The 115,343-nt window shown below is 34.3% G+C and carries 99 protein-coding genes and 16 pseudogenes (1 of these 115 cut by a window edge); 48 read left to right on the top strand and 67 right to left on the bottom strand.

The window, feature by feature from the left end; all coding sequences use genetic code 11:
• A protein-coding gene (locus tag DET63_RS18640) for a Tn3 family transposase (RefSeq protein WP_113937455.1) crosses the window boundary here: on the top strand, positions 1–243 show its 3' end. Its footprint begins 2,730 nt before the window's first position; 243 of the gene's 2,973 nt are visible here — the last part of the coding sequence; the start codon falls outside the window, past its left edge; its stop codon occupies positions 241–243.
• A gap of 305 nt (positions 244–548) precedes the next feature.
• Here DET63_RS18640 and DET63_RS18635 read toward each other — a convergent pair whose 3' ends face one another.
• Complete coding sequence (locus DET63_RS18635) at positions 549–863, bottom strand: antibiotic biosynthesis monooxygenase family protein (protein ID WP_088123232.1); 315 nt, start codon at positions 861–863, stop codon at positions 549–551.
• Between the two features lie 90 nt (positions 864–953).
• Between DET63_RS18635 and DET63_RS18630 the strand changes: the two genes are divergently transcribed.
• Positions 954–1,640, top strand: coding sequence for an ArsR/SmtB family transcription factor (locus DET63_RS18630; protein ID WP_113937454.1), 687 nt, complete (start codon positions 954–956; stop codon positions 1,638–1,640).
• A 170-nt stretch (positions 1,641–1,810) separates the two neighbouring features.
• Here DET63_RS18630 and DET63_RS30325 read toward each other — a convergent pair whose 3' ends face one another.
• Positions 1,811–1,978 carry a hypothetical protein gene (locus tag DET63_RS30325; RefSeq protein WP_166669240.1) on the bottom strand — a complete coding sequence of 56 codons (168 nt, stop codon included), beginning with the start codon at positions 1,976–1,978 and terminating at the stop codon, positions 1,811–1,813.
• Between the two features lie 35 nt (positions 1,979–2,013).
• A complete protein-coding gene (locus DET63_RS18625; RefSeq protein WP_113937453.1) occupies positions 2,014–2,901 on the bottom strand; it encodes a DMT family transporter in 888 nt (295 codons plus the stop codon).
• A 439-nt stretch (positions 2,902–3,340) separates the two neighbouring features.
• Here DET63_RS18625 and DET63_RS18620 point away from each other — a divergent pair, with 439 nt between their 5' ends.
• Complete coding sequence (locus tag DET63_RS18620) at positions 3,341–3,910, top strand: recombinase family protein (RefSeq protein ID WP_098111774.1); 570 nt, start codon at positions 3,341–3,343, stop codon at positions 3,908–3,910.
• A 72-nt stretch (positions 3,911–3,982) separates the two neighbouring features.
• On the opposite strand, the gene DET63_RS18615 is transcribed toward DET63_RS18620, so the two are convergent.
• Positions 3,983–4,207: a helix-turn-helix transcriptional regulator gene (locus DET63_RS18615; protein WP_098589570.1), complete on the bottom strand. Its 225-nt coding sequence runs from the start codon at positions 4,205–4,207 to the stop codon at positions 3,983–3,985.
• A 251-nt stretch (positions 4,208–4,458) separates the two neighbouring features.
• Positions 4,459–5,065, bottom strand: a pseudogene (locus DET63_RS18610) (IS6 family transposase).
• Between the two features lie 350 nt (positions 5,066–5,415).
• Between DET63_RS18610 and DET63_RS18605 the strand changes: the two are divergent.
• From DET63_RS18605 to DET63_RS18590, 5 genes and pseudogenes are all read left to right on the top strand, one after another.
• Positions 5,416–5,757, top strand: coding sequence for a PadR family transcriptional regulator (locus tag DET63_RS18605; protein WP_098589569.1), 342 nt, complete (start codon positions 5,416–5,418; stop codon positions 5,755–5,757).
• Positions 5,747–6,586 (top strand): DUF1129 domain-containing protein, encoded by an 840-nt coding sequence (locus DET63_RS30960; RefSeq protein WP_113937451.1) that lies wholly within the window; start codon positions 5,747–5,749, stop codon positions 6,584–6,586. Before DET63_RS18605 ends, DET63_RS30960 begins: the two co-directional genes overlap by 11 nt.
• Positions 6,587–6,823 (top strand): annotated as a pseudogene (locus DET63_RS31060) (ABC transporter permease); the annotation flags it as partial.
• 130 nt (positions 6,824–6,953) lie between these two features.
• Positions 6,954–7,652 carry a YknW family membrane protein gene (gene yknW, locus DET63_RS18595; RefSeq protein ID WP_113937450.1) on the top strand — a complete coding sequence of 233 codons (699 nt, stop codon included), beginning with the start codon at positions 6,954–6,956 and terminating at the stop codon, positions 7,650–7,652.
• 383 nt (positions 7,653–8,035) lie between these two features.
• Entirely contained in the window at positions 8,036–8,488 is a 453-nt protein-coding gene (locus DET63_RS18590; RefSeq protein ID WP_113937463.1) for a GNAT family N-acetyltransferase, read from the top strand.
• Positions 8,489–8,788: 300 nt separating this feature from the next.
• On the opposite strand, the pseudogene DET63_RS18585 reads toward DET63_RS18590, so the two are convergent.
• Positions 8,789–8,920 (bottom strand): annotated as a pseudogene (locus tag DET63_RS18585) (IS6 family transposase); the annotation flags it as partial.
• 59 nt (positions 8,921–8,979) lie between these two features.
• On the opposite strand from DET63_RS18585, the pseudogene DET63_RS18580 reads away from it, so the two are divergent.
• A pseudogene (locus DET63_RS18580) lies at positions 8,980–9,650 on the top strand (IS6 family transposase).
• 242 nt (positions 9,651–9,892) lie between these two features.
• On the opposite strand, the gene pdxR (DET63_RS18570) reads toward DET63_RS18580, so the two are convergent.
• A complete protein-coding gene (pdxR, locus tag DET63_RS18570) occupies positions 9,893–11,287 on the bottom strand; it encodes a MocR-like pyridoxine biosynthesis transcription factor PdxR (RefSeq protein ID WP_113937449.1) in 1,395 nt (464 codons plus the stop codon).
• A 107-nt stretch (positions 11,288–11,394) separates the two neighbouring features.
• Between pdxR (DET63_RS18570) and DET63_RS18565 the strand changes: the two genes are divergently transcribed.
• From DET63_RS18565 to DET63_RS18555, 3 genes and pseudogenes are all read left to right on the top strand, one after another.
• Positions 11,395–12,300 (top strand): DMT family transporter, encoded by a 906-nt coding sequence (locus DET63_RS18565; RefSeq protein ID WP_113937448.1) that lies wholly within the window; start codon positions 11,395–11,397, stop codon positions 12,298–12,300.
• Positions 12,301–12,457: 157 nt separating this feature from the next.
• Positions 12,458–12,691 (top strand): annotated as a pseudogene (locus tag DET63_RS18560) (DDE-type integrase/transposase/recombinase); the annotation flags it as partial.
• Between the two features lie 129 nt (positions 12,692–12,820).
• A complete protein-coding gene (locus DET63_RS18555; protein ID WP_113937447.1) occupies positions 12,821–13,393 on the top strand; it encodes a DJ-1/PfpI family protein in 573 nt (190 codons plus the stop codon).
• A 1,179-nt stretch (positions 13,394–14,572) separates the two neighbouring features.
• Here DET63_RS18555 and DET63_RS18550 read toward each other — a convergent pair.
• Both DET63_RS18550 and pdxR (DET63_RS18545) read right to left on the bottom strand, forming a co-directional pair.
• The gene (locus tag DET63_RS18550; RefSeq protein ID WP_113937446.1) at positions 14,573–14,878 is read right to left on the bottom strand and encodes a DUF3784 domain-containing protein; all 306 of its coding nucleotides are present in this window, start codon (positions 14,876–14,878) and stop codon (positions 14,573–14,575) included.
• Between the two features lie 449 nt (positions 14,879–15,327).
• Positions 15,328–16,764: a MocR-like pyridoxine biosynthesis transcription factor PdxR gene (pdxR, locus tag DET63_RS18545; RefSeq protein ID WP_016093929.1), complete on the bottom strand. Its 1,437-nt coding sequence runs from the start codon at positions 16,762–16,764 to the stop codon at positions 15,328–15,330.
• A gap of 147 nt (positions 16,765–16,911) precedes the next feature.
• Here pdxR (DET63_RS18545) and DET63_RS18540 point away from each other — a divergent pair, with 147 nt between their 5' ends.
• Together DET63_RS18540 and DET63_RS18535 are read left to right on the top strand one after the other, a co-directional pair.
• Positions 16,912–17,817: a DMT family transporter gene (locus DET63_RS18540; protein WP_113937445.1), complete on the top strand. Its 906-nt coding sequence runs from the start codon at positions 16,912–16,914 to the stop codon at positions 17,815–17,817.
• A gap of 216 nt (positions 17,818–18,033) precedes the next feature.
• On the top strand, positions 18,034–19,464 hold the full coding sequence (locus DET63_RS18535; RefSeq protein ID WP_113937444.1) for an IS4 family transposase: 1,431 nt from the start codon (positions 18,034–18,036) through the stop codon (positions 19,462–19,464).
• A 340-nt stretch (positions 19,465–19,804) separates the two neighbouring features.
• Here DET63_RS18535 and DET63_RS18530 read toward each other — a convergent pair whose 3' ends face one another.
• Positions 19,805–20,848: a Fic family protein gene (locus DET63_RS18530; protein WP_113937443.1), complete on the bottom strand. Its 1,044-nt coding sequence runs from the start codon at positions 20,846–20,848 to the stop codon at positions 19,805–19,807.
• A gap of 615 nt (positions 20,849–21,463) precedes the next feature.
• Positions 21,464–22,702 carry a YcaO-like family protein gene (locus DET63_RS18525; RefSeq protein ID WP_085313187.1) on the bottom strand — a complete coding sequence of 413 codons (1,239 nt, stop codon included), beginning with the start codon at positions 22,700–22,702 and terminating at the stop codon, positions 21,464–21,466.
• Between the two features lie 834 nt (positions 22,703–23,536).
• On the opposite strand from DET63_RS18525, the gene DET63_RS18520 reads away from it, so the two are divergent.
• From DET63_RS18520 to DET63_RS18505, 4 genes and pseudogenes are all read left to right on the top strand, one after another.
• On the top strand, positions 23,537–24,019 hold the full coding sequence (locus DET63_RS18520) for a thioredoxin family protein (protein WP_113937442.1): 483 nt from the start codon (positions 23,537–23,539) through the stop codon (positions 24,017–24,019).
• A 40-nt stretch (positions 24,020–24,059) separates the two neighbouring features.
• The gene (locus tag DET63_RS18515) at positions 24,060–25,232 is read left to right on the top strand and encodes a DUF418 domain-containing protein (protein WP_113937441.1); all 1,173 of its coding nucleotides are present in this window, start codon (positions 24,060–24,062) and stop codon (positions 25,230–25,232) included.
• Between the two features lie 127 nt (positions 25,233–25,359).
• Positions 25,360–25,578, top strand: coding sequence for a hypothetical protein (locus DET63_RS18510; protein ID WP_000240392.1), 219 nt, complete (start codon positions 25,360–25,362; stop codon positions 25,576–25,578).
• A 113-nt stretch (positions 25,579–25,691) separates the two neighbouring features.
• A pseudogene (locus DET63_RS18505) lies at positions 25,692–26,951 on the top strand (IS4 family transposase); the annotation flags it as partial.
• On the opposite strand, the pseudogene DET63_RS18500 reads toward DET63_RS18505, so the two are convergent.
• The 10 genes and pseudogenes from DET63_RS18500 to DET63_RS18455 form a co-directional block, all read right to left on the bottom strand.
• Positions 26,941–27,599 (bottom strand): annotated as a pseudogene (locus tag DET63_RS18500) (VanW family protein); the annotation flags it as partial. The pseudogenes DET63_RS18505 and DET63_RS18500 overlap by 11 nt on opposite strands.
• A 241-nt stretch (positions 27,600–27,840) precedes the next feature.
• On the bottom strand, positions 27,841–27,999 hold the full coding sequence (locus DET63_RS30320; RefSeq protein WP_181777933.1) for a hypothetical protein: 159 nt from the start codon (positions 27,997–27,999) through the stop codon (positions 27,841–27,843).
• A gap of 100 nt (positions 28,000–28,099) precedes the next feature.
• Positions 28,100–29,245: a hypothetical protein gene (locus DET63_RS18490; protein WP_113937438.1), complete on the bottom strand. Its 1,146-nt coding sequence runs from the start codon at positions 29,243–29,245 to the stop codon at positions 28,100–28,102.
• A complete protein-coding gene (locus tag DET63_RS18485; RefSeq protein ID WP_113937437.1) occupies positions 29,242–30,579 on the bottom strand; it encodes a F390 synthetase-related protein in 1,338 nt (445 codons plus the stop codon). The genes DET63_RS18490 and DET63_RS18485 overlap by 4 nt, the downstream gene beginning before the upstream one ends.
• A complete protein-coding gene (locus tag DET63_RS18480; protein WP_113937436.1) occupies positions 30,572–31,423 on the bottom strand; it encodes an MBL fold metallo-hydrolase in 852 nt (283 codons plus the stop codon). The genes DET63_RS18485 and DET63_RS18480 overlap by 8 nt, the downstream gene beginning before the upstream one ends.
• Entirely contained in the window at positions 31,420–32,406 is a 987-nt protein-coding gene (locus DET63_RS18475) for an NAD-dependent epimerase/dehydratase family protein (RefSeq protein WP_113937435.1), read from the bottom strand. Before DET63_RS18475 ends, DET63_RS18480 begins: the two co-directional genes overlap by 4 nt.
• Positions 32,403–33,566: an ATP-grasp domain-containing protein gene (locus DET63_RS18470; RefSeq protein WP_113937434.1), complete on the bottom strand. Its 1,164-nt coding sequence runs from the start codon at positions 33,564–33,566 to the stop codon at positions 32,403–32,405. The genes DET63_RS18475 and DET63_RS18470 overlap by 4 nt, the downstream gene beginning before the upstream one ends.
• Positions 33,556–34,545, bottom strand: coding sequence for a beta-ketoacyl-ACP synthase III (locus tag DET63_RS18465; protein WP_113937433.1), 990 nt, complete (start codon positions 34,543–34,545; stop codon positions 33,556–33,558). Before DET63_RS18465 ends, DET63_RS18470 begins: the two co-directional genes overlap by 11 nt.
• Before the next feature lie 527 nt (positions 34,546–35,072).
• A complete protein-coding gene (locus DET63_RS18460) occupies positions 35,073–37,028 on the bottom strand; it encodes a M56 family metallopeptidase (RefSeq protein ID WP_113937462.1) in 1,956 nt (651 codons plus the stop codon).
• 2 nt (positions 37,029–37,030) lie between these two features.
• Positions 37,031–37,429, bottom strand: a complete 399-nt coding sequence (locus DET63_RS18455) for a BlaI/MecI/CopY family transcriptional regulator (protein ID WP_113937432.1) — start codon at positions 37,427–37,429, stop codon at positions 37,031–37,033.
• Positions 37,430–37,617: 188 nt separating this feature from the next.
• Here DET63_RS18455 and DET63_RS18450 point away from each other — a divergent pair.
• The 3 genes and pseudogenes from DET63_RS18450 (at position 37,618) to DET63_RS18440 (ending at position 40,215) form a co-directional block, all read left to right on the top strand.
• Positions 37,618–39,052: pseudogene (locus DET63_RS18450) on the top strand (IS4 family transposase).
• 525 nt (positions 39,053–39,577) lie between these two features.
• Positions 39,578–39,784 carry a helix-turn-helix transcriptional regulator gene (locus tag DET63_RS18445; protein ID WP_016121334.1) on the top strand — a complete coding sequence of 69 codons (207 nt, stop codon included), beginning with the start codon at positions 39,578–39,580 and terminating at the stop codon, positions 39,782–39,784.
• Positions 39,781–40,215, top strand: a complete 435-nt coding sequence (locus DET63_RS18440; protein WP_113937431.1) for a hypothetical protein — start codon at positions 39,781–39,783, stop codon at positions 40,213–40,215. The genes DET63_RS18445 and DET63_RS18440 overlap by 4 nt, the downstream gene beginning before the upstream one ends.
• Positions 40,216–40,369: 154 nt before the next feature.
• Here the strand turns inward: DET63_RS18440 and DET63_RS18435 are convergent, their stop codons facing one another.
• The 30 genes and pseudogenes from DET63_RS18435 to cpaB form a co-directional block, all read right to left on the bottom strand.
• Positions 40,370–41,053, bottom strand: a complete 684-nt coding sequence (locus DET63_RS18435) for a CPBP family intramembrane glutamic endopeptidase (protein WP_113937430.1) — start codon at positions 41,051–41,053, stop codon at positions 40,370–40,372.
• A 784-nt stretch (positions 41,054–41,837) separates the two neighbouring features.
• Positions 41,838–42,011: a hypothetical protein gene (locus tag DET63_RS30315; RefSeq protein ID WP_181777932.1), complete on the bottom strand. Its 174-nt coding sequence runs from the start codon at positions 42,009–42,011 to the stop codon at positions 41,838–41,840.
• Positions 42,012–42,094: 83 nt separating this feature from the next.
• Complete coding sequence (locus DET63_RS18430; RefSeq protein ID WP_113937429.1) at positions 42,095–42,523, bottom strand: hypothetical protein; 429 nt, start codon at positions 42,521–42,523, stop codon at positions 42,095–42,097.
• A gap of 18 nt (positions 42,524–42,541) precedes the next feature.
• Entirely contained in the window at positions 42,542–42,736 is a 195-nt protein-coding gene (locus DET63_RS18425) for a hypothetical protein (RefSeq protein WP_235661826.1), read from the bottom strand.
• 316 nt (positions 42,737–43,052) lie between these two features.
• Entirely contained in the window at positions 43,053–43,352 is a 300-nt protein-coding gene (locus tag DET63_RS18420) for a DUF2325 domain-containing protein (RefSeq protein ID WP_002169762.1), read from the bottom strand.
• Positions 43,349–43,732 (bottom strand): hypothetical protein, encoded by a 384-nt coding sequence (locus tag DET63_RS18415; RefSeq protein WP_113937427.1) that lies wholly within the window; start codon positions 43,730–43,732, stop codon positions 43,349–43,351. Before DET63_RS18415 ends, DET63_RS18420 begins: the two co-directional genes overlap by 4 nt.
• A 167-nt stretch (positions 43,733–43,899) precedes the next feature.
• Positions 43,900–44,475, bottom strand: coding sequence for a hypothetical protein (locus tag DET63_RS18410; protein WP_113937426.1), 576 nt, complete (start codon positions 44,473–44,475; stop codon positions 43,900–43,902).
• A 16-nt stretch (positions 44,476–44,491) separates the two neighbouring features.
• Positions 44,492–46,702 carry a lysozyme family protein gene (locus DET63_RS18405; protein WP_113937425.1) on the bottom strand — a complete coding sequence of 737 codons (2,211 nt, stop codon included), beginning with the start codon at positions 46,700–46,702 and terminating at the stop codon, positions 44,492–44,494.
• The gene (locus DET63_RS18400; protein ID WP_113937424.1) at positions 46,699–51,090 is read right to left on the bottom strand and encodes a TrbL/VirB6 family protein; all 4,392 of its coding nucleotides are present in this window, start codon (positions 51,088–51,090) and stop codon (positions 46,699–46,701) included. Before DET63_RS18400 ends, DET63_RS18405 begins: the two co-directional genes overlap by 4 nt.
• Positions 51,091–51,120: 30 nt before the next feature.
• Complete coding sequence (locus DET63_RS18395) at positions 51,121–53,226, bottom strand: VirB4 family type IV secretion system protein (protein ID WP_113937423.1); 2,106 nt, start codon at positions 53,224–53,226, stop codon at positions 51,121–51,123.
• Between the two features lie 2 nt (positions 53,227–53,228).
• Positions 53,229–54,143: a hypothetical protein gene (locus tag DET63_RS18390; RefSeq protein ID WP_113937422.1), complete on the bottom strand. Its 915-nt coding sequence runs from the start codon at positions 54,141–54,143 to the stop codon at positions 53,229–53,231.
• Complete coding sequence (locus tag DET63_RS18385) at positions 54,144–54,494, bottom strand: PrgI family protein (RefSeq protein WP_113937421.1); 351 nt, start codon at positions 54,492–54,494, stop codon at positions 54,144–54,146.
• Positions 54,495–54,560: 66 nt separating this feature from the next.
• Positions 54,561–54,980 (bottom strand): hypothetical protein, encoded by a 420-nt coding sequence (locus tag DET63_RS18380; protein ID WP_113937420.1) that lies wholly within the window; start codon positions 54,978–54,980, stop codon positions 54,561–54,563.
• A gap of 160 nt (positions 54,981–55,140) precedes the next feature.
• Positions 55,141–55,329, bottom strand: a pseudogene (locus DET63_RS30460) (hypothetical protein).
• 242 nt (positions 55,330–55,571) lie between these two features.
• Positions 55,572–55,859, bottom strand: a pseudogene (locus DET63_RS18365) (Rpn family recombination-promoting nuclease/putative transposase); the annotation flags it as partial.
• A gap of 24 nt (positions 55,860–55,883) precedes the next feature.
• On the bottom strand, positions 55,884–56,804 hold the full coding sequence (locus DET63_RS18360) for an Rpn family recombination-promoting nuclease/putative transposase (RefSeq protein WP_113937418.1): 921 nt from the start codon (positions 56,802–56,804) through the stop codon (positions 55,884–55,886).
• 108 nt (positions 56,805–56,912) lie between these two features.
• The gene (locus tag DET63_RS30310) at positions 56,913–57,083 is read right to left on the bottom strand and encodes a hypothetical protein (RefSeq protein WP_181777936.1); all 171 of its coding nucleotides are present in this window, start codon (positions 57,081–57,083) and stop codon (positions 56,913–56,915) included.
• 49 nt (positions 57,084–57,132) lie between these two features.
• Positions 57,133–58,446, bottom strand: coding sequence for a DUF3854 domain-containing protein (locus tag DET63_RS18355; RefSeq protein ID WP_113937417.1), 1,314 nt, complete (start codon positions 58,444–58,446; stop codon positions 57,133–57,135).
• Positions 58,436–60,211, bottom strand: a complete 1,776-nt coding sequence (locus DET63_RS18350; RefSeq protein ID WP_113937416.1) for an LPD1 domain-containing protein — start codon at positions 60,209–60,211, stop codon at positions 58,436–58,438. The genes DET63_RS18355 and DET63_RS18350 overlap by 11 nt, the downstream gene beginning before the upstream one ends.
• A gap of 113 nt (positions 60,212–60,324) precedes the next feature.
• The gene (locus DET63_RS18345) at positions 60,325–60,876 is read right to left on the bottom strand and encodes a hypothetical protein (RefSeq protein ID WP_113937415.1); all 552 of its coding nucleotides are present in this window, start codon (positions 60,874–60,876) and stop codon (positions 60,325–60,327) included.
• A gap of 515 nt (positions 60,877–61,391) precedes the next feature.
• Positions 61,392–62,015 (bottom strand): hypothetical protein, encoded by a 624-nt coding sequence (locus DET63_RS18340; RefSeq protein ID WP_113937414.1) that lies wholly within the window; start codon positions 62,013–62,015, stop codon positions 61,392–61,394.
• Positions 62,012–62,557 (bottom strand): hypothetical protein, encoded by a 546-nt coding sequence (locus tag DET63_RS18335; protein WP_113937413.1) that lies wholly within the window; start codon positions 62,555–62,557, stop codon positions 62,012–62,014. The genes DET63_RS18340 and DET63_RS18335 overlap by 4 nt, the downstream gene beginning before the upstream one ends.
• An 89-nt stretch (positions 62,558–62,646) precedes the next feature.
• On the bottom strand, positions 62,647–62,853 hold the full coding sequence (locus DET63_RS18330) for a hypothetical protein (RefSeq protein ID WP_098518166.1): 207 nt from the start codon (positions 62,851–62,853) through the stop codon (positions 62,647–62,649).
• 71 nt (positions 62,854–62,924) lie between these two features.
• On the bottom strand, positions 62,925–63,128 hold the full coding sequence (locus DET63_RS18325) for a hypothetical protein (protein WP_002166805.1): 204 nt from the start codon (positions 63,126–63,128) through the stop codon (positions 62,925–62,927).
• 62 nt (positions 63,129–63,190) lie between these two features.
• Positions 63,191–63,397, bottom strand: a complete 207-nt coding sequence (locus DET63_RS18320; protein WP_002166806.1) for a hypothetical protein — start codon at positions 63,395–63,397, stop codon at positions 63,191–63,193.
• A 43-nt stretch (positions 63,398–63,440) separates the two neighbouring features.
• On the bottom strand, positions 63,441–64,307 hold the full coding sequence (locus DET63_RS18315) for a hypothetical protein (RefSeq protein WP_113937412.1): 867 nt from the start codon (positions 64,305–64,307) through the stop codon (positions 63,441–63,443).
• A gap of 1 nt (position 64,308) precedes the next feature.
• Positions 64,309–65,241 carry a type II secretion system F family protein gene (locus tag DET63_RS18310; protein WP_098342192.1) on the bottom strand — a complete coding sequence of 311 codons (933 nt, stop codon included), beginning with the start codon at positions 65,239–65,241 and terminating at the stop codon, positions 64,309–64,311.
• Complete coding sequence (locus tag DET63_RS18305; RefSeq protein WP_113937411.1) at positions 65,234–66,667, bottom strand: TadA family conjugal transfer-associated ATPase; 1,434 nt, start codon at positions 66,665–66,667, stop codon at positions 65,234–65,236. Before DET63_RS18305 ends, DET63_RS18310 begins: the two co-directional genes overlap by 8 nt.
• Before the next feature lie 17 nt (positions 66,668–66,684).
• The gene (locus tag DET63_RS18300) at positions 66,685–67,506 is read right to left on the bottom strand and encodes an AAA family ATPase (protein WP_098342190.1); all 822 of its coding nucleotides are present in this window, start codon (positions 67,504–67,506) and stop codon (positions 66,685–66,687) included.
• A gap of 16 nt (positions 67,507–67,522) precedes the next feature.
• Positions 67,523–68,383 (bottom strand): Flp pilus assembly protein CpaB, encoded by an 861-nt coding sequence (gene cpaB, locus DET63_RS18295; RefSeq protein WP_113937410.1) that lies wholly within the window; start codon positions 68,381–68,383, stop codon positions 67,523–67,525.
• Positions 68,384–68,758: 375 nt separating this feature from the next.
• Here cpaB and DET63_RS18290 point away from each other — a divergent pair, with 375 nt between their 5' ends.
• Positions 68,759–68,950 (top strand): hypothetical protein, encoded by a 192-nt coding sequence (locus DET63_RS18290; RefSeq protein ID WP_098342189.1) that lies wholly within the window; start codon positions 68,759–68,761, stop codon positions 68,948–68,950.
• Between the two features lie 184 nt (positions 68,951–69,134).
• On the opposite strand, the gene DET63_RS30305 is transcribed toward DET63_RS18290, so the two are convergent.
• The 8 genes from DET63_RS30305 to DET63_RS18255 all read right to left on the bottom strand — a co-directional run bounded on the left by DET63_RS30305 (position 69,135) and on the right by DET63_RS18255 (position 78,692).
• Positions 69,135–69,296 carry a hypothetical protein gene (locus DET63_RS30305; RefSeq protein WP_176535837.1) on the bottom strand — a complete coding sequence of 54 codons (162 nt, stop codon included), beginning with the start codon at positions 69,294–69,296 and terminating at the stop codon, positions 69,135–69,137.
• A gap of 120 nt (positions 69,297–69,416) precedes the next feature.
• Positions 69,417–71,759 (bottom strand): hypothetical protein, encoded by a 2,343-nt coding sequence (locus DET63_RS18285; protein ID WP_113937409.1) that lies wholly within the window; start codon positions 71,757–71,759, stop codon positions 69,417–69,419.
• A 139-nt stretch (positions 71,760–71,898) separates the two neighbouring features.
• On the bottom strand, positions 71,899–73,302 hold the full coding sequence (locus tag DET63_RS18280) for an S-layer homology domain-containing protein (RefSeq protein WP_113937461.1): 1,404 nt from the start codon (positions 73,300–73,302) through the stop codon (positions 71,899–71,901).
• Positions 73,303–73,498: 196 nt separating this feature from the next.
• Positions 73,499–73,894, bottom strand: coding sequence for a DUF4320 family protein (locus DET63_RS18275; RefSeq protein WP_002139736.1), 396 nt, complete (start codon positions 73,892–73,894; stop codon positions 73,499–73,501).
• Positions 73,895–73,919: 25 nt separating this feature from the next.
• Positions 73,920–74,369, bottom strand: coding sequence for a hypothetical protein (locus DET63_RS18270; protein ID WP_113937408.1), 450 nt, complete (start codon positions 74,367–74,369; stop codon positions 73,920–73,922).
• 16 nt (positions 74,370–74,385) lie between these two features.
• Positions 74,386–75,879, bottom strand: coding sequence for a CpaE/TadZ family protein (locus DET63_RS18265; RefSeq protein ID WP_113937407.1), 1,494 nt, complete (start codon positions 75,877–75,879; stop codon positions 74,386–74,388).
• 19 nt (positions 75,880–75,898) lie between these two features.
• Positions 75,899–76,852 carry a hypothetical protein gene (locus DET63_RS18260; RefSeq protein ID WP_113937406.1) on the bottom strand — a complete coding sequence of 318 codons (954 nt, stop codon included), beginning with the start codon at positions 76,850–76,852 and terminating at the stop codon, positions 75,899–75,901.
• Positions 76,853–77,558: 706 nt separating this feature from the next.
• Positions 77,559–78,692 carry a hypothetical protein gene (locus DET63_RS18255; RefSeq protein WP_113937405.1) on the bottom strand — a complete coding sequence of 378 codons (1,134 nt, stop codon included), beginning with the start codon at positions 78,690–78,692 and terminating at the stop codon, positions 77,559–77,561.
• A gap of 2,086 nt (positions 78,693–80,778) precedes the next feature.
• On the opposite strand from DET63_RS18255, the gene DET63_RS18250 reads away from it, so the two are divergent.
• Complete coding sequence (locus tag DET63_RS18250; protein ID WP_113937404.1) at positions 80,779–81,519, top strand: MerR family transcriptional regulator; 741 nt, start codon at positions 80,779–80,781, stop codon at positions 81,517–81,519.
• A gap of 34 nt (positions 81,520–81,553) precedes the next feature.
• Here DET63_RS18250 and DET63_RS18245 read toward each other — a convergent pair whose 3' ends face one another.
• Both DET63_RS18245 and DET63_RS18240 read right to left on the bottom strand, forming a co-directional pair.
• The gene (locus DET63_RS18245) at positions 81,554–83,008 is read right to left on the bottom strand and encodes an FtsZ/tubulin family protein (protein ID WP_002069458.1); all 1,455 of its coding nucleotides are present in this window, start codon (positions 83,006–83,008) and stop codon (positions 81,554–81,556) included.
• A 14-nt stretch (positions 83,009–83,022) separates the two neighbouring features.
• Entirely contained in the window at positions 83,023–83,436 is a 414-nt protein-coding gene (locus DET63_RS18240; RefSeq protein WP_078205620.1) for a hypothetical protein, read from the bottom strand.
• 1,545 nt (positions 83,437–84,981) lie between these two features.
• On the opposite strand from DET63_RS18240, the gene DET63_RS18225 reads away from it, so the two are divergent.
• From DET63_RS18225 to DET63_RS18210, 4 genes are all read left to right on the top strand, one after another.
• Positions 84,982–86,265, top strand: coding sequence for a replication-relaxation family protein (locus tag DET63_RS18225; RefSeq protein WP_078205621.1), 1,284 nt, complete (start codon positions 84,982–84,984; stop codon positions 86,263–86,265).
• Between the two features lie 189 nt (positions 86,266–86,454).
• Positions 86,455–86,847: a hypothetical protein gene (locus DET63_RS18220; protein WP_016096937.1), complete on the top strand. Its 393-nt coding sequence runs from the start codon at positions 86,455–86,457 to the stop codon at positions 86,845–86,847.
• A 17-nt stretch (positions 86,848–86,864) separates the two neighbouring features.
• Entirely contained in the window at positions 86,865–90,362 is a 3,498-nt protein-coding gene (locus tag DET63_RS18215; protein WP_113937403.1) for a DNA translocase FtsK, read from the top strand.
• Between the two features lie 97 nt (positions 90,363–90,459).
• Entirely contained in the window at positions 90,460–91,086 is a 627-nt protein-coding gene (locus tag DET63_RS18210; protein ID WP_113937402.1) for a CPBP family intramembrane glutamic endopeptidase, read from the top strand.
• A 28-nt stretch (positions 91,087–91,114) separates the two neighbouring features.
• On the opposite strand, the gene DET63_RS18205 is transcribed toward DET63_RS18210, so the two are convergent.
• Positions 91,115–91,600 (bottom strand): LMxysn_1693 family intestinal colonization protein, encoded by a 486-nt coding sequence (locus DET63_RS18205; RefSeq protein WP_235661825.1) that lies wholly within the window; start codon positions 91,598–91,600, stop codon positions 91,115–91,117.
• A gap of 358 nt (positions 91,601–91,958) precedes the next feature.
• On the opposite strand from DET63_RS18205, the gene DET63_RS18200 reads away from it, so the two are divergent.
• The 3 genes and pseudogenes from DET63_RS18200 to DET63_RS18190 all read left to right on the top strand — a co-directional run.
• Complete coding sequence (locus DET63_RS18200) at positions 91,959–92,942, top strand: RNA-binding protein (RefSeq protein WP_113937401.1); 984 nt, start codon at positions 91,959–91,961, stop codon at positions 92,940–92,942.
• 9 nt (positions 92,943–92,951) lie between these two features.
• Positions 92,952–93,878 carry a hypothetical protein gene (locus DET63_RS18195; protein WP_113937400.1) on the top strand — a complete coding sequence of 309 codons (927 nt, stop codon included), beginning with the start codon at positions 92,952–92,954 and terminating at the stop codon, positions 93,876–93,878.
• A gap of 78 nt (positions 93,879–93,956) precedes the next feature.
• Positions 93,957–94,322: pseudogene (locus DET63_RS18190) on the top strand (RNA-guided endonuclease TnpB family protein); the annotation flags it as partial.
• Between the two features lie 28 nt (positions 94,323–94,350).
• Here DET63_RS18190 and DET63_RS18185 read toward each other — a convergent pair.
• Positions 94,351–95,298 (bottom strand): AraC family transcriptional regulator, encoded by a 948-nt coding sequence (locus DET63_RS18185; protein ID WP_113937399.1) that lies wholly within the window; start codon positions 95,296–95,298, stop codon positions 94,351–94,353.
• Between the two features lie 177 nt (positions 95,299–95,475).
• Between DET63_RS18185 and DET63_RS18180 the strand changes: the two genes are divergently transcribed.
• The 8 genes from DET63_RS18180 (at position 95,476) to DET63_RS18150 (ending at position 100,812) form a co-directional block, all read left to right on the top strand.
• Positions 95,476–96,507, top strand: a complete 1,032-nt coding sequence (locus tag DET63_RS18180; RefSeq protein ID WP_002069438.1) for a Gfo/Idh/MocA family protein — start codon at positions 95,476–95,478, stop codon at positions 96,505–96,507.
• 14 nt (positions 96,508–96,521) lie between these two features.
• Complete coding sequence (locus tag DET63_RS18175) at positions 96,522–97,559, top strand: Gfo/Idh/MocA family protein (RefSeq protein ID WP_420196578.1); 1,038 nt, start codon at positions 96,522–96,524, stop codon at positions 97,557–97,559.
• Entirely contained in the window at positions 97,560–98,528 is a 969-nt protein-coding gene (locus tag DET63_RS18170; RefSeq protein WP_002069434.1) for a sugar phosphate isomerase/epimerase family protein, read from the top strand.
• 261 nt (positions 98,529–98,789) lie between these two features.
• The gene (locus DET63_RS18165) at positions 98,790–99,077 is read left to right on the top strand and encodes a hypothetical protein (RefSeq protein WP_016096929.1); all 288 of its coding nucleotides are present in this window, start codon (positions 98,790–98,792) and stop codon (positions 99,075–99,077) included.
• Between the two features lie 472 nt (positions 99,078–99,549).
• Complete coding sequence (locus DET63_RS18160; RefSeq protein WP_113937397.1) at positions 99,550–99,777, top strand: hypothetical protein; 228 nt, start codon at positions 99,550–99,552, stop codon at positions 99,775–99,777.
• 101 nt (positions 99,778–99,878) lie between these two features.
• Positions 99,879–100,001 carry a hypothetical protein gene (locus DET63_RS30720; RefSeq protein ID WP_258550637.1) on the top strand — a complete coding sequence of 41 codons (123 nt, stop codon included), beginning with the start codon at positions 99,879–99,881 and terminating at the stop codon, positions 99,999–100,001.
• Between the two features lie 267 nt (positions 100,002–100,268).
• Positions 100,269–100,553 (top strand): hypothetical protein, encoded by a 285-nt coding sequence (locus tag DET63_RS18155; protein WP_113937396.1) that lies wholly within the window; start codon positions 100,269–100,271, stop codon positions 100,551–100,553.
• A gap of 67 nt (positions 100,554–100,620) precedes the next feature.
• Positions 100,621–100,812, top strand: coding sequence for a hypothetical protein (locus DET63_RS18150; protein ID WP_113937395.1), 192 nt, complete (start codon positions 100,621–100,623; stop codon positions 100,810–100,812).
• Between the two features lie 214 nt (positions 100,813–101,026).
• Here DET63_RS18150 and DET63_RS18140 read toward each other — a convergent pair whose 3' ends face one another.
• Positions 101,027–102,139 (bottom strand): RNA-guided endonuclease TnpB family protein, encoded by a 1,113-nt coding sequence (locus tag DET63_RS18140; RefSeq protein ID WP_113937394.1) that lies wholly within the window; start codon positions 102,137–102,139, stop codon positions 101,027–101,029.
• Positions 102,140–102,150: 11 nt separating this feature from the next.
• Positions 102,151–102,549: an IS200/IS605 family transposase gene (gene tnpA, locus DET63_RS18135; RefSeq protein WP_113937393.1), complete on the bottom strand. Its 399-nt coding sequence runs from the start codon at positions 102,547–102,549 to the stop codon at positions 102,151–102,153.
• Between the two features lie 158 nt (positions 102,550–102,707).
• On the opposite strand from tnpA, the pseudogene DET63_RS18130 reads away from it, so the two are divergent.
• From DET63_RS18130 to tnpB, 10 genes and pseudogenes are all read left to right on the top strand, one after another.
• Positions 102,708–102,920 (top strand): annotated as a pseudogene (locus DET63_RS18130) (DNA polymerase III subunit beta); the annotation flags it as partial.
• Positions 102,921–103,055: 135 nt separating this feature from the next.
• Positions 103,056–103,361 (top strand): annotated as a pseudogene (locus DET63_RS18125) (ThiF family adenylyltransferase); the annotation flags it as partial.
• A 19-nt stretch (positions 103,362–103,380) separates the two neighbouring features.
• The gene (locus DET63_RS18120; protein WP_113937392.1) at positions 103,381–103,752 is read left to right on the top strand and encodes a hypothetical protein; all 372 of its coding nucleotides are present in this window, start codon (positions 103,381–103,383) and stop codon (positions 103,750–103,752) included.
• A 21-nt stretch (positions 103,753–103,773) separates the two neighbouring features.
• A complete protein-coding gene (locus DET63_RS18115) occupies positions 103,774–104,172 on the top strand; it encodes a nucleotidyltransferase domain-containing protein (RefSeq protein ID WP_113937391.1) in 399 nt (132 codons plus the stop codon).
• A gap of 101 nt (positions 104,173–104,273) precedes the next feature.
• A pseudogene (locus tag DET63_RS18110) lies at positions 104,274–105,520 on the top strand (adenine nucleotide alpha hydrolase family protein); the annotation flags it as partial.
• Between the two features lie 1,081 nt (positions 105,521–106,601).
• Positions 106,602–106,742: a hypothetical protein gene (locus DET63_RS30715; protein WP_235661798.1), complete on the top strand. Its 141-nt coding sequence runs from the start codon at positions 106,602–106,604 to the stop codon at positions 106,740–106,742.
• Positions 106,743–106,769: 27 nt separating this feature from the next.
• The gene (locus DET63_RS18105) at positions 106,770–107,492 is read left to right on the top strand and encodes an aspartyl/asparaginyl beta-hydroxylase domain-containing protein (RefSeq protein ID WP_235661799.1); all 723 of its coding nucleotides are present in this window, start codon (positions 106,770–106,772) and stop codon (positions 107,490–107,492) included.
• A gap of 103 nt (positions 107,493–107,595) precedes the next feature.
• Positions 107,596–108,498, top strand: coding sequence for a DMT family transporter (locus DET63_RS18100; RefSeq protein WP_113937390.1), 903 nt, complete (start codon positions 107,596–107,598; stop codon positions 108,496–108,498).
• Positions 108,499–108,661: 163 nt separating this feature from the next.
• A complete protein-coding gene (locus tag DET63_RS18095; protein WP_113937389.1) occupies positions 108,662–109,126 on the top strand; it encodes a hypothetical protein in 465 nt (154 codons plus the stop codon).
• 148 nt (positions 109,127–109,274) lie between these two features.
• Positions 109,275–110,205 (top strand): annotated as a pseudogene (gene tnpB / locus DET63_RS18085) (IS200/IS605 family element RNA-guided endonuclease TnpB); the annotation flags it as partial.
• 245 nt (positions 110,206–110,450) lie between these two features.
• Here tnpB and DET63_RS18080 read toward each other — a convergent pair.
• Positions 110,451–111,419: pseudogene (locus tag DET63_RS18080) on the bottom strand (tyrosine-type recombinase/integrase).
• Between the two features lie 1,224 nt (positions 111,420–112,643).
• Positions 112,644–114,353, bottom strand: coding sequence for a hypothetical protein (locus DET63_RS18075; protein ID WP_113937388.1), 1,710 nt, complete (start codon positions 114,351–114,353; stop codon positions 112,644–112,646).
• Between the last annotated feature and the right edge of the window lie 990 nt (positions 114,354–115,343).

The raw sequence follows: 115,343 nt of genomic DNA, 5'->3' as shown, positions 1-115,343 counted from the left end.
AATTCTTTAGAAGGACAAGAAGTATCTGTTCTAGCATTACATTTATTGCAAAATTGTTTAGTGTATATTAACACTTTAATGTTGCAAGAAGTTCTTTATGATCGTGATAAATTTTGGCTAAAGAAAATGACACAAGAGGATTTTCGGGCATTAACACCTTTATTTTATACTCATGTAAATCCTTACGGGACATTTAAACTTAATATGAATAAACGGATTCCTATTAAGTTTGTAATTTCATAAAGTAAATTTATATGTACGGAAATACTCATATAGAATTGTACTTTGGATTTGAAAATGTTGGATTAGAATAAAGTTTAATTAAAAGTTATTCGTAAATATTGACTTTATTATAAAGAAAACAATCTCGTTTTGAATACAGTTTGATCAAAACGAGGTCATTTTTTAATATTGATAGATTTATTTTTATAAAACGGTTTGATTATTCTTCTATTCCTCTGGTTGTACAAATGCACCGATAGAGCGAAAAAGGTCGCTTAATTACAAGCTCCTTTAGACGCAAGTGACCTTTAGGTGAATTGACTAACTCAATCAATTCCTTTAAAAGAATAATCTCTTACCACCTTACAAATTTGCACGTTATATTGGCTGTACCACGTTTCTTTTCCTTTTTGTTGTGCTACTTGATGCACCGTATTAGCTTTCCATCTTTGAATTGCTTCTAAGGATTCCCAATAAGAAATTGTAATACCATACCCTTCGTTATCTCTTACGCTCTCAATCCTAATAAACCCAGGTTGTGTTTTTACTAGTTCTACCAAGTTGTCTGACATACTTTCATATCTTTCTGAATTGTGCTCTGTTCTTTGAGAAGTAAATATAGCTGCATAATAAGTATTCATTGTGTTACCTCCTTGAATTGTCATAAATAATTGTAAACGATAAACACTTCAACTATAATCGAAATATGGAATGCGGAAAGGTTGATGAAAATGAGTATAAATCCAAATGTGGCGGAAGTTGCCTTTCTCCTTGGAGAAAAGTCACGGGCAGCAATTCTAATAAGTTTAATGGATGGCCGGTTTCATACAGCCAGTGAATTAGCTTATATGGCTGCAATAAAGCCTCAAACAGCCAGTTTTCATCTTTCTAAATTAATAGAATCTAACCTTGTTAACGTTGATAAGCAAGGACGCCATCGCTATTATCAGCTAGCTAATGAAGAAGTCGCACGCATTTTAGAATCTTTTCTTGCGATTTCTCCACCTCCTGAAGTGCGCTCGTTAAAACAATCTAGCCAAGTAAAATTACTTCGAGAAGCTAGAACTTGCTATGACCACTTAGCAGGAAAATTAGGAGTCGGTTTAACCGAATCAATGTTGAATACTGGTTATTTGGAAAAAGAAGAAAGAAACTTTGTAGTAACACCTAAAGGAGAACAGTTCTTTACTGATTTCGGCATTGATTTAGGTCAATTAAAAAGAAAACGACGATCATTTTCTCATGCATGTATAGACTGGAGTGAACGTCATCATCATCTTGCCGGTGCTTTAGGAAATGAACTGATGAAACGCTTTTTGGATTTAAGTTGGATCGTTCAAGTTCCATCTATTCGAGCTGTAAAAGTCACAGATAAAGGAAAAGTAGGTTTTAAACAACATTTCAACATAAATATATAAATTAGAACGAATCCCTCTCCTTTGTAGACAAACAGTGCACTGAAATAATAGGGTAATAACAAAACACCACCTTAAACAGTATTAAGATGGTGTTTTTCATTTACAGAAAAGTTTTCATTATTTGCAAAAAATAACAATTAACACAAATATATAGGTAACTAGTAATAACCCTAACGTTGTTTTTTTCTAAAAATCCTAAAAAGAGATTTGAAAAGTTTCTTATAGGAAAATAAAGGGCGATATTTATAAATAGATTCATATTTCCAAGCATCACGATTAGAAAATTTTAGATTTCCACCTGAATCCTTAGGATCAATTGGATTGTTGTTATATTTCATAAATAAACCTCCTTCAGTCAATTTTTACTTCACGCTTAAACTGAGTTATTTTTAACTAGATTATTTTTCTGTTGAAAATTTCTATTTACAAGATAGATTCCAATAATTATAAACAAGCCACCAATTATGATTGAAGGGTATAACTTTTCCCCTAATAATAACCAACCAGATAATACACCGAAGAAAGGCGCTAAAAACAAAAAAGCACTTGTTTTTCCTGGATCCCCTTTTTGTAGAAGGTAATACCAAACAGCAAATTGAACAATAGAAGACATAATACTTAACCATAATAAACTGAACAATGAATTAGCGCTCAAAGTGAAGACTGGCTTTTCAAGAATAAAGCTAGCAAGTAAAAGTAGTAATCCACCAAAAAACATCTGATAAGCGGATAGAACCCACGTATCGAAAGATGATCCCCATTTTTTAACTAATAATGTTGAAATTGCCCAAAAAACGGCAGAAAAGATTCCAAAAAGAATGCCAATCTTAAATTCAATTTGTGCTCCCATTGTAATACCTACCCCTACTAACCCTAAAAGAACACCAATCCATTGATAAAGTTTATAACGTGCTTGTAAAAAAACGGTACTGAATACAACAACAAGTAAAGGATTAGTAAATGTAAGAATTGAGGATTCACTCGCTGTAATGGTCCGTAAACTCAAGAAAATACATCCCATAACACCAGCTGTTTGGAAAGTACCAATAATAAACATCTTTATCCACTGTCCTTTAGATGTTGGGTGAGGTCTTTTTAACATGATTACGATTGCTGCCATTATCAATCCGGCAAGTGTGAAACGCAATGCTGCTAATAACAGCGGTGATGAATAAGACAAACCTATTTTACCTACAGCAAAAGAAGAGCCCATTAAAAATGTTGTTAAGAGTATTAACAGTGTGAATTTGAAAGTATTCATTTTTTACCTCCTCACATATCGTAATGACTAATATGTAAATATTATAAATTCTGAATGTTTCAGCCGTTATCGAAATATGGAATGCAAATGTAGATAGATTAAATATGTGAAGATTTAGTTTGCTATAGTTATGAACGTGAATATCATCGCTCTTAGTAGTACATGCATAGAGTGATTACGGAAAAATAGGAAAAAGAACAAATTAAAAAAGAAATTCACATTAAGGAATATGAATTAGAAGTGTTGAAAGAGCTATTGAAATGATTTCTTCCATTACCAAAAACCAATATTTTTGTAACATTTCTCATCCTACTTATATTTCTATATTTATAAGGTTTTTCAGGTTACAAAAAATAGTTACCAAAAGTATTACCAAATACCTTTACAATAAATGAACCTTCGGTACAATGAAAGTATATGGTTGTACAGGAGGAAGCAAATGATTATTGGTTATGCACGCGTATCTACTCTCGATCAAAATTTAGATCGTCAAATCCATTCACTTACTGAATACGGATGTGAAAAAGTCATTCAAGAAAAATTCACTGGAACAATCCGAGAAAGACAAGGTCTTATAAATTTGTTTGATGTGATAAGAAAAGGAGATACTGTTGTAGTTGAAAGTATTTCACGTTTAGGACGTAAAACATTAGATATTCTAAGTATTATTCAACAGTTCGAAGAAATAGGAATTCAATTTATATCATTGAAAGAGAATATGGATACAGGAACTCCTACAGGGAAAGCTATGTTGCAAATGATGTGTGTTATCGCAGAATTAGAAAGAAATTTGATTGCAGAACGAGTAAAAGAAGGATTAGAAGCAAGTAAGAAGCGTGGAAAAAAGTTAGGCAGGCCAAAATTAGAAAAAGAAAAGCTCTCGATTGCATTACGCATGTATGACAGTAAAGAATACTCAATTAAAGAAATTGTAGAAGGAACTGGCATATCACAAGGCTCTCTTTATCGAGCAATCAATCAAAGAAAACTTGAAGAAATACAGAGGTGATAAATCTCAGTGTTTTTACTTTGCGGTCTATGACAGCAACCCTGTCACTACCCCATATAAGAAAAGCCAATTCTATTCATCCTCTTCCCCCTCCTTATTTAAAACAAACACATCTTCCATCTTTAACTGGAACACATCACAAATTGTCAATGCTAGTAACAATGAAGGAACGTAGTCCCCCTTTTCAATCGCAGCGATCGTTTGTCTCGTCACTCCAACTTTTTCAGCTAATACACTTTGTGTGAAATTAAAACGAGCTCTTAATTCCTTTACTTTGTTAAAAATGGTCAAGTTCATCCCCCCTGCCTGTACTGTATCCTAAACTTAACAAAATGTAAACTCGATTTAACATTTATTTTGTGAAAAATCCAACTTTATAATAAGTGAAGCTGCACCTTAGGAAAAGAAAATGAGGAAAATCACAGAGGTTCTGATGCAAATATGTAACAACGAACAAACTAACAGCAGCTTCCTAATGCTAATGGAATTATACCTTATGTTATAAGTCCAAACACTTGATGAATGAAATTTTTCTGATTTTGGACAGACTAGTTTTGTAAATCAATCTGTCCCTTTCTCATCATATGCTTAGCTTCAATACCAATTAGTATAAAAGTTGCAGTTTTATATGACTTGTACCCTAACATCAAGCGCACGCGTTTTTTAATAAAACGATAATCCTGTTCTACAATGTTATTTAGATATTTTACTTGTCTGATCGGGATACCATTAGGTATCTTTTTCTCTTTCTTCAACTTAGCAATGGCCATCGAATAGAATGGATTTTTGTCTACTGTGATGACACGGGGCTTTGAAACATGAAAAGACCGCAAAGCCTTATTAAAAAAGCGCTTTGCAGCCTTGTGATTTCTTGTTTGACTCAGATAAAAATCAATGGTGTCTCTTTTGGAATCTACAACTCGATACAAATACATCCAATGACCTTTCACTTTTACGTAGGTTTCATCCACTCTCCAGGAATCATGCGTTTATTTTAAATATTTTCGAATTCGCACATTCAATTCAGGTCCATATTGATGTACCCAGCGCATGATGTTGTATGGGCAATGATTAATCCTCGTTCCCCATCATTTCCACCAAATCACGAAAGCTTAAGTTGCACCGTAGGTACCAACGTACAGTTAACAAAATGATGTCCGGTTAATAATGTTTTTACTTAAATATATTCTCCTTTTCCATACTGATCACGCACCTTTTATAGAGTAGTACTATCAGTTCGTCCAAGTTTGATAGACCATTTTCATATACTTCAAAGCCTTTGCACCAAAACCAAAAAATCTAAGTCCTATTTCATAATATCATCCTTTAATTGAAGAAAAAACTCCAGACATTTATCCAAAAAAAGCTATCATACAACAACTAGTAGGTTTTACATACTAGTTGTTGTATGATACAGTATATTTAACTAGTATGCTTAACAAACTAGTTGTTGAATAATATAATATATATAACTAATATGTATTACAAGTTAGTGAGGTGAATAAATGAAGGAGACGCAATTATTAAAGGGTATACTTGAAGGTTGCGTGCTATCTATTATTAAACAACAACAAGTATACGGTTATGAACTTGTACAAATGATGCGTGATTATGGGTTTACAACAATAGTAGGTGGAACGATTTATCCTCTACTGCAAAAATTAGAAAAACAAGGGTTAATTAAAAGTAAGGAGCTCACATCACCAGATGGACCGAATAGGAAATACTTCTTTATTACACATGAAGGAGAAGAACAATTAGAGGGTTTTGAAGAACAATGGAGTTCATTAATTGTAAAAGTGAATCGGGTTTTGAAAGAAGTGGAGAGTGAATCAGATGAAAAATAATACAGCTAAACAATTAGTGGAGAAAAATAACAAGCTTAGAGAACAGCTGTCCCCAGAAAATAAAGTGTACTATGAAGATATTTTACTGTATATGCGAACATTTGGTTTTTTCTATGAAGAATTAGAAACAGAACGACATTTAATGTCGATATTACAAGATATTTTAGAAGCGCAAAAGCACGGTGAATCGGCAGAAGAGTATTTCGGTAAAAACCCGAAAGAAATCGTCGATCAGTTGACAAAGCAATTTGATAAACCTTCATGGAAATCGATTTTTAAAATAAGTGGTTTGGTTCTTTTAATTAGTACGTTTTACGTCATTATCGGTAGTTTTACAGCCCCATCATTACAAGTAAATGTATTTGTTATATTGTTGAATGGGATATTCTCTGTTGCATTAATTTATGGTGTTTTTAAATTGTTACATCTGAGTATATATATGAAAACGCAATTACCAAAGTTAATTAAATTTTTCGTAGTATGGATAATGGCAATGATTCCATTTGGCGTATTCTTCCTTATTCAGCTGTATACACCGAAACAGGGAATTGTAAAAATTGGTGCCCCATTTGATTGGATTGCCATTCTAGTTATTTTAATCGTGTCTACCGTTTATGTTATATTCAAAAAGAAACGAGAATTCTTTGGAGGTCTTACTTTTGTTATCACTTTAGGAATCTTCGGTTTATTATTAAGGATTCCACAAACGAAAGAATTTTTCCAAGGTGGTAAAAACCAAACTTTTGTCGTTCTTGCCATTATTTTGCCTATTGCGCTCTATGTACTAGTCGAAAGGTTACTACTTCGAAAAATGGGAAATGAAAATTAATTACAATTCTTAATTGATGCAGTTATGTTAACGCTTCTTGGTGGATTGATAGGAATTGGGCTTGGTTATGGTGGTGCATATATTGTTTCCACGTTTGCAAAATAGCCACCACTCGTTTCTTGGGAAGTTTTCGTTGGAGGCGTATTGTTCTCTATGACGTTAGGTATGATTTTCGGATTAATTCTAGCGAACAAAGCGGCAAAATTAGATCCAATTGAAGCACTTCGTTATGAGTAAATTACTATTGTAGTAGAGAGAAAACTCTTTACTACATATTACAGTTCTAGTGGGTAGTTCGTAACCTCTAACTTAAAAGGGTGTGAATTACCCGTTAAAACGGGTTATATACATAGAAGGAGGCGTTATAGTGGAAGCAAATTTGAATACGCAAAAAGTGGGTGGAGAGAAGCCCTCTTTATTTAGAATGATTACTTCTCCTGGCTTACAGTTTGAGAGAATGAGGACGAGCGAGAAAGTTTGGGGTATGTTCCTCTTAGTAGCACTGTTACAAGGGCTACTAGGTGGTTTAAGTGCGTATGTTATGTATACTTCACCTGAGATGGTTAAAATGAAAAAAGAATTTGGTGAACTTGCTGGACAAAGTTCACTTACATCAGAAGTTATTTCTGGAATTGGATCAAGCTTTGCTGGTGCAATGGTTGGAACACTATTTATAGCAGCAATTTATAAAATATTCATGATGTTCTTTGGTAATGATACGCCTTACAAAACCTTGTTGAATATTGTAGTATATACAAACATTGTTCTTATTATTGGTGGACTTATTAATACAATTTTAAGTCTAATCTTGGGGGTTGGAACGACTCAATATACGAGTTTAGGGGTATTATTTGCGGAAGGTACATTTGCATACGGAATTGGTAATACAATTGAAGTATTCTATGTATGGAATTTAGTTTTAATTTGGCTCGGATTACAAGTTACAGCTGGATTAAGTAAGTTGAAAGCATCAATTCCAATTATTGTTTTATTCATTATTAAAGCGGTATTCTTAGCGGCAATTATTGTATTAATAGCGAAATTTTTACCTGGTATGCCGATATAAATAAATTACGTTTATTACAAAAAAATCAGTAAAGATTTGCAACATTAATAACCGGTTCCTTAACGTACAAGGTACCCAGCCGAGTTAGGTGTAAAAATAGGTCATTGACTTACTTTCATTTCCAATAATGACCTATTGAACTTATAGAGGGATCGTTTCTTCTATTGGTTGGTGGATTTTTTTGTAAATCAATTACATAATCCTCAAAGCGTTTTATATGTCTGGTCATATAAGGACTTAGCCTTTCTAAACCTTGTCGTGAAAAGAAAATCTGAACTGAAAGGCGAATCAAGGAACTGTTGAGTAGCAATAAAGTTACTCCACTAAAGGGCCATATTGTGGAGCACATATAAGAAAACTGGAAGGAATTTAAAGAGATGAAAATGGATATTAGGAAACTTAACGAAGGCGAACAACTTCCAATGGAGTTGTTGTTATTGGCTGACCCTTCAAGAGAAATTGTTGAAGAGTATGTCAATAGGGGCGAATGTTTTATAACTGAAATCGAACAGCAGACTATTGGAGTCTATGTATTACTTCCAACAAGACCTGAGACAGTAGAGCTTGTGAATGTTGCGGTCGTCGAAGATCAACACGGTAGAGGTATAGGCAAACGGTTGGTGTTGGATGCAATAAGGGTAGCTAAGACAAAAGGTTACAAAACAATTGAAATTGGAACTGGAAATTCAAGCGTAGGACAACTGGCTCTTTACCAAAAATGCGGATTTAGAATAATTGGTGTGGATATGGACTTTTTCGTTAGGCATTATTCTGAGAAAATCTTTGAAAACGGTATTCAGTGCAAAGATATGGTTCGTTTATCTCAAGATTTATAGGTTAAAAAGCTTTCAGCAAACGGGCACGATTGCTGAAGAAGGGTAGCAAAAGCTACTCTTCTTTTGTTTTTCCCTTGATTTTTTGGTGTAAGTACAGTATTTAGAATGAAGCAAGATCTAAGCCGTCCCATCTAATTTAAAAGTAAACTTTTGAATATTTATTTTAAATTCCTTAATAATCGCTTTTTTCACATCACTATAAAATACCATTATCATCATTCCCAATATAGTTATAAAGGTTTTGGTGCAAAAATAAAGTGAAAGAGAATAAAACATATATATTCCTAACGGAATCGTATCTTATGCTACAAGTCCAAACAATTGATGGACGAATTCTTTCTGATTTTGGATAGACTGGTTCCGTAAATTAATCTGTTCTTTTTTAATCATATGCATAGCTTCTACTCCAAAAAGAATGGATATAGCGGTTCTGTTGCAAAGTTTTCTAAATGAAGCTACACTCTAGAAAAAAAGAATGAGGAGAATCACAAGTGCGATATTTTAAAGGGAAACAGTTCAAGAAAGATATTATTTTGGTAGCCGTTTTTCTTTAAGCTATCGCGATGTGTCTGAGATTCTACAAGAACGAGGAATTTCCGTTCACCCTACGACGATCATGCGTTGGGTTCATGAATATGGAAGTCTGATCTATCAAGTCTGGAAAGAGAAAAACACAACACCCCACCATGCTTGGCATTTAGATGAGACTTACATCAAGGTGAAAGGTGAGTGGTGCTATCTATATCGTGCCATTGATAGCGATGGACATACGCTTGATTTCCAACTTCGAAAAACACGTGATCATCAAGCAGCCTATATGTTCATGAAGCGACTTGCCAAAGCTTTTGGAGAACCAACGGTTCTTACTACAGACAAGGCTCCAGCCTTGCTTTGTGCGTTCAAAAAACTGAAAAAGAACGGCTTGTATGCGCGTACGAAACATTGTACCATCAAGCATCTCAATAATCTGATTGAACAGGATCATCGACATGTAAAACGGCGCTTTGTCAAATCTTCTGGATTCCAAAATCTTCGTCATGCTTCACGTACTATAAAAGGTATCGAGACCATTCATGCCCTATATAAACAAAGGCGAAGTCTGCAAAGAGACTCCGCCTTTTCAACGTACAATGAACTTCAACAATTACTAGCTACTTCCTAAACCTTGTTCCTCATTTACCAACCTGTTTATGCTTTTTTCAAACTTTGCAACAGAACCAGCACATCGCTATCAAGCTAAGATTTTGAGCCCGCCTTAACGAAAATTTCAATTTTTACAGCTATTTAAGAGTATTAGGCTCACTATTTCCTTTTGGGAGAACAATGAATTTCTTAACTTGCCTTCGATATATGATGACCTTTAATAGGAAGAACGAAAAAATTTTTTTAGAGGAAAAATCAAGATTAGAGCCAAATTTTTGCTAATTGAGAAACTCCTTCTATTATCTTTTTTTCACATAAATTACCCAATCCAAGTTGAATATGCGGATATCGTGGTAGACATTTCGAGAAATATTTTGAACAAGGATAAACTACAATTCCGTGTTCATATGCCCTTTCAATTAGCATTTTTTCGCTCATTTCCGTTTTCACTTCAATAATAACGAAAATTCCGGAGCTACCACCTTTTATTTCAACATAATTCTTAAAATGTTTTAATAATTCCCTATTCAATAGATTCATTTTGCGTTTATACAAAGCTTTCATCTTCCTTAAGTGTGAGTACCAATATCCTTCATTCATAAAAGTCGCCAGTGTTCGCTGATGAATAGATGAGGATGTTTGCTCAAGCAAAGGGAGTATCTTTTTATATTCTCTTATTAACCTCCTAGGCAAAACCATATAACTGACACGGATAGAGGGTAGCAGTGCTTTTGAAAAAGTTCCTAAATAAACCACCCTACCATTAGAATCTAAACTTTGAAGAGACGGTATAGGTTGATGGATGTATCGAAATTCACTATCATAATCATCCTCAATAATATATCCGTCCACCCTTTTTGCCCATTGAATTAACTTTAATCTTTCATTGACGGGGATAGTCACTCCATATGGAAAGTGGTGAGTAGGAGTGACATATAAAAGTCTAGAAGGAGACTTTAAAAGAATATTGACTTGGATGCCTTGTTCTTTTACCGGGATCGGATCAATGATAAATGACTGAAGAGCAAATAGTTCTCTTGCCACATTATATCCTGGGTCTTCTACTGCCAGATAATGATAGTCTTGCTTTAGCAACAGCGACAAAAGTAATAACAAGTGTTGTGTGCTACTGCCAATAATAATCTGTTCAACAGAAGTATTAACCCCTCTTGATTGAAACAAGTAATCTGCTAATACCTTCCTTAATTTAATGTCACCTTGTTTTTCTCCGTATGAAAACATGCTAGAGTCTTTAACGATTTTGTTTGTAAGCATTCTCCATTTTTTCAAAGGGAAGTTCTCTTGATCGACTGTCCCAATCTTAAAGTCAATGGTTTTCATGACAGTTTGATTTTTTTCGTGACGCTGTTCTCTAATGGGTTCATAATTAAGCGTCTCATCCGATATAGTAGCCTCTACAAAAAATCCCTTTTTGTTTTCACTTCGAATATATCCTTCCGATTGCAGTTGTTCATAGGATACTTGAGTTGTGTTTCTGCTGACCTCTAATTGGATAGCAAGTTGTCTAATCGATGGCAACTTTGTACCCCTTTCTAATTTACCAGATAAAATCTGAGTACGAATGTATTGATAAACTTGTTGGTACATAGGAGTGTTACTTTCTCGATTGATATTAAATATTAGTTCATTCATCATTGTAATACCTCATCTGTCATTTGTATTTATTGTAAACTGTACCTTTTAAAAATGACAGTATAAATGAATAATGAATTTAGAAAAAAATTTAATTTGGGAGAAAACTCATGACAATATTTATGTACATATTTTGTTTAATTGTGTGGGGGCTCAACTTTATTGCAGTAAAAATTCAAGGAACTCCTGTCAGCTTAGAATTATCCTTAACTTATCGTCTAGTTATGACAGCCTTTTTATTTTTGATTCTTGTTTGGTTCCTTCGACCAAGGGGGATGCCAACAAGAAAAGATATCCCATTTGTAATAGTTTTTGGTGTATGTAACTTTGCATTAAGCTATTTATGCCTTTATTACGCCACAATTTTGAGTTCTGCAGCAATCGTAACATTGGTTTTTTCATTAAAGGTGATTTTGACCCCGATTACCCTTCGGATTTTTTTAAAAGAAAAGTTACATTCACGTGTTTTGGTTGGGGGGATTTTTGGTGTATTAGGCGTATGTATTCTCATCTATCCAAATTTGAACAACTTTCAAGGGTCCAATGACATAAAAGGAATTATGGTTGCGATCTTAGGTACGCTTCTTACAGCAGTAGGTGATGCCAGCTCGGCACGAAATGCAAGTCACAAGGTGAATCCTATCTATGCAAATGCCATTGGATTTACAGTGGGCAGTATATTGATGGGGATAATTGTATTATTTCAAGGACAAGAATTTATATTTCCAACATCGTTTTCATACTTATCTGTGTTGCTATATTTAACTCTGGTTGCTTCATTTCTAGCATGGTTATTCTATTTGAAGCTTGTAGAAAAAATTGGAGGAGCTCAAAGTGGCTATATGGTTGCACTTTTCCCGGTAATTGGAGGAATAGCTTCCGTTTTAATCGGTGAGTCAGATCCATCATTGTATTTGTTTGCTGGTTGCTTTTCTAGCTGCATTGGCGCTGCCATTGCATTAGGGTTTGGAACTCAGAAGCACAATGCGAAATTACCTCTAAAAAAAGCTAATTAAGAATGGGGAATTCTTCTCTATTTATATATATCTATAAGGCTTTGAAGTATATAAAAATGGTCTATCAAACTTGGACGAACTGATAGTACTACTCTATAAGTTCATGATCAGTATGGAAAAGGAGAATATATTTAAGTGAAAACATTATCAACCGGACATCATTTTGTTAACTGTACGTTGGTACCTACGGTGCAACTTAAGCTTTCGTGATTTGGTGGAAATGATGGGGGAACTAGGATTAATCATTGCCCATACAACTATCATGCGCTGGGTACATCAATAAGGACCTGAATTGAATGAGCGAATTCGAAAATATTTAAAATAAACGCATGATTCCTGGAGAGTGGATGAAACCTACGTAAAAGTGAAAGGTCATTGGATGTATTTGTATGGATACAATTTTTTAGCTTGATGACGCTGGGGTGATACTCAGTTGTTAAACAATTTAAACCTCGCTGTCTCCACTTGAAATTGTTATAATTAAAATGTTCTTAATATTTCGATGATGGAGGGCTAGAGAATGAAAATTGCAATAGTCTGTTTTGATAACTTTACTGATATAGATGTTTTTTTACCATGGGATTTATTAAATCGTGTACGTTTAGTTGGTGGTATTTCTGATTGGAATGTCCAACTATTAGGAACGGAAAAAACTCATGTATCCATGTCTGGCTTACGTATCCCCATGACAGGAAGCATATCTGATATTCCTTCCGCTGACGCTGTAATATTTGCAAGTGGTAAGGGTGTACAAGATTTATATAAAAATCAAGAATATCTTAATAGCATTCATGTAGATACTCAAAGCCAATTAATAGGCTCTATGTGTTCTGGTTCACTACTACTAGGAGCTAAAAAATTGTTAACTGGCAAAAAAGCAACTACATATCCATCCGTAGTAGAACAGCTTAAAGAATTTAATGTAGACGTTATTGAACAAAGTTTCGTAAACGAAGGAAATATCTCGACTGCTGCGGGTTGTTTTGCTGCTCAAGATCTCTCTGCTTGGATTATAAGAACCCTAATTAATGAAGAAATGGTTGACACTGTGCTAGAAACTGTTCAGCCAGTGGGCAAAGGTTTATATTTTTAATTTCAAGTCAAGTCAGAAATAGATAATCTGACTTGATTATTTATAGTTGCGATAGGTAAGACTTTGAAGTTATCTCCATCCTTTCCCCCGCTTAGCACTGTACGTGCGACTTTCATCGCATACAGCGCCCCATCTTATCCTTTTATACTAAAGCAACTTGATTACAAACAATGTTGTACTCACCAATGTATTCATTCCCTTTTCTTACGAAAAGTCACATCATCTTACTCGATCCTGTGAGTTACATCCAGTTGATTTAGTTTTCAAAGAACAAGACTAGGGACTATCCCTCCACATTCGTTACATGCTTCGTCGGTAATGTGTCCCCACCTTCACAAGAATAAAGCAATTTCGGTTCGTTAGAACCTTATATGCACCTGTCTGCTAGTAGGCGTTTATGACAGTTTCTTGCTTACCACGTTCCGATTGACTTAGCTATACATATATCCTTAGGTGCTTACTTTAAGCCTGTTATCTTTACATCCTCATCGTTAGATGTTCCGAATTTCATACTATTTACTCTTACTTTTCGGTAGATAACGTCGTCATTAACGACATGCACATTTCTAATGTATTAAACGTTTAGACCCGTACATTCGCAAGTTCGCCAGTCTATTTAGACATTCTCACCATAGATATTTTGTAGCATCCCGACCTATCCATCACCATATGATTTCTCACTTAGGTTTTGTTCAGCCGACTTCACCTAGCTTCATACAATTTGCGTCTACTATCACGCCTTGCATGTAGGAGTATCAGATAAGTAGTTTCAGCTCAACCTGACGGCTTTCATTCCTACTTTCAGTCAATCCGTTGTTGTCATCAAATTGATAACCCTCCTATTTCGTGTTTGCACACTTATAAGGAAACGTGTCGCACAAATAGCGTTTTTGTTCAATTTCTTCTTCAGTGAATCCAAGTAATTCTCCTAAGTAGGGGTACCGTCACATCGCTATCAAGCTAAGAAAAGCAAATACCCCAAAACGAAAAAATGGACTAAAATCTCATATACACCTATGAAAAGACCAAATTTTCTTTTTGGGGGCGCTTCAAAATGTTAGCTAGATGGGTCTGGGGTACCGCCAGCATTTTGGAAAAAACCCATGCTAAGCAAAAAAATAAAATGAGCTGTCCATATGGACAGCTCATTTACATAATGATCGTTAGCGGAAGTTACATTTATGAATGTATATTAATAAGATTTGCCCACACAATTACTAATACTGTGCCTAAAATTACTAATATCGTAAAAATAATAGCAGCAATATCTCCTATACTCTCTAATCCAAAAGGTAATAAAAAAGTTGCGATTCCTATAACATACGAAAAAACTCCAAATATCTTTGCTAATCTTTCTTTATCACCCACGAATGTTTCTTCTTGATAGCCTGCAATGAGCCATAGTTTCTTTTTTATATGGATTTGATAACCCATAATAATCATAATTAAAGCAACAACTATACAAGCAATAAATTCACCAATCACTTTACTTCGCCCCCCTTTTTTATAACAAATTTTACCATAAATAGAAGTGTTTTTTCTTTGTTTCTTAACTCTTATCTTGTATATCATATTCATGTGAGGTTAACATAACGTCTCATTATCGGTAGCAAGGAAAAAGGCGGAATCTTATTCTCACAAGAAATTTGCCTTTTTCTTTTCCTATAATTCTATGAATCTTTTTATACATTCCTATCCTGGCGCGATTTTAGGGTTCTCCTTTATTACTGAATGAGCCGAAAAAATGTATAAAATCTTGCATGCTCTTAGCGTGGTTTTTTTCCAAAATGCTGGCGGTACCCCATGCCCATCAAGCTAAATTTTGAAATACCCCCAAAAAGAAAATTTTTATCTCTCTACACCAATTTATGAGAATTCAGTTTTTTTCGTTTTTAGGATAACGAATTTCTTAACTTGATGGCAATGATCTCACATTAAAGTGTACGGATAATTTTGCTTAATTCATATATTCCTTTTTCTAAATCTACAAGTGAAGCATAGGCGTATGATAAACGTATGTATTGTCCTTCATCCTGTCCATAAATGTGCCCTGGATTTATTAGTATTCCTTTTGCTAAAGCCATACTAAATAAGGATCGCATAGAAACTATTTTTTTTATATGAACCCAAATAAAGAGCCCTCCTTGAGGGACTTCCCAAGTAACAATATCTTGTAAGTACTTCTCAAGCCAACCTATCAGTGCATCTCTTCGAACTTTTAGCTGTTTTCGTACGAACAGCACATGCTCCTGATAAAAGCCACTACTAAGCCACTTAAAAGCAATACGTTGAGATAAAGAACTCGATCCATAATCAGATTGCATCTTAATGTCAGCAAGACTATTAATAACAGATTGTGGACCTACAACCCATCCAATACGTAATCCTGGAGTAAGAGTTTTAGATAAACTTCCCAGATAAAGGACTTGACCATTTATATCTTTTGCTTTTAAGGCTAAAGGAGGTTCTTCATCAATCCATAATTCTCTATAAATATCATCTTCTATGATAGGAATTCGTTCCTCTTTGCAAACTCTTAGAAGCTCAGCTCTTCTAGGCTCTGACATAATATACCCTGTAGGATTATGAAAAGATGGAATAGTGTATAGGATGCTTTGTTGAGATTTTTGTTTTTGAGCTAAAATTGACTTTGTTATTATCCCTTCATTATCTACGGGTAATCCCGCAAGAAGCATACCGGCAGATTGAAATACATGTAAGGAATAAAGATAAGATGGCCTTTCAAGTAAAACTGTGGATTTAGGTTTCAATAAGCCTACAGATATAAGGTCTAAGGCCTGTAAAGCACCTGAAACGATAAGAATAGAATCAGGAGATGCTTTTATGCCATGAGATTTTAGGTATGTACTAATAGATTGACGTAGTGGAAAAAAACCTTTGGGTTCTTCATATCCAAACGCTTCTATTTCATTGGCTAATTCTTTTATACTTTGTTTCATCTGCATTAGAGGGAATAACTCTGGTGATAATTCACCTTTACTAAGTTGTATTAAATTAGAATTCGACTCGGCTTCATTAATCTGCTGTACCATTATTCGACTAGGTTGATGAAATCCGGTGTTCACATGATTATTCCAATTTTGAGGGTTATTCGTTAACAAAGACCAGGTATTATTTGCAACAATATTACCCACTCCCCTTTTCCCCTCAATAAGTCCTTCTGCCTGAAGTTCCTCAAGTGCGGTTATAACTGTACTACGATTAACATTAAACATATTAGCTAATTTACGTTGACTATATATTTTACTTCCAATTGTCCATTCTCCTACTGAAATCTTATTCTTTATGTATTCTATAATTTGTATATATTTAGGGATTTTGAGTGACTTATCTTTATTATATTGATTCATCTCCAATATTGCTCCTTTCTTAAAGTGGTTGGTTTTGTATTTTCTCACTGGATGAAGACATTATATCAACCCAAGGTTATTATGAAAAGCATATTCATTCAACATAAAAGTGGTTGGTTTTTAGTTTGCACAGAGGGGGAATTGGTAATGAAATCAGTCAATAAGTCCATCTTTTTTTCGCATCTATTCATCATAGTGCTTTGGGCTTCTGCTTTTCCAGGTATTCGTTTAGCACTTACAGGGTATAGTCCAGAAAGCCTATCTTTATTACGCTTACTCATAGGATCTTTGGGATTAATGATCTTTGCAATTGTTACACGCATGAAACTACCACAAGTAAAGGACATACCGGCAATTATCCTTTTTGGTGGTTTAGGGTTTACATCCTATTATCTCGCATTAAACTATGGAGAAAAATTTGTAAACGCTGGTACTGCAAGTTTATTAGTTTCATTAACTCCTATTTTCACGGCAATTTTAGCTTGGGTTATTTTTCGAGAACGTATTGGTTTATGGAAGTGGATAGGAGGAATAGTAGCATTTTCCGGAGTGGTTCTTCTTTCATTAGGTCATTTAGGTGGATTCTCATTCCATAAAAGCGCATTCTTAATATTAATAGCTTCTCTTGTTGAAAGTTTATACTTTGTTTTACAAAAGCCTTATTTAAAAAAGTACGGTTCCCTTTCCTTTACTTGCTATACAATTTGGGGCGGAACACTCTTAATGTTAATTTTTCTTCCTGGATTATGGAATTCTATTTCAAACGCTCCACAAGAAGCAACATGGAGTGCTGTATATTTAGGGATTTTCCCTACTGTTCTTCCCTATATTGCTCTAGGCTACCTCACTACAAAAAGAGGTGCCTCCGAAGCAACAAGCTCTTTATATCTCACACCACTGTTATCTTTCATTATTGCTTGGATATGGCTAGGGGAAATACCAACTTTTAATACAATTGTAGGAGGAATCATAATCATAGCAGGTATAATGTTAACTATTGTACAAACAAATGAGGTGCAAACCCAAAACCAGAAAGAATCAGTTGAATTATAAGATTTTTTGCCAAGAGTTATATTTCCATACCACTATGATTAATCGCCTTTAACAATTATATAATCTAATTATTGTGCTGAAATGGACTTCAGCAATTTAAAGAAATTAGTATACTGGGACCATTACTCACTATCAAGCTAAGATAAATTTGTATCTATATAATCAAAAAAACGCTATTCTTTTTGTAGAAATATACAGAAAGGATGGTGTTTTTGTATGAATCTATCGATTCAAGATGAGTTTCATTTGTTCGCTGAAGAACTACAGCGATATTTATCTCCACATATTCTTCAACAACTTGCACAAGAGAACGGTTTTGTAAAACGTAAAAGTAAGTATGGTGCACGCGATTTAGCTGCTTTATGTATTTGGATTAGTCAACATGTAGCAAGTGATTCTCTCACTCAATTATGTAGTCAGCTTTATGCCAATACAGCTACACTCATAAGTCCAGAAGGACTGAATCAACGCTTTAATCCAGCAGCTGTCGCATTTCTTCGAGAAGTTTTTACTTCTCTTCTCACACAAAAACTCTGTTCAAATCACTCACTTTCTGCACATATAATCTCTACTTTCAATCGTATCCGTATTCTAGATGCAACAGTGTTTCAACTGCCTGATCAATTCGCCACTGACTATCAAGGTTCAGGTGGGAGTAGTAATAAGGCAGGCGTGAAAATCCAATTGGAATATGATTTACTTAACGGTCAATTCCTTAACGTGCAGCTTGGACCAGGAAAAAATAATGATAAAACATATGGTACCATCTGTCTTAAAACCGTAGAAGCAGGCGATTTGTGTTTACGTGATCTTGGTTACTTCGATTTAGGAGACTTACAAGCCATTAATGATAAAGAGGCTTACTATATCTCGCGGTTGAAGTTGAATACACGCATTTATATCAAGAACCCTGAACCAGAATACTTCAAAAATGGTACGTTAAAAAAGCAAACAGAATACATCCAGCTTGATATGACACAAATGCTGTCTGGTCTAATCCCTGGTGAAACGATGGAAATCCCCGAGGCATACATTGGCCAAAATCAGAAACTTCCAGCACGTGTCATTATCCATCGTTTAACCGATAATCAAACACAAACACGTCTGAAAAACCAAGCGATACGTGAAAAAAAGAAAGGCATTGTCATGAAGGATAAAAGTAAACGTTTAATGGGCATGAATGTATATATCACGAATACGTCGCTAGAAGAAGTACCAACGAACTACGTGCATTCATTATATTCACTTCGTTGGCAGATTGAAATTTTGTTTAAAACGTGGAAATCATTCTTTGAAATTGATGAATGTCAAAATATAAAAAGAGAACGCCTAGAGTGCCATTTATATGGACAACTCATCGGCATTCTCCTCTATTCTTCTACGATGTTTCAAATGCGTCAGTTTCTGTTTGAAAAGAAAAAGCAGGAGCTGAGTGAATATAAAGCAATTTATATGATTAAAGATTACTTTCCATTACTGTTTCAAGCGATAGCCGTTGGCACAGAAGAACTTTTAAAAATTCTGCATTGCCTTTATCAACTGCTCAAAAAGAACGGTCGTAAATGCCATCGGTATAAGAAGATGACCGTCTTTGATATTCTAGGGATTGTGTATAAAACGACAGTGAAGCATAGACAAGCTGCCTAGCGAAAAAATCGCGTTTTAATAGGCTTCTTTAGCATGCCTATTTTTTTATCACTTGCTAGTTTTGAAACAAGGATCAATTCGTACCTAGTAATTTATTTAGTTAGCTTGATGGGCATGTGGCGGTACCCCATGCCCATCAAGCTAAGAATTTAGGACTACCCCCCAAACGATAAATCTGTACAAATTGCTCAATTTTATCATTTTGGGGTAATTTATTTGTGTTAAGTGGATGGCGATGTGGTGCTACCCCGTGTAGTAAATTTAAAGATTTGCATGCGAAATAACCCCTATCTGTTTCTTTTTTATGGTTTACTAAATCCTAATAACCCAAAAATAATTACTAAACTTTCATCCATTGGGCATTTCTTCCTTTTGAGATTAACTTAATATAACCAAATAATTGTAAGGAGCTTAAAGTTTTACTGATTGTACTTTCGGCTATATCTGGATGGATGCTACGGATACATTCTTTAGTAAAAGGATGTTTTTGTTTATGTATAAAATTTTGAATGCGTTCAACCTTAGTATTGTTACATATAGAATCTCGGATTGTAGAATGCAAGTCTTGGTAGGCCTCTAATATAATATTTAAAAACATTTTTATCCAAAAACTAATATTGTGCTCACCACAGTACCAATTAACTGAAGATTTATATATTGAATCGTAATATTCTGATTCGTTCTTCTTGATATATTTATCTAAACAAACATATTTTACAAATGTGTGTCCGTTTTTTACTAATAGTAATTGCATTAGCATAAGCGCTAGTCTACCATTCCCTTGACTAAAAGGGATTATGCAATAAAAATTTAATATAAAACGAGCGATTAATAAAAGGGAATGTAGTTCCTTTTTATTGTTTACTGAATTGTATTGATTACATAATTGTTCCATAGCCTGTGGAATAAGCTCGTGTGGGAAAGGACGATAACTACTTGTATACATCCCACTTTCCGGAATTCCTGGGATGTAAAATGGTTTTTTGCGCCATTTTGCACTATCAGAGGTACTATAATGTATTAATTGAAAATGCAATTCTTGTATAGTTTCTGGGCTAATTGATAAAGTACAAGATCTTTTATGTACAAGTGACAAAGTTTTAAAATAACAAAAAACGGCATCTTCTTCGATGTTTTGAGGCACTATATCATCTAAAATAAGTTCTTTTAATCTTTTATTTGGAACTTTTATATCTTTATATACAGTAGTAAAGTTTTTTATGTAGTGCAAAGGTATATTCTTCTCTAAATTAATGAATATATCAGGCTTTTGTTCTTGATAGGCAGCTAATCTTCCCTTGTATTCACTAATTTCACTTACTAAGTTTATTAATTTTCTTTTAAGCCCAATATTTTTATAATTGTCTTCAAAAAAGTTTCTCATTTTTCCCCCTGGTACTCCCCCTAACTTGTTGCTACATAAAATCATTCATTCCAAAGATATATTACAATAATAACATTGAGTAATGCTATAGTTTTTTATTTTTTAATTTATTTTATTGTTATTTAAATATGAACCCCCATAAAAAACTATAAAAATTACGTTTGTAGGAAAGTTGATTGGGTGTACATAAAAATGAATAATGAAAAATCAGTTAAATTTTATCGTATAATGAGAAAGATAAGATATTAGAATGGTTATTTTTTTCCACTCACTCGAGAAGGAGGACTAAGAAAACGTATTGTGAAAAGTCCTTATTTATAAGGATTTCAAAAATACAAAAGGCTAGGTTTTCATCTGTGTCATAAAGTGCACTTTTTTGACATGATGTATAAATTTCTAATGAATTAACTTAATTCCCCCGTTTCGGAGATTTGGGCAAAAACACCCAAGAAAAAGATAATGTACTTGATACATTCCGCATCTAATTTAAATTAGATGTTTTTTTGTTTTGTCGAAAATATATGAGGTACCATCAACAAACATTTTAATGTTTGTTGATGGTACCTCATATATGGCGGATTAGCATTTTTCTTAGTCCTCTTTATAGGGTGTTTTTTATAAACTGGACTGTGACTTAAGGCTCTTTTTCATACCTCTTTCGGACGGAAACACCAATTGACCATTTGTAATCAATAAAAAACGCTCCATTTGTGGAATTAGTACATGTATGATTTTTATGCCATTGGAAAACTCTTTGACTGGAGAATAATAGATAGAAAAATGTTGTTGGTGTAATCGCTCTTGCAGTTCTTCAATGTAAAGTATTAAATTACGTTCTGAAAATCTCGGTAAATCCTCAAATGAAACATAAGTGGCTGGAAATTGATTAAATACGGAACACATATTCATTTCTGCACAAGCATAGTGACGAGGATACGGCTGTAATTGATTCAAAAAATGCTCTCGATGTGCTAGCTCATCACCAATATTTGCAGAGGCAATATGATTCACCTGAACCAATTCTGTAATACTTCGCAAGATAGCATATTCAGGGTATAAAGATGTGCCTAGCCCGAATATACCAGTATGCTTTTTATTTTTTGTAACAGCTAATATAGTTGGAATTGCAACTTCCGTTGTAATATCCAATAGTATAATTTCCTCTTGTAATTCCCCTTCTGCTTGTACAATTGTTTCTTTTAGTGATGAGGGAAGCGTATTTGGATGAATTATCTTTAATGTATGATCTGGTATATCATAGTAGAAATGTCGAAGTAGGAATAAAGAAAAAGCATCCCGTTCAATGACTTCATTCGTTGCATGAATAATCGCTTCATGTAAAGTGGAACCAATGGCTGTGCCACTATTAGAACTGTATCGTTGTACTTTCTGATACTGATAAGTATCCGTTTCGATTGGATGTTGCATATAATGTGGATTGGCAATGAAAAATGGATACCATATATGTTGTTGTGTATCATTCAAAGCATAGTATTTTTTACAAAGTAATTGTTGATCGGGTTCTTCTACTATCAATTGCATAACACGTTCTCCGTCAAATATTGGGTTCTTCGCAATATGATGAGACGAGAAAAAATCACAATCTTTCATTGTTATATTCTCCAGAGTATAATGCTCTAAGGCCTCAAACAATGCTCCTAATTCATTGTACTTCCCTTTTCCGACGCCAAATGATTCAATCTGCTGATTTGAATTAAATAATTCCACGTATGTGGTTTGTATTTTATCTCCAAAAACTTTTTTTTCCACTGAAAAACTTAATTCTTTGAACGTATCCATAATACGTTGACGCGCAATTTCTTCTATGGTTTCTCTTTCCCAAGAATATAGCATTCTAATAACCTCCAGTTAAATAAAATAAAGTAAATGAATACAATCTTTCATGGATTTATGTATAGATAAAGAGGACATCATAAGACTGTCCTCTTTATCTTCTTTATCTTCTTTATTTTTTTTCTTGTAGTTTCTGTAATTCTTTTGCTTCAGAAACTGTTAATTTAGGTTCATGACTTTCACTTGTTACTATAATCCAACGTCCCATTATGAACTCCTCCTTCATTATATAATCATGTGGTACATCCAAATTATAGAGAGAAAATATTGAAGAAACAACCTATTATTACGAAAATTCAAATTTCTCAATAAATTACGGTTCTATAATTACACTTTTGAGTGTAATTATAATTTTTATGTATTTAGTGATAAAGAGAACTCTCAATTTGGGAACATTCCTAAAAACGGATACCTTTAGATACAGTATATTTTTTGCAGCGTAAACCACTTCAAAAGGTATCAAAATGTACTTAAGCCATACTTCATGAATATACGGACTTTTTGAGGCATTGTTTGTTGAATAATATTTCGCTTAATAGCGAAATATATTTTCCCTATAAGTTGGATTCAACAGATATAGCACTGCATAGAAGCCCTTGTTAATGTGGGTGTTAATATTTTAATTTAAATCTGGTACATGAAATTATATAAACTAGGTTATTTCTTTGCTTTTAAAATTGATATAGCATTCTATATCAATTTTATGGTATTATATAGATAGAAAATTTGTTATCAATTGTTTATACTCTATTGTACGTAGCGTGAAGGACAAACCTTACGCCCAGTTAACTCGGGCGAGGTTTGTCCTTTTTTTATTTTAAGGAGGAATTTACTATGAAAAAAGTTTACAAAATTGGAGCAATTGTTACTACATTATGCGTGGCTTGCATCGTAATCTTTACTTTAACTAAAAATGAATCTGTTAATCCAGAGACTGTAACACCAAACAAAACAATGGTGTCAGCTGCAGACGCAAAAGGAATACCCAAAAATATTAAAGATATTTCAAAAGAAGAATTAAAGGAAAAAATACAATTCCATGAAGAGTTTATTGCGTATTACTATCAACCAACCTGTCATTATTGTAAAAAAGCTGCACCAGATATCGATAGTATGTCAAAAAAGCATGATAGAACCATCTATCGTATTGATATCTCTACGCCAGAAAATCAAAGTGCCTTTCAAGAGTTCGACATTCCTGGTACTCCAGTTGTTGTAGCTTATAACAGAGGCGAAGAAATTGAACGCCTAGAAGGGGCAGTGTCAGCTGCTACATATGATGGATTCTTTGCGAGACGTAATTCGAACGCTAGCTAATATAGTGCTCGTTTTTCTTTTTTGAGAAAGGAGAATTAACATGCAACAAAACGCCCGTATTTATTCTTTAGACATAATAAGGGGTATGGCCATACTATGTATCCTATTTGCTAATCTACCTACTATGACAGGACTAGATTCCTTTAATCAAGCAGGTTACTCCGGTATAGATAAAGTAGTTCGTTTTCTAGTAGATTTACTGATATCATCAAAGTTTTATACCATTTTTGCATTCTTATTCGGCGTGGGATTTTATATCTTTATGAGAAATACAGAAAAAAAGGGGTATCCCATATATATACTATTTAGTCGTAGGTTATGTATTCTATTACTATTTGGTGTAATTCACTTTATCTTTCTGTGGTATGGAGATATTTTACATGCATATGCTATAGCAGGTTTTGTTCTATTGTTCTTTTATAAGCGGTCTACTAAGCTTATTTTTATAACAGGTTTTAGTTTTTTACTAGCTAGTTATACTCTACATGTTATTTTATTTTTACATGCAAGCCCTTCTATTCCTGAAGAGATACCAAAATACTATCAATATATGTTTACAGGCAACACTACTAATCACACAGTGAATCTATTTTTAAATTATTTACATCAAATAAAAGCTCGTTTGTTCTTTCTTATGACACAGGAATTTCAGCAACTTCTAATAGGGATCCCGGAATATATTGGGTTATTTTTAATAGGTTTATGGGCTGGAAAAAAGAATATTTTTAGACGCGTATCGGAACTCAGAGGGAAAATTCAAATTTTACAGTGGAGTTCGCTATTCCTATCATGTCTGCTCTCCCTCCCTATCATCTATTATTTTATAGAAACAGATGTCTATTACTCTAGCCATATCCAGCTATGGATTCTTTTTGGAGGAAAAACGCTAGCTATATTCTATATTTGTTCTCTACTTTTAATTTGTGAGAAAAAAAGATATATAAAGTGGCTATCCCCCCTTATGAACGTAGGTAAATATGCTTTAACAAATTACATAGCCCAAAGCATACTAACACTTATCATTCTTTCAGGATGTTTTCAGGATATCTCACACTTATTTTACTGGCAGCTATGTATCTTTGGACTTCTTATTTGTATCGTACAATGTATATTCAGTACACTATGGAGTAAGTATTTCCGATATGGACCTATCGAATGGCTATGGAGAAAATGGATTTATAAATGGGGTACCGCCACATTGCTATCAAGCTAAAAAAATAGGTCACCCCCAAAACGAAAAAATATGTTAAATGCCCATAGATAACTATCTTATATTAATTACATAACCTAGTGTGTGATATAATAATATAAAGATATTATGTTTAAAGGGGGGATTCAAATTGGTTAAAAACTTACCTTTACTAATAGTGATTTTAATACTAGGTGTAAGTTCTTCTACATTAAGTACGAACGGATACTTTTCTCCAGTTATAGAATGGTCTTTAATGATTATAAGTATTATTTTAAACATTACTGCAGTGATAGGTTTATCACTACACGTCCTTGTATATCAGCCTATGAAAAGATTTGAAAAAAATTTAAAAGAGACCTTCAAATAAAATAATTATATTTGAGGTAACACCACATCGCCATCGAGCTAAAAAAATGTATCCATAAAAAGAAAAAATACGCTATTCTTTCTGTAGAATCATAGGAAAGGATGGCGTTTTTTATGTCTGTTTCTGTGTCTGACGAATTACAACTATTTGCTCAAGAGATTCAAAGTTTTTTATCTCCAAATACCTTACGGGATCTTGCTAGAGATGTTGGTTTTGTACAACGAACCAGTAAGTACCAAGCAAAAGATTTAGTAGCTTTATGTGTATGGACGAGCCAAAATGTAGCTATGACTTCTTTAACTCAGTTATCTAGTTGTTTAGAAGCATCAACAGAAGTACTCATCAGTCCTGAGGGACTGAATCAGCGGTTTAATAAGGCGGCCGTCCAACTTTTACAACACCTACTAGCCGAACTACTAAGCAAAAAATTTGCCGCATCTATGCCGATTTCTTCTCCATACACTTCTGTTTTCAAGCGTATTCGTATTTTAGATTCAACTGCATTTCAACTCCCAGATGTATTTTCATCGGTTTATCCAGGTGCAGGAGGATGTAGCCATACAGCTGGGATAAAAATTCAACTTGAGTATGATTTGTTAAGTGGACAGTTCCTACATATTCATACAGGTCCAGGTAAACAACATGATCGTACTTACGGCTCTCTGTGTGCCCCAACTGTTACGGCGAATGATTTATGTATCCGAGATTTAGGTTATTTTCATTTAAAAGACCTTCAATATATACAAGATAAAGAGGCCTACTATATCTCTCGTATCAAGTCGAATACACGTATGTATCAAAAAAATCCTAACCCTGATTATTTTCAAGATGGAAGAATTAAGAAAGGTACAGAGTATATACAGATAGATATGGAGACGTTAATGAACTCTCTTCAACCAGGACAAACATGTGAAATAGCTGATGCTTATGTAGGTATGATTGATAAAGTGCCAGCTCGTGTAATTTTTCATCGATTAACAAAACAACAGCAACAAAAACGATTACAAGATCAAGCTGTAAGAGAAAAAAAGAAAGGAATTAAGTATTCTCCTCGTAGTAAACGACTCAGTGGTATCAATGTATATATGACAAACACCCCTACAGATATTGTCCCGATGGGACAGGTACATGACTGGTATTCTTTGCGTTGGCAAATCGAAATTTTATTTAAAACGTGGAAGTCATTCTTTCAAATTCATCATTGTAAAAAGATAAAACCAGAACGATTGGAGTGTCATTTATATGGTCAATTGATTGCCATTCTACTCTGTTCTTCTATCATGTTTCAAATGCGCCAATTGCTCCTCATGAAGAAAAAACGAGAGCTTAGTGAGTATAAAGCCATATATATGATTAAAGACTATTTTCTTCTTCCACGATAGAATACGTATATGGGGGTACTGGGATGCTCTAATTTCTCCGTATATGTATTCTTCATCAATATTCAGATTGACTTGATAAGTAATATTGGAATTATTTATGAATTTGAGATCAATAATACCATTCATCAAGGTGGCACCTGTTCCAAATGGAATCACACGTCCATAGTCAGGGAATGGATCGAAACTATGACGATATCTTTCCACTGTTTCTAATTCTGTATGCAGAAACATCCAGTAAAGAAGATTCCCTAACTGACAGAGACCACCACCTATTCCCTTAATCGCTTCCCCATTCATTAGAATAATTCCTTCTTTATATCCAGCCTTTTCACTGGAATTACCAACAAGATACCAAAATGAAAATGTTTCTCCCGGTTTAATTACAATCTGGTTCATTTTGCAGATAGCTAGCTTTAGATTAATGATTTTGTTATATTGTAGCTGTATATCTGTATCACCTAATTTTCTGATAAGTAAAGATTTATGTTTGTAAATCCTGTAAGGTAATGGATTTCGTTCAAATGTTTTTGAAAATTTATAGCCTTTAAGACGGTCACTTATTTTTTTAAATAGCCTACGTTGTCCAATTCTAATAGGAATTAAAAAGGGAAACCTCTGTGTTAATAATTTTCTTGCCATTGGGAGTTGAGCTCCTTTATATATTATTCATCATTACTAAGCAAATGATTTTGGTGCAAAACCTTCAAGATAATTGCAATGAATCTATAAATCTTGAACATACCGATACTATTACTCTAAAAAGAGTGTATGAATGGAGTGAAAAAGGAAAATCCATTCAAATAGAAAAGCTATCAAATGATCTTTGCATCAGAACCATAAAAGGTGTTCTAAAGATATACTTCTTCAAAACACCTTTTTATTATTTCAACATTAATAGCATTATTTTTTCCATTTCTGCTTTGTTTACATTCCTATCAAGCACTGTTTCTGCTCGATAGTCTAAGCCGCGATTGATAATGACTATTTGATATGCACTATTCTTTCCTTTTGCGGGAATAATCATTTCCAATCGAATCAAGTGTATCCTCTAGCCCGAAAAAACTTTTTCATATGTAACATTTAATAATATACTTACTACTTATAGCTCCTACACATTACAAGTCTTATCTCTTTTTTATTTAAAATTGATGTTTTTTTGCCATCGGTTCTATATATGTATTTAATATCCACGTTAATACTTTCCATACCTTTTGTTGGCTAGGTGGTAAATGAGCGTTATACACATAACTGTATTCAATCTGCTGTGTTGCACCACGATTTCGTTTGAACTCTCCAGCACCAGCACTACAATGACAAATTAAATCCTTTTCGATAGAATCCATTGTAATAAGGAGAGAAAGTATACGGTATAAGCCTTGTTGCTGGTCAGAGTTTGTATTATAGCCAAGGATTGGAGTTGTCATAACTCCATCCCTAATAAAATAAGCAATGACACCATCAATTGTATCCCCTTTTTTTATGACCTTTATCTCAAATAAACGATGCTGAAGAGCATTCCATAAATAAGCGGGTGTAAACATTGGGTTATGGACGGAATATTTTTCGATATATAGTTGATTGTATAACTGGGAAATTTGTAAAATATCATCTTTTGTTAATTCTTCATTCTTAATGATTTCATAATTGCTTTTCTCTAATAAACTTTTATCATTTAATAAGTCTTTTCGTTTTTTTCGATTCATTTTTTTATATTGTTTCGGATCAAATAAGTATATAGAACGAGACATGATTTTATTGTAACCTAGCGTAGATAGTGCTTCTGTCGTTACGGGATATAATTGGGTATTTAAAGAGCGAAATAGAATTGTATGCTCTGGAAATTTCTCAACAAATAAATTCGTAATTTGTTCGATTTGTTGTTCGTTGATAGAGTGATAAAGATTTGTTGAAAGCATCCAATTATTTACGACAATTACTTTATTAATATTCGTTCGTCGTAGCCAACTTCCCATAAGATGAATCGGATAGGTTAATAGCTTCTCTAGCCATGGTTTTTTCAACTCCCATAGCTCTTCTAATGCATAAGATATGTAATGTGTATAAGGAGAACATACATATGAATTTTCGAACTCTGCATTATTAAGAGTAACTGGCAAGATGAGATCATCGATTTCTAATAGAAAGAGCTCCGTGTTAACATTTTCAATAAATGCTGTAACGCCCTTTTGAAAAAGAGGCAGGAAACTATCTCGCACATATGCCCCATCTTTTTTTGATTCCCAATCAATACTATGCAAGGAATGAACATCATGTAACTGAATCATTTATGTTCACCACGCCTTACAAGACTTTCTATTCTTTTTAATTTTTTATCATATACTTGAATATCGTAATGTGAAAAGAAGAACTGTGGTATCGCACACTTTTTAGTAGCCCACAGTGTATGTAATTCTTGCATTACCTTTGATTGACATAATTCGAGATTTTCAGGTAGTGCTTTAAGTTTAATTTCAATTTTGTCTACGCTATGCTGTATTACTTTAAATTCTTGAATGTCACTAGATGCAAACAAAATTGCTCTTCTAATGAAATCTGGAAAAATAGATATTTCTTTATTATCCAATTCATTTATTCCAATAAATATATCGTCACATCGACCATCAATTCGTTCTAATGCTAAGAAAGGTGAACCACAGCTGCACGGCGTTTTTTTCTCAATTAATATGTCATTGAGACGATAGCGTATAATAGGCTGTGTTTTCCTCATGAAATCAGTAATAATGGGAACGAATATCCCTTTCTCTTGATCTAAGTATTCTTTTTCAATATGAATGAGATCTTCATTAATGTGTAATGTCCCCTGCTTGCAGGTGGTAGCAAGAAAACCTTCTGTACATTGGTAAACTTGGTGTACTGTTTGCTTAAAAGTTGCACGAATAAAGTCTCTATCAATATCTTCAAGCACTTCTGCTACAGAGATAATTTTTTGGGGACAAATCGTAATCAGTCCTTCTTGCTGCCAGTAAGCGATTTTCCGTAACATAGACGGAGGTGCAATTAAAATAGATGGCTGTATTTCATTTAATCGCGTGATATGCTGCTGAAACGAGTCTAGTAAATCAAAAAAATGAAATGAGATTCGCTTATTTTTTGTCGCTTCGTATAAATTGCTATTTGCACGTAAGAAAAAAGCAATCGTGTGTTTATGTAGAATGCTAGAAGGAAGCACCTTTCCAATAATCGAGCCAGCCCACAACGTTTGTTCTTCCTCGGAAACGAGAAAAACTCCACGATTCCCACTAGTTCCTGAGGATAAACCGATAGTTATATTACGAATGGTTGGCGAGAAATTCCGGGTCTTTTCTGCTTCAAATGCTACATGAAACGCTTCTTCCTTTGAAATATGGACTGTATTTAATGTATCAAAATGTTCCATCATTACTTCTTTATCAATAATGGGGAGTGCAGACAAATTCCCCTTTTGAATTTCATTTAAAAACGGCGTATATAACTGGCGATAAAAAGGAGACGCCTCTATCGTGAACAAAAGTTGTTTTTCTATTTGTTGTTTATGAAACTGTTCCAACTGTTTGCGATTTGAAAATCTCAAGCCATATTTTGTTTTCAAGTATCGCTTGAGAATCCGTAGTTTATTCATAGTACACCCCTGCTTTAATTTTATCCCATGTATGTTCACAATGAGTTGGTACAATTTCAATCTCAGGTGATGTTTGTGATAAATGGTGTAACTTCTCAATATTCTTTTGGTAAGACTTTGGATCGCTAGTTAAAAGGTTGGCAATCTTACTAGGAAATACAAGGTTTTGATAAGTTTTACTTAGCCACACTGCGTCTGCACAAAGAAAGACAATTTTTTCACTCTGTAAATGGACGAATAAACCGAATTGTCCCGTTGCATGTCCTGTTAAGTCAACAGCAAATAATGAGCCATCATCAAATACATCATACCCCTCTTCAAACTTTCCATATGTAGAAGGTAAGTTAAGGGATGGAGTTTGATCAATGAATGACATCCTTTTTTCTAAATCCATCGGCAGTGTATCTTTTAGACACCCTTTTAATAGAGCACCAAATTTACTTCTCTTTTTAATATCCTCATAAGCTTTTGCGAAGGTTAGTATTTTCGCTTTTGGAAAGTCAGGTAAACCAGCTGTATGATCGCCATGAAAATGAGAAAGAATAATATATTTAATTTCTTCTGGCTGAATACCATCAAGAAGAAGTTGCTGTTTAATAGATTGCTCTTCCGTGAAATGAACAGGCGTAAGTTTTGCATATACAGAGTAAGGGAATTTTTTTGTCGCCTCCTTAAAATGTCCCGCATATCCAGTATCAAATAAAATATATCCTAATACTGGATGCTGGAGTAACCCTACTGTAGCAGGAAAACATATTTGTTTCCAACTGCCCCTGGAGTATGCAATTTTTTCTGGATGTGTGCAATATCCTGTATCATATAGCTTTAAAGATTTGATTTTCATTGTATTTTCCACCAGTCTACAAATTTTGTAATTCCTTCTTCTATACTGATCTTTGGAGCATATCCTAGTTCTTCTTTAGCTTTATCAATATTTAATGTCTGGTTTTTTGAAAGGACACTAACAGTATATTTTGTGAGAATAGGTTCTTTTCCGAATAAAATAGTTTTTGAGATTCCTTCTAGTATAGCAGCTAGTGTAAAAGCAGTTTTGTAGGAAATTTTTTTATATTTTACTTCCTTATCAAGACGCTTCATTACATTTTCTATGACCTCATATAAATTTACACGTTCGTCATTTGTTATATTGTACTTTTGTCCTAATGTATGTTTTGGGGAATGCATACAAAGAAGTAAAGCATCTACAACATTCTCAACATATGTAATATCAACAAGAATATTTTCTGTACCAATTCTCGGTAAGGCACCTTTTTCACATACTTTAATAAGACGCGGAAGAATAGCGTTATCTCCTGGTCCGAATAAAGCGCGCGGGCGTATTGTGATAACAGGTAAACCATTCGTGAAAGCTTGATCAATAGCTTGTTCAGCCATGTACTTCGTTGTCGCATAATGATTTACAAATGTACCAGGAAGTTTCGCGTTTTCTACTACATTTTGTCGCTCATCATAATAGAAATAAATACTTGGTGTTGATACGTGGATAAGGCGTTTTATACCGTACTTTTGACTTCCCTCGATAATATGTTTCGTTCCTAACACATTCGCATTATAAAAATCTTCATATTTGCCCCAAGGAGAAGAAAGTGCGCCGCTATGAAAGATATAATCCTTATCTTTACAAACTTGTAGCACACGATCCCTGTCTTCAAGAGGACAATGAACAAACTCGATTCCATTTTGTTCTAATACCTTACCGATTGTTTTATTTCTTCCCGTTGCCGTTACTTCATAACCCATATTCTTCAGTCGAAAGGCGAGTTTTTGTCCTAGAAATCCCGTTCCTCCAGTTACTAGCATTTTCATAAATCTTCACCATCCCACGATATGTCATATGTTGTTTGCTCTAAAATAGTCCGTTCATGCTTATAACTTTCACGCCATAATTTATACATGCTAAAAAACTGATAAAAAAATGGTTTCCAATCATTGTGACGATAAACGATATCTGGATAAGAGCATAGAACTTTTAACCATCGCTTACGTTTTTGTTTACTTTTTAAATACGGAAATCCATATAAAAACATTGCTAACCGAATTGCACACTCCGAATTTTGTTTTGGAATGAGTGTATTGTTTACTGTTTCATTAAAGAAAGCGGGCAATATTTTCTCATCGAATAAATGTAATCCACTTGTAGTACGTGGATTACATTCAATCGGAATCGCATCTCCATCCTCTGTAACGATAAAATCAAAAGCAATTTGTCCTGAGAAATCTAGCTCTTTTACAATATGTCTAACAAACTGATCAATTTTAGGATGATTCATATGCTTAAACGCAATGGTAGCGCCTAAACCTGCCGTAAATTCCGTTTTATACGTAGAGTGAGCTAACACTTCCCCAGATTGTGCAAAACTATAGGAACAATGCTGCGTCCCTTGTATAAACTCTTGCATAATATAATTCGACTTATCTATCATGCTTTCTTTTAGAGCATCCTCTTTTGTAATAAATTCCACTTTATCAGAGAAACGGGAGAAAATCGGCTTTCGTACAAAAAGAGTATTAGCTGGTGTTTTGTGCATCATTGAACTTATCGCTTCTTCATTATTTATTCTATATGTTGCAGGTACTTGCCACCCTAAATTCGCTACTAACTGAATAAATTCCCACTTATTATGCAGTAATGAAAGTTTTTGAAAATCATCTACTAATACATGACAAAATGCGCTTAACTCTTCTCTATATTTAGATATATAAAATATTTCTTCACAAGTAGGAATAAGCAAATCCACATTGTGACGTTGAATAATGGATAGTAGCGCACGGATACTTTCATTTGTTTTCCACTTTGGAGAAGGAATTTCATAAAAATAATCCGTACTCTTTGAAACTTTACTTAATGGATAAGGAATACTATCTGCAATAATAACGGTATGTCCGGCGTTATGAAACAGTCTACATAAATGCAGAGTTGCTGGTGCACGTGCCCCTGTAATTAATACTATTTTCTTAGTATTCAAGAAGGATGCCCCCGATAGAAAGTCCCGCAGAAGTACCTAGTAATAATATTTTATTTCCGCGTTGCACTTTCTTTTGCTTAATCGCTTCGAAAAGGGCAACTGGAATAGATGCGGAAATCATATTACCGTAGTCTTCAAAAATGGTCATAAAGCGCTCTTCATCAACCCCTAATTTTTTACGAATTAGTCTCATAGCTGGTCCACTTGCTTGGTGAGGAACAATTAAATCAATATCTGCTAGAGAATAACCAGTATCCATAAGTAATTTTTCGATAAACTTCAACAGATACTTAGAAGATAGTTTAAAAATAGCTCTTCCATTCATATCGAACAAGAAGTCTTCTTTTCGTTCTTCGCTATACTCCCTAGGATGAATCATCGTTCCACCGCCACGAATTTCTGATAAATGTGCACCAGAGCTATATGTTTCCATATGGGAAGCAATAATAGAAGATGTATGATCGCCTTTTGTTATGACAACAGCTGCCGCACCGTCACCGAATAAAATGCTGCTTTCATTTTGTCCCCAATTTAATCCCACAGAAGAAATTTCAGAAGAAATGATAACAACATTTTTGTATCTCCCGCATTCAATTGCGTAAGAAATTGTATCAAATGCTGTTATGAAACTTAGGCATGTTGAGTTGATATCAAAACATGGAATACCAGAGTGCTGTAGTTCAAGCTGTTCTTGAATAAGTGATGCAGTAGAAGGAATTGCCTGTTGAATCGTTCCGCTTCCGCAGATGATACAATCGATATCATCCCACGTTAGCTGAGCATCTTCTACAGCTTTTTTTGCAGCTTCAGCACCCATATAAGAAGATGTTTCACCATCAACATAGTATCGTGTTTTTACCCCAGCTTTTTTTAATGTCCAGCCTTCTGGCACATCTAGCATACGATCTATTTCAAAAGAATTTACTTTGCGTTTTGGAAGATATGTGCCAATTCCTTTTATTCTAATATATCTTTTCATTCTCTATCGCCTCTTAATCTTTTTATAAATTTTAAAATTCTGTTATACCTGCATATTATTATGGATACATACAGAAATTCTCTCATGAAATTCAAGTACTCCCTTAGAGCCCTCTAGTAATGTTTCTCTGTAAAAAAAAGAGCAAGTTCTCAAGTAGAGAATTTGCTCTTTTTGCATGAGGACCCTTCAAATATATAATGTAGAAAAAACTTTTATATCAATCTAGTCATATTATAACAATTATATGGAAATTTTTATTAGTTTTTCATAAAATAATTAAAATATGCACAATCATAGAATGGACATGCAAGTAATGAACTTATCTTTCACCAGCAATTCCTGTTTAATAATTACATAAAAAAACTTCCAATGTATTGACTCAGTTACTAACATATAAACTATTACAACATCATACAAAGTAATGCTAGGATGTTATATTTATTCGGATTCATATCTTTTTCTCCTCGTATTTGTTTAATATAACTAAAAGATGTTCTAAGGATATAAATCTTCAAAACACTTCTTTATTATTTCAGCATTGAAAGCATTATTTTTTCCAGTTCCGCTTTATTTACATTCCTATCAAATTCTGCTTCCCCTGGATTGTCTAAACTATGATTAATAATGACAATTTGATACGCACTATTTTTCCCTTTTGCAGGAACAATCATCTTCATACCTTGTAAATTACTATGTGAGTTATGAGTAGAGTAGGATATTTGATTTCCTTCTAATTCGTACTGTTCAATGTTTTCTTCTACAACAAATAAATGATGGAACGGATCTTTACTTTCTCCGAATACTTGTGATTGAGAAATTGTATAATTTCCTTTTCCGTTCGTATATTCTAATTCAATAACTAATTCTGGCTTTCTCTTACGATAATAACTCACCTTTTCGTCTTTTGGAGTATATCCTTTAATTGTATAAGTTGGCTTTTTAATTTGGAAATCAACATGTTGCTGCGCTTCTTCCACTGTATATGTTAGATACTTCCCTACCTTATCCTCATAAGGAGTAGATTTATTACGAAGTTCATTTAATTTTTCACGATTTTCTGCACTTAAGCGCTCTTCTTTAACCTCTTTTATATCCCCCTGGAAATTTTCAGGTACGTTTAATTTAACTAATCCTTTTTTCTCGATATGTAATACCTCTTTATATAACTGCACATACTTCTCAAATTCTTCTTTTGTTAAAGCCTTTTCAGCAAGGTATAAAAAGTCTGTTCGACTTTCATATGTCCTTTTGGAGAAACCCCACTCTTTTCTCGCATTTTCTTCTGTACCAAATAGCCTATCTACAGCATTTTGGAAAGCATCTTTAGATTTTTGACTTTTTTCTATCGCTTGTCCCTTCTGCCTTTCATCTCCTTCTATTTCACGTGCATTGAATAAAGAAATAGATGCAATAGCAACTATTGCAATAATTCCAAGCGCAGACCAGCGATATGATTTCTTTTGGAATTTCTTAATCATAAGAATTCTCCTTTTTAGCGTTCGTTTATTTCTACTTAAATTGGCTAGATTCGGTGCTTGATAATAACTTGAATAATGTTCTAAAAGAGTAATAATTGTATGTCCATATGCAATTTGTTCCTCTGATTCTATAAAGGTAAGCGCAAATGCATCACAGGCTAGTTCTTGATCTTCTCGCATACATGAATAGGCATACCAAAGAATCGGATTAAACCAATTTAAGATGATTAAACTATACAAAACCCAATTTACAGCTATATCTCTTCGTTTCATATGAGATAGCTCATGGTAAAAAATATATTGTAGTTGTTGCTCATTCAATATTTTCATATGTCTGCTTGATAATAATACTCTCGGGCGAAAAAGCCCAAAAACAGTCGGACTTGAGATTTTCCCAGCCAACCGTAATGGAATTTGCTTCTTAATTCCCATAGATTGTTTACAGTTTTCAAAAATCCCAACAATTTTTTCATCCGTAATATTGGGTTGCTTTTTTATGTAAGAATATAATCGTCTATTCGTAATACAAGTTATCGTTGCTAGAATAGCAACTCCAAAAAGCCAAATATATAACGTAACTTTATAAACGGAAAGTGTAGTATCTTCTTTCTTTTTATTACTATCTATTTGGTCACTCTCTTTCATTACATTTACGGAGTTAGATTTGTGACTATCTCCTTTTGTAGTTACTGAATGATTCGTTTTATCTTCTAACACGCTTTTTTGTTGTATAGCTGGAGTAGTATCCTTTTGAAAAATCTCAGACACGCCAGAGCTATATGAAAGAAGAGAATAAATACTGTAGGAACTATCTGGTGACCATGGTAATAGAAGTCTTACAATTAAAATCATCCATAACATGTACTGCCATCGCGGAGTTATCTTATTTCTAAGCAAGATTTTGACACATAAGATTAAGCCGACTAATATACTTGCCATAATGGATGTTTCTATCACCCAATCAAAAAATCGAGGTAGATAGACGTTTACAAACATATCTATCATCATTATCTATCCTTCCTCTGATTTTCCTCAGACTTCTCATCCAGAATATGTTTGAGTTCGTTAATGTCTTCTGAAGATAGTTTTTCTTCCTTTAAGAAATTCACAAGTAAAGGTTTAAATGCCGCACCATAGAAACGTTTGAGGAGGGATTTTGTTTCTACTTGTAGATATCTATCTTGCGACACTAAAGGATAATATGCATACATACGCCCTTTATCTTGCTGGTAAGAAACAGCTTCTTTTTGGACTAATCGATTAATAAGCGTTCGAATCGTTTTCGGTTTCCAGTCCATTGTTGCCTCTAACGCTTCAATCACTTCATTCGCTGTTTGGGGAAATTTTGACCAAAGAACCTTCATGATTTCCAATTCAGCTTCCGATATTTTAGGTAATTCTTTCATTGTATAAAATTCCACTCCTTGTATTACATTTGTAATCTATAATTAAATATTACAAATGTAATCCTTGATTGTCAACCATATTTTGGTTTTTTAAATACATTTCCATAAAACTTTAGAATTTTACCCAAAAAAATAATGAAAATACGCTATTCTTTTTGTAGAAATATATAGAAAGGATGGCGTTTTTTATGAGTCTTTCGATTCAAGAAGAGTTTCATTTGTTCGCTGAAGAACTACAGCGATATCTATCTCCACATATTCTTCAACAACTTGCACAAGAGACAGGTTTTGTAAAACGTAAAAGTAAGTATGGCGCACGAGATTTGGCTGCTTTATGTATCTGGATTAGTCAACATGTAGCAAGTGATTCCCTCACTCGATTATGTAGTCAACTTTATGCAAATACAGCTACACTCATGAGTCCAGAAGGACTTAATCAACGTTTTAACCGATGCGCTATTTTATTTCTACAGCGTATATTTTCTCTTTTAGTCAAAAGCCAACTAAACGATTCGTCTCAAATCCAAAACCAATATACTTCTTATTTTCAACGTATACGTATTTTAGATGCTACTATTTTTCAAGTCCCTAATCATTTGGCTACTATTTATCCTGGTTCAGGAGGATGTGCACAAACAGCCGGTATTAAAATTCAGCTAGAGTATGATTTACATAGTGGAAAATTCCTCAATTTCCAAATGGAACCAGGTAAAAATAATGATAAAACCTTTGGTACAGATTGTTTAGATTCCTTACGTCCAGGAGATTTATGTATTCGAGATTTAGGATACTTTTCTCTAAAAGATTTAGACCAGATGGATCAACGAGGTGTATTCTATGTTTCACGGTTGAAATTAAATAATAGAGTATATGTAAAAAATGATTCTCCAGAATTCTTTCGGGATGGGACAGTAAAAAAGCAATCCCTATATGTTTTACTTAACCTTGAAGATATTATGCATCAGATAAAACCAGGAGATACTTATGAAATTCGGAATGCCTATATTGGGCAACAAAAATTACCCTCACGAGTTGTGATATACAGACTGACATCGACTCAAACTCATAAACGTAGGAAACAGCAAACCTATGTTGAAAAGAAAAAAGGAGTTACATACTCTGAAAAAAGTAAACGATTAACAGAAATCAACGTTTATATTACCAACATACCATGGGAAATTGTTCCGATGGAACAGGTTCATGATATCTACTCACTACGTTGGCAAATAGAGATTGTATTTAAAACATGGAAATCTCTTTTTGGTATCAATCATTGTCACAATATTAAGCGAGAGCGTCTAGAATGTCATCTTTATGGACAGTTAATCGCTATTTTTCTTTGTTCTTCCACTATGTTCAAAATGCGACAGCTGTTACTACAGAAAAAACAAAAAGAATTAAGTGAATATAAAGCAATTTATATGATTCAAGATCATCTGTACTTAGTATATGAAGCTATACAAAAAGACACCCAAGAAGTATCAAAAATTTTCCGTTTTTCTGTTTGCCCTCTTACAGAAAAACGGACGGAAATCCCATCGATATGAGAAAAAGACAGTCTTTGATATTTTAGGCGTCATTTATCAGTACACTGTATCTAATCTAAAGCAGAAAACTGCATAATCTTTAAAAATACACCTTATCAAGGTGTATTTGGAATGCGTATTTTTAAAAACAAATAAACAAAATATCAAGCATGTAGGCAACAAGAACGGAAGTTCATCGAATACCCAACCTTAGCTTGATGGGCATGGGGTACCGCCAGTATTTCGGAAAAAAACCATGCTAAGAGCATTCAAGATTTTATACAGTTTTTCGGCTAATCCAATAACAAACGAGAACCCTAAAACCCACGCCAGGATAGGAATGTATAAAATGATGCATAGAATAATACAAAAAGAAAACGCACAAACCCAATTGTATCAAAGGTTTGTGCGTTTTCTTTGCTACCGATAATAGGACGTTATTTTAATTAGGGTGTATAAAGTATGCATTCCATCCTTTCGGATCTTCTTCAACTAAAAGGCCCGATTATTGTATAAAAAGAAACCATTTTGTTTAATGAAAAATACTGATCTGCGAACCTTAATGTAACATATAATTTACATTAAGGAAATTATATGTTACATTAAGGTTGGAGGATATGCTATGAAAAATAACGTAAAGCTCGCCCGTGTAAAAGCGGAGTTAACACAGCAAGAACTTGCCGATGTCGTAGGTATTACTCGGCAAACAATCAGTTTAATTGAAAAAGGAAAATATAATCCATCATTAAAATTGTGCCTACAAATTTGTTATGCGGTGAATGCCAAATTAGATGAGATTTTTTGGATTAATAGGGAGGAATTCGAATGAAAAAAATCACTGATGAACGACTAATAGTACAAAATTTACAACACATAAAAATAGCTTATATAGTACAAACAATCGGGGTTCTCAGTATTCTTGGCTATGAAGTCTTTAAAGGGGGCATAGAAGGAATGACAAAGAACCCACTATGGATGGTTTTCATGCTTACTTCCATTATCTACAGTTATCTGAACATGAGTGTTAGTGTAGAGCATGAAAGAAAGCTAAAAAATCCAGTAAAGTCGTTAATTATTAGTCTCATTGTGGTCACAATCATTGCACTTGTTTTTGCCATCCTTACGTCCATTACCCCAAACTTCAACTGGGTCAACGGTTTATTGATAGGAGGAATTATATTTATTTGTGGAGTTATCCCTGTTTCTTATGTGTACCGTCTTAGGATTAAACAAGAAAAAGATCTGGAGCAAAATGACTAAGCAATACCGATAACGATAATTATGTAAACGAGCTGTCTATATGGGCAGCTCATTGTATTTTTTGCTTAGCGTGAGTTTATTCAAAAATGCTAGCGATATCCCTAAATAAAAAGACGTGCTGTTTTATCCAGCATGTCTTTTTATTTACTCCTATTTAGATTATTTGCAACATCAGTACAATGAAGTTCATCACTGCGTGAACAATATAAGAAACTAATAATTGATTTGAACGTTTATATACGAAGGCTAATACAACCCCAATACAGAAATACCCAAAGATAAATGGGAAATCAAAATGCATAATTGCAAAGAACAATGCACTGATTAAGATACTCCCTGTTTCTTGAAACTTCTTCATTAAAATATTCATGGTCGCATATCGAAATACCAGTTCCTCTACTAACGGGGCAAGAATTACAATTGATACAATCGCAATTGGTGATATCACTGCAGCTGCGACTGTGCTAGATGTATTTTCTGATTGCGTAGATAACTGGAATAAACTTTTATCTAAAAAGCTACCAATCAGCTGTGCAAGAAAAACGAATACGATTCCAGCAAGAATCCACCTCCATGTGGATTTCGATAATTTGATTGATAGCCTAGGTTCTTTAATCCATTCTTTCTTATATAAAAGAAATATGATTCCTAGTGTAAGCAGAAACCCTATTAACTCCCAATGTACAAGGATCTCTTGAATCGCTTGTTGCTGATTCCCTTGAATATCATACCAACCTGTCTTAGCCAGTAATTGTACTCCTATAATTCCTACAAATTGAGTCATAACAAAATAAATAAGAATGACATAACCTGATTTGTATATATTACTATTATTCATATTCTTGGATTCATCCTTTACCTTTTTCTCTAAAATAGCGTTTTTGTTTAAAAATTATCACCTTTGTTTGGTGATATTTATATATATAATGCATATACTTTTACTAACCAGTTACCTCTGTAATATATACTTAGTGCCATTTCTTTTTATCAAGACAGCAAACCCCTCCGTTTGTTGTCTTTTCATTCAAATAACGATTTTGTTAAAAATTTTTCACCTTTTAACTGGACAAGCATATGTTATTGTATGGAGACTCTCCACTCATAGAAAACTACCTTTCTTGTCGAAGAGCATACTTATATGTGTGCTCTTTTTCGCTTGTTATGAAATAAAGATTTCGTTCATTTTTTGATACATTTATGAAACATTCATGTGTTATCTTCAGTAAGTCCTTTTAAAAACAGAAAGATTTATTATGTAAAAGACCCTAGTCCCCTCTAGGGTTTTTTACGTTCAAATAAGGATTTTATTAAAAAACTGCACATACATTAAAATCATACATACATTAAAATCATACATACATTAAAATCATACATACATTAATCATGGTAAGCTTTTCGATAGGAGTCTTGGTCATAGAGCGCCTTAAAAAGCGCTCTTTATTTTTATAGTGACAGGCTCAATAACTCCAAGTAACGAATACAATATAAAAAATTCACTCATGAAAATCTGATTACGATTTTTTGAATTTTTTATATCTCATGAGACATTCACCTATCTTACTAAGAGTGCATATAAAAATGCGCTCTTTTTATTTGTTGTTAAATAAGAATTTTGTTATAAATTACAAACGACCATGTTTTGTTAAAAATTTTGCTAATTCATCCAAATATTCATTAGCAAAATCTGATGGTTCTTCATTAATATGACTAAGGATTGAAGCCAAGTTGTGATATGCAATTTCCGCTTCATCCAACTGCCCTTCTAAATAACCTTTTTTGTACTCATTACTTTCCATCCTTCATTCCACCTTTACTGTTATTACAGTGTTTTGGATTTAATAAATGTTGGCCAACTTTTTTCTCCCAAATAACTATTTTGTTAAAGTTCGATAGGTTCATTTAATTTAACTGGACCCGTATGACATATAACTTCTAAACATTCTCCTAACGAATTAATAACGGCGTTTATTACGTATTTGATTTCCGATTCACAATTAGTGCATTCCGTTTCGCCTGAGTTACTTGAAAACTCATGTGTATCTTGATCAACAAAACCGCAATACGGACATTCAACACCACCTTCATTTCTAACATCCGCATTAGGACTGTAGTTGATTTTAATTTCATCAACTGCTATATATTCACCGTACGCGCTGCAAGGCTTGTACAATTTACCCTCTATTTTTAAGATATTCTCGAAAAAATCGTTCTCCGTTGGTTTCATTTCTTTTAAAACTTCCATACTGCTATACTCTTTATCCCAAGCTCCAATTCCGTTTCTTTCGTATTTAACTATTTTTGTATACATATAAATTCCCCTTTTCGATTAATTTTTGTAAGGTTTCCAATCCCAACTGTCCAAATTGCATGTTTCCTTACCGTATACCTTACGACCACGACCTTGCTCGACTTCAGTTATTTCGTACCATTTGCCAGTATCATCATCTTTAACAACACCTTTACTTGGCTTGTAAGAGAATGAAAACACCCTTTCGCCATCTACATAAAATGGATACATCATAGTCCCCCTTTCCGACCAAATAACGCTTTTATATGAAAATCGTACACAGTTTTGACACATCAGCCACCGCAATTACTTGAAAATTCGTGATAATATTAATTTGTTGAATTCGCCAAGTTTCGACATTATACAACAATATCTCTCCTAAAAAGTCCCTGTCCCCGCAGGGATTTTCTCTTTTATTTATTACTTTTGGTTATACTGAATCCCCATCCTGAATGAAATTCAAATTATATATTATTAAAACCTACCAAAATATAATCTGTATATAAAAATTTTATGATTTATGAACCGAAATATTCTTTTCCTACTAATCTCACGCTGCCTGCAGGTGTTTTAAACCTATTTCTAACGCACCCGTTCCACCAAACCCTTGATTAAATAGAAGCGGGACATCATACTTCTTTGCGTATTCCTTTGCTACATCAATAGAGACATGTCCACATGCACCTTTCTGCACGACAATGACATCACATTTTTTAATGACACTACGAAAAGTCTTCTTTACGCCACCATGATTCTTTCCGTCATGAAAAATCACCTGACAATCTCTTTTTTTCGCTAGTTTTTCTAACGTCCTACCATTTGATCCACCTAATACTAGAATTGTATTCATTCCCACTCACTCTCCTTATTTTTCTTTTTTGTGTATGTACTTGGTGTTGTTAACAATACAAGCGTACAAACTACAATATTCATGATTATTAAACCTACTATTAATACAATTGCGAAAATAGGTAACAACATCATAAAAATAAAAGCACTTACGACCAAGCATACAAAGATGAACCCATTACTCATGTCTTCATAACCGTCTAACCCTTGCACTATATTTAAGCTATGCATCCAAACCGTGATACTGTCCCAATGTTCTACTAATAGATATCCTCCCCCCAAAAACAAAGCCCATCCGAATAATGTCCCTAAAAATCCTGATCCCCTTCCAGAAGAATATCCCGCAAAAAAGTTTGCTGCTGTTCCAAATAACATTCTCATTTTTTCTTTCCTCCATATCTATTTCAAATCAGTTATATATATAGATTTCATTTAGCTATGGTTTTATTATATCAGAAAATTATGAATATTCAATAAATATTTTTAGGGTACTCTTTATTTTTTTTAGAAAGGGTTGTGTTTTTTCTTCCACAACCCTCATGTTCCACTTAATCCACTGGTACTTCTTCTTGCCCGTGCGGAATTTGTTCAATTGGTGTTACAATTTGTGCATATTGATTGACTTGCACTTTAAATTGACGTGGTTCAAGGAAATTCACTTGTTGAATTTGAACTTCAATGTGGTACGTATCTACTTTTTTTCCGCGTTCTATTTTTGTAATACGAGCATTATAGAATTTATCTCCATGCAGGAAATATCGTTGTACAGCTTCTGTAGCAAGCATGCGCTCATTACTTGTCATTTTCATTGGCTCAATACCAAATCCAGCTTTTGTAAACAAATATGGTACATCATAACTACTGGAAGATATTTTTCGTAGTAAGTCTTCTACTGTTCTTGTTTTCGCGATATATTCCTCTTCTTTTGTATCAAATTCCTTTGGCTTATCTCCAAGCATCTCTATTTCATCTTGATTTACTTGTTCTTCCTCTTGTACTTGTGATTTCATCATGTAACGATGAATGGTATTATAGGTAGCTACACCTAGCACTAAAACTATGACCCCCAATACCACCAAGTACTTACGAGGCATATTGGACAAAATATTGATTACTTTCTTCATCTTCTCTCATCCTTTATCAGTCTATAACATTACGAATTTGAGTCATATGTTGTCCTCTTGCCGTATAGTTTAGACCTGTAATTTGTACACCCTTATCATCACCAATATGAATCATTTTCTGGTTCCCCATATAAATTGCAACGTGTCCTGGGTTTTCATAGAAGATGAGGTCTCCTGGTTGTGCATGATTGATGTCTGTTACTTGTTTACCTTGTCCAACTTGAGCACCTGTCCACTCTCCAAGTTGCACACCTATACTTGTTCTAAAGACATACTGCGTAAATCCTGAGCAATCTGAAGTGCCACCCGGTGGATTACGATTCCCTAATACATATCTCACTTTTCCTTGTCCAAGCCATTTTTTCGCTTCTGCTAGTACCTTTTGTCTTTTGTCATTCGTTATAACAGGAGAACCGCCTGATGATAATCCCGGATCATCATTTTTCTTAAAGAATTTCATTGGATCTGTTGGTTGGTCGTTAATACGAATCTGGAAGTCTAAATGGACAGCGTATCCATTCATATTAAGTAAACCAGTATCTTTATTATAGTTAGAACCGCCCATCTCCCCAATGATTTGTCCTTTTGTTACCATGGTTCCTGGTGCAACTGATATTTTACTCAAATGTAAGTAACGAGATACAATACCATTTCCATGGTCTACATAGACACCTAGACCGCCACCGTTTACATTTCCTGTTTGGTTTGTTACAATACCTGCTTCCATTGACCATACAGGATCTCCAGCTTTTCCAGCAGTCATAGCTCCAATATCAACAGCATTATGTTGTTTTCCACCACGAAAAGCATCAAACGTATCTGTAATACGACCTGATTTCGTTGGCCATTTCCAACCTTTATCAGAAATCCATTCGCCTGATGCATCCGCCACACAACCCAAATCTTTGTAATATTTCAAAACTTTGGAAACGTATGTAAAATCCCCGTAGCACGCTCCGACTTTGGTTCGGAAGTTATTAGAGTCAGAACAACCACCCGGATTTAAATGTGCCTTACTTCTTGAGAATTCAATGGCTGTTTCCTCTGAATAACCGCCTTTTGCTAATGCATAGCTAATAAAACCACTCCCAAAATTATATGACTGTAAGGCGAGAGCGACGTCACCATTCGCTTGTCCTAGCACATCTTTAAATTCCTGTACTCCTGCTTCAATAGAAATATTCGGATCTGTAATACACCCCATTCGAGCATTTCCCTTTACACCTATACAAGATGGACTCAAGTCTCCATAATGTCCCTCTGATGCTTGCATCGGGTCATTTCCTGCTCCAGCTGATTCCTGCATCATTTGAGCTGCCAGAATACCAACATATTGAGCAACACCATGTTTTTCTGCCATCTCTTTAATTTTGGGAAGATAACCTGTTACTTTTTCATTGATATTAACAGGCTCTCCACCAGGACTAACAGAACCTACGCACATGCCCCCGATAAATCCACCAGTTGGGGCTAGATGTCCATACATTCCCTCTAACATCCCTGCAGCTACTATCTCACGCGCGCGATCTTTTTGACTCTCACTAAATTTTGCAAGTTCCATCGCTTTCTCTAGCCCATGAGAAGAGGTTGTCACCTTTTTACTACCACTAGCATTAATCTCATCTATTTTTTTCTTAAAATCTGTATCTCCTAAAATCTTTTTTACATCTGGTCCGGAGTAACTCTCAGATTTTGTTTTTTGCATCTCCTTTTTCTTTTTTTCACAAGGACCGTTTGGTCCTGCCTCGCATACCTCTTTTTCCGTATATTCTTCATATTGGATATCCAAAAAATATGAAATGGCATCATGTGGATCTTTACCGGTGAGGTCATTATCATAACGCGCCATGTCAAAAGCGACAACCTCTTTCCAATCCACATTTAAAGCCATCGCTACTTCCATATACTTTTTCACTTGTTCTTCTGTTTTACTTTCATCTTTTGTAAACGGTACAAGAGATGCTAAAATGACACACACCACAATAATCAGCGACATAATGATAGCTGCAGGTAATCCAACCGCGGCTAATATTGACCCTACAATTTTAAGCGTTGCCTTTTTTAGCAGTTTGGCAGCAGCTTTCGCTGCCGCCTTTCCTGCTTTTCCTGCCAATTTTGCCATTTTCCCGCCAGCTTGCATCCCTTTTTTCTTGATAAAGTGAGACGCTACATCTTTTAAGGGATTGCTTTTTTTCTGTTCATTTGGATCGTTTGGGTTCTGACTCATAGACTTGTCACACCATACTTTCCATGCTCATCATTTCGTCTTTTTCGTTGTGCTAAACGCGGGTTTGGTGCAAATGGAATCAGATTTTGCGGGTCATGTTCTGATAAATTCAGTTGTGTCTCTGCACGTACTACTTCGTCCTGTATATGTGTAACCAAAATTTCTTCTTTTGGTTTAATACTGCTATCTTTTACTTCACAATTTCTTTCAATTCTTTGGTTTGTTTGTAAACGTGTATCTCCTTTTCCAAATGGTGAGATACGTGAAACTGTACCTTCTGTTGTGGTAGCCACCATATAACTACGGTCTCTTTCTACGACCATTTGTACATTCTTATATCCACCTTGATCTAAGTCAGACATATAGAAGTGGCCATTGTCTACCTTATGACTCACAGTAAGTGGTGGTTCACTTATCACTGGTTTTTGTTGTATTGGTCTTGGATTTTGATTTCCTACCAATTGATTTGGATTAGTATTAATCGAGCGATTTATACTAATTTTCCCACCACTTGAATCTTGTATATATGCTGGAGAAGCTTTCATACCATTTCGGTACTGTGTCAACTGCCCGTCTGCAATATTTAAATCTTGATATACCATTTGTCCAGAACGAATACTACTATCTCCACTACCATAACGAGATACAACCTGTGTCATTCCACTGGAATCTTTTGCTTCAATCCATGACTTATTATTCGTTGTAACTAGACGTACAGCGCCTTTGGCAACAGATTGCGTTCCTGTATGGTCTGTTGTTGTTGGTACCATTCTCTGAATCTCTTGAATTTCTTTTGCTTCAGTTTGAACTGCTTTATTGTACGGGTTATATTTACTTACCGTACGTGCAGCTGCTTGGTAAGCACCTGCGCCACCAATCACACCAGTAGCATAGCTTAATCCTTTTGTGACATTGTAATGGCGTTCTGCCGCGTTACCTCCTAATGAAGTATGAACAGCAGCTGCACTTCCACTTATCGCTTTTTGTACTGCATTCCCTCCTGCCTGCTGAACAGTATCTGACGCATTAAAGTATGCTTTTGATACGTTTTCTAATCCCCGTATATGCGCAAAGTGTTTGGCACCTTCCATCATACTTATACCTACCATCTTACTTTGCTGTGTCATACGTCCCACAGCTGAAGTGGGGACAGACATTTTGCCAGCACTTTGTGCAATACTTGCTACACCTGCAGACGCATCTGCATACGAACGTTGAATTTCAGAAACGGAAAGATTTCCTGCACGCGCCATACTCGCTTGCGTTTGTGTAGCTGCATACACAGCTTTATTGATTGCACCACCTGCAGCAACACCGTGTGATCTAACTCCTTGAATAGAACTTGTAATCCCAGAGCTTACTTGTTGGCTCACTGTCCCAAGGGTTGCATGACTCTGTAAACCTTTCGTTAATTGCGAAGCAAAAGCATCCTTATTGATATACGACTGGGCATGTAGACTCTTACCACTCGTATCTTTTGCTTGCACTGGCATCGCTCCAGTTTGTACTGCTGCTTGCTGGGCTACTGCTTTAAATTCACTTCCTTTTTGGTTTAGATGTGTCTGCCAAGCTTGCTCTTTTTGCGGTTGAGCCATGGTTGGAGACAAGTTTTTCATAAAGTTTGCCCTGTTCTCTCCTGCATACCCTTGTTTAAAGGATTCCGTAGAAGCTTGTACCAGGTTCCCAACATTACTTACTTGTTTTGCATTCTGGCTTCCATATCCACTTGTCAAACCATGTGTTTTCACGCCATTGACTGCCTTTTGAATGCCCGCAGTACTGGATACACCCATTGCATTTAAGTTTGGATTATTTTGTAACTGTTGTGATAAATGAGAAGCGAATGCTTCCTTATTCGCAAATTTTGTTCCATCTTTTTGCTGAACAATACCTGCTTGCTCTACAGCTTTTTGGGCATAATTTTCGAACCCTTGTACTTTGTGGCCTAAATGCTTGTTCCATGCCGCTTCTTTTTCTTGTTGTGGTAAATTCGCAGGCAATTGCTTCATAAATCCAGCCTTATGATCTGCAGTATATGCTTTCTTAAATGCAGCAGTAGAAGCACCGACAAGAGCACCAACTTGTCCCATATTTTGATGGCCACTTTCTAACGTTTCTCCTTTTACTCCTTCAACTGCTTTCCCGACTTTTCCTAATGCAAGTTGAGAAGCAAAAGAATCTTTATTCACATAGGATTTATCAAACAAGTTATTTCCTTGCTTATTTGGATTGCTTTGTAATTGTTGTGATAACTGAGAAGCAAAAGCTTCCTTATTGGCATAGCTAGTCCCATCTTTTTGTTGTACAATCCCTGCTTGTTCTGCAGCTTTCTGTGCATGATTTTTAAATCCTTGGACTTCCTGACTCAAATGTTTGTTCCATGCCGCCTCTTTTTCTTGTTGTGGTACACCTGCAGAAAATTGCTTCATAAATCCAGCCTTATGATCTGCATCATACGCCTTTTTAAATGCAGCAGTGGACGCCCCAACAAGAGAGTCTACTTGTCCCATGTTTTGATGACCACCCTCTAGTGTTTCTCCCTTTACCCCTTCAACTGCTTTTCCAAGTGCAAATTGAGAAGCCAATGTATCAACAGGCATAGCCCCCGCTTTTATTGCCGCTTGTTCTGCATGATTTCTAAACCCTTGTACTTTTGAATTAAGATGGCCGTTCCATTTTTTCTCTTTTTCTTCCGCCGACATATTTTCTGGCAGTTGACTCATAAACGCGTCTTTATGATCTGCCTCATATCCCTTTTGGAATGCGTTAGTCGTAGCATTTACTAGATCTCTAGCGTTTCCATATGGTGTAGCGTTTTTCTTCATACTTTGTAAATCTTGGTTACGCTGATTTTTGAAACGAGACATTTGATCACTATTGGTTTTCGCTACTTTCTTAGCAATTTCTGCATCGGAAGCACCAGGAAATGCTTGTTTTAATCGACTCGTAACTGCTGAATCAGGATTATCCGCTTTCCAAGATTCAAAATCTTTTGTAGCTAAATCCTGTGCAATATCTTCATCCGTTAGTTCTGGATAAGATTCACTATTTAACCCATTATAAGTATCTGTACCCTTCTTCACACTTGAACCAATATGTTTCCCTAACGCTACAGCTCCTTCGCCTACTGCACCAGCAGTTCTTCCAGCAACCGCACCAGTAATTTCACCCGCTTTACTACCGACCATTGTCCCTATTGCCATTCCTTCTGGTCCAAGCCCTGATCCTGCGGCCATACCCGCAAGTCCCGTTGCCGCTTTACCAATTGAACTTCCAATTTGCCCTGCTTTTAACATACGAGCTGCACGAGATGTTGTACCAATATCTGTTCCTAAATTCGCTCCCAATGCATTTTTGGGATTGTCAGCATCTTCTTTTGTCTCTTCTTTATTCCCTTTATCATTAGGTTTCGCTTTCGAATTACGGTAGTCATCACGAACACCTTTAACCAGCCCAGCCACACTTGCTAAGGCCCCCATACCCATCATCGTACCCGCTTTATGAATACCACCTGATGCATTGGTACTAAGACCAATAAAACTTTTCACAATCTCACCTATTGGGATAAACATAGCAAGTAACATTAATTTGAGTAACGGACTATTTGCTGCTCCAATTAAAGAAATAATGAGCCATAAAGTAATTGCATGAATCGCTTGTATGAACACTGCCCCCATAAATTCACGTATCCAATATAATGTCTGTTGTTTCTTTTGTGGGAACAGCCACATACCTACCATTAAAGGACCCATTAACATTAAGACATATAGTGACACCGCACGCATTAAATAGTAAAAGTTTGCCCAGATGATGAGACCAGCCTCTATAAACAAACCAAATATAATAAACATATAGTCGTTTTCATGACCTTTCAGACTCAGCTCAGTAATTGTAAGTCCAGCCCCACCAAATCCAGGCTGTAGAAATTTAGTACCCTTATCCGGGTCAAAATTCCCACCACTTACTCCATTGATAGCGTCTCTGAACTCTACTATTACCCACGAATTGATATCAAATATAAGAGTATAGAAGTAATCCAAATGCCAAAGACAAATCGAGATAATCATTAAATCTTTCGCATACTCTATTAATGCCGTTCGATTATTCGGATTAATAGCTGTCGCTGAATATTTTGCTGCTGTAATCACTACACTGATGAGGACACAAAAAGCAACAAGCTTAAACATGACAGGCATACCTGTGTCTAATACTTTGGTTAGGGAATCTCCCGAAAATAAGAAATCTAAATTTGTCCCTTTTCCTTCTGTCCCATTCCCCCCAAACACTAAGACTGGAAGAGGATCTAAAGTCGCATAAACCGGACCAAGAAAAGCCTTCACTAAAACAATAATTAGGCCTCCGACCCACTCTACTATTTTCTCAAGCATAATTTCACCTTCCTTTTCAAAGGTACGCTATTACCCTGCGTACCCTTGTACTTGCTTCATATTATTTAAAAGCTCTTGTAGTACTGCTTCATTCGATTCAATGAACATCATTTCTTTGTCTGATGGATCTGTTTGAATCCAAACCGAACTATCTCCTACACGGAAAATTCCTTCTCCTTTTCCTGGGTTGTTGAGAATAATATCAAGCTCCCCAGCAGTTAAGTTAAAGTTTTCTTGGATCTTTTTCTTATCGATCTTATTTTGTTCTAAGAAGAAATAAGAGAAAGTGGATTGCAAGATACCACGTGCTTTTACATTTTCTAAAATACGAACAAAGTCCTGACTTGCCCAACACATACCTGCATTTCTCTTACGAGAGCGGCGTGCTACTTTTTCTAAGAAGTTAACTGTTTGTTCATAGTCGATAAACTGCCACATTTCATCCACATATAACACTTTTCGTTTGATAGCGTGTTCTGGGCTCTTAATCCAATGCTCCCAGATATAGTTCAGGATAACGTGGAAGGCGATTGGTTTTAAGAATCCTTCTTCTAAATGACTAATATTAAAGTTAACAACACGTGATTCATTTAACTGTGTTTCCACACCACGGCCAAAATGACTTTGTCCATCAAATAATGGTTTGGAACCATCACGTAAGAACGGACGAATCGCGGCAATTAACTCTTCTGCTTTCACATCGTCCCCATGATGTTCTACTATTACATCGTAGATTTCTTTTAACTCTGGCTCAGGCTTTCTCACTTGAGACTGAATTAATTGTCCCTCCACCTTTTTCACTTCATCTGCATATAAAGATGAAGGGTGGGAAGTAATGCCATGGTTATCAAACACTTCACGAATCGCATCTTCCAGCATCGTACGTTGGAATACATTTAATCCTGGTTGATCAAAATCTTGTCCGCGAATAATGATGTCAAAGAATCCTAGTATTTCATTAATTTTCTCTAAAATTGGTACGAATCTTACATACTTCACTCCATCACGTTCTATGAGTTCTTTCTTATCATATTGTTCAAGTGCTTCTAGTTCTTCATCTTTATCTGTAATCTGAAGTTCTGTTACCGCGATTGCACAAGGGTTAATAATGATATTACTTTCTGGTGAAATATTTAAGTTAATACCGCCTAAACGTTTTGTGATTTTTACGAATTCTCCCTCTGGATCGATAATCATGGCATGTGTATCTGCAAGTGACGTTTCACGAGCTAATTTCATTTTTAAAAGTAAACTTTTTCCCGAACCCGAAATCCCGGTCACACCAATGTTATAATTTGGTGGGCGATAATCTGCATTCCCGAACGAATTTAAAAATTCTATTTGCCCAGTAATTTTGTTCTTTCCTATTGGTATACCACCATTAAATCTTCCGGATCCTGACACAAACGGTGCAAATGTACATAAGGCTCGTCTATCGATATTTCGATATGTATCTTGCAAAGTGTTTGGTGCACCTAGTGGCATAACCGCTTTCAAACCACTTTTCACACGATTCCAAGTACTTGCTATCTTAAAGTGTGATGCTTGCATTTCATCCTCAAGATACTCACATAAAACGTCTAATTCTTTCTTTGATTCTGCATATGCAACCGCCATCGTGCTCACCATATAGGAGTCATTCTCATTAAATTGAATTTCATCCATTAAATTGTTTGTATCTTGAATTTTTGCATCTAAGTCTTTTTCTTGGTCAATGTTTCCTCTTGTGCGTTGGAAAGAAAGGTTCGAACGTAACATCGTTAGCTGCATATCTAACGATCGCATCGCTTTCGCTTTTGGCTCTTTATGAATATCAATCATGACATCGACTTCCCCATCTGAAGTTAACATGTTCAACCAATTGGTTTGCATCATACGAGGGTATCCATCACGTGGAATATAAAACGGACGGAAGAAGGTATTACTTCCTAAAGACTGCTTAATCACCCCATAGTCTTCTGCATCAATTTTCATGCCTTCTGGGGCAATGACATCAAACACGGTTGTTTGATTATCTAATTGAGTGGGTACCTCTTCTTGCTCCTGCTCCTGCTCTTCCTCCTCTAGCTCTAATTCATCTGTTTTTTCTGCTTCTAATTTCTTTTTTTCTTTTTTCTTCTTTCCAAACAACTTCATATTTACGCCACCCCATTATTTGATTTTTCAGCTTTTTCTTCTGCTAGAACTTTCTTTATTAACTCTAGTTTTCTCTCATTTGTTTCACCTGTTGAATACAGAGAGAAGTTTTCATTTTCAATTAAATCTTGGAAACGTGCTTTCACAGCTTTACGACGATTAAACGCTACGTATAAGAGTTCTATCAATTTATCTTTCGTTAACATTTCTACATTAATTTTTGCTTTTGATAATAAATTTCGCGAAGCATTATAACGACGATATAATTCGTTAAACGCTTTATCTACAATCTTTTCTTCCAATTCTTCCTCTGTATCAGCTGTGATCGTACTAATATCCACCTTGTATGGGTAAATTAAATAACGCTTTTGCTCATATCGAGGCTGCGAACGTTGCCAGTACTCTAAGTTATCGATAACTTCTTGACCATATAGTACTGTCTCTGGTGTAAGGTCCTTCGCACCTTTCATCGTTTCTGTCATTTTTCGTACAGGATCTGTTAAATCTACAAATTTACTTTGGATATATACTTTTGTATTAAACTCTAATGTTGTTAACCATGATTCAATTTTGATATCAATTGCTTCTTGTTCCATGTTGGAAAGTAAGTAATAGTTTACTGGATGCGCTTCCGCGATTAGGACAAATGTGTCATCATGATACCGAATCATATGATTGTCAATTTCCTTAATGTCCTCTACAAAAGTGCTAAAGAAATCAACATTATCCTCATCAACTTCTGATTCAGGAGGCATATTCTTTCTATTTTTCTTTCCGCCTTTTTCAGCAATGTGTTTCTCTACCCCGCCCTGCTTTTTCCCCTTTTTTTTAAACCCAAACAGCGGTTTCCCGTTCATTTTCCGATAAAAGAAAAACCCTACAATGGCTATCACCGCAAAATATATCATTTCCAACATCTATACATTCTCCTTTACCCATATAGTTGGCTCGTACCCTTTTCTCCACTTCCCTTTTTCGGAACGGCTACGCATTTTGATAAGTAAAAATCTATCTAGATACATGTGTTGTTTTTCTTTATAAATAAAAGCAAACGCTATTACACCTACTACCATTGGTATTGCTAAAATTAAGCAAATAAAAAACGCTACTACCGCATCAATAGGTGCAAATAGCCGCCATAAAAATGGTACATATAAATAAAGAGCCGCCCCGCCACCTAATAGATAAATCAATTGGCGTTTACTTAATACACCTAACAACGTTTTTTGTTCCGAAGTCATGTCAACAGGAACAGTTACTTTTCTCATATTGTTTCCTCCCTTGTATAAGAGAAGCTCTCCCCAAATGGAGGAGAGCTTGTACAAACTCTTATGTTAGATTGTTGCAACCCAAGCAGCGATGTCGTACGCTTTGATCATGACAAAGCCTCCAATTGCCGCACAAGCTAAACCAACCATAGCTTGTGTACGGTTTTCAGGGTTCTTCCCTTGCGCACCAGAAAGTTTAATAGCTGCGAATACAACACAAGCAACTACCCAAATACTACCAAAACCAATTAATGTTTTTACAAGGGTATTCATACTAGTTTGGACAGTTGAAGCATCGCCTTTACCGCCATTACCACCAAGCCCCCCCGTAAAACTACTTTTTGCCAGTAAAAAATCTCCTACTGATGTTGTCATAAGTTTTGCAGACAACCAATTCAACATAATTCCTGCACCTCCGGGTGTTTTTGTTCGCAAAACGCAAAAAGACCCCAATACACGCACACGTCCCCTAAGGACATGGCGCATATTGAGGTCTTCTCTTATATGCGAACTGATTAATTTTTTATTTTATTGTAAAATCTTATTACGTCTATATTATAGCAATACGATTTTTAAAACACAAGACTTTCTTTACATATTTAACAAAAATAAAAGCAAGATAGACATTTCTTCTGCCATCTTGCTTTTATTTTTGCTTATTGTCTTTGTTTGGATCGTATAAGATCATTTGAATTTGGAAAATGTCACTGTCCGTAATACCTAAAACATTCTTTTATTCTTTAAATGAACGCCATGTTTCTATTTTTATGGATTTTGTAGTTTTGTCCTTTAGCGTAAACACATGTATATAATATTCTTCTTCTTTCTTTTTCATAATAACCCCTAACATCTGTATAATGTAGTAATAATTAAGTAAATAAGTATGTGAAAATTACATACTTAGCAAGTATAATATATAATTACTCTTTCTCCTCAAAAAATAAATCTAACTTTAATTATAGCGTATTCAAGTTTGTAGCCAAGAAATATACTGTTGATTTATGAGAAAAGAACATAAAAAAACAGGTAATTGTGTGTATGTCACAATCACCTGTTTTTTTTACTTATATCTATTCTTTATTTTTGTAAAATCTCATTAACCTCTTCTATACTAATTCCAGCAGCTTCCGCAGCATTTTCTGTAGATATTCCTACTTTAATCATGTTTTTGACTAGTTGTTTTTTAACTTTTTCCTTTGCTTTTTCTTCTGCTGTTTCTATTTCAGATATTCTATCTTTTATTGCCTTTTCTCTCGCCTCATAGTAACGCAGAAAACTCTTATTATTTCTTAAACGTTCCCAATCTTCTATTTCTTGTTTGAAAATAGATTCTTTTTCCATTACAATCTCCCCTGAAATTTTTGTTACCTTCTCATGTTCCTCACAATACTACTTACTTTTTAAAATTTCATTAACCTCTTCCACACTTAAATCAGCAGCTTTCGCAATTTGTTCTATAGGCAACCCCATTTTAATCAAATTGTGAATTATCTCTATCTTAGTTGCAATTCTAGTTTCTTCTGTGGCTTTTTTTGTGGCTATTTCTGCAGCTTTTTCCTCTGCTGTTTCTATTTCAGATATTCTATCTTTTATTGCCTTTTCTCTCGCCTCATATAAGCGTAAAAAATCCTTATCGCTACTTAGACGCTCCCAATCCTCTATTGCCTTTTTCAAAACTGGATCTTTTTCCATCGCGATCCCCTCCAGGATTGTAGTTAATTTCTCATCTTCATATGCAGGAAATAATAGTAGCCAACGTGCTAATATATCATCCCATGGATCCATTCGATCTTCTTGCCATTCTCGAATTACTTTTGGAATCTCAAGAAAGTGCAATTGCATATTCTCCGTAAGTACGTGTTTTGATTTTTTGTTCATGACTACACCAATATTATGAAAATCTTCTTCTTCAGGAAACAAAATGAAATCCACTATATTAATGCAAATTGTCGGTCTTAATTCCGTGTATTTCATTCCTTGAGTCATCTGAGAATAATACATACCTGACCAGTAGAACAGAGAACGCTTAATCATATCTTTTTTGTCTCGAACCTGTATCTCTATATTTAATTTTATACCATTATTAAGAGTGGCTCGCAAATCTAAAATAGACAATTTATCATCTTTTTGCTCTCTTGGAAGGTGTGGGTCATCTAAATGCAAAGAAATAATTTTCTCATTTAGAGAAGATTGTAGCACCGCATTAAGAAACCCAATTAATATATCTTCGTTCCCTTCCACTCCAAATAAACGCTTAAAAGCAAAATCAACTCGTAAATTCACTAGATTTTTTTTTACATATATACTCATATTTTCCCTCTACCTTTCTACTTTTGCAATTTTTATTTAAAAACAGAAAAAAGATAGAAGTACAATTCTATCTTTTTCTCCTTCTATTTATCTCACCAAATGCAACTACTAGTTGTTTACTATATATGAAATGTCCTCTTCACACATATTTGTCGCATTTGCAATTGTCGTAATAGAAACCCCTTCATGATAAAATCTATGAATTAGTTCTATTCTTTCTTGTTCCCTAGCTTTTTTGTCTACGTCCATTAATTGTTGCATAAGATTCATGTACTTCATACACGCCTTTCTTTTATATAAAATCCCCTAGCTGAAATTTTACGATTTATTATATTGTGCGGAAAACTGGCTTGAAAAATGCTTGCATAGCATCATCCAGTCCTTTCCCTTGCGTTGGATTCCACGCTGCAATAACTACGTTATAGCCCACGCGCTTTAACTCTGTCGCAAAGTCTATAAGAGCTTTTCTTACTTTTTTATTCTCTACTAAATCGGCATCAAACGCTAGATAGACATTTTCTACTCCCATATCCTTTAATACAGGCATAGCAATCCTCCAAGCATTTACACCAGGAATCGCAAGAACTGTTGTCCCTACTTCAGAAAGTTCCTCTTTATTAAATCTCTTTGGAATCAAATCAGCAATCAAATCAGCTTTCATGGAGCCCTCTGTGATCATTACTGATTTCGTTTGATGTAATGTACCAGAATTCCAATGCTTCAAGTGAGAGCTTGGTACCGCTACGTGTACAGGAAGTGGATTTTCACTACCTCCTGCACCAGTTCCTTGATTTTTGTTTGCTGATGAGAGCCATAGGTATTTTTGTCCTTTATGAATCTTTACAACAATTCTTTCCTCTCGGAATGGAATCTCTACTTTTTTGCTCACTTCTAGTTCGCCTTCAAAGATACAATCACCATTCTTAGTTATCTTTACAACATTAGGTTGTTCAATTAATTCCGCTTGAACTCCAGTAGGTGCCGATTTCAAATGAACGGAGTTCTTCACTTCATCCACACGAACCTGCCATCCAACAATTTGATTGCACTGGTTTCGAAAAGGAATCAATATACCAGGAGATCCTGACATCAAACGAAGAGAAAGTTGACCTTTCCTCATCTCATAAAAGCCTGGAACACCCTGCCAACAGTTTTTATTCCCCATCTGTTTAAATAGCTGCTCCCAAACAGTCGTATACGTATTATCCTCCTCTAACACAATTTGTTGTTTTAAGAAAGAACGATATTGACGAACTTGTATTTGTTCTTCAGTCATTTTTCTATCTCGTAATAAATGTGTATGATGATGCTCCTGTAATGGTATGAAATCCATTAATTTACGATTAAACACATCTAATTCCTCATTACTTTTCTTATCATGAATCTGAATTTCATCCGCCTCAGGCAATTGATACTTATCTTTTCCATTTATGTAGTGAATGTAGCTTGGGTTACCCGTGTTTTTTCCGTAAATCCATTTACTTTCTACACGTGTACATGCTACCTTCTCTTGCGAAACATGCAGCATGCAATTACCTGTATCATGACAAATCGGACACGTAACACGGTAAAATTCCCACCAGCTCCCTCTTGGATAAGCACTCGTTAAACGAAATTGACCTTTTTGAATGTTATAATTCATTATTTCCCACTCCTTGTATACTGTTTATTATATATGGAACTGCCACTTCCATTAAACTCTTTATACTTCTATTTAGATATTCTCTTTGCTCACCTAATGGATATACAAAAGAATGTGTATCACAAACTAAATAGTCGCTTCTATGTTTTTGATCTAACAAAGCCGATTCCACGTATGCTTCAAATGCTCTAGCAAACAACTCATGATTTGTAGACCAATACTTTTTGGTTCTCTTCTTATCTAACTTGATTGCTGTATCAAAATATACAGACACTTCCACTTGATAAGATATTTCATCAAGTTTTTCGTCTGTTTTTTTATAATGATAAGCAGCCAACATTTGCCCGGTTTTCTCAAATTCTTTTTCAATTTTACGTTCCATACGCGTCTTAGCTACCCCTGATAAGGTATCCAGCTTTCTGTACGAACTTGAGTGATGAGATTCTAAAATACCTGACACATTTCCTTTATATACATCATAACTATTGATAACACTGCCATAGAAATACCACTTTCTATCATAGGCATTTTCTACGTTAATTACTCTGGCCACTTTTCCTTGTTTACAAGCATCTATCACAGCTTGTATCTTTTCCTTGATAATAGCAGGTAAGATATTCCCAACACTCTTCCCACTGGATAGAAAAGCAAGGCTTCCATTTTGAAAATCATGACTACAATCATATAAGAAATGATCCAATGCATGTCCCCATTCATGACACAATGCTCCAACTCCGTTATCACGAGTTAAATTAATCACTTTGGTAGAAGGTTCGTAATGTGCTAATGCATTGCCGCTTCCTCTCGCACCAATCGCAAGTCCTAAACGTCCTCCTAGCCCTATATATTCAGGTGGAATCCCCAATAGACGAGCTATATCGTGTAACGATTCAGATACATGTCCAATATGCTCTTTTGCATACTGTTCGGTGCAATAGTGTCCAAATTGCATCCCCTTTAACCCAAACATAGCGACTACGTCTTCTGGTTTAGTAGCAAATTCTACTCCTGGTCCTTTTCTTTGGAGAGTATCTGGCAGTTTCCTACTCCAAGCAGCTGCAGATTTCTTGCGAGTCGTAGCCTTTTTCGTAAGTAAATCACTCCATGTCAGTTCATGTGATACACGAAGGTATGTAGAATTAATACTTTTTGAATTTGTACAAAGTGATATGAATTTCTTTCCTAATATTAATAACTCCATCCCATCTGCCTCAACAAACTCATCAAAATATTCCTCTACCATTCTTTTAAATGTGAAAGTGACATTCTTATTTTTTCTAAATGCAGACCAACCATTGGTCATTTCCTTACCATAAGAAACAACAAGATCTACCCATTGTTCTGAAGTATGTACCAACTGTATATCATGCCATATCCTTCTACATGCTTGAACATATAGTTTCCTTGCAGTCGGTGTATCTACAATTGGTTTCTTATCAATTCTGCCCACTAGTAGTTGCTTTAACTTTGCAACACGTGCCGGGATATCCTTTTCTTTTTCTAGTTCAAAAGAAAATGGAATCAATGTATTTCGATCCAATGCATTTAGCGCCTCTACTGGAGATTCTTTTTCAATTTCCGCTAAAACTTCTAAAGAAAATGATACTAAAAATGATTCTTTTAACGCCCGTATCTCTTTCTTTGCTCCCACTAATTTCTCACCGACATCATAACTGTATCGATTACGAACTTGTTTATCTGTTCTCACATCTTGTACCGTTATGTCTTCTCCGACCTCTAAGTTAAACAACTCAAATAAATTCATACCAAAATCCTCCTTAATAAAATAAAAAGACAGAAATTCATAGTCATCTTTCACTACGGATTTCTGTCATTCCCTCTGTCTGTATACTTCCATATAGTTATGTAAATCACTCATTACGATACACCCACACCTGTAATAGAGAATAAATCCTCTTTTGTTGGGTTTAGTACTTGTAACCAGCTATCTATCTTTAGAAAGTTTACCTTTTTTAATTGTTCGCCTTTTTCCGCACGCTTAACCACCTCTAAAACTCCATTGTGATGCACAATCATTACAAGATCATCTTTCTTGAAAATACAATCTATATCTGCAGATTTTACATTGTGGTTGTGTAGAATTGGCTTCCATTTCTTAAGAGAATACCCTTCTACATCTAAAAATCCACGGATTGCAGTAAAGCGAAAACTCGTCCCTCTAAAACACCTTTCCAATAAAAAAAGGAAATCTCGTATACATCCATTAAAATGGACATGATGCAAATAGATTTCCCCTGCTTGTTTTGCCTCTTGTTGCGACAAATTAGATGGTTTAATGGAAAACTGATAACAATCTCGTTCCCAAAATGCTCCTTCTCTTGTAACTCTCATTCGTAATGCACGCAGACTTGATATAAAATCATTTGGATGTGCAGAACAAAATATAGATACTTCATAACTCATTTTCATAATTTTATCCCCCTAAATAATAAATTTTGCCCAGTGTAATAATGGGTTCTGCCAATCAAACAGACCTGAAAACAACACAAAAAGAGCTCCTTCAAGTCGATTAAAAATGTGCATAGCAAAATAAGCTATATATACACTAATCGGCTCAAAGAAGCCCTTTCATAAATGAAACAAGACGCAACTTGCTTCTACAACTCAACCACAACACAATAAGGTGTGGGAATAAACGGAATCAATTAAACATTAAATATATATTTATATTAATCAATTCGCATCTAAATTTCAATAACTTTATGTTTTCTCACAAAAATGACCTTGTTTATTTTAGTTTTTTTGAAAATTATGTATAATAAAATTACCCTACATGAGATATTGAGTCATATCTCATTCGTCATTTAATAAGGCCTATATAAAAAAATAAGGCCTTATTTTTTATTATTCCTTTCAAAATCTCCTTATTTTCTATCTGTTTCCCCTATATTTACTCCTAACTAAAGTTATATACTTTTATCTTTTTATTTTAAAGCAATCCATTCGTAGCTTTCCCACTCTTTTGGTTTCTTATCATACTTGATACGACCAGTCGTACAGAATGATGCAATCATCCATTGTATAAGGTTCATCTTTGCATACGGATCAACGCATTCCTCTATTTTTTTCAATTGAAACCCTGTACTATTTTTCTGCCAAATTGTATATAAACGAAAATGTGTTGTCGTAACAAGTCTAGCTTTTGTTGTAACTTGCCATTTTGCAATTTTCGTTAAATCCTCTTTGACTTTTCTATCATACTCTTGTTTTATGACTTTATAACTCTTATCTTTATTAATTAATCCATTAGAAAATGCAAAAGGCATTTGATGCACCTCATAGATAGTTCCTTCTTCATCTCCTAAAATATTTGATTCTACTAAAAATATATTTTTTAGTTTTAACTGTTCCGTTAATTCTTTTCCGCTTTGATAAAATGGCTTTTTCATCTTTTGCAACAAGACAACCTGTACAATTAATCCGATCAGTAACGGATACGCTAGTACAAACACCATATTAATAAACATGTTTACAAGAAGTACTCCTACTATTGCAAATATCGTAAAGTAAATATAAGTTTCTCTTTGATGAATGATTCTACTATTCAAGCCAAGATACCTCCGTTTTGATATATAGTGAAAGCAACATAAACAAGTGCTCCTAATAAAATAGAACAAGCCCCTGGAAAGCTCTGAATGAGCTGTATTTCTTTCTTTGCTAGTTTTGCACCAAATATAGAAGCAGCATGCTCTAATTGGTCTTTAATAGCTCCCACAAACCCTAAAATCTTAATTAACCGATACACACTAGCAATCCAAAAGAATAGTAAGTGGAAAGCTGTTAATGTAATAGCGGTAAGCATGGCCGTTTCTTCTACTACATTACTAACATATAAAGCTACGACCACGAGCATTTTCGTATCACCAGGTGAAGAAAATTTAAATGTCTCTAACAACAAACCACATGCTAGCGCCATGACTAGTACAATCACAATCTCTTTCCCTGTTCGTATTCCAGCAAAATACGTTATGCCCAGACCCACCATTAAAAATAGTAAATGCCACATATTTTTTGTTTTTCTATATTTCAAATCAGTAAATACATTTAAGAACATGTAACTTAATAATAACCCCATAACATACAAAGACATTCTTTTCTCTCCTTTTCTGACTCCACATACAATTATTGTCTAAAAAAGGGAACTACTTCTAGAGTAGCCCCCTCTGTTTACTATTAAATTTATTTTTTGTTCCAAGAGTCTACATCTGCATTGCTTGATGCCTTTGTGAATCGAGATAGAATTGTGTCATATCCACCTTGGATTGCTTTCCATACAAACGGTCCAATGACTAGTACAATAATTACCGCTAACGCGATTAACATACCGTTTTCTGATGATAGCTGTGAATCCTCATTTTTTAACCAACTTTTCATTTTTGCTAACATGTTATTTTTTCTCCTTTATATATCGATTTTAGGAAACTACTAGAATAATCATTTACCTAATTAAAATTTTATTACTTGTTCCAAGAATCCACATTTGCATTGCTTGATGCTTTTGTGAATCGAGCCAGAATTGTGTCATATCCACCTTGGATTGCCTTCCATACAAATGGTCCAATAACAAGTACAATAATTACCGCTAACGCGATTAGCATACCGTTTTCTGACGACAACTGTGAATCTTCGTTTTTTAACCAATTCTTCATTTTTGCTAACATGATTGAATCTCCCTTATCTATTTATTTGAGCTATTTCTAACAAACATTATGAAACTAACCTTTTATTTCTTGTTCCAAGAATCTACATCTGCATTGCTTGATGCTTTTGTGAATCGAGCTAGAATTGTGTCATATCCACCTTGAATTGCTTTCCATACAAACGGTCCAATGACTAATACGATAATGACCGCCAAGGCGATTAACATACCGTTTTCTGATGATAATTGTGAGTCTTCATTTTTTAACCAATTCTTCATTTTTGTTAACATGTATTTTGCTCCTTTTCCTATTCCATTTGGGGTAATATCTTTTTTATAAACTTGCAAATCCTTGTGTTAAGGATTGAATAACAATGACCATTGGATAAATAACGATACAACCAATAACCGCAACGTTAAATTTATTCATTTCCATTGGTTTATCTTGAATCAGACGGTTGTAGTTCTCATGTTTTAATTCACGCATCATTTTAATTTGCGAATCCATAATCCGAAGACTTTGTACCTTGTCCGTTTTTTGCGCTTGTTGTAACGCAATCGTAAAGGTATTTACTTCTGGACTATTTAGAGCTGCTGCGAAGTTCCTAAACGGTTGATCCGAGCCCGCATACATTTCTAATTCTGCTGTAAGAGTAGATACATACGGACTAAGATGTCTCCCTGCATATATCTGTGCCTTTTTTACTGCTTCTAATGTTGTATGTGTCTTTAACAATTGCAGCAATGGAATTAAATACTCCGGTAACTCAAACTTTCTTGCCTCTACAGCCTGTTTAATCTTTCTTTTTAATAAGTAATCTGGATAGAAGTAAAGCAGTGGTGAAATCAGAACACCTACTTTAAATAAGTAGTAATCATGGAACACGGTACAAATCAAGAAAACAGATGTGAAAATGACAGGATACGCAACCTTCATTTTCAAATATTCTTCTGGTTTCGTATCCAAGCCAGCTTCCTCTAATTTTTTCTGAATCTGCTCTTTCTTTTCTTCTGTCAGATACTTATGTGATAACGATTGAAAAGGACCAAGCATCATTTGATTCAAATTCTTCTTTTCAATACGCTTCGCATTTTCTACATAATGAGTAAGTACACTCTCACTGTCTTTTTTACTTTGTAGAAAGGTGGAGAATACCCAGTACATGACAACAAATATGACTAAACCTAAAAACGCAGCCATCTTATTCCCCCCTTTCTGTCGGGTTATAATTTGCAATTTTTTCTACACGTGTTGCTAGGAAAAATACAATAAACATATTTACTGTTAATGCAATTTTCCCCATCATAGAACCTGCCAAAAATCCATATGCCTCTTTTGACATCAACATAATGACAATCGGCATTGCGATGACTATTAAGCAGTTCTGTACAAAAGCACGTTGTGCTTGTGACAAACTAGAACGTAATCTTGCCAGGTATAGCTTTTGTTTTTCAAAATCTTCTGCAATATCTAGTAAGACTTGCACTGAATTCGCTCCACCTTCTCGGCTACATACTTCCAACATTTCGTGGAAGAAAACCAATTCTCTAAAATTAAAGGTTTCATTAAACCCTCTAAATGCACGGTGCATCGTTGTTCCCCCTTCTAATAAAAGAGAAACTTTTTCTATTTCTTCTTGAATACTGTCATGCATCATCGGTTTCACCTGAAGTAACACGCGTTTTGCGTTATTACTAATTTGAAGTGCATTTGCTACAGCCTTCATATAGATAGAAAGACGATCTATGACAACTAAGTAATAACGTTTTTTTCTACGATAGAGAAGAAACCTCGGCACTAAAAACCCACATAAAGCGGAAATCAGTGTAAAAGGATCTCTTCCAAAAGAGAAGTAGAATACTGCCGCAATACTCATCCCTGAAAGTACCGTATATACCCAATACATACTTTTCGTCAGTTTCCACTCGTACTTTTGGGCTTCCTGGATAACGGATTGTGGAAGATACATCCGTATTCCTTTGATATTCCGTAATTCTAAGCGTCTTTCTTCTTTCTCATTTTCTTGTACAAATTGAGAAAGGGCAGAACCCTTAGATTTTGTGAAAAGTAAAACTAACAATAGTACACTCATGAATATGAGGAAGATACATCCATAAGCTAACAAACTATGCATACTGCACCTCCTGTTGTGAAAGGAATGGTGCATAAAGAGCTGGATTTACAGTAGAAGAACGGAACTTCCTTTCCATATCAGCCGACATTGTCGCTGTAGTGATATGATCTCCATGAATCTTTCCTACTCTCTCATTCATTTCATCGTGTTCCTCATATGTCGGGATAAACTGAGAAAGCTGATTGAACTGTATATCATCTTGATAATCCAATAGTTCAATCATCTCTGTAATATAACGATTTCCATCATCTTTCTTCTCTAAAAAGACAATCACATCAAATGTCTGCGAAATTAATTCATATAAATACTGGGCGTCAATATTTGCACCACTTTGCAGACACATGAGCATTAAACGTCTAACTGCTTCTTTTGCACTTCTTGCATGGACAGAAGTAAAACCAGGGTGTCCTGTTTGGAAGAAGTTCAGCATTTTCAATGCTTCTTTCCCCCTTGATTCCCCTACTATTAATCGCTTTGGTCCTTGTCGTAACGCATTTGTTAGCAATCTATCAAAGTCAATTGCATTCTCTTCTACTTCCGATGCCCTACACTGCATCGGAACAAAATGATGTTCTGGAAAAATACGATGCAAATATAATTCAGGGTTATCTTCTACTACGAGAGTACGTTCTTTCTTTTTCCCTTTCGGAATATGAGAAGCAAGATATTTCATAAACTCTGACTTCCCTGTACCTGTTGCTCCCGCCACTAAAATATTCATTTTGGCTTTCACGGCTGCGGCCAAAAAGTCCAACATCTCTCTCGATGCTTGATTTGTAGATAACATACGCTCTTCAGAGGCACGAAGATGATCCGCATTCTTACGAATCGTTATCGTTGTACCCAGTCCACCCAGTTCATCTAATGCAATATTGATACGTATATAGGGAAATACGCAGTCTACATAGGGTTTAGCTGTATTTAAGGATTCTGAAGTACTGTTTACCATCTTATAGGCTAAAGCTTTCACTTCTTCTTCCGTTTCAAACCGGTAAGGAAATGTACATTCTCCCTCGCCAATCTTTTCGTAAATAATCTCTTTTGTGCCATTTATATAAATATCGGTTACATCTGTATCCTCTTTCAAAGGCTCTATAATACCAAATCCAACAATATCGTCACACACCATATTCAGTAATTGTTCAGAAGGTACATCTGAAATGACGACTTGATTACTTAATAAAAAGCTTTTGATGATTTGCTCTACAGCTGCTCTCTTCTCTTTATTCATAAAAGATTCGCTTAAGATATCACGATGTTCTTTTACTAAAAATGCACGAATTTCATCGGTTATATCTTTAATTTGTTGAGCTGTAGTTGTTCCTAACCTTTTAGCCGATTTGGAACGAATCATATAACCGAAGTGATATAAATCAACTCGATTTCGCTTTAAGGCGACTTGTTTTTCCTGTAAATAGCCCCACATACTACTTGCCTCCCCTTTTAACTTCGTAAACCAAAGAAACCCTTTTTCATAGAGGATGTATGCTGGAATGGAATATCAAATCCAGCTGCTTCCATAATGTGATGGACCTTTTCATTAATTTGTGGAGAACCAAATTGCATCCCCCATTCATAACTCGTACGATCTCTATCATACGAAATTGCCACCGCAATTTTTTGAGAAGAAAGCTTTTCAATATCCTCTACATAATTCTCATCCGCCATATTTAATACATGAATCATGCGAGGTAATGTTAGCTTAGCTTCTTCTATCAGCTTTAATTCCTGCTTGATTGCTAACGCACCACGAGGGTTTCCATTTAGCACATGAACAACAAGATCTGATTGGTATAAGATTGGGTAACTCAGCACCTCGGATAATTCAGTTGGCACCGATAGAATGATGTAATCGTATTCTGTCTCTACAAGTGATTCGATAAATGTTGTTACAAACAATTCTTTGTTTTGAATCTCAGGGAATTGAGCCATGTTATAACCTGATGGAAATACTAGAAAATCCATCTTATCGTGCAATTTTTGTATCAGCTTTGGATTCAATTTTTTCTCTAGTAAATCTTGCTTTGTGCAAATGTACTGCAAGAGATTGTATTCATTTTCTTTCCTTACAAGCTCTAATATATTTTTGCTGTCATGGCTAAGACCTGTTCCAACTGCAAAGCTTGGTCTCACTTGGTCTGCTTCTACATACAGCACCTTTTTCCCTAAATGAGCTAACTCATTCGCCATCGCAATACTTAACGTGCTTTTCCCTACGTTTTCGTTTGTCGCATAAAAGGCAACCATTCTTACTTGCCGCTCCATCTTAATACCCCCTTTCTTATTTGGATTCGTTCAGATACTGTGCAACATATTCTTTTACATTTTTAGAAATTGGATTGGTTGAATGTTTCTCTACATAGTCTAAAATGTTCTTCTGATCAGATATTTGTGAGAACCCTTCTGCTGGTTGTAATTCTTTCCCTGTTTGTTCAACCTTTTGTCCAACTGCAACGGGAATCACATCTCCAAGCATTTTCGCACGATTCAAGTATTGGAGTTGTTCTGGCGAAACAGCCAATGTATATAAACGAGTTACCTTCGGTTTTTGTTTCCCCTCTTGTTCCTCTTTTGATTCTTTCTTTTCTAACACGAATGCATCTTCTGTATTACTATCTTTTGCTGCCGTAACACGTACACGTTGGAAAAGACCACCGAATACAACCTTCTCATTGTCTCCTTCTTTCACAACCTGTTTGAAATACAAGTCCACGTATGTGTTAGGAATAATACTATTCCCGGAACTTGTTTCAAGATCAACGAGTAATGGGAAAGCAACTTCTTCATCTTTCAGGTTTAATATTGCAGAGTCTGGTAACTCTTCTTTCTTTACCACTTTATTTTTGAAGAGATAGCTATTTTCTGTAATGGGTTGCCCATCATTTGTCCATTTTCCTACGACCTCTTTCTTACTCACGCGTAATGCATTGGGCGGAATGGAATCACCAGGTAATGTGCGTTCAACTAGCATATCCTCTTTAATCTCTGTATGAGCGGGTATATCCTTTGCGGCTACGACAATCTTTGTTGGTTTTACTGCATTCTCCACTGCAAAATGATTGTATCCATAGATACCAGCGACTGTTGCAGCGGCAAGACCAACCGCAGCAATCTGCTTCTTTTGAAACTTAGATGGCTTCAATGTTTGTGTTCCTCCTTATGTAGCCTTTAAACGCAAAAAAAGGACACACCTATGGCATAAAGCGCCTTAGGTGTGTCCTTTTAGCTAATCTAAAGTCTATATGAAAATGTTGGATTTGTTTTCTTTAATATTACAATTTCAATATTATGATATATACGGTTTTATGTCAATCATTTCTAAAAAAAAATCTATTTTTTCTATTCCAACGCACGAATTACAAAAAACAAAAAACCTTTAAAAACGTTGTCATATCAAGGTTTTCAAGCTATTAACTACCCATTAAATATGATATAATAGATGTAACGTAACTGAATATTTCAGGGTGGTCGGTTGCTATCCTTTCTCTTTCATTTTATGGGGAAAGGAGGTGACCAAATGGACATTCTTTTCACTATAGCAATTGAAATTTTGAAAGTTATTGCTAGAGAAGTCGCTGTATTTTTTGCAAAACGAGTAGGCAAATTCCTATCAACGTCTTGGAAGAAAATACAAAAAAAGCGACAAAAAACGAAAAGAACCACCCTCAATGCCAGCAAGCGTCTGAAGGGCGGTTCTAAGAAAAAATAAACTTTTTTTAGCAACCATCCACCTTGCGGTAGCAGTTACATTAGGCGAGATGTTAGAGCATCTCGTCTTTATTAGTTTATGCAAAAACTATCTTTGTAATACTTCTACACATATTATAACATCAACTATGGTCCATGTCATGTCTCTGCATCCACTATAGTGGATGAAATAAATAAAATTATTTCTAAAACGAAATCAATTTTGTCCCTGTTTCAAAATACTTTGCAGGAGCATAGCTTTTCCCATTCCGATCCTGAAATTCACTTCCAATGCACAGAGATACAATCATTACGACAACCCCGATGAAAATTGCACGTCTCACACGTTGTTTTTTCTTTTTATCCACTTTAAATTCCCCTTTCTACGAAAAAAGGCACATCCCAATTAAGGGATGTGCCTTTGGTTTATCCATTCAGCTACTAGTTTAAGATGAATTACTATTGTCGTTTCATCTTATTATACAATATTACTTTCTATTTTTCATATAATACCAGTCTGACAAATCAGTGATAATATGTTCTTTTCCAACCCAATTCCAGCCTGGCGTTTGTACAGGGAATGGAAGATCAGCAAGTACTCTTCTCTTTTTGAAGTCATCGTAAGCAACGCCTTTAATTTCTATCTCATTCGTCATACATAAGCTCATTTCGTTGATACCTGCTGGGTTTGTTTCAACATTAAACGGATATTTTCCATCTTTCGTTTTCAATGGTGCGTACCATTTGCGTCCCCCATCAATAATCTTTTCCTGTCCATCCCAATATAGGGACTTTGTCGGTCTTTTACTATCAAATACAAGACCTGTTATTTCAGACAAATACATATTTTTAGGTAGGAATTTCGATGTCAATCCAGTATTAGAAACATGCTCCAAATCTTGTGTAGTTTTTAATCCTTCATCGGCAAAAGGATATTGTGCCGTTGCTTCTGTAAATACACCAGGGTAATTTGCATTCCAATCATTTTTGTATTTCCCATTTACTTCATAAGTGAATCCATATCCACTATGAAGCTTAGAAGGTACTAGATTATCAATACCTCCACTTAACGTTTCATAATACATTTCTCCAACTGTATCATCTTTAGAAACACGCTCACTGACTGTTTCTACCACACCTTTTACGCTAGTTACACCACACATCCCTTTTTCATGTGATGGTGCATAGATACCTGTTTTAATAGGATTATTTTTGTATGTGGTTTCTTCTACATCTATACGATTACCAGCAGGGTTAATTTCCGCTTGAATTGTTCCTTTCCCTTTATGCTGCCAGTCAAGGTTCAATGTTTTCTTTTCTCCCTCTGTTAGTCTTACCTTTTGTGAAGCCACCTGTTGCCCGTTATGTTTTAGCACGACTACTGTTTCAGGATTCACATATTTTTCTTCTAATCCATCTAACTTCTTAATTTTTTTCTTCTCTTTATCTAGCTTCTCCCTTGCCTTATCTAACCTACCCGCAGCGTTGTCTAATCTATTCTCTTCCCATGAGCAGTCCCTATCATAATAGTGGTGATTTCCTTCCGCATCTATTTCATGAATAGGATCACGACGGCAATAACTTAGACTTGATTGAGCGCTATCTCTATCTGATTCAGTGCTATTTACTTCCTGCTGGGACTTATTAATATTATTATTTACCTTCGCTCTATATTGATCACGGTCTGGCTTAAAGTTATCACGTGATACATCTACCCTTGTTTTAATATTTTTTCCTTCTCTTGCTGTTTCACCTTCAATTCGGTCAGCCGAAAAATCAATTTTATATTTATACTCTTCTTCATCACCTGGATCTGGGTTAGGTGTCACTTCTGTACCACAATTACCATCTACATTAAAGTTGACTGTTTTCTCATTTGAATCCCTTTGAACAGCGTCTGTTACTTTAATTTTCGCAGTATAGCGCCCGCACATTTGCGGCTGCCAGCTTACATCTTCTTTAGTAAATTGTCCTGCATCGCCTTCATTTGGTTTCTGATTATCTGTTTGTGGGTTTGAACGTAAGTAATTCTCCTGATGATGCACTGTTTCGCCATCTTTTGTAATATCTAGCATCCATTTCACACGATTTCTTTCCCCGGCAGCTGCTTGATATGGATTTACTGTTGTTCCATTTGGATCTCTATCGTTGTATCCCTTATTTTTACTTACATATTCGAAACCGTTAAATGTAAATTTAACAGGGACATCCTTTTTGCCACTAGACGCTTTAAACTCTTTTATTTCTGGTTTACTTGTACGTACATACCACAAGTTATAATCATTAACCCCACTTACTCCACCAGATCCAGCATATCCACCAGAAAGATATGCAATATCACGAATCCAATAGAATAACCCATATCTTGAACCTTTTGTATTTACAATTTGATGTGATTTTAAATTCTCTAAAACAAACTCTGAATTCCCCCAATACTTATTAGAGATAACCGCAGAATCAATCCGTTCTTTCTCAGTTATCATCCTATCCCCAACAGTAATCGATGGATTGATATAACCTTCATTAGAAATTCGTACATACGGTTCACTTGAATCGACATTTTGAACTAAATTTTCCCATGGATTCTCCCAATTAAAAGCCCCATTATATACAGCTGGATAATGCAAATCAGATAAATACATTAAGCGCTCAGCTTCATATCCCTTTCCTGGACGAACGTATTTCCCCTCCATTTGCAATTGTCCAGATAAAAGATAAGTATCCTCATTCCCATTGAAGAAGGGAATTTCATTATTCTTAGCATCTACTGAAATAGGAAGTGTCAACAGTAGTGATGTACAAGCAAATAGTATTTTCTTTTTAATTTTCATGAATATTCCTCCTGAATACAAAAAAGGACACACCCGTACCATTGGCTGGTACGTAAGGTGTGTCCTTTACGTGATTTTAAAATCCGTATATTAAACTATATATTGATTCTAGCAAATTTTATTTCTCTTTACAATTACTTTATTTACTTTGTACTTGAATATACATCATTTTATCAGCAGTTGAATGTCCAATACGAACTTTATGATTTTGAGTAGTGTAATTATTAATCACTTGAGCATCTACTGTCTCTTGGATTTCTTTATCTAAATTTAATTCAGGGTTTATGAAAGTAACCCATTTCTTAGTTAATTCTACTGTTGCTTTATTATTATATAAGAAGGCGATTTCAAAGTTATTTTTATCTGTTGCATCAACATAGAATTGTGCTCCAATTGAACCTGCTGGTAAATACATATCTTTATCAATGAGTTTTACATATACTCCAACATCGCTATACTTTAAATTAGTATTATATTTTTTGTTGATAGAGCTAACAATATCTTGCCCCTCTTTGGTTACTAGTTTTTGAACAGTAACGTTATTGTTAAAAGCTTCTTGATTAAATTCCATATCTTTAGTTGCTAAATTTTCATTTAACCCTACTGGCAATTTAATTTCAGGCTTTGTTTCTGGCTTTTCTTCTGGTTTTGTTTCAGGTTTCGGGTCTGGCTTCACTTCTGGTTTTTCTTCTGGTTTCGTTTCAGGTTTTGGATCTGGCTTCACTTCTGGTTTTTCTTCTGGTTTTGTTTCAGGTTTCGGGTCTGGCTTCACTTCTGGCTTTTCCTCTGGTTTTGTTTCAGGTTTCGGGTCTGGCTTCACTTCTGGTTTTTCTTCTGGTTTTGTTTCTTTTTCAATTACATTAATAGAGTTATATAGGAACTGACTGTATTGCTCACGAGTTACATGCATTTGTGGTGAATACATATTTCCTCCTGTACCTGATGTAACACCATTCTCTTCTAAAGCATTAATTGCGTTATACGCCCAAGAGTTTTTATCAACATCTTTAAATGAAGTTGTAGTTGTCGCCTTAAATTTAAATGCATTAGTAAGTACCTGTGCCATTTGTTCACGAGTTAAAATATCATCTGGACCGTATTTCCCTTCACCATAACCACTTACTAGACCCGCTTTCGCAAGTGCTAAGATTTCTTTTTCAAACATGTGTCCCTTAATATCTGTAAATGGATTTTTGAAACTAGCATCTGCATCTGCTGGTTTTACGTATGCGTAAATCATACGCGCTACCTGTCCACGAGTTACATTGTCACCAAAACCAAACTGTCCATTTCCGTATCCTGCTACTACTTTACGGTTTGCTAAATCATAGATTGCTTTCGTAGACCAGTGATTAGCTGGAACATCATTAAATTTTAATGAATCTGTGTTATCAGCCTTAGCAGTAAATGCTCCTGCTCCTAATAGTGATGTACCCATAATTGTTAGTGCTGTTGCTGTTTTTAAAAATTTGTTAGCCATTGTTTGTTCCTCCAAATATATTAGTTTTTTTATAGATTCTCTTATTGTACCTAAATTAAACATAAAATCTAGATGTTTTAACATATTAATTATTTGATTAGCGTTGTTTTTATAACCGCTGTTCTATATGGAAAATATTACCATATAAAAATGGGCTTGTAAAGTATTTTTATATATTTATTTATAAATATATTTTTCTAGCAAAAAAACTATACTTTTCAGCATAGTTTTCTGCTCTTTTATATGAATATTTTTATTTTCAACGGAAATAGATTTGCCCCATTCCATCCTTGTTTGCCCATATTGGCGCTTTCACACTGTCCACTCCTATCATTTTAAAAATGAAGAAGTGGTGTTCCGCTTTAATTTTAAAATTCAGTGGCTGATTATGATCTACGCGCCCATTCGTATATTCATATTTCCACCCATCCATTTTTTGCTCTTTCATTTTCTTCTCTATATCCGGTATTAAATTCACATTTTTTCCTTCATACGTGTACTGAAATCCACCTGTTTGCTCTGCTAATTCTACTGTACTAGCAGCAAAATCATGCGCTTTCACTAACTGCATACCATACAGTACACCTTCTGGTATAAGAGTGATTAATAATAAAGAAAGCGTTAGAAAAAGCGCTGTCGTTACTGTATTTTGCATTTCTTACACACCTACTTTTTCTTATTTATTTCACGTTTCCTCCAGCTTTCTTTTTATCAGAATCTGCTTCATAAATATATATGTGTTTTGCGTTACTCTTAATGTTACCTTTCTTTTCATCAAATTGCTTGGTATAACTAGCAGCTTCCGCATCTCCTTCAACTGCAATCATTGCTGGGTTTTCTTGTACAGCATGTACAGAAAAATCACGTTTTGACGCTGGGTCCTTAAATGTTGCATTTTGTTTATAGGATTCTTCAAATTCTTTCTTTGCAATTTCTGGATCGATAGCAATTTCTTCTTGTGCACGTAAAACACCAACTTTTACGGATTTATCCATTGCTGCACTTCCAGCACGCTCTAAAGCAGACTTATTATCTGAGTGTGTTGTATCTCCGATAATCATATCTGTCATTAAAAACAGGCAACCAACAAATAATAATACTGAAGCAGCACCTATAATAAATTTTTGCATATTATATCATCCCTTCTTAACTTTCAGTCTTTCGGAATCTAAATCCGCTTAAAATGGAGCTTTTCTTCTGGTTCAATAATTCATTTGGTAGTAATAACTCTGCTATCTTCTTCATTATTCCTTCTAACTCTCTATAATAGTTACGACTTGATAGCAAAGTGCTACTATTTAACTGTGCTTCAAATACATCCTCAATTCCATAAGGTGGTATAGCTGCTAATAACTTCTGTCCTAAACATTCTTCCACTACCTCGTGTTTTAACAATGATGATGAAAATTTATTCCCAATTACTTTGGTTTTCTCTAATGCTAAGTAGGAAACTAACTTTCTTTCTTTTTGCGTAAGAGGGTGTGCTATCTTTAACATTTGATGAAGATCTGGCTCCGCTACAAAGAATATGTAATCAGCCATTTCGCATATCTCATGGTATAAATCTTTGTCCCAATCATTCCCTGCATCAATAATAGAAATAGGTGCTTCTTGGTTCCCCAATAAGACCTTAATAAAATGGTCAAAATCCTGCTCTGTTTCATTTTTTAATTCTTGGTCTACAATAGGATTCTTTACGATAAAGTTTATTTTTCCTTGCTTCCACTTTGGAATCGATAATATATCGGATTCCTTCTGTAACATCTCTTTATAGCGCTGTAACATGAACTCACTGCGATAATTTTCTGGTGCTTCTGTGTAGCCCTTTAATAGTGGATACGTATATCCCTCATCGTATAAATTCTCTATATAGTTCACATCAATCTGTAGTTCATTCAAATAGGCAGCTAGGAGATGTGAAACAAAAGTAGCTCCACTTCTCCTATTCATACTGGCCACAACAATTGTTTTCCTTGGAATTGCTATACCAATCTGCTTCTCATATACAGGTTCAAACGATAATTTATATTGCTTTTTAATTATTGGTGCTTTTACCGTTTCCTCTTGTACAGACTTACGTTTTTGTTTGTTTTTAAATATTTTTGACTTAGAGGCAGATTCATCATCGAGTCGTTCCTCTAAGTCACTTGGCACTTCCTCTTCTTCCTCAGCAGGAATGTCCGGTAATTTCGTTTGTTGCGGTGCCTGACTTGCTCCAACAATCTCGGCTACATTCTTAATATCCGACTCCTGTAGCAACTGCGGGATGACTTTATTATCAATATCAATTCTACGAGAGTTGAAAATGTCATAGATACCTAGATAAATCAGTTTCGCCAAAAACTCATCATCATTTTCACGCTCTGTAAAAACTACAATACGAATATCTCGATTAAAACGTATATCCCTTAACTTCTGTAAGATAATCAATTCACGTTTATCTTCCTGTCCCGCATCAATATTTAATCGCTTATCATTAATACATAGAATATTGGGTTGTTCCGTATCTAGTATTTCATCTAGATATTTTATGTGCATCACATCACTATCAGCCACTTCAAATCCCGCGCCAACAAAATCTTCTCGTAAATATGCCGTATATACAGTATCACTGATGGCTAATACAATTTTTTTGACCATGGTAGACCTCCTTCAACTTTTAGCGTTGGATTAAAATCATGTTTTCAATTGGAATTTGCGCCTGTTGATGAATCTTCCCAAAAATCTCATTCAGAATATACTCCACTTCAACTTGTTCCAATGGTCGTGGTGCCTCAAAATCAGAATTAAGTTTTATTCGTATTTCCAGTCGATCTTGAATTTCATTTAATGGTGTATCGAGATAAAGAATTCTGTAGTATAAAACACCATCTTCAATGCTTTTTTGAATCATATCTCTTGTTTGATGAATAAATGTTACCTCTGCAAGCTCAACGAAAGGATTGTCTATCGTTACTCCGCTATTCCAAGTTAGATTCCAAATCTCACAATGTTCTTCCGCATGCACAACAACTCCATTTACTGAAGGCGTAATTGCAAAAAGGTGATCTACAGGAACTTTAGTTAAAGTAGTGGTATCCCCATTCACTAGTTCCAATCCTTTTTCCAAGCGTTCGTGTTCAAACGTACATTCAGCGCCAGCAAATGCAATTTCGCAAAATACTTGTTCTAGTAATGGACGAATCCCCTCAAATGTTCGTATTGCAAATACACTAAATTCCTGTGTTTCATCTGTTCGAATGATTTCATATAATTCAAACTCAGATGCATTAACTAAAGCAAAAGGAATATCTTTAATAAGATTCGAATCAGTATATAGCTCCTCTGGAATATGGGTTTCAGGATGATGTACAAACTCAAGGCATAGTTGATATCCTTTTAAAAATGCATTCTTGACTGCTGCTGGGAATAGAGTTTCAAAGCGCTTTACATTGTTCTTAAATTTCTTTTCTTCAACTTCGTTATTAAACTCCCTTTCTTGTAGGATATTAGCTTTGTTACCTAACAATAAAAAGTAATGATTAATGATACGACTAATACTTTCTTCAAACGTTGAATTATCCTCACAATACTTTGCAAATCTCTCTTTACTCATGCTTACAATTTCATTCATAGTTCTGATTTCTCCCTTTCAAATGTTATTAATACATAAAAAAAGACACACCGATGGCAGGTTATGTGCCTTCGGTGTGTCCGTTTAGCTAAAGAATGAATCTATTAATTTGTATATTTCTCTTAGTAAATTGTTGTTCATGTATAAGAATACATCTCTGAATTTTAAAAGTCAACAGTTTCAAAAAATCCTAATGCTAATATATTCACTTATATTTTTCTTATTTTTTATGTATCTAATCTAAAGAAAACAATATTTCAAATAAAAATATATTCAAGTATTTTATATAAATAATACAAGAATCATATATAACTAAACTCAATTATTAAATATAAAGAGAAAATACAAGTACTTATGAATCCTTATATACCATACGTTCTTTTATATTAAACCAAATTACATATCGTACTATCCCCATTACATACAAGTAATGAATCATAAAAAACACAAATTAAGAAGCTAAATATCATATTACTAAGAATTCACAGGTTTTAATATATAGTATTAAGATAACCACAAGTATTGAATCGAATTATAAACAAAATGAATCGTATCCAAAAGCAGCATAAACTGTTTATATATTTACGTAAAAGCGCCGGTAAAGACATTTCCTTAACAAAAAAACATGTCCTCAAATTAAAGAACATGCCAAATAACCCTTGCTTTTATGTGATTTTTTAACAAGGGCTGCTGCTTACTATATTTTTTAAGATTTTATGAAGTCTGGATAGGCACCATTTTGATTATAATAATTCATCATTACATCGTGTCTTTCTTCTACAGACAAGCTTTTTTCCGTAAAATCAGTCCAGGATTCTCTAAATTGTACTCGCATAAATGCAGGAATAGAGAATATTTCTTGCTCTTTCGTATAATTTTCAACCTGATCTAATGCATAAGTCATTGCGGTAATCAGTAATTCGTTTTGTTTTCCCTTTGTTGGCATGTATGCAGCAACGTCCACAATTTCCTGTTTAAATGCAATCATCATATTTTCACGATCTTTCTTTCGTAATGATTGTCCCATATATTTTAAACGAGATACTGCTTCCTTTCTGCATTTCGCTACTGGTCTATGTAAATCTTTTTTATCATTCTCAATTACACAGTTTAAAGAAAATACCACATTGAACTTTTCAATGATGACTTGTTTCACCTGTTTTCTAACACGCGCTATGCGAGAGTCGCTAGACTTTTTTTCCTTAGAATCAATTGCTGTAAATTGCACAATTGGTTTTAAAATTTCTATGTATTGTCGTACCTTCTTTGCATTACGATTCAATTTATCCTTTAAAAAAGCCATTCTTCTTGTAATCTCGAACTCTTGAATCTGGTGCTTATAATGCTCCATACCAATTTTTCTCGAAAAAGTATTTATTAATTCTAATAGGAACATAATCCCTCTGTTATCACGAGCCTTTACAAGACTACTAAGTATAGTTGTTTGAATAAGATGAAATGGAATTCGGAAATATGATAGTGATATATCTGTAGTTTTTGCAGCAGTATGGTTATACAAGGCATAATCTACAACCTCATATACAGTACGATTTCCAACAGGTGTCTCTTTTACGAGCCTATGCTCCAAGCAAACTTGAAACCCCGTATAAATTGTTGTGTAGGGAATCCCACTTTTCTTAGCAAGATCCATGATTTGAAATTCACGTGGTAGCATACCAATATCATTACATTCAAAGTGAAGCAAGATATAAGTAGCTAAAGCTGAAGATGGTAATTCTTTTCGTTCATTTTCTAGTTTCACGATGTTTAATAATCCATCGAAAAACTTAACCCCATGAACCTTAAAGTTCTGTTGGGAAAAAGCCATTTGCGCATTCATAGTCTTCTTTTACTCCCCTCCCCAAAAACACAAAAAAGACACACCGCTGGCAGGTAATGCGCCTTCGGTGTGTCCGTTTAGCAAATTTTTATTTATTTGTATATAACCCTTAAACAATTGATATTCATGTATAGATTATCTTTATAAAATTAAAATGTCAATACATTTTCTCATTTAAATTTTATAAGAAATAAAACCTATAATTGATTTAATTAGAAGTTGTACCGTAGATATCTTCTTACTGTTAATAATATGCGTTCGACTTCCTATCATTTCCATTTGAATAGACTTTCCCCATAACAACCACACTTTTTTTAGCGTAACACTATCAGTATGTCCAAGTTTAGAAGATTACTTGCAAAAACTTTAGAGTTTTTGCACCAAAACCTTTCAACCCTTATATACAGCCGGATTTTCAAAACTACTTAGTACATAATTAACTCACATATTAATGTTATGTAAACAATTAAAATTCATTCCAGAGAATGCATTCACATTAACATATCAACTGACATTAACATGTAATATGATTCGCGCTGTTAAATGTTGATTTCATATCAATATTTAACAGCGGAGAACAAGTATACACACACATTCATTTGACATCATTAACAACCTTATAAGAAACATTTCTAAATGACTAGAATTATAAATACCTATAGAACCTGCCCAGGCTTGCACCATAGTTAAAAGCTAACAAAATACAATAAAACTTATAAACCAATACATACTTCAGTGTATTAATAACCTCTATAACAAATCTCAATTATATTTTTGATATATTTCACCTAAATAAACACTACTTCGATGGAGCTTCAAAATTCACTCTTAACTCTATAAAACTAAACCCTTAACAAGTTGTCCTTTTAGTTGATACAAAATTAACAACAAGTATAGCATCGTATTCAAATATCAATCTCTTGTTAATAGCATTATAGTTTCATGTTAATGATAATGATATAGATATTCTTAACAATATCACTCAATAACCGGTCAACATGTTAATTTCATTCTCTTTATTCACTTTGTTATTTGCACACATAATTAATCAATTAACACCGAAAAGGTATTGATCGACTTATTTAGATGATCAAAAGGAAACTTTAGCATATTTAACCTTCATATCAAAGTGTTCTATAAAATCCATCACTATATATTTATTTTATTTATATATTAATCAAAGCGATTATTGAACATTCTATGTTGAAAGTGCCCCTTTATGGAAGACCACCATAGATACAGCAGGCGCCTATGGTTATTTTAGTTGATAAGACATTAACATTGATAAGAGGCTGTTCTTGTGTGATTTATTTCATATCAATGTCACATTCCATGTTAATGTCAATACAAACTCAAGATTCGCCCCTGGATCGGATGATTTTCACCTTTATTAAAAAACAAGGCGTTTTATGTTAGATAAATAACGTCTTTAAGTTGTTTAAAAGCTACCAGTATTAAATTAACTATGCAAATCCAACCAAGTATCCTATACCATATTAAAATACTCGTACATTTCACATTAATGGCAGCGTAGAGTGGGAATTAACTCTTACAGTTTATTTATCTTGATTCTGATCCTATATCGCTAAGTACATTTAAATTCACCAAATAATACTAATGTAGTAGTATTATTACCTTTTTCTCTAGTTTTTATACATTATAATTTAAATTCCTTAGTTTAGTATGCTTGTTTTTCCATAGTATACTTTAATTATATCCTTATAACTTATTTACAAAACACCTATATTTCCTTATCATTAATATTAAGTGACATGATTTGTTAATCTCATGGCAACTATCATTAATCTTACTAACATAAAAGATAGGTATTTTCATCGATAGAACATTACCATTTAGACACTTAGAGTTAACAGTAATATCAACAAATCAAGCATATTACGTGTTAACAGTTAATGTTTTGTTAACAAACATTCGGTTGCATGTTAATTTTATATTTCATGTCAATTACTGAACGGGTAGGGATTTACATGATTATTATCGAATTAATGCCTAACATGTCAATTTCAGTTTACATGTTAATTACAAATAGGGTGTTTATGAGTTGATTTTTAAGGAGGTAGTTACAGTGATTGACCAAAAAAACGAATCACAAGACCATCAAACTAATGATGATGACATATTAAATGATACTGTTTTTGAAAAAGCATGGCGAATAACTGAATTTTCTAAACTAGTAGGGCGTCATCATAATACTGTTTATAATTGGTTCAACATTCTAGAGGAAAAAGGGCTTCACGAAACTTTAAGAACCCAAAACACAAACGAAAAACTCTATAATACGTTAGATCTTGAAATTGCTCTATTTATAAAACAAAAAAGAGATGAAAAATGGTCTTTAGATGCCATTATTGACCTTTTACCACACCAGTTTGATTTAAGACCAGTTTCACCAGAGAATCAAACAAATGAAGTATCTACCGAATTAAACCTTCAAGCCGCTGCAGAAATTATCGAAAAAATGGTAACTAAGCAGTTAGAAGAAAAAATAAAACATATTGAATCTCATTATGAAGAAAGGGTTGAAAATATACTAAAACAGTTACCACAACCAGAAGATGTAGAAACCATAAAATTACGCCAACGCCAAGATAGACTGGATAATTTCATTATTGAGCATAGAGCACGTCAGGAATTAAGAAAACAAGCAGAAAGCCTGTGGAATAGTAAACCTGGAGAAGAGCGTACTAGAAAAGTAGGGTGGTTTAAAAAAGAGGAAGATTTGGGTAGAAAACAACTCTTCATTGAGCAGTACATACAGGATAATATTATTGATTATATAAAATCTCTTATGAATACTGTGGAATAACAAAAAAGTCTGGATCTTTATCCAGACTTTTTCTTTATTTTGTAGTACCGAACATCTTATCTGGATCTAGGAAATCCGCAAATTCATCATCTTCATTTGCTCCAGCATCTTTATTTTCTTCATCACTACCCATATCAATAAAATCTCCAAATGCAAAGCCTAAGTCGTCATCATCATCTACATTCTCTATTGTACTAATTTGAGACTTTGTGTACTGAATTTGGCTTTGTCTTTCTTTAAACTCATTAAATTCTTCTACTAAACCTTTAGATAACCTTGATGGTAATGCATCAGTTTTATAGAACGTATATACACTTCCTAAGAAATCATTCTTACTTACTAAATACCCGTTAAAAACGGTACCATTTATAGGTAGATTATTTGAAACTTCTACTTTAGCATCATCCATAAAGGAATCATCAATGTTTTTTTGCTCATCTAAGATAGCCAACATGCCAAAATGATGTACTCTTGACGCTTCAACAGAACCATCGTTATTTTTCTTCATCAAATCAATTGGAGGATGGAATGAGCTTCCTCTTAATGACTCTTGGAACATCTCTATAATTGCATGGCTATTTTCTATCTGGTTCATATTGCGTGAAACCTTATTAATAACTAAACAGCCCGTTTTCTCAAGTAAAATACGTTTAAAGTCTTGAGAATCAAGTATTACAGATGTACCAGATCCATTGGCAGCAGTATTTAACTCATGAATAATCTCACTAATGCGTTGATTTGCATAGTCTCGTGAATTGGCAATACCTTTTTTCTCATTTTCATTTAATTTCTTAAATTCATCATAAAAGTGCTGGTTATCAGCAAATACTACAAATGCTACACCTTTTGATTTATCATTTGCTAATTTCCAAATCTCCTGTGAAAATTTATTTACTTGTCGTAATACATCTGGCCCATCTGCTCGGACAGGCAGTGTTACAACAATCCCCATTTTTATAAAGTCTTTGCGTTCAATAGCATTTTCAAAGGCGATTCTCGTAAACTTCGCTTGATTTGCTTTTATTTCAGCCATTGGGTATTGCTGTGCAACTTTTTGTAATTCTTGTCTAATTACTGGCTTATTATGAAAAGCCGAAAACTCTTCAATGGCCTTAATGATTGTAGAAGTTCCTGTGCCTCCACCAAGTCCTGCAAAAAACAAAACAAGTTCATCAGATGGTCTTACACGTTCAGTTATAAATTCTTTTAATTTTTCTTTTGCGTCATCATTTGAATCAAGAACCTTTACCGCACGCTCAGGGTTTTTACCTAAACCACCTAATTTAAGTGAAACTTGATTGCTTTTTGGTACATTTTTTAGTTCGGCTAGATCCCCATCATTACTATTTAGCGCTAAGCAGTTATATACTGCTGTTCCGTCTGTATGTTTATATTCCGCAAATTTATCTACCATTCTAGTACCAGCTTGACCAAAACCAATCATCGTCATTTTAACTGCTACTTCATTCTTCAAAAAGTTCTTTGCCATTATTTTATCTCTCCTTATTCACTTTTTTTTCTTTTTCCTAATTCAATAAGTACTTGTTGTCCTCTATAAGTTAAGATTAAAAATTTATATGGGTGCATAGTCTTTTCATAAATTAAAGACATTGATGATAATGTACTCACACTTATTTCAGCCGAACGCCTTGATATATTTGTACGTTCAACTTCTAATGAATAAGATTTTCCTTTTGTTTTCTTTACTCTCCTGTCTATAACTACATTTTCCACTATTTCATTAATGGATATGCCCCTCATATATGTTGTCTCTTGAAATTGTTTGTTTACTACGTTTCCTATGTATAGAAATACACTGTATAGTATCTCATCTTGTTCAAGAATATCAGCAAACATGTTTACTACTTCATCTGCAAACTTGATTGTTTGATATTTTTCACTTAAAACCTCGTTCAAGTTGTCCCCCCCTTAAAGCATTGGTTAATTATTCCTAGAAACATAGTACATCATTATACGTCGTATATCAAGTCATTCTATATAAAACTTATATATAAAACTTATATATAGAACTTATAAGTCTCTTAATAAAAGAAATTCTTATTTTACATAGGTTCTTATATACGATGTATATATAAAGTGTATATATGATATATCAATCTCACACTTCATGTAATTCACATTTTAACAAGGATTGATTTACTATCATGACTACATGAAATGAACATATCAAAAAATAGCTCTATTTTATTGACATAAAACTTATAAATTATCAATCCAAAACCTTGTGCATTTTATATATACACTTTGTATATACAGCGTACATTAAACACTATATATATCAATAAATTCCATTCTTATATATATCAATTTCACATCAACACTACATAGTAAGCGGTACATGTAAGTTGTGTGTATAAGAATTATATGTACCGCTTATATAATAATGAGGGAAAAGTTCTGTATTTTAATAATTAACATTGCACTCATCTATTTATATTGATTAAAAGCTTCCATTAAGTTTCTATAAAAATTCATACTTCATTTTCCCTTCATTAACAATTTGCTTTTACATGATTCATCTCTTGTTAGAAAAGGGATTGTTAATGTTATGTTAATGCATTTCTTCACTTAACTTAACTCTTTTATTAATTCGCACAACTGTGTATGCAGTAAAAACAAGGGTGCTGCATGTGAATCCAATTTCTTATCAATTTCAGTCATTCCTAAAAATCTATTAGGGAAGATTGTTAATTTCATATCCACAAAATTACTCAATCATTTTAAACACTTTGTAGTTTAAAATGATTGAGTAATTTACTTCGATCGTTCTGACATTTTCACTCCATTATTTTCATATGAACAAAAGACGGTATCTCAAAATTTATTATGTAGTTTTATGGTTTAGTGAATGGGGATCTATATTAAGGTAAAGAGCCCATGGACGTATTTATACCATGCCGTTGATTCAGAAAGAAATAACATTAATTTTCATCTAAGTAAATTGATGATTCAACACAAAAGGAAAAGCCTACAAAAAATTGAATCTCGCACTGAACCAGTAATAGAAGTAGACACTCAATCACAAAAAAGAAATTAATAATCTAATAACGAGGAAAGAAAATCACTCTTTGTTATCAAAATCCTTTTTATAATTCTTGAATAATTTCAATCCATAAAAATCTTAATATTCCTATCTACGTCTTGTTAGGGCGGTATAACATCACTTTATTAGTAATTTTTCTTTTGAATGCTTGTTAGGTATCTAGCAGTACCCCGTCCTAACAATCAGAACAATCTCGTAAATCCCATTAAATCAATAATTTTCTACAGATTTATAAAGCAAGTTATCATCCCAACTTTGGAGTACAAGAGTAGGTATCTCTAGAAGGCAAATCCTCTCATTCATTTTTTCTTGTTTTACAACCAATATTTAGATGTACTAGTATATATAAAATGATACTTATTTAGTTTTAGTTTAATTTAAGATACGAGGTGTATATAATGTTCAAGAAACTGTATAAATATAAACGACCAGGTACCCAAAAATATTTTCATCTAAAAGAAGCAGACATATTTGTTTTTACAGTTTTATATTACAAAAGAGCCCTTACAACACGTCAAATCACTACGTTATATAGTGCATTTGAGGGGAGGGAATGTTCAGAAGCAAGCGTATTTACAAAACTCGACCGATACTCCCAATATGGTGCTATCCTAACTAAAAAAATAGATAAAAGGGATGACAGTATAACAAAACGCGCTTTATTTTCCTTGAAAGAGAAAATAATTGAATTCTTAAAAGAGATAGGGAAGCTCCCACCTGGCGCTTCAAAAAAAAGATATTCACGTATAAATTCACTTCACACTTTATGTTCACGTGAGGTTCTTGTTCGTACTCTACTAGCTACTACAGAGAAGACACAAAATAATGAGATTTTATATAAATTAGATATCCGCTCTTATTACCTGAAGAAAAATATGAAAATTGAGGATGGCCAGTTACCGGTGATACCTGATGAACACATTTCATATCAAGATAAAAATATCTATATTGAAATGGATATGTGTAAAGAAACCAATTCTACCTTAGTTGAAAAAGTAGGCAAGTATGTAGAATATGCTCAAAAAACGAAGGACAATGTTTCAGTTATTTTTGTCATGTACGACAAATCAATGTTCCTTGCAGAAGAAGCAGAACCACCATACGTACGTATGAAGAATCTATTATTTTCTATGAGGGAGTATCACGAACTTTTAATGACAATACCTAATCTAAATATGTACGTCTGCTCACTTAAAGATGCTGGAGACGTTATTTCAGATATCATTCTTGGAAAAGATGACAACCAAAATTTCGAACAAGATATTCTTGTGCCTTTATCTCAACGTACAGTAGGAGATGCTGAATGGCGTTATGCATTTGTTGAGAACGTACAAATATTTAAGGAACCAATAGATGGCGGTCTACGTCGAACTTATAGGCGAGACAAAGACGTTATACAAGATTTCTTCTTTATTTTTGGGAACGAAAATGATTATCGAATGATCGCTAGATTAGATGACGTCGTGTTTTCAAGAAGAGAAGGGGATGACGGTGTTCCACTTGTAGTTATCTATCCTAAACGTGAAAAGCCCAGAGATATTCTTCTGATGGACACTTATGAAAATGTACGACTGCTATCAATCCAAAATAAAAGTATCCATATAGACATGGATGAACAGATCATGGTACGTACTGCAAATAACGTTCATCCGAAAAGACGTAAACTTGTTGAGTTATATTAATCTATTATTTTTTATATAACACTATATAATTTTATTGATTTTCATTATTTAAGGTGGTAGAATAACGTTTGAACATATAATTAAAACTACAATTAAATCAGAACATATGAATTAAGGCAAGCGACACACGCTGTTTTTACAGTGGGTGTCGCTTGCCTTTTTTTATTTGGAGAAAGGTGGAAAATGAAAATGAATTTGCAATTTACAACTGCATCAACAGCCAATGGGGGAGTGCTTTCTGTGAGAGAGGCATTAGCAAATCCAGAACTAGTACTTGAACATATTACAGAAGAAGGTGCGGAGTTCAGCGTTTCACTACAAGATATTCAAATACCTGGTAAGCCTAATTATTATTGGTACGACGTATTGATTGAAACTGCAACTGCTAAGAAAATAGAAGTGAATATTGCTGTACTTTCTCAAGAAGAATATGACAAGCTTTGTGAAAAAGCTAGTATCGACCTATATTTAAAACAGACTGAGGATGCAGCAAAGTTCTTTCTAGAAAAGTCAAAAGAGCGATTTAATCCAGAGTTACAAGAACGTTTTACATTCCGCCATAAAGCTCAGCTGTTTCTGTAAGGAATAGGTGAGCCTTTATGAATACGTTTAAGCAAAGGTTGCCTTTATTTACAACTATTACACTAATTAGCGCATTTATTATTTCTTTTGGAGTCGGTTTAATAAACTATATAAAGTTACTATACTATGCATTTGAACTACCGTCTTATCCTATAGAAATTACATATGTACCACTTATCTTAATGTTCTTCTCTTTATTTCTAGGAGAATTTAGTTTTCGTTTCTACAGCCGTATTCCAGCTTTACATGTGAAAAATGGGAAACTTTTCATTCTAATTGCTTCACACATCGCAGTTGATATCCAATTCTTATGGTTTGCAACTGCTCCTATCCATGCAAAGGTTATCCCTTATCTCACGGATAAAGCAACGCATGTTAATTTTGGTGAATATCAGGCAGTAGGCCATGTATTAACGGGGAATTTCCACACATTAACCATGATATTTGTGTTTTTACCTACTGTATTTATGATCTTGTTTACTCTTTGGTATAGCGGGCATATTGTTCGTTACCGGGAAGAAATTTTAAAATGGGTACAAAAATATGAGTACAAAAACCACAAGTTACAAAAATGGTTTAATAGTCAGGAACAACAAATATATCCTGATGTAGAAATTGGTCCTCATATTGAGCATAAAGAAATGGTTCGTATCAAAGGGAAAGATAGAACATTAAATGGAATTATTATTGGTCCAATTGGTTCTGGTAAAACATCTAGTTTAATCATTCCAATGATTAATCAAGATTTACACTGGATGGTACGTTTCATTAATAAGTTCGAGAATGCTTATAAAAAAAATGATTATGATATGGAAGAAGTAAAAGGGACGTTTTTAAATGGTGTCACTGTTATTGAACCGAGTAATGATTTATGTCAAAAAGTATTTAAGTTAGTACAAGCACACAAAATTCCTGAAAGCTCTGTTTACTATATTGATCCAACTAACCCTGATACAAAAAACATAAACATTCTGCGTGGACCAGTTGATAAAGTAGCAGAGGTTTTCGCAATGGTTATTCAAGGTTTATCTGAATCCAATAATGCATTCTTTGAACAAGCACAGCGTAACCATCTTAAGCAACATATCTATTTATTAAAGCTGCACAACCCACAAAAAGATGTAACCTTCGACGACTTGATAGAGATGTATGATGATGTAGAACGAGTCCATCGTATGCATAAACTGTTAAAAGTACAGGTGGAAAGGTTATACGATTTTGTTCAAACTGGAGCTGCTTCGCGGGACCAGAACAACGAATATAAAATTATAAAAGGGATAGATGAGTGGTTTGATAATACAATTCGAGAAAAAACAGATTCTCAAGGCGAACCTGCGGTTTATAAAAAAGGGAAATACCGCGGGCACCCCATGCATTATGATAGAGAAGAAGAATATGTAAAAGGATTACGTAATATTTTAAAAGACCTTGCTTCGAATGTACTAATACGACGAGTTTTATTTGGTAAATCCGATTTCGATTTTGATGTACATTTAGAACAAGGTGGAATTTTATTAGTAAATACGGCAAAAGGGGAATTGGCAGACCTTTCTAATGTATTAGGAAAATTCGTCTTACTTAGTATGCAGAATGCTGTATTCCGTAGAGAACCAAACGTTTCACCATACCACCATATAATTGTCGATGAATTCCCAGATTACGTTGTCCGCCCGTTTAAAGAATTCCCTGCACAATCTCGTAAATATAAAGTAATCCTGACAATTGCAAGCCAAACACTATCTCAATTAGCTCTCGATTTCACAGAGCAGTACATGTTTACCTTGCTGGGCTCATTCCGTAACAAAATGATATTTGGAGATGTTACGCCATATGATGCAAAGATTTTCTCTGACATGTTTGGCGAAAAAGAGGAATTTAAAGAATCTGAATCTGAACAAGGCATTTCTCCTATGCAAGAGAATCCCGTTAGTCGTTTAGGATCAACCTATCAAAAAACAAAAGAAGTGGTTATGTCGCCAGGGGATATTATGGCACAAGGTGCATTTATTTGTGCTGCTCGTATCGTACAAGATAATCATGTGCAGCCTGTACAACAAATCACAAGTAATTTTGTACCCAAAGAAGAGTTTGCTAAAGCGATTATTCAAGTTGACGAAAAACTAGGGCAATATTGGGGAAATGAGCGTCTCATTCTAATTAAGGAATCTATTACTAAAGCAAATCCAATGAGGCACGTAGATGCGGAGAATATGAAAACAAAAGAACCATTACCACCTATACAGATTGATACGATGAAGCAGAACAATTCTATAGGAACAGACGAGGGACAACAGCAAATTGTCTCATTGGATAATTATAAGGAGAATAAATCTGAACCTGAAACAAAAGAAGTCGAAGATATAGTTGTATCAAATACATCCATTGCTAATGAACAACAGACAAGCCACAACGAGAAAGATGAAGAGGACACTTCTCTATATGAAGAGATTAAAAGCTTCGTAATTGAATCACAGCAAGTTTCACCATCCCTGCTGCAAAGAAAATTTAGGATTGGCTATATGAAGACAGCGCGATTAATTGAGAAGTTAGAACAAAATCTAGTTGTCAGCTCCTATACAGGAAAAGAACCTCGTAAAGTTCTAATTTCAAAAGACAATAGTAGTCCACTATCGCCAGAGGCGTCTGATATAAATTCTACCGTCTTGTACGAAACAAATCCCGATAAAAGTATTCCTCAAGAAGTAGCCATTCCAAGCGAAGACAAGGAGGCCGCGCTTGAAGAGACAAGCTTTTTTAAAGATATCTTATATGATGATGTTGTAATTTTTGTGAAGCAGTCCAGGGCGGCTTCCCTATCGGCATTGCAGGATAAATTTAATATTGGTTCTACACGTGCCTCACGCTTACTAGATGCCTTACAACGTCATGGAGTCTTAAATGACATAGACACGCAACAAAAGTTGGAATGTGTAACACCTGAAATACATGAAGAGGTAGTTGAAGAAATAATCAAGGAAGTAATTGAGCTAAAGCCAGAGGATATAGTAGATTCCTATGAAATAGATATGGATGTGGCCGAACTTAACAAAGGTTTATCCATTTCTATAATGGAACAAGAGTGGAACACAGATGCTTCAATTGAGACGGAGCTTTCAGTTAGAACCGAACCATTCCAAGAAGAGTTACAAGAAGAAGTAAATACACTGCAAATAGCGGAAGAATCAGAAACAGATATTGGTGAAAAGCTGATTCCAGTTATAGAAGCAGTAGATTTTACAGAAGAAAACAAACTAGATGACGAAGTTGCAAAAGTTTACGAATCAATTAGTGCTACTGTTCATAAAAACTTAGAAAAAAACATGGTAGAAAACACAAAAAACACTGAAGAGCAACAAGAGTATAGCCGTATGACCTATAAAGAACGTCAAGAACGCCTCAAGGCTCAACAGAAAAATAAGTATAGTGGTGCACAGCCACTGTCATATAGAAATGAACAACCTAAGAAAAATACATCTAACGTGATGAGCAAAGAATTAGACGAGTTTTTTAATTGATAATTTCATAGAACCCATACTACCTAAAATATGATAAAATAAAACTAATAGATATGTAAAAAATATACACAAATTGAAATTAATAACAGGGAGGCCGATGGATATCAAAAAATCTAAGGATTTATTGTATTGTACCTTAATTTTTATAGGCATAGTTTTACTTTTGAGGTTCTTTGAATATTTGTTTAATATTACAATATATACTCAAATGAGTGATTCTTTTATAATAACTCTGATTTTTTTGATAATGTTTTTTCTTCCTAAAAAGGTAAGGCAGTATATGCTACAAAAAATTCATTGGTCGTTTTTTGTCGACTTTAAAAATTACTTATATGTATTTGGGGGATATATCATAATATTTGTTTTATCACAGACAGGGAATTTAATCGTTATAAAAGATCAAGCAATAGATACCGAGACAATACAGATTACATCCATGACCCACATAGCTATAGTTATTTTAGGCGTGGTTATTATGACACCATTTTGGGAAGAGACGTTTTTTAAAAGAATTGTATTAGATACATTAGAGTGTTACATTCCATTTTGGCTTAGTATCTGCATAGTATCCATTATTTTTGCCTCATTACATAGTATGCCAATGGAGTATCGTATTTTTCCATTTATATTGAGTGTTGTAACTAGTTTTATATATAAAAAAACAAATTCATTATTAGCACCATTTTTTATCCACTGTCTATGGAACTTAACCAGTATTATTTGAAAGAGCCCTTTTTACAAAGGGCTTTCTTTTAAACTGGTACTCTATCAAGAGTTGTAATTCTCTTATTTACTGTTTCGTCAGAAATAAGCTGTCCAATTGGATTATATGTTTTAACTCTTATACGATAATCTTTTACTACAGAATACTCTTTGAATTTACGGCTTGATGAATTCACTTTAGAGCCTCCAAGTTTAACCGTAGCTCCTTTATATGAAAATGATATCTCTCCTGAAAGTGTCGAAGTACTACTTAATGTAACAGTTCCCTTATACGTTCTAGAAACTAAGGATTCAGAAACGATACTACTTTTATACTGATTACAAGTAGCACATAAAAGTTTTGGTTCTTGAACACCCAAATTTGCTGGATTTAATACAGCATTTTCATCTAAAATTTCAATTTCATATGTGTTTTGAGGTTCCATTTCGGCTGAAGCAGACGGGGTAAATCCTACTAAAATAGGTATTGCCAGTAATGAAGTTGAAAGACTAGTTATAATACTTTTCTTTAACAATTAAATCATCCTCCTTTATTATCGTTCAACCAAAAAATAACATATTTGTATTAATAATGGAATATTTTGTTAGTATTTTATATATAGAGATCAATTGGTAATTATTGGTACGGTGGGGATTGTTACTGTTTTTTTATTCCTCTACTTAATGTACTTGTATTATAGATTTAATAATATTTCTACTTACAATTTTTCTATTAAACTCATATTAATTTTATACTTGCAAAATTTTTGGAATACCATTATATTAGAATTAATAACTATATAAATAAACTATAACTTACGTGAAGGACACACCTTACGTACCATTCCAACGGTACAGGTGTGTCCTTTTTTACGTTCTAGGAGGAAAAATAGGATGACAGTAGAGAAAGAAACAACACACGTTGCAGAAGAACTAGGAATGGCTTTTGAACAAGAAATCACAGCAGGGGACACACCAGTAGAAACAAACTTCAACCAATTTGAACGAGTACGTGAGCATGAATTAGAAGAGTTAGCTCGTATGAAACGTGAACGTATTATAGGTAAAGGCTTAATTACAGTAGTCTCTGAAAAGTTGTTCCCAACTAAAAATGGTAAATCAGAACGCATACCCGTACTTACGATGCAAATTGGTACCCATACAACTGCATATTGCCCTATTACAGAGGCAGGGATAACAATTCCTAAAAATCCTCAATGGCTAGTTGGTAGAACAAAACCTGTTATCATTGAGCATTTCCAAAAGACAGAGGAAGGGAACTTTGCTGTTGTATCAATCACAGCAGGAGAGCTCGCATTACAAAAAAGATTATATGATGAAGTAACCTCACAAGGTGGGAATAAAGTATACACAGGAACAGTTTCAGGTCATATTCCAACTGCACAAACCGTTCTGGTTGAAGTCCATGGTGTAACTATAGGGGTAAGGTACTCACATTGGTCACATTCATTTGTACGTCCGGAGGATATTATTATTGGTGATGTTGTAGAGCTCATTATCGATAAAGTATTAGAAAAGAACGGCCGCTATGAATTTAGAGGAAATAAAAAGAAACTAGAAACAGATCCAATGGAAAAGCTATTAGATCTTAAGAAGCGACGTGACCGTTTTGTAGGTATAATTGTAGGTGTAGATGCCATTGCTGGTATTTTCGTAGAAGTTGCACCTGGTATTCAATTTAAAGGATTAAAGAGCCGTAATCTTGCTAATCCAACTCCAGAAGATGCAATTAACCAAACAATCGTTACATGTGAGCTGCTTAATATTGATCCAAAAAATCGCAGAGGAACTGTACGTATTTTAAATTATCCTCAAGGCCAAAGTAAAAAATCTAGTTCTGCAATCTTTCAATTTTAATGAATGACTATGCGTACAATAGAGAATCAAATGTCTCCATATCTCCCTTCCGTCCCACATTTATCAAATGAGGACGCACAGGGACTTCAGGTATATCGGATACATAGTCTGGATAAAACCTATGTATTCCATTCCTATGACGAATTAGTTACGTTTAAGCAGCGTTTAACAGAAGAACAGCATGCAATACTAACTTTCATCGGTATTCATACATCTGTTCGTTTTAATCATTTATTATATCTATTCAAAGATAAGTTTTCGCGTAAGAGAATTAATGATGCACTTCAAGGACTACTTTACTATCGTCTCATTGAAAAATGGCAAGTAGAGATTTTTGATATGGAAATTCTTGAGGAGGCTTATACGTTATCCGATAATGGGTTTAAGCTCTTAAAGTACTGGCAAGGACATATGTTTTACTTTGCTCCGGAGCGCCTTGATAATCACGGCAAATACGTTCACCTACGTTATTGGCATGATATAGACTTACTCTGCCATCTACGCTATGCTCCGTCCTTTGTGGGGCATATTATGCATCCATCTATAAGTAAAGGGGTTTTCACCCCTCCTTTAAGTTTTGTAGTAAGCGGTGGAGAAGATCGTAAATTTAATTTTGTTGTATACTCCACCTTATTATCAGATACAAAGGATCGATTAAAGCGGATTATCGCTAGATGGAAGACTTTTGTAGAGTCCGGGAAAGATGTTATTATGCAAGATTTAGGGAATAATCCTACAATCTTAGTTGTTTATGTTTCTACTGAAAAACAGGCAAAGCAAATTAATAATGATCTACTACTTGATTTAATTCCTGGTAAAGTATTGCTATGTATAGGAGAAACCTTACATTCTCAAGGATTACAACATGCTTTTTATCAGCCTCTTGCAGAAGGGGAGATTAAACAATTAAATACAAAGCTATTCGCAACAAACTAAGCCATCCTTACAAGCTATTGCTTTCTTTTAAAGGGTGGCTTGTTTACTTTTACAAATAGAGATGATTTGCGTGTTTTATCATTTGAAAGCATCAAAAACCACGATGTTATCGGTATAGAAGATTTGCAAGTATCGAATATACTAAAGAATCATAAGTTAGCAAAAGCAATTAGTGAGGTATCATGGTCACAGTTTTGAACCATGTTGGAATATAAAGCAAAATGGTACAGCAAACAAGTCATTGTCGTATCGAAAACATTTGCTTCAAGCCAATTATGCTCTTGTTGTGGATATCAAAACAAAGACGTTAAAAACCTAAACCTACGTAAATGGGACTGCCCTTCTTGTAGTACACATCATGATAGAGATATTAACGCAAGTATCAATCTAAAGAATAAAGCAATAAAGCTTCTAACCGCAAGGACTGTGGGGATAGCCTACTAATAAATTAGAGTTCGATAGAACTCTTTACTTAGGAATCCTCCACTTTTAAACGAAGTGAAAGTGGGGGTAGTTCAATGCTTTGTATTCGCTGCTTAAACTCTTTCGGTAAACAGTTATTTTCTTTTTTAAACAACTTATAAAACTGTGACATGTTTGCAATTCCAACTTCGCATCCGATATCTGTAATACTAAGGTCACTTGTTATTAATAAACTTTCAGCTTGTTTGATGCGCTTATAATTCACATAATCTAAAAAGGAAATACCCATAATTCTTTTAAAGTATTTGATGAAATAATGATAGCTTAAATTTATCAATGCACATGCTTTGGTTACGGTTATCTTTTCTCCTAAATGATCTTCTACATAATCAAGTACTGGTTTTAAACGAGCAAAGTCGTCTTGTTCACTATAATTTAATATGTTATGTGTGTCGTTTCTTACTAGTAATAAAAGTAATTTCTTAATGGCAGCACTAATTGCGATTTCATATCCGTTCATTTTCATTTTTGATTCTGTAAAGATTTCTGTAATAAGAACATAAGCCTCATGTTTCACCACTTCATTTTGTTCAAAAATATAGTTTAACTCATTTAAGGATTTTGTTTGTTCTGAAAAGCAATGTAAATATTGTATAATGCTCCGGTCAAAGTGTTGTTTTAAATTTACTTGAAACACAACGTAGTGTAACGAACCTGCAGAAGGTTTATGTGACCGATGCAACTCAGATTTCCCAAAAATAAAAACATCTCCAGGGCCAAGAACAATATACTTATCTTTATTTTGTATGCCTAAATCTCCTTCTATAATTGCTAGAAACTCAATCTCTTCATGATAATGCCAAGGGGCACTCTCAATTTGATTATTATAAGAGGTTTCCATAACAATGTCCCATACCTTTAAAAATAGTAATGGATTTTGATAAATAACCTTTTCTTCAATTGCTTCAGCAAGCTTATTACAAATCCCTTCTGACATAGACGTTTACACCTCCTCATTAGCAATATAACACCTTTATCAAAATGCGATAAGTAAGTTGCCTTATTTCTTATAGAAAAAGGCAACTTTTGATAAAAACATAACGATATATAGCATATTTTTTCAGTAAAAAAATTTCTATAATAATTTCAAATCAAGCAAAAGGAGGATATGATAGTGAATATTTTAAAAGTAGGTGTTATTGGCTGCGGAAGCATCGCGCAGTATCGTCATTTACCAGAATACGAAGCAAACCCCTATGTACAGATTGTGGCTGTTTGTGACAGTAATAAAAAGCGCGCAAAAGAAGTTGCCAATAAGTATGGTGTAAATATGTACACTGACTATAACGAGCTTATCAATTGTGAAGAGTTAGATGCAGTGAGTGTATGTACACCAAATGATTTACATGCATCAATTTCTATCGTTGCTTTACAATCGGGTATCCATGTACTATGTGAAAAGCCAATGGCGACGTCAAAAAAAGATGCGGAAATGATGATTGAAGCTGCTGAAAAAAGCGGTAAAAAGTTAATGATTGGTCATAACCAGCGATTTGTTACTTCTCACCAAAAGGCAAAACAATTGATTGAAAATGGAGAAATCGGAAAAATATATAGCTTCCGTACAGCATTTGGTCATAGTGGTCCTGAAAATTGGAGTGTAGATGGAAAAGAGAGCTGGTTCTTTAAAAAAGATGAAGCGTTTCTTGGTGCAATGGGTGATTTAGGTGTACATAAAGCGGATTTAATTCGGTATATTCTTAATGAAGAAATTACAGAAGTTGGTGCCTTTGTTGAGACGAGCGCAAAAACATTTTCGAATGTAGATGATTGTGCTGTATGTATGTTGAAAAGCGAAAGTGGCATTATCGGAACACTTGCAGCAAGTTGGTCTTACGTTAGCAAAGAAGATAATTCAACAATTATTTATGGTGAAAAGGCCACTCTTCGACTAGAAGATGATCCGACTTACTCACTTATTCTTCAATATAAAAATGGTGAAGTTGTAAAATATGAGCTTGATAAAATTCAATCGAATGCTGCAGTTGGTCAAAGTAATTCACATGTAATTGAGCAGTTTGTAGAGTCTATCCTTTCTGATAAAGAGCCGTTAATTAATGGTGTAGAAGGAATGAAATCGTTAGAAGTCATTTTAGCAGCCATACAATCCAGTGAAGCAAAACAAATTGTTACAATTCCATTATGAGAAAAGGTGAAGACATGAAGAAACTACGCATTGGAATAATAGGGGCCGGAGGAATTGCACAAGGTCGCCATATCCCTGCATTTGTAAAATTACATCAATATTGTACGATTACGGCTATACATGATAGAAACATAGAACACGCAAAACAAATCGCTGAAACATATAACATTCCTTATGTATTTGAAACGTATGAAGAAGTCTTTAAAGAAGTTGATGCTGTTTGTATTTGTACACCTAATAAGTTTCATGCTGAGATTTCTATCGCAGCATTACAAGCAGGGAAACATGTATTATGCGAAAAACCGATGGCTTTAGCAGCGGCAGAATGCGAAAAAATGATAGAATCTGCAAAAAACAACGGTAAAAAACTTGCTATCGCTTATCATTATCGTTACATGAAAGAGTCGCAAGTTGCAAAACAAATGATGATAGGTGAGATTGGCACACCTCTTGTTGTTCGTGTAAAAGCACTCCGTCGCCGAAAAGTACCAGGCTGGGGCGTTTTCACAAATAAAGAATTACAAGGCGGAGGAAGTTTAATAGATTACGGTTGCCATCTTCTTGATTTAGCACTTTGGTTAATTGGAAATCCAAAACAAACAGAAGTCATTGGTAGTGTCTATAATGCCGTTAGTAAGCAACCAAATCAAGTAAATATGTGGGGAGAATATGATTATAAAACGTTTCAAGTTGATGATCATGTTACCGCATATATAAAGTTTGAAAATGGGACATCATTGTTATTTGAAACTTCTTGGGCAGCAAATATTAAAAATGATGAAGAACATGTGAGTATCTCCGGAGTAAAAGGTGGAATAAATGTTTTTCCAATTGAGTTATATACAACAAAACATAATATGATATTAAATAGTGAACCGGTTTGGATAGCAAATAACGGCGATCCTGGAATTTTGCAAGCAGAAAACTTTGTAAAAGCTTGCTTATACGATGAAGAATTAATTGTAAAGCCTGAGGAATCGCTGCAAGTATCGCAAATTATTGATGCAATTTACGAAAGTAGTAACACACATGCAGAAGGGACGGGAAGATAAATGAAATTAGGAGTATTTACAACACTTTTCTCTCACATGGAATTTGAAGAAATGCTTGATTATGTACAAGCAGCCGGTTTGCATGCAGTAGAAATTGGTACAGGTTGTTATCCTGGAGGTTCGCACTGTAACTTAGATGTATTATTAGAAAGTGAACAAGCCAGAAGCGTATATATAGAACATGTACAAAAAAGAGACTTAATCATTAGCGCTTTTAGTTGTCACGGAAATCCATTATCCCCAGATGCTGCTTTTGCAACAGAATCTCATGAAACATTGTTAAAAACCATTCAACTAGCTTCACTACTAGACGTACCTGTTGTGAATTGTTTTTCAGGCGTAGCAGGTGACCATGAAAGCGCAAAATACCCGAATTGGCCTGTTGCACCATGGCCAAATGAATACAATGATATTTTAAAATGGCAATGGGAAGAAAAGCTCATTCCTTATTGGAAACAAGTTGGTGAATTTGCCAAAGAACATGGTGTGAAAATTGGTTTAGAACTTCACGGTGGTTTCTTAGTACATACGCCATATACATTACTAAAACTACGTGAAGAAACATGCAATGCGATAGGTGCTAACTTAGACCCTAGTCATTTATGGTGGCAAGGAATTGACCCTGTCGCTGCTATTAAGCTATTAATGAAAGAAAATGCAATTTATCACTTTCATGCAAAAGACACTTACATCGATCAAGATAATGTAAATATGTATGGTTTAACAGACATGCAGCCCTACGGTAAACTGAAAACAAGAGCTTGGACATTCCGTTCTGTTGGCTGTGGTCATAGCTTAGAAGAATGGTCGCAGATGATGAGTGCACTTCGTACATATGGATATGATTATGTTGTAAGTATCGAACACGAAGATCCACTCATGTCTATTCAAGAGGGATTTAAACGTGCCACAAAAAATCTTCAATCTATTTTAATTGAAGAAAACCCTTCACAGATGTGGTGGGTGTAACTTCGTTTAAAAAAGAAATAAGTAACATTTTTTTCAGAGAAGCCATTCGTAAAAGAATATTAGCTTCTCTTTTTTTAAAAGAAACGTTTAAAAAAGGACGAAATATTCAAAAATAAATTGCGAAAACTAATTATCCTGTATCTACCTCTATACAAAGTATGGATTTTACGAAATAATATTGTTTGATGCCTGTTTCAACAATAATAATATATACAGATGTAGTTATTGTTGAAATAGAATATATAAGAAAGGAGTAATACATTGCTACGTATACAAAGAGGGTACATGTACAATCCAGATGATAATAAGGTAATTGTTAATGAAATTTTCTACGATGCTACATCAGAACAAAAGCTAGGAAGCAAAATGGGTGTGTTCGATGCGGTTAAACTACCTACTGCTATTTTTCAAAAGGTCCAAGAAACTGAAAGTATGTCCTACATGGAGACTGTTGAAGTTGAAGCAGAAACCATTAAAGAAATACTTTGTTATTTAGACCAACATCAAAAGCCAGAAAAACTATATTTTGAAATGCAGTATATGAAGTAACACCAAGAAATGAAAATAAGAGGGGATTTATAGCAGGGGAAACAGGGGCATTATTATACAATACATATAACATCTGCATAATAAATTCCTTCTTATCTTCATTTCATTAAAAACAATTGAATATAATATAAAAATAGTTTAATATAAATTTATATTTATTGTTTAATTGATTCCGTTTATTCCCACACCTTATGTGTTGTGGTTGAGTTGTAGAAGCAAGTTGTGTTCTTGTTTCAATTATGAAAGGGCTTCTTTGAGCCGATTAGTGTATATATAGCTTATTTTGCTATGCACATTTTAATCGACTTGAAGAAGCCCTTTTTGTGTTGTCTTTAAGTTAGGAAGCACATGTAAATAGACCTTCGGGGCTAATAATATGCTAAATGAAAAAGCACTTATTTTGTGCTTTTTTTGTTTAATTAAGAGGAGAGATAATATGAATTTTTAAAAGATAGGAAGTTCAAAAGAGTTTATGAGAGTAATTTATGCTCGAAATTCATATGAGGCTGCTGGGTACTATTTATTAGAAACAGATCACAATTGTACAGACTTAAATGAGTTATTCATTCAAATAACGGGCCTCTCAGAGCATATTCAGGTTCTGTACAATGGTTATCCTGTTACTAAATCTTTACAAGAAATCTCTAAAGAGAAGCGCTTTACAACATGTCCTTGTACTGTAGTAGAGATACTAAACTAAGCAAGAATGAGAAGGCTAGATATTTAGGTATTATAACTAAAAAATACTGTGAAGAAATAGCACATGATTTGTGCTTTTTTTATTTGGAAAAGGAGATATTTATGATAAAACATGAACATGCAATTACATTAGATGAACTAGCATTATCACTAGGGGAACTTATATTAACCTTTCAAAATAAAGAAATCACCGAACCCATTAAAAGTCGTTTCCTGCACACTTAGGTGTACAATTTTCTTATAAAAAAGAATCGCAGGAATTCTATTTCTATTATGGAGAAAAACACTTACCAGGTCTTTATCGACTCTTACTATTGTTAAAGATTTTTGAATTTGACAGCAAAGAAAGAGATTAATTTCTAATTTATAGTAAACTAGATAAAGAATGGAATATAAAAATTAAGAACTAGAGTATTTATATAAGTAAGATACTTGTTGCAATGCTAAAAGCACAAGGGATTAGAATTTGAAACTTGAGAGGAGTACTTTAATATGATTACAGTTAACCGAGGATATATGTATGATCCAGATGATAATGAGGTCTTAATTACCGAAATTTATTATGAGGCTGCTACAGATACTAAATTAGGAAGTAAAATGAATAGCTTATCTTACGCAGTTATTCCTAATGAAATTAAAGAAAAAATAGAAGCAGCTGCTTCATTATCCTATATGGAAAGCATTGAGATGTCTCAGCAATTAGCTGTCTTATATCAAAATGAAATTAACATGTATGGAAAACCTGGAAAATTGTACTTTGAGTTAAAGAATATATAAGAGGGAAAAAGACATTGGACGAATTTATTCAATGTCTTTTTTATTAATCTGCAGAGGAGCATATATAATGAATGTTGTAACTGAAATTGAAACGAGTCTTTGGACAATTTGTGTAGGGGATGTTTTTAGAAATGGCCGTATGCCGTACCATCTAAAAGTTGTAAACATTGAAGTAGAAGATATGACGAAACCAGACGATGCGAAGATATTAGCCATGGGAATGAGGAACAGCTTAATCGCTGGTTATCTACCTATATAACTGACGATATCACGTCTTTTAGAGAATGGTTACTTCATGGTCATGCAGAAGCCATTCATCAACTCATAGCAAAGGTGAACTACCCGCCACTTAACGTCCTAACGGACTGTTTGAAGTGGGGGCTTCTCGGTTAGTCGTTACTTTTGATAGCTAACGAATTCGTCCTAAGACAGCCGAGCTAACTCCCTTGTTCCAAAGGTTATTTTATTGCTATTTATGCTAACGCTAATAGGTGTATTGCTTCATTTTTGATATTGATAGCTGCGTTATAATCTCTATCGAGATTTACACCGCATATGCAAGAATATACTCGTTCAGACAATGACATATTTTTTACATTTCCACAACTGCTACATGTTTTTGTGGAAGGAAACCATTTGTCTATTTTCATAAATTGTTTTCCTTGTTCGTATAGTTTATAAGCTAAAAAAGAAGTGAACATTCCCCAACTATTGTCAGCGACACTTTGTCCAAAATGAAGTGCTTGCGACATTCCTTTCATGTTTAGGTCTTCAATAGCTACAACATCAAAATGAGTAGCCAACTCTTTAGACTCATGATGAAGGTAATTCTTACGTTGGTTAGCTACTTTCTCATGTAACTTAGCTACACGGATACGTTGTTTATTCCAGCGCTCAGAACCTTTATTACGCCTTGATAATACTCGTTGTGCCTTTGCTAATCGGTCTAACATTTCACGATAGAACTTAGGATAATTGGCTCTCTCATCCTCAGAACTAACGTATAATCCATCCATCGCAAAGTCTAATCCAACAACTGTTTCTACTTCTTTTTGTACAATCTCTTTTTCGTATTCAGTCAAGATGGACACATAGTATTTACCAGTAGGTGTCATAGAAATCGTACATGACTTGATCATATAATCTTGTGGTATCTCTCTATGCTGTTTGATACGTACCATTTTCAGTTTTGGCAATTTGATATGACCATTAAGCAACATAATATTTCCGTTTACTACATTCGTTGTATAAGACTTTCTGTCTTTTTTACTTTTGAATGTTGGGAAGTCATTTTGACCACTAAAGAAATTCTTATAGGTAGTTTGCAAGTTTAGTTGAGCATTTGCCAAAGCTAATGAATCAACTTCTTTTAACCACTCAAATTCTGCTTTATATTTCGCCGGAGTTGGAGGCTTTTGTTTCCTTAGTTGTTCCTTATCATCTTTGTATTTTTCGTACGCTTCTTTTCGTTCAGCTAACATTCTATTATACACGAAACGTACACAACCGAAGGTTTTACGCATAAGATATGCTTGTTCTTCTGTTGGATACAAACGGAATTTATATGCTTTATTATGCTTTGTCATATCATTTCACCTCACTTTTCATCTTGATTTTCAATATATTTCTTTACTACATCTATTGGCGAACCACCAGTAGTTAGTAAGCAAAAACTTCTTGACCAAAACATCTCTTTCCAAAGTTTCGTTTTCACTTGTGGAAAGTCTCTCTTGATTAGTCGAGAACTTGCACTCTTATAAGCATTGATGAATTTTGTCATTTCTGTATTCGGATGTGCCTTGAACAAAATATGAACATGGTCTACATCATGATTCCACTCTACCAGTGTTATGTTGTAATTCTCGGATAACCTGATAAACATGTCTTTTGCATAATCTGACATATCATCATCAAACACATTTCTTCTGTATTTTACGACCAACACAAGATGATAATACAACAAGAACACTGAATGATTATTGCTGTCTAATTTCATTAATATACCAACCTTTGTACTTTATAAGACTGATTATATCAGAGGCAAAATAAAAAGCAAAGCCTTTTGGCTACGCCAAACCGAAATTCATCTCCCACCTACCGCTGGGCTATGCCCTTCACGCGCTTGAGGAAGGAGAATTCTTTCGAGGAATTCGTCAAGTAGGTACTGCAAGTGTAGAAATTCCATGTAATCAAGTAGAGGCATTTACATTGGCTTGTAATGTGGAATATCTGCTGCAAGCACTACAAACGATATCTTCTGAAAAAATCGCGATAAAAATGATTAGTAATCAGAGACCTATTGTGGTAGTGGGAGCAGAGGATACAATTCATTCTAATTTGCAGTTAATCCTACCGGTTCGTGTGTAAGGGGGCATTCAAATGATTATGAATCACAGTGAATTCTTTGACTTATTACAGTCAAAAGAATTCCTTCCTAATAATCAAGAGCTTCGTTAATCCTTTGAATTGCTTATCAACGGATTTATTGCAAACGAAATGCCTGATTTAGAAAACAGTGGTTATAACGGACAAGCAGTATGTGGAGTTAAATTGAATGGCGAGGTCATTCTTTCACCGCTTGGCGATTTATTTCCAGATGCTTTTACGAAAAAAGAAACGGCTCCAAGTCAATTAAGTTGTTCCGAATTAGCTGCTTCAGAACCACAGCGCGTTATTACAAATAAGTTCGCTGCCATGACTGTTGCACAATTCGTCAACGAACTCTTTGATGAAGGTACTGTATCGAATCACTATATCATTTTCCAAGCTCAAAAAGCGTTTATGAAAGCTGCACCAATTGAGGAGTAATGATATAGGAGGGGACAAGATGAGAGTGTATCAATTAGATTCCACTCAATTACAACACACTTTAACACCAACAAACATGTGTAATGGTGTTCTACGATACTATCAATATAAGAATTATACCGTTGTATCTGTACTTGATTTATCAAAGCAAGATTCCGAAATGATTCCATTGCTTCTGGCTTGTATAGCAGAGGCTCTGATTCATTTCCATCCGGATTCTTTTTTAGCTAAGGATGAATCTAACCTCTTATATTGGTGTAGAAGGAATTTTAAAGGATTTCATAATATCTCTTGCGATGGATTCTTACAAGATTTCAAGCAGGTATATGAATATTACCAAGCATTGCAGAACGTTGGGAAACAAGAGAACAATATAAAAATAAATATGTAATAGCAGGGAGCAGAGAAACGCATGTATAATATAATCAAACGTCAATATAATTCAATTATCCAAGAGGTGATTCGGATTAACGAAGAAGTACAAAGGGAATTAAACCTATTAGTACAAAAAATTTGTGAAACCGTGTCTTCTGTCCAAAAAATTATCCTTTTTGGCTCTCATGCTTATGGCACACCAAATGAAGATAGTGATTTTGATCTTTGTATTGTTGTGGATGGTGTAGGAGCAAGAAAAAGGGAAGTCATTAACCGTATTAATTGGGGTATTTACGATGTAATGGAAACACCAGTTGATATTTTAGTGTATGGACCGGAAGAGTTTCAAGAACGTGCTAACCGCAATGTAACCATGGAGCATAAGATTGCACAAGATGGGAAGATCCTATATGAAGTGCGAGACGTTCTCGAGTAAGCAATACGGAAGTATAAACGACAACGAGGACTGTTCTTAATTGGAAAAACAATCAAAGCAATAAAGAACAGGATAACTGTTCAGATAAGTGGTAGGAATGAAGGGGTAACAGTATCCAAAAACATGAGATAAGTAATGATTCCTTATTTTCACGTCATAATGACATGAAAAATATCCTCTACTTTAATCCGGTTAAATTTTTAACCGGTGATGAGGTATGGATGTTACTTTTAGATAGAGGAGTACTGCCTTTTGGTGTAGATGTGGAAGAAATGAGCATACAGTATGGACAGGCTATGTTTGAATGTGGCATAAAAACAGGTGGAAAACAACAAGAAAATGCTTGTGGAGCTGCAAATTCGCGTAGCGGCTGTTGGACTTGTCTTATGATGAATGGTGAGGATAAAATGCTAACCCAGCTAATAAGTGAGGGGTATACAGACAATGCTTATCTACAATCATGGAAAAGCTTCTTACGGTCCATTAGAAACGATATTCGCTATAGGAATGTAATGATAGACGCAGTCTACAAACACTCCTTAGAAGCGAAAATAAGCGTGATTCGGACCTGTTTTCCGTACATAATCATATTGAATACGATTATATTATGTTTGAACGTACAGAAAAAGGGGATTATGCACCAGGAGGACTTACAGTAGAAGGTAGAAGAATGCTTTTAGAGTACCTACTTTATACGCAAGATGAAATGCATACGAGTCTTATATCTGAAGAAGAAATTGAAGCAGTATTACAAGGTTGGTATGAAACCGATGGGATTAGGGTATATCGAGATGAATTAGAACCAATACATCACGCATATCTTGGTGAACTAGTGTTCAAACCTGATTGTACAATAAATGAAGAAAAGACGACTTCCCCATTTCCCGTATTTTTCGTTGAGATTGATATTCATTTAGGAAAGCAGGAGATATTTCGTTGGATAAAAGAAAGACAAAGAATTACGCAGCATAGTTTTTTCTTTTTCCCTTCAAATTATTCAAATGATTTCGCGAAACTAACTTGGAATAAACTTACTTTTGTTGTATCTAGAGTGGATATAACGGATGCAAGAGATGCAGAACGCATTGTACGCAACTGGTTAGGTATGGAGATGTACCACGGTAAGAAAGAAGGGCAGCACAAACAAATGCTTATTCAGTTCTTAATTCAAGCAATGAAGAACGAATCACTGTTCGAAGAAGAAAAAGCTAGTACGAAATCTTTGTATGCTGCAGAGTTTACAAATAGACTTGCTAGGTTAATAGGAGAAGGGGGCCAGTTATCTGAAGAGACCAATCATCTTTTCGCAAAAATTCTTAAAGAATTAGGCGACATTAAAATACAATAACCATATATATGGATCGTATGTTTTTTATCAAAGCCTAATGTAGATACTGTCGAGTTTGCCGTAAGGACACTTGGCGGTTTACTTGCAATTGGCTTTATATTATGGTCAGAGAAATTTGTAGATATCGCAAAAGTGATCAGTAATTCATTGTAAACAATGTAAAGGGATGAGAGAGTTGTTAAATTACTTTATCATCATCTTTATCAATGAATTTGCAGAAATCATATGTTTTTTACACCTCTTAAAAGCCCAATTATATTTTATATATAATTGGGCTTTTGTTTTTCTATAATAAATTGAAACTATAATTTGAGCGTAGAGAAAGGAATGTAGAATGTCACTTAAGACTCTAATGAAAGAATATAGAGTAAAGTTTAATATGGTTCTGGAAGATGGACGAATTCTGATTTTAAACTAATATGTATAACTAGATTATTACACCAAATAATTAGTTATATAAACACAATAAATATTTCTCAATTTTTTACAAAATTTTCAGTTTTTGCCGATAAAACCGCGTCGCTATAGCGTTTTACGGAAGTTTAACATCAATCAAATTCACTAAATTCAGAATTTTTAATGAAATAGATATAGACCTGTTGTTATTTTTTTCCTATAATCAATCTGTAGTTTTGATATTTAACTTTCTGTGAATTCGCGCGAACTAGGAATTGTTTTAAAATATCTTTTACTAAGTAAAATAAAAACTACAAAAATCAATTATCATTTTATGGAAATAAGGTGATTTTTTGTTTGTTTGCAAAGAACATGTATTAGAAGTGATTCAAAATCTAAATGTACCGCATATTTGTGAAACAGACAAAAATATAAAATGTAGGTACTGTGACCATGTCTCTCAATATGAATTGTATATATTTGATTTCAGGAATATATCAAAAACATTAAGAATGATCAGTACCCAATAGGTTATGTTATTTTTAAAAAACACTATATAGATTATTAGTCTATGCAAATAATCTTTTAATCTAGATTCTGAAAAGAATACATAATCAGATTATTACGTCACTTATATTGCGGTTTAGTAATGTTCACATTATAATTAAAGGGGAGAATAGTTAATATGGCATCTTATATCATTGGTAAATTAAATTTAAACGAGGAATTATTAAAGAAAGATTTAGTTACAATCGCGAACTTTCCAGTTATCCCAGAAGAGTATGATGAATTCAGTTCAGGTTATTGGATGAACAATTCTTTATAGAATGCTTCAAATGATAAAAATGATACAATGTATCGTGATTTTGATCATGCAGCGCAACAAACGGAGTACGGTAAGCAGTTACCATACATTAACTCACTTCTTGAAGAATACTTCACTTTTGACAATTTAAAAATGGTTCGTACACGTAATTTAGTGGATGCAATGGTTATCCCACATAGAGATTTCGTTGAATTCTCTCATAGTACAAAACAACGCTTCCGTGTCTTCTTAGCTTTAGAAGATAATGAAAAGGCTTTCCATTCAGATGAAGAAGCAGTATTCCGCATCAGAAAAGGCGAAATTTGGTTCCTTGATGCAGCAATTGGACATGCAGCCGCTAATTTCTCTAAAGATAGCCGCGTTTTCCTTTGCCTAGACTATGTATTTGATGGTGATTTTGATCCATCTGATATCTTCAAAGATAAAAAGACATATAATCGTGATTTAGAAAGATTTATTGTCAAACGCGATACACTAGATGAAACATTTGAAGAGGAGTTAATTACTTCACTATCTAAAGTAATTTCAAGAATTAATTTTAGAGATGTTGTATTCTTCTTATCAAAAATTCATTTTGAAAAAGATATTCCTGTTGCAAAATGCTACGATTGGCTAGATCAAATCGCAGAAAGAAGCGGTGACAAGGCAATTGTTCAGAAAGCAAAACATTTACGTGCGTATATTATTGAACATCGTGATTTAGGTGAGCGTTTCAGTATGGATAACTGGAAAGAAGAAGTTACCGTCTGATTTTAGAACAGGTAATGTATAGTTCTTCACATAAACAACCGATTTTATCAAAATAAAATCGGTTGTTTTACTATTTTTAATGTAGGAAAGGAGAATAGTTCGTATGGAGATATTAATTGGTATATTGTTTAGTATTTTATGGGCATCAGGTGCTATCGCCACAAAAATTGGTCTTTTATCTTCATCCCCTTTAATGTTTGCGACAACGAGGCTTATTAGTGCTGGTCTTATCATGTTTGTCTTTACTTATTTTATCAAATCCAACAGATGGCCTAAAGGAGTAGAGTGGAGGCAGTTAGTTGTACTAGGTATATTAAATACTACTTTGTATGTAGGCTGCTGTTTCTTGTCGCTAAAGTTAGTATCATCTAGTTTATTTAACTTGTTTATCACTGTAAATCCATTTGTTGTTGCTTTGTTGTCTTCTATCTTCTTAAGTAGAAAAGTAACAAAACAAGAGTGGACTGGGATGTGTATTGCAGCGCTTGGTTTATTCATTGCCGTATATCCCTACCTAAAAGATACGCAAGCCACTGTATCGGGCGTCATTATTCTCGCGATTGGCATGTTATCTATGGGGATTGGGAGTGTATGTTTCACAAAATATGATATGAAGATCGATCGCCTGGTCATTAATACTTGGCAAATCATCTTTGGTAGTCTATTTGCGGTTCCTTTAAGTTTCTTATTAGATACAAATCCGTACATTTATTTAGATATGAATTTTGCTATTGGTCTATTTTGGCAGGTCGTGATGACTTCAATTGTATCTATGTTACTATGGTTTTATTTATTAAAGAAAGATCCTATAAAAGCAAACAACTATCTATTCCTAACTCCGATTTTTGGTTATTTACTAGCTTGGTTAATACTCAAAGAAAATATTACAATGTATCATCTATTTGGTGCAATTCTAGTAATAGGTGGTTTGTTGATCTCAGGAACTATGAACATAAAAAAACTACTACGGTCAAAAGGAGGAAGTGAAAAACATAAATCTGTTTAAAGTTGAAATAATCGGCCCCTCAATCCAACTATGTACGTAGTGAATGCTCTTGATAACTTCTAATGGAGTTATCTTGGGCATTTTTTATTTTTTAGATTTTATCCCATTCCATTCAAGAATGTATGCCAAAAAGCTACATACGTTATAAAAGGGAGGGAAAGGAATGAAAAAATCTTGGTTCGTTATTTTGTTTTTTGTTACTATGCTTACAGGCTGTTTTGCAGAAGATTCAAATTTGTATCCGATATCACAAGAAGTCATGGCTACTGCACCAAAAGAACTCCCTTTTCCAATATCATATCCTACTAAATTACCTTTTGAAGTAGATTCGATGACGGTTGCAAATGAAAATGCAGAACATGTTTCCATCGTTTATTCAAGTAAAGAAGATCAGAAACTAATTGTTGAAATAACAAAAGGAAAAGAAGTGCTTCCACAAAAATCCTTTCAAGAAATCAATGCATTTGATAAAACTCGTCAAGCATTCAATCAGACAAAGAATGAATTCCATCATATAGATTGGAATGAAAAAAACGTTCATTATCAGATTTATTCTTCTAATGAAAAGAAGCAACAATTAACAAAAGCAGAACTTCGTGCAGTTCAAAAATCTTTTTCTGCGAAATAGTATATTCACTTTTTCCACGTAAACATCAGATATAACAGATGCTGAAAGGATTGTGCGTCATTGTTTAGAGATGAAAATGTACCATGGAAAAAGAGCAGAGCAGCACAAACAAATGCTTATTTAGCTCTTAATTCAATCCATGAAGAATGACACGATATGGTTAAAAGAAGTAGACAGTATTGCTCTTCAATCCACATTTAAACAGCTAGCAGATGCTTTTTCTCGTTTTTTTAGAAACAGAACGATCCTCCACGATTCAAGTCCAAACGCAATAAAATTCAATCTCACACGACGAAACAAACAAATGGAAACATTGCTGTAATAGGCAATCAAATGAAATTACCTAAAATTGGACTTGTGAAGTTTGCAAAGAGCCGTAAGGTAACGGGACGTATTATGAGTGCTACCATTAGACGGAATCCAAGTGGTAAATACTTTATATCTTTGCTAGTTAAGACAGAAGTAAAAGAACCTCCAAAAACAGAATCTTCTGTCGGTATTGATATGGGCTTAAAGGACTTTGCTATTCTTTCAAATAGAACTACATACAAAAATTCTAAATTCTTTCGTACATTAGAAAAAAGTTAGCGGATGCACAACGCATCCTTCCCAGAAGAACGAAAGGTTCTTCTAACTGGAATAAACAACATGTGAAAGTGGCACGAGTCCATGAACATATTACGAATGCAAGAAAAGATTACTTAGATAAAATTTCTACTGAGATTATCAAAAACCACGATGTAATTGGTATTGAAGATCTACAAGTAAAGAATATGCTAAAAAACAGTAAACTTGCCAAATCAATCAGTGAAGTATCTTGGTCACAATTTCGAAATATGTTGGAATACAAGGTAAAATGGTACAGGAAGCAAGTTGTAGTTGTCTCAAAAACATTTGCCTCTAGTCAGTTATGTTCAAGTTGTGGTTACCAAAATAAAGACGTTAAAAATCTAAATCTTTGTGAGCGGGATTGTCCTTCTTGTGGCACACATCACGATAGAAATATTGACGCAGGACTGAACCTTAGAAACGAAGCGATTCGGTGCTACTATTCCCAAATTTTTTATCCGTTTTGTTAATCAGAGAATCATATAGTGAGGTTAATATGTGTAATTTAAATCAAACATTTTTATAAAAACCAATCTTAAATCTACTGGAAAAGAATCTAATTTGATTAATCTTTCTTCAAATTAGATTCTTTTTATATTCCGTAGAATAAGGGTGGTGTAGATATTTTTAATCAAACTTTATTTTAAAACTACATTCGATAGAGTAAAGCCCATAATAGAGGAGAAAAAAATAAATGAGCAAAATGTGTATTATTTTAAACGTGCTTGAGTTGAACTTGTTGTAAATATTGGAAATATCTTTTTAGAGATATCTTAGTTTTGAACCCCATTCTACTTACCAATTCATCTTCATTTATTCCTTGCTTAATAAGACGGAGAACACATGTATTCCTCATCTGCTGTGCAGAAATACGCCTATTTCCCCCCGCACGTTTTACTTCAAGTTGTATCATTTTTTGCACAGCAACCTCAGACAATGCCTTTGGTGCATCATTTTCATATACCCATCGATATGTTCCCCGATTAAAGTCAAATGCAACAAAGAAGGCATTATCTGTATACTGCCGAGGCCTTACTGGTTCCGGAATCATTTTATAATATTTATATAGTTGTTTTGTATCCTCTTCCGTTAAAGAGATAGATCTAGTCATACCATTTTCCACTGGAACAATTAAAGTATTACTAGCAAACTGCATATGGCTCATATTAAGCGATATAAGCTCTTGTAAAGACAAACCGTAGTTTACTATTAAATTGATTATACAAGCGTTTCTATCCATAATTAGGGGGCGATATTTAGCTTGTCTTTCTGTTAAGCCCTTTGTTGATAATACAGTTTGTTTTAGATGCTTTTCTTCCGCTTCAGTAATAAAATCATTGTCATTTAGTGATTGATCCGGAATTAAAGAGAGATGAATATCATTTAATGGACTAATTATCCCTAAAAACATGTGAAATTTCTTTAAAACAACCCATATTCTGTACCTTGTTTTGAGGGATTATTTACACTTGTTTTCTAACTCAGAGAAATAATCCTGATAATCTTTTTCAGATAGATTACTCCATGATTTGATATGAAAAAGTATCTCATTTACTTCTAACCATCTATAAAAATCTTTAATATCATATGCATAACGTTAGATCGTAGAGTATTTTCGGCCTTTTTCATTTAAATAAGCAGAAAAATCTTCTAAGGTTTTCTCTAAGCTAATTGTCTTGTTCATTATAATCACCTAATTTCTTTGGGGATATTATAACAAAAAATAGGTGAAAGACCTGCTACCGCCCTTTGCTACGCACGGTTGCTGGCATATCAAAAACGCAAACGGACAAACAACCCTTTGCATTTTTGATATGTTGATTATTATTTACAAAGCCAAATGAATAAGGCTATCATAATACTCCAAAAAGGGAGTACAAGTAATAATCCCCAAAAAAAACCTTTAAAAAATCTAATTTCGTTATATTCATTCATTGCTATATTAGTTGTATTCTTTAGTACGACCATGTTTAATCCTCCAATTATTAATTGATTATAAAATGAAAAAAGGACAAACCTCGTCCTGGTAGGGATACGTAGGTTTGTCCTTTTTTATGTGGGTAATGATATGTTTAATTACCATTATTATAACTTAATTAACAAATATTTTCAATTAGGTCAGACTTCTTATTAACAATCATATTAGTAATAATAAAATCTATTATAAATATATATCTTATATATTAAAAAGAAATAAAGATAAAACTTTTATAGGTTATCAAAAATAGGGAAAAGACCTACTCCTACAAGGGATAATTTGATGTTAGAACGTAAAAAATCATAAATAGTAGAAAATGTATCCGTAGATTCAACGATTGTTAGACTTTCAATTCTACAAAAAAGCAGAAAGGAAATCATATGTTACTACATGAAATCGGAAAGAAATTGATACAAATCACATTATATTTATTCAACTGTGGAAATAGGGCTTATTTTCTTTATTTTGGTAAATGGAGCAGTATTTAGCGTCCAATTATCCACAATTTGTTCAGATAATGGAGCTATTTGTTAACATTACTCAGTATTTACACATAACTCACATTATTATTGATGATTTTTATTAGATAAATGCAACGACACTAGTATTCTCAAGGATATTGAGGAAATATTATTCACATTTGATCATATTTGTCCTCATATCCACTATTTTTATAAATATCTTTCTGATTTTTTGTAGATATAAAATCGGATGTTTTACTACAGATGAAGAATATTCAATGTGTAGTGTGGAGATTCTTCTATAGGTAGAAGAAGATTTGTATAGAAATGTATAAAAAAAGACTCCATTTTACATGAAGTTCTTCTGATTTGGTATTTATAAATAGAGTAGTAGAAAAGGGGTGTTAATGAAACAAACACGAATAGCCCTCTACTTTCGATTTTTTCAAAAATAGAGAGCTCGTTGCTATTATTTTATTTCCATTGCGGTTAGCACCTGATCTGGAGCTGTTATTGTTACACCAGCACGTACTAAACGTTCGAAGGTACGCATAAACTCTAGTAAATTAAACTGCTTTGGCAGCTCAATAACACGAAGTTTTTCTTGTGGCAGCTTATCAATTGCCTCGATAAACCATTCACGTACATCACTTGGAATCGTGCGTTCTTTATGGCCACGAACTTTTAGTTTTTCACGCATTTCAATTTCTAAAGCGATATATGCATGGAGATTCACTCCCTGATCATATGCATATTTTCTAAATAACGTTTCTTCCTGGTATTTTAGATAATTACGGTGATAAGACTCTTCCGTCACTGGTACCGTAAACTTCTGCTTCAGTAGTGCATGCACATTTTTAAACATCTTCTTAATGTTGCCAAGAGAGTACATTGAATAATGTAGACCGAAATTAAAGACAGCTTGTTCACGGTCACTATTTCTCTCTTTTGGTATATGCTGTGCAATAAGAGGGTAGATGCCTTCTTTCGCCGCTGTATCAAGAATTTGATATTGAGATGTTTGATGTAACAGTTTTTTCAATGTATATACAATTTTCGTTGGATATCCTTCTTTTCGATCAACCATGTCACGAAGTCCACGAATTACACCACGAATTTGACGATGACAAGTATGCTTTAATACATGAATGAACTTATTCATGTCTGCAGACAGTTCACCGATATTCATTTCTTGTAGAACTGATTCGATGAATTTTGCTTTACGAGCATAGGTAGCTTTTGGTGTAAATGGATCCCTGTGTTGCTCTTCTCCAGATTCTTTCGTACATAAGAAGTCCGAATGGATAGATAGATATAATGTTGTATATCGTTTTGTATGCTTTACACCTTTTTGCATTTTGCAAATTTTGAATAGGGGATTCCCCGTACACGGTAATGCAGTTGTTAATTCTTCGATAACCGCACGGATCTGGTGCGGATATTTTTTATGTAAGAAACGATACATCCCACCAAAGTGAGTTTTGTTACCTCTTTCGTCCTGCTTGTCCAAAGAACGCTTTAACGTTGTTTCTGTATATTGTTGCATAGCAATGTCTAAGAACAGTTTCTTAGCTGCTACAGATAGCTTAAAGAAAGCCTTTGTAAATACAACAGGACTAATATATACGTATGGATTAGCCTTTTCTGTTTCTTCATTCATAAAATGAGTCAATTTGATTGTATATCGACCATCTACGCCATTTTCGATAGAGATTATGTTATGTATACTTAATTTCTTTAGAGCAATATAGAACTGAGAATGCTGGATGTATGCAAATTCTTCTTTATATTGCTTGTAATCTTCCCACATCATATGTATCGTTACATTTGGAATGACACCATTAGTAAAGCATTTTTTATGTAGATATAAGAACACTTCAAGATCTGCATTCGTAATACCATATAACTTATGTTTTCTTCCTGTTTTTTCTGCAAGTGCAGACATTGCTCGACGTGAAAAAGATGGTTTCGCTTGTTCGACAAAGCCTTCTACATCCGCAATACGTTCTTCGTATGTCATGTGCTGCAGAATATCTTCTAAATATGTATCTTTATAGCTGTAGTACTTCTCCTCAAATGTTGCAACAAACTTCTGCCAAGATTTTAGTGTAACTAAAACAGCATTTGTTGTTTTTCCATTTAAGCTACGCTGATTTTGAATAATAAATGATTTCCCCATCTTTTTCACCTCCGTTCTGCAAATTCAGAAATATATGTCAAAATACTATAAAATATACCAATTTTGATTATAGCAAATCGAAAATTGGCGAAAGGTGCTCCTTTAAGAAGAAAGATAGCAACTTGCAACAGCTTATAAAGCTAGGTGTATCAAGGGATATGAGAATTCTATTAATTTTTTTTGTGTTAAGGATACCGCAAACGTGTTGCAAGTTGAATTATATGTATAAGAATAAGTAAAAAGTCATCTCCCCACTTGATATATAAGGGATTAGATTGAAAATGACAAAAAAGTTAGGGTAAGGATACCGCAAACGTGTTGCAAGTTAAGAAGTACGCTTATTAATCATGAAATATAACGATTATCGTTGATGTGATAGGTTTAATTAGATTTGTATGGATTACGATAGGGTGAGGATACCGCAAACAGTGTTGCATCTTATGCGAAAAATAAGGGTAAGGATACCGCAAACGTGTTGCAAGTTGAATTATATGTATAAGAATAAGTAAAAGCACCTAATTCCTTGATATATAAGGGATTAGATTAAAAAAGACAAAAAAGTTAGGGTAAGGATACCGCAAACATGTTGCATTTTATTTGAGTAACTTGTTGTAAATATAAAAAAATCACTCAAAAATTTAAAAATAGAACGATTTTTTGTGTAATGTATTAGGTTGAGAAAAAAATATACTGTTGCAAGTTAGACGAAATAGGGTAAGGATACCGCAAACATGTTGCAAGTTGAAGAGTAAAGGAAAGAAAAGCGCAAAAGGAATGCAAGTAAAGAGGAATAGGGAAAAGAAAGAGCAAACGTGTTGCAAGTTGAAGAGTAAAGGAAAGAAAAGCGCAAAAGGAATGCAAGCAAAGAGGAATAGGGAAAAGAAAGAGCAAACGTGTTGCAAGTTGAAGAGTAAAGGAAAGAAAAGCGCAAAAGGAATGCAAGTAAAGAGGAATAGGGAAAAGAAAGAGCAAACGTGTTGCAAGTTGAAG

This window comes from Bacillus sp. DB-2 (assembly GCF_003315125.1).
In the GTDB taxonomy this organism is placed as follows: Bacteria; Bacillota; Bacilli; order Bacillales; family Bacillaceae_G; genus Bacillus_A; species Bacillus_A mycoides.
Note: the sequence above shows the minus strand (reverse complement) of the source record. Positions and strands in the feature narration are given on the sequence as shown.

Bases quoted from the DNA above. Each gene is read 5' to 3' on its own strand.
- DET63_RS18635 (WP_088123232.1), bottom strand. From the start codon at position 863: ATGAATACTTATTATGCAGCTATATTTACTTCTCAAAGAACAGAGCAC.
- DET63_RS18630 (WP_113937454.1), top strand. From the start codon at position 954: ATGAGTATAAATCCAAATGTGGCGGAAGTTGCCTTTCTCCTTGGAGAA.
- DET63_RS30325 (WP_166669240.1), bottom strand. From the start codon at position 1,978: ATGAAATATAACAACAATCCAATTGATCCTAAGGATTCAGGTGGAAAT.
- DET63_RS18625 (WP_113937453.1), bottom strand. From the start codon at position 2,901: ATGAATACTTTCAAATTCACACTGTTAATACTCTTAACAACATTTTTA.
- DET63_RS18620 (WP_098111774.1), top strand. From the start codon at position 3,341: ATGATTATTGGTTATGCACGCGTATCTACTCTCGATCAAAATTTAGAT.
- DET63_RS18615 (WP_098589570.1), bottom strand. From the start codon at position 4,207: ATGAACTTGACCATTTTTAACAAAGTAAAGGAATTAAGAGCTCGTTTT.
- DET63_RS18605 (WP_098589569.1), top strand. From the start codon at position 5,416: ATGAAGGAGACGCAATTATTAAAGGGTATACTTGAAGGTTGCGTGCTA.
- DET63_RS30960 (WP_113937451.1), top strand. From the start codon at position 5,747: ATGAAAAATAATACAGCTAAACAATTAGTGGAGAAAAATAACAAGCTT.
- DET63_RS18590 (WP_113937463.1), top strand. From the start codon at position 8,036: ATGGATATTAGGAAACTTAACGAAGGCGAACAACTTCCAATGGAGTTG.
- pdxR (WP_113937449.1), bottom strand. From the start codon at position 11,287: ATGATGAATGAACTAATATTTAATATCAATCGAGAAAGTAACACTCCT.
- DET63_RS18565 (WP_113937448.1), top strand. From the start codon at position 11,395: ATGACAATATTTATGTACATATTTTGTTTAATTGTGTGGGGGCTCAAC.
- DET63_RS18555 (WP_113937447.1), top strand. From the start codon at position 12,821: ATGAAAATTGCAATAGTCTGTTTTGATAACTTTACTGATATAGATGTT.
- pdxR (WP_016093929.1), bottom strand. From the start codon at position 16,764: ATGAATCAATATAATAAAGATAAGTCACTCAAAATCCCTAAATATATA.
- DET63_RS18540 (WP_113937445.1), top strand. From the start codon at position 16,912: ATGAAATCAGTCAATAAGTCCATCTTTTTTTCGCATCTATTCATCATA.
- DET63_RS18535 (WP_113937444.1), top strand. From the start codon at position 18,034: ATGAATCTATCGATTCAAGATGAGTTTCATTTGTTCGCTGAAGAACTA.
- DET63_RS18530 (WP_113937443.1), bottom strand. From the start codon at position 20,848: ATGAGAAACTTTTTTGAAGACAATTATAAAAATATTGGGCTTAAAAGA.
- DET63_RS18525 (WP_085313187.1), bottom strand. From the start codon at position 22,702: ATGCTATATTCTTGGGAAAGAGAAACCATAGAAGAAATTGCGCGTCAA.
- DET63_RS18520 (WP_113937442.1), top strand. From the start codon at position 23,537: ATGAAAAAAGTTTACAAAATTGGAGCAATTGTTACTACATTATGCGTG.
- DET63_RS18515 (WP_113937441.1), top strand. From the start codon at position 24,060: ATGCAACAAAACGCCCGTATTTATTCTTTAGACATAATAAGGGGTATG.
- DET63_RS18490 (WP_113937438.1), bottom strand. From the start codon at position 29,245: ATGATTCAGTTACATGATGTTCATTCCTTGCATAGTATTGATTGGGAA.
- DET63_RS18485 (WP_113937437.1), bottom strand. From the start codon at position 30,579: ATGAATAAACTACGGATTCTCAAGCGATACTTGAAAACAAAATATGGC.
- DET63_RS18480 (WP_113937436.1), bottom strand. From the start codon at position 31,423: ATGAAAATCAAATCTTTAAAGCTATATGATACAGGATATTGCACACAT.
- DET63_RS18475 (WP_113937435.1), bottom strand. From the start codon at position 32,406: ATGAAAATGCTAGTAACTGGAGGAACGGGATTTCTAGGACAAAAACTC.
- DET63_RS18465 (WP_113937433.1), bottom strand. From the start codon at position 34,545: ATGAAAAGATATATTAGAATAAAAGGAATTGGCACATATCTTCCAAAA.
- DET63_RS18460 (WP_113937462.1), bottom strand. From the start codon at position 37,028: ATGATAGATATGTTTGTAAACGTCTATCTACCTCGATTTTTTGATTGG.
- DET63_RS18455 (WP_113937432.1), bottom strand. From the start codon at position 37,429: ATGAAAGAATTACCTAAAATATCGGAAGCTGAATTGGAAATCATGAAG.
- DET63_RS18445 (WP_016121334.1), top strand. From the start codon at position 39,578: ATGAAAAATAACGTAAAGCTCGCCCGTGTAAAAGCGGAGTTAACACAG.
- DET63_RS18440 (WP_113937431.1), top strand. From the start codon at position 39,781: ATGAAAAAAATCACTGATGAACGACTAATAGTACAAAATTTACAACAC.
- DET63_RS18435 (WP_113937430.1), bottom strand. From the start codon at position 41,053: ATGAATAATAGTAATATATACAAATCAGGTTATGTCATTCTTATTTAT.
- DET63_RS30315 (WP_181777932.1), bottom strand. From the start codon at position 42,011: ATGGAAAGTAATGAGTACAAAAAAGGTTATTTAGAAGGGCAGTTGGAT.
- DET63_RS18430 (WP_113937429.1), bottom strand. From the start codon at position 42,523: ATGTATACAAAAATAGTTAAATACGAAAGAAACGGAATTGGAGCTTGG.
- DET63_RS18425 (WP_235661826.1), bottom strand. From the start codon at position 42,736: ATGATGTATCCATTTTATGTAGATGGCGAAAGGGTGTTTTCATTCTCT.
- DET63_RS18420 (WP_002169762.1), bottom strand. From the start codon at position 43,352: ATGAATACAATTCTAGTATTAGGTGGATCAAATGGTAGGACGTTAGAA.
- DET63_RS18415 (WP_113937427.1), bottom strand. From the start codon at position 43,732: ATGAGAATGTTATTTGGAACAGCAGCAAACTTTTTTGCGGGATATTCT.
- DET63_RS18410 (WP_113937426.1), bottom strand. From the start codon at position 44,475: ATGAAGAAAGTAATCAATATTTTGTCCAATATGCCTCGTAAGTACTTG.
- DET63_RS18405 (WP_113937425.1), bottom strand. From the start codon at position 46,702: ATGAGTCAGAACCCAAACGATCCAAATGAACAGAAAAAAAGCAATCCC.
- DET63_RS18400 (WP_113937424.1), bottom strand. From the start codon at position 51,090: ATGCTTGAGAAAATAGTAGAGTGGGTCGGAGGCCTAATTATTGTTTTA.
- DET63_RS18395 (WP_113937423.1), bottom strand. From the start codon at position 53,226: ATGAAGTTGTTTGGAAAGAAGAAAAAAGAAAAAAAGAAATTAGAAGCA.
- DET63_RS18390 (WP_113937422.1), bottom strand. From the start codon at position 54,143: ATGTTGGAAATGATATATTTTGCGGTGATAGCCATTGTAGGGTTTTTC.
- DET63_RS18385 (WP_113937421.1), bottom strand. From the start codon at position 54,494: ATGAGAAAAGTAACTGTTCCTGTTGACATGACTTCGGAACAAAAAACG.
- DET63_RS18380 (WP_113937420.1), bottom strand. From the start codon at position 54,980: ATGCGCCATGTCCTTAGGGGACGTGTGCGTGTATTGGGGTCTTTTTGC.
- DET63_RS18360 (WP_113937418.1), bottom strand. From the start codon at position 56,804: ATGAGTATATATGTAAAAAAAAATCTAGTGAATTTACGAGTTGATTTT.
- DET63_RS30310 (WP_181777936.1), bottom strand. From the start codon at position 57,083: ATGAAGTACATGAATCTTATGCAACAATTAATGGACGTAGACAAAAAA.
- DET63_RS18355 (WP_113937417.1), bottom strand. From the start codon at position 58,446: ATGAATTATAACATTCAAAAAGGTCAATTTCGTTTAACGAGTGCTTAT.
- DET63_RS18350 (WP_113937416.1), bottom strand. From the start codon at position 60,211: ATGAATTTATTTGAGTTGTTTAACTTAGAGGTCGGAGAAGACATAACG.
- DET63_RS18345 (WP_113937415.1), bottom strand. From the start codon at position 60,876: ATGAAAATGAGTTATGAAGTATCTATATTTTGTTCTGCACATCCAAAT.
- DET63_RS18335 (WP_113937413.1), bottom strand. From the start codon at position 62,557: ATGTCTTTGTATGTTATGGGGTTATTATTAAGTTACATGTTCTTAAAT.
- DET63_RS18330 (WP_098518166.1), bottom strand. From the start codon at position 62,853: ATGTTAGCAAAAATGAAAAGTTGGTTAAAAAATGAGGATTCACAGCTA.
- DET63_RS18325 (WP_002166805.1), bottom strand. From the start codon at position 63,128: ATGTTAGCAAAAATGAAGAATTGGTTAAAAAACGAAGATTCACAGTTG.
- DET63_RS18320 (WP_002166806.1), bottom strand. From the start codon at position 63,397: ATGTTAACAAAAATGAAGAATTGGTTAAAAAATGAAGACTCACAATTA.
- DET63_RS18315 (WP_113937412.1), bottom strand. From the start codon at position 64,307: ATGGCTGCGTTTTTAGGTTTAGTCATATTTGTTGTCATGTACTGGGTA.
- DET63_RS18310 (WP_098342192.1), bottom strand. From the start codon at position 65,241: ATGCATAGTTTGTTAGCTTATGGATGTATCTTCCTCATATTCATGAGT.
- DET63_RS18305 (WP_113937411.1), bottom strand. From the start codon at position 66,667: ATGTGGGGCTATTTACAGGAAAAACAAGTCGCCTTAAAGCGAAATCGA.
- DET63_RS18300 (WP_098342190.1), bottom strand. From the start codon at position 67,506: ATGGAGCGGCAAGTAAGAATGGTTGCCTTTTATGCGACAAACGAAAAC.
- DET63_RS18290 (WP_098342189.1), top strand. From the start codon at position 68,759: ATGGACATTCTTTTCACTATAGCAATTGAAATTTTGAAAGTTATTGCT.
- DET63_RS18285 (WP_113937409.1), bottom strand. From the start codon at position 71,759: ATGAAAATTAAAAAGAAAATACTATTTGCTTGTACATCACTACTGTTG.
- DET63_RS18280 (WP_113937461.1), bottom strand. From the start codon at position 73,302: ATGTTTAATTTAGGTACAATAAGAGAATCTATAAAAAAACTAATATAT.
- DET63_RS18275 (WP_002139736.1), bottom strand. From the start codon at position 73,894: ATGCAAAATACAGTAACGACAGCGCTTTTTCTAACGCTTTCTTTATTA.
- DET63_RS18270 (WP_113937408.1), bottom strand. From the start codon at position 74,369: ATGCAAAAATTTATTATAGGTGCTGCTTCAGTATTATTATTTGTTGGT.
- DET63_RS18265 (WP_113937407.1), bottom strand. From the start codon at position 75,879: ATGGTCAAAAAAATTGTATTAGCCATCAGTGATACTGTATATACGGCA.
- DET63_RS18260 (WP_113937406.1), bottom strand. From the start codon at position 76,852: ATGAATGAAATTGTAAGCATGAGTAAAGAGAGATTTGCAAAGTATTGT.
- DET63_RS18255 (WP_113937405.1), bottom strand. From the start codon at position 78,692: ATGAATGCGCAAATGGCTTTTTCCCAACAGAACTTTAAGGTTCATGGG.
- DET63_RS18245 (WP_002069458.1), bottom strand. From the start codon at position 83,008: ATGGCAAAGAACTTTTTGAAGAATGAAGTAGCAGTTAAAATGACGATG.
- DET63_RS18225 (WP_078205621.1), top strand. From the start codon at position 84,982: ATGTTCAAGAAACTGTATAAATATAAACGACCAGGTACCCAAAAATAT.
- DET63_RS18220 (WP_016096937.1), top strand. From the start codon at position 86,455: ATGAATTTGCAATTTACAACTGCATCAACAGCCAATGGGGGAGTGCTT.
- DET63_RS18215 (WP_113937403.1), top strand. From the start codon at position 86,865: ATGAATACGTTTAAGCAAAGGTTGCCTTTATTTACAACTATTACACTA.
- DET63_RS18210 (WP_113937402.1), top strand. From the start codon at position 90,460: ATGGATATCAAAAAATCTAAGGATTTATTGTATTGTACCTTAATTTTT.
- DET63_RS18200 (WP_113937401.1), top strand. From the start codon at position 91,959: ATGACAGTAGAGAAAGAAACAACACACGTTGCAGAAGAACTAGGAATG.
- DET63_RS18195 (WP_113937400.1), top strand. From the start codon at position 92,952: ATGCGTACAATAGAGAATCAAATGTCTCCATATCTCCCTTCCGTCCCA.
- DET63_RS18185 (WP_113937399.1), bottom strand. From the start codon at position 95,298: ATGTCAGAAGGGATTTGTAATAAGCTTGCTGAAGCAATTGAAGAAAAG.
- DET63_RS18175 (WP_420196578.1), top strand. From the start codon at position 96,522: ATGAAGAAACTACGCATTGGAATAATAGGGGCCGGAGGAATTGCACAA.
- DET63_RS18170 (WP_002069434.1), top strand. From the start codon at position 97,560: ATGAAATTAGGAGTATTTACAACACTTTTCTCTCACATGGAATTTGAA.
- DET63_RS18160 (WP_113937397.1), top strand. From the start codon at position 99,550: ATGAGAGTAATTTATGCTCGAAATTCATATGAGGCTGCTGGGTACTAT.
- DET63_RS30720 (WP_258550637.1), top strand. From the start codon at position 99,879: ATGATAAAACATGAACATGCAATTACATTAGATGAACTAGCATTATCA.
- DET63_RS18155 (WP_113937396.1), top strand. From the start codon at position 100,269: ATGATTACAGTTAACCGAGGATATATGTATGATCCAGATGATAATGAG.
- DET63_RS18150 (WP_113937395.1), top strand. From the start codon at position 100,621: ATGAATGTTGTAACTGAAATTGAAACGAGTCTTTGGACAATTTGTGTA.
- DET63_RS18140 (WP_113937394.1), bottom strand. From the start codon at position 102,139: ATGACAAAGCATAATAAAGCATATAAATTCCGTTTGTATCCAACAGAA.
- tnpA (WP_113937393.1), bottom strand. From the start codon at position 102,549: ATGAAATTAGACAGCAATAATCATTCAGTGTTCTTGTTGTATTATCAT.
- DET63_RS18120 (WP_113937392.1), top strand. From the start codon at position 103,381: ATGAGAGTGTATCAATTAGATTCCACTCAATTACAACACACTTTAACA.
- DET63_RS18115 (WP_113937391.1), top strand. From the start codon at position 103,774: ATGTATAATATAATCAAACGTCAATATAATTCAATTATCCAAGAGGTG.
- DET63_RS30715 (WP_235661798.1), top strand. From the start codon at position 106,602: ATGGCATCTTATATCATTGGTAAATTAAATTTAAACGAGGAATTATTA.
- DET63_RS18105 (WP_235661799.1), top strand. From the start codon at position 106,770: ATGTATCGTGATTTTGATCATGCAGCGCAACAAACGGAGTACGGTAAG.
- DET63_RS18100 (WP_113937390.1), top strand. From the start codon at position 107,596: ATGGAGATATTAATTGGTATATTGTTTAGTATTTTATGGGCATCAGGT.
- DET63_RS18095 (WP_113937389.1), top strand. From the start codon at position 108,662: ATGAAAAAATCTTGGTTCGTTATTTTGTTTTTTGTTACTATGCTTACA.
- DET63_RS18075 (WP_113937388.1), bottom strand. From the start codon at position 114,353: ATGGGGAAATCATTTATTATTCAAAATCAGCGTAGCTTAAATGGAAAA.